We start from the raw sequence: 82,243 nt of genomic DNA, 5'->3' as shown, positions 1-82,243 counted from the left end.
GCTGTTACTCCATTTGTTGTCGCAGCTAAAACAGCACCTAACTTACTGCCGCCACCATTTATCTGATTAGTACCGATTGCTGTAGAAGCTGTATTTTTCAAAGTTACTGATATTGTTTCATTGGCATTCGCGCCAACCTGAAAAGATTTAGAACCATAAGAACCGTCTAGTAACTTTTGATTACCAAATGAAGTTGTTTCAGCAATGCGAGTTAATTCCGTTTGTAATGCACTTAATTCTTTTTGCATTGACGCGCGGTCATCTGAAGAATTTGAACCGTTAGCAGCCTGCAATGACAAGTCACGCATACGTTGTAAAATATTGGTTGACTCGCCCATTGCACCTTCAGCCGTTTGCGCAATCGAAATACCGTCGTTTGCATTACGCATCGCGACACCGATACCGTTAATTTGGCTGGTCATACGGTTTGAAATTTGTAAACCGGCCGCATCGTCTTTGGCACTATTAATGCGCAGCCCTGATGATAGGCGCTCCATTGACATAGAAAGTTTGCTGTTAGCGCCATTTAAACTATTTTGCGCTTTCATTGATGTGACGTTGGTATTAACTGAAATAGCCATATGTAAAATTCCTCTTCTTAGTTGAACGCCAAGACTCGGAGCTTGGCTAAACGGTTAATCATTAAACTGTTTAATGTGTGGTGAAACGTGTCTTTTTATAAGAGCGTTTATCAGAGCCTTTGTTATACAAACCAAAATAAGTGCTTAGAAAACCCCTTACAAAAGACCTTATAACGAACTAAATTTACAACTTGTTATATATAGTCAAACAAACTGGTCGAACTGACTTTACTGAACAAACTCGATGCAGCGTTGAGTGCGAGTTGCTGCTTTTCGAATTCGGTAATGGCCGAAGCCAAATCTAAATCTTCTAACTTTGATAATGCCGAGGTGTTAATCAACTTTTCATCAGTATGATTGTCGCTATACTGCTGCAGCACTTTTAGGCTGTTGCCGGTTAAGCTACGTTGCTGACTCATTTGATTGACGCCACTATCAATGTTATTCAAGAGCTGTGCCAACTCTGATCGTCCAGCAGGTGTTTGTGCATCGTTGCCGCTTTCAAATAATGCGATAGCCTTACTGAAAGTATTGAATATACTGACTTGTGCGACTTCGTTGATGGTGAAACTATCGCCAGCTTGGGGCTCGCCATCTAATTTAACGTCGATGCCATTAACGCTAACCGGCAGCGATGCATCAAAAGGCGCAACAGTTCTGACAAGGTTTGCCGTACTGTCACGCACCTCTAAATTCATCACGCCAGTACCGTCATCAACAAAATTAAAGCTATAGGTATCAGGTGTATAGGTTAATGGAACAGTGATTTTGGCGCTAGTTACGACAAAATCACCTTGTTGAGTTGACGAATAATTGACGCCATAATCGCCCATGGCATTGGGCGCGTTCATAAAGGCGGCATCGCCTGGAGTATTGGTATTAACTTGGACTCCTTGGGCAATATTACTTTTACGAATGCCGGCATCACCGCTGTAAACCACATCACCATTATTATCAAACGCAAATGGTGCGCTGTTGGTTTTATTGCCAGCAAAAATATAATTGCCTGATTCGTCTTTGGTGTTGGCAATGGACATTAATTGTTCAAGACTTTGACGCATGTCATCGGCAATCACTTGCCGCTCGGCGGAAGTCATGCTGCCGTTAATGCCGCGAAGCATTGACTCTTTCATGCTGCCAGCCAAGGTATCTGCTTGGCCTAACTGACTTTCGGCTTGTTGAATGTGACTAGTGGCGTAATCGATGTTTTTTACAAATTGGTCCACCAAAGCATTTTTTTGCTTTAAGTTATCAATACCAATAGCCGCAACTGGGTCATCACCTGCTGTATTGACTTTTTTGCCGCTAGAAATTTGCGCCATTATGGTGTTGGTGGCAGATTGCTTTTCTAATATGCTATTAGTGTTTTGCTGAAAAATCTGTCCGGTAGAAATTCTCATGATGTATCTCCTAGCGAACCGAGCTTAATAGAGTGTCGAAAATGGTTTGTGCAGTTGTCATTATTCTGGCGGAGGCTTGATAAGATTGTTGAAAGCGCAATAAGTTTGCTGCTTCTTCATCAAGGTTGACACCAGATTCACTTTGCACACGGTTACTGGCTTGTTGATATATTGCCGTTGCCGAGCCCACTCGCACTTCAGCAGACTTAGTTTGGCTACCAATATCCAATTTAGTATTTTCAAATACGCTGTTTAAGGTACCCGTGCCGTTATTCATCAATTTAGCATCAGACAATTTAGCCATTTCAACTGCATTACTGTTGTCGCCTTCAGCAAATGACAAATCAAACGTAAATGTATCGGTAACACCAGCAGTGGATTGATCGTCAATTTCGAAACTAAAACCAAAACCCGTATTAATTTGTGGTGGAGTAAATGCGGTTGGGCCACCAACGCTCGTGCCAGCGGCATTAAAAACTTCAAAAGTTTTTGTAGCGGTATTGGTATTAACTCGAACCGACAGTTCACTTCCTGTAACCGGGAAGTTAGCGTCGGCACGATTAATGGCATTCACTTTTACCGCTAACTCACCAGAGTTGGTTGTATTTGGCGTAATTTGAGGCCCAGCAGCAGCAATACCTTTGGGATCGGTCATCACCACTTTTAAGCCTGCAGCGGCACCAGCGGTTGGGCGGATTTCAAATTTATCACCATCCGCTACGGCACCACTGGCAATATTAATGCTAAAACCTGCACCACCGGTAAGTTGACTACCCGATACTGTTAATGTGGTTTGCTCTCCAGTTTTAGTATCTTTTAATTGGTAACCATCTGCGATGGTATAGCTCAACTCGTAGCTGCCACCTGATAATGCACCCACATCATCAATATTGACCGACATTGCTGCTGTACCAGTATTGGTAGAATTATTTGCTGCACGGCCTGAAGCCATTAATGGATCGTTAATATCACGAAAGATATCGCTACCGACGTTACCGTTTAAGTCAAAACCTTTGGATTGCATTTCGTTAAAGGTGTCTGCAATACCTAAGGCTAATTGGCCAAGCTCAGTGCTAGCCGGTAATAAAGTGTCATCTCTAAATGAAAATAATGCGCCAAGTTGACCGCCCAATTTAGACGGATCAATGTTAAGGGTTTTATCGCCAATAGAAGCATTAATGCGCGGTTCATTTGGATATGGATCGCCTGGGCTCATGCCAATTGACATCGACACTTCACCTGACACCAACATCACTGAACCGCCCAGCATAATTGATTTTGCGCCAGTATCTAATGGAATAACATTCACCTGAGCATACTGGCTGAGCTCTAAAATGAGTGCGTCTTGCTTGTCCAGCACTTGGCTGTCATCGCCTTGAGATTTCATCAATTCTAAATTGATGCTGCCTAATTCTTTGCTTATCTCATTTATACGAGTGGTAACGGATTCAATTTGGCTATTGGTTTGCTTTACCTGACCATCAAGTTGCGACTGCATTTGATTTAGACCAGCAGCTAACTGCTCTGCAGAGCTGAGACTACTGCCGCGAATACCTAAATCGGTCGGTAAATCGGCTACATTATTGATGCTAGCAAAAAAATTGTTCAAATTTTCTGGCATTATTTTGCCAATTTGAGAATAAATCTGGTCTAACTCACTCAACTTACTGTAAGAGGTTTCAGCCGCACTCATGCTGGTTTGACCTATGCGTAACTCACGCGCGGCAAATTCGTTATAAACACGCTTAACATCGGACACATAAGTGCCGGTGCCATAAAAATTATTGCCTAAGCGTTGTGATTCTAATGATGACTGAGTAGCAACTTGCCTGTTGTAACCAGCAGTATTTGCATTGGCAATGTTATTACTGGTGACACCTAATTGCGCTTGAGATGCTTGAACGCCTGTGCGAGCGATATTGAGTAAGTCAATCGACATTATTTAGTCTCCACAGGTAATACAGATTTAAGGCCTTCTTTTACCGACTTCATCACATTGATAACTTTATTGGCATATTGAGGGTCGGTAGCGTAGCCTGCTTTTTGCAGTGCTTTAATAAATTGAGTCGGCTCTGCGGCAACTTTACGCGCATCTTGATAACGATCACCTTGGCTAATAAACGACACAAAATCGTTAAAGCTCTGTTCAAGGTTGTCATACATTCTGAAATCCGCTTTTTGTTGCACCGCTATGCCCTTTTCAAATTCCAAAGTATTGACAGAGGTTTTGTCACCCTGCCAACGTTTATCAGCTTTGATATTAAATAAGTTATTACTCATAGTGCCGTCGTTACGACGTACCACTTTTTGGCCCCAACCGGTTTCGAGTGCTGATTGAGCGATTAATACTTCAGCTGAGGTACCCAAGGATTTAGCCGCTTTTTCAGCGTGGGGATACAACACCGAAATAAAATGTTCTGGACTGGTAAATTGACTTACCGCAATACCTTTGCTTTTTGCCATAGGGGTATCAACTGGCGGCAAACTTTTGCCCATTTGTAACGCTTGGCTGGTTAATTGCTCGCCGCGTAACACACTGTCTAATTGATCACCAGATAACACCCGAGAAAGCTTGGCAGACATAGGTTGCATAGACTGCGCATGATCAATAACTGAATGCGATGCCGCTATTTGATCTTTTGGTGCTATAGCATCTAAGGTGTCTTTATCTAACTCTGTTGCTGGCGCAACAAACATACTCGGGTTTACTTTGTAGTCGCTATTACCGCGTAATACTGATGCCGGAGTAATAGGGCTATTTTCTGGGTCTAATTGCTGTACCATCATTTCAGCCAGCCCTAGCATGCCTTTATTGGATAAATCGACAGACATTTGTTGATCACGCATTTGTTCAAAAAATGCTGTTGTTTCACTGTTCATTGGATTGTCTGACTTAAACGCGGCATTGGCATCTCGCATGCTTTTCATGAGCATTTGAATAAAGATCCCTTCAAATTGCTTAGCCGCTTCTTTAAGTGCCCCCTTCTCGTCTTTCTGGGCTTGGACACGAAGTGAATCTAGTCCTCCTAGATCCAGAAAGTTCGATGAAGCTGACAACTTTTCCATAGTCATTCCGACAATATTTAGATGATGATAAGTTCACCATGCAAAGCGCCTGCCATTTTTAACGCTTCGAGTATGGCAAGAACATCTGATGGTGCTGCGCCCACTAGATTCACGGCTCTGACAAGCTCATCAAGAGTGGTGCCTGGATTAAACATGAACATACGACGATCTTTTTCTGACACATCAATCGTACTGTTGGTGGTAACAACCGTATTACCACCCGCTAAGGGGTTGGGTTGTGATACTTGCGTAGCTTCGGCAATAGTCACGGTTAATCCACCGTGGGTCACAGCCGCAGGCAGTAACTTGACATTTTGACCAACCACAATGGTGCCAGTACGTGAGTTAACAATGACTTTGGCTGACTCTTCAGCCGGAATAACCTCAATGTTTTCTAATGTCGATAAAAACGATACCCGCTGTGATGCGTCGCGCGGTGCACTGACTTGAATAGAAGTCGCATCAATAGCTTTTGCCATGTCTGGGCCAAGTAAATCGTTAATCGCATCGGCAGTACGTTTGGCGGTAGAAAAATCTGAGCGACGTAAATTAAATGTCAGGTAATCACCACTAGCAAACGGACTGATCACACTGCGTTCAACAATGGCGCCACTTGGAATACGACCAACCGTTGGCGTATTTTGAATCACCATAGAGCCATCAAGCCCTTCGGCACTAAAGCCACTCACAATTAAGCTGCCCTGAGCAATGGCATACACATTGCCGTCAACCCCTTTTAAGAAAGTTTGTAATAAGGTGCCACCACGTAAACTTTTTGCCTCGCCTAAACTAGACACGGTAATGTCAAGATTTTGACCCGGCTTAATAAAGGCCGGCATTTCAGCGTGTACAGCAACAACGGCTACGTTCTTTGAATTTGGTCGAACTGATTCAGGTAAATTAATGCCAAAGTTTTTTAGCATGGTTCTAAATGTTTGTTCGGTATATCGGGTTTTCTCCCCGGTACCAGGCAAACCAACAACTAAGCCATAACCCACTAGTTGGTTACTTCGTACTCCCTGAATACTGGCGATATCTTTAATCCGCTCTGCATTTGCAGAAGCGCTGAGCATTAATATCGACGCTACAAGCGACACGATCAATTTAGTTTTCATGCATTACTCCTTAGAAAGGCCACCAGTCACTCATAAAGAATGAACTCAGCCAACCGACTTTTTGGGAGTCAGCAAACGTACCGGTACCGCTATACTGAAAACGAGCGTTAGCCACTCGTGTAGAATCAATTGTATTATCTGGGTTGATGTCTTCACTGCGGATCATGCCAGTGACGCGAATAAACTCATCACCGTTATTGATCGAAATCCATTTTTCACCACGGATAACTAAATTGCCGTTGCTAAGTACTTGAATGATGTTGGCTGAAATACTGCCATCTAAACTGTTTGATTGATCGGCATCTGATTCTCGCTTGGTATTCATGCTGTCGTTATAACCAAGATCGAGCGGGATACCACTTATAGACACATTTTTGCCACCAGCATAAATAGGCTCGACGGTTAAGTCAGTGCCTTTTTTGATTTGGTTATAGGCACTTTTTTTCGCTTGGGTTGATTCTTTTAAGGTCACAGTGATGATGTCACCGACCCGATGCGCACGAATATCGGAATACAAGCTTGATGCCTGGCTATCAAGATAAATAGATCCCGTTGGCACCACTTGCGTTGGTACAGTATCTGGGTATACCGGCGCATAAAATGGATCATCAGCAATCGGTTTCTTGGGCGTAGAACTGCACCCAGCCAATAACAATACTGACGCTAACGCAATGTATTTAATCATGTTAGCTCCTTAGAGATTCTGATTAATATAAGACAGCATCTGATCAACCGCCGAGATAACTTTGGAGTTCATCTCGTAAATACGTTGACCTTGAATAAGGTTAACCAATTCTTCTGTCACATTAACGTTAGAGGTTTCCAATGCGCCTTGGCGGATAGAACCTAAACCGTCTTGTGATGCAGTACCTTGAATAGGCGTGCCACTCGCACCTGTTTCGGTGTATAAGTTTTGCCCTAATGGATCTAAACCAGCAGGGTTAATAAAATCGGTCATGGTTAACTGGCCAATAATCTGACTGGCAGCTGTACCTGGGGTTTGCACTGACACTTCACCCGAGGCCGACACCGTAATACTGGTGGAGTTTTCTGGAATAGTGATAGGCGGTTGAACCACATAACCAGAACCTGGTGTGACGATTTGGCCGGTATCATCTAAGCTGAACTGGCCGTTACGAGTGTAGGCTGCTGTACCATCTGGCATTTGCACCTCAAAAAAGCCCGAACCTTCAATCATTAAATCTAATGAGTTATCTGTGGTCAGCATGTTGCCTTGGGTAAACATTTTTTGCGTGGCAACCACTTTAGTACCCGCACCAATGTTTAAACCATTAGGTAACTTGCTATTGTCTGAGCTAATGCCACCAGCTTGGTTAACCGTTTGATAAAGAAGGTCTTCAAATACTGCACGACTTTTCTTAAATCCCACGGTACTGGCGTTAGCCACGTTATTTGAAATAACCGCAATATTGGTTTGTTGGGCGTCGACACCGGTTTTACTTATCCATAACGCTGGATGCATAATAATTACTCCTAACTAATTCTCATCAAGGAAGTGGACGCTCGATCAATCTCTTCAGCGTTCTTCATCATTTTGACTTGCATTTCGTATTGACGTTGAATATCAATCATGGCGACCATTTCATGCACAGAATTAACATTACTGCCTTCGACCGCACCACTTTCAACTTGAACCCCTGGGTCGTTTGGCGCATTGCCACCGGCAATAAGACGAAATAAACCATCTTCACCGCGCATAAGGTTTTCGTTACCAGGATTAACTAACTTAATCCTTCCGACCTCTTCTATTACCTCTGCGGTTGCCCCTTGAGGGCGTACAGAAATAATACCGTTGGCCGAAATCTCTATTTTTTCAACTGGAATGGGTAACACAATGGGACCTGAAGCGCCCATAACGGGACGATCACGGCTATTTAATAACAAGCCGGTACTGTCAATTTTTAGACTACCAGCGCGGGTATATGCCTCGGAACCATCAGCCGCCTGCACAGCAAGCCAGCCATCTCCTTTAACCGCAATATCAAGATCGCGACCAGTAGTTTTAACGGGGCCGCTATTAAAGTTACTGCCTGGGCTTTCCATCATCGAAAATACCCGTGTAGGCAAACCTTCACCAAATGCCTGCATTGAACGGGCTTGGACCATGTCAGCTTTAAATCCATCAGTATTCGCGTTAGCAAGATTGTTCGCACTCACTGCTAGGGCATTCATCCCTTGCTTTGCGCCGCTCATGGCAATATAAAGAAATTTGTCCATTTTTTGCTCCGTCAAACTTTCTGCAAAAACACTATATACACAGAATAAGCAAGCATCATGCCAACGATTTTTAAGTGAGAGGATTGAGATGTAACTGTATGAATCAGTTAATCAATAAAATTAATGGGTAGCGCATGAGTGTCAAAAAAGCTTCTATCGACACGAGGGGTGTAATAACGGGGACAAGTAACGAGGTGGAAAAGGCAAGGTGTTGCCGTAAACGGCAACACCTATATAGCCTAAGGATCATTTAGCGGATCTGTAATATCGTTTGGTTCAAGGTATTGTTAACTTCAAGCGTACGTGAGTTAGCTTGGAAGTTACGCTGAGCTGAGATTAAATCGACCAGCTCAGTGGTTAAATCAACGTTTGACTGTTCAAGTGCAGAAGAGCGAATACTACCAAATGTACCACTATTTGCCTCACCAGCTAATGCCGCGCCGGAACCTAAACTGGCTTTCCAAGACGTATTACCCACCTGAGTAAGACCTTGCTCATTAGCAAAACGTACTAATGCCACCCGCGCTAACGGCACAGTTGAACCATTACTATAACTAGCGGTAATCAGACCGTCAGACCCAATACCAACATTGGTTAATCGCCCTACGGTAATACCATCTTGAGTCAATTCAGTGACTTCAAATGGAGAAGCATACTGAGTTGGATTATTAAATTTTATCGTAAGTGTTTGAGTGCCGTCGGCTCCAGGGCCCAAAGCACCTGCACCGCCAGAACCTAATGCTTCAGTGGTAATGTTAGCCGGATCACTGCCAGTATAAGCACCTACAGAGTTAAATTTAAGCACAGCTCCTGACCAGACGCCACCTAATCCATCGGGATTAGCAGCAGATGCTGTACCCGTCGCATCAGCAGTGCCATCACCATTGGTATCTGTTGAATAAGTACCAGCGCCAGCCGCAACATCAACGGGGTCGCCATCAACTGCATAAAAGGCAACCCAATTACTTTCACCTGTAAATGAACCATTGGTCGGTTTAATAAAATAAGTGGTCATAATGTGCGATTCACCTAATGAATCGTAAATCGTCACCGAGGTAGAATTATTAAACGTATCAGAATCAGCAGGATTAAAATTAGCTGGGTCTAATGCGGTTTCCCCCACATTAAGGTTCATTTGCAAACCAACATTTCCGGTTTGCACAGGGCTACCCGCAGTGTCTGGGATCTTAATCGGTTGAGTTGTGGTTAAACTCACAGAAGTCGAGTTACCATCTTCATCAACAGGGAAACCTTGTAAAAAGTTACCCGCTGAATCGACCATATAGTTGGCCGAGTCAACTTTAAATGCCCCTGCACGGGTATATGACTGATCTTGCGACCCTAACTCAGACGACGTAACAAAGAAACCACCGCCACTGATCGCCATATCCAGTGAATTACTGGTAAATTGCAAACTACCTTGATGAAATTGCTGTGCCACTTGAGTGGTGGTTGCTCCACCACCGACAGCAGTTTTACTGTTCGAAAAAATAGAATTTGCGTACACATCAGCAAACTCAGCTCGTGACTCTTTGAAACCAATAGTATTCACGTTAGCGATATTATTCGCGGTTGTATTTAAGTCTTTTTGCGCGGCAGCAATACCACTCAGTGCAATGTTAAATGACATAGTTCACCTCTCACAATTAATTCATTTATCAATAAAGCCAATAATTCAATACAGGCCTTACTATGTTTCAGATACTGCGAGTACGTCAGATAACTTAATTCCGCCTACTCCACGCAAATTCAAAATGGCCCCAGTCGCCGCTGTGCCCAATGACACACTTGTCACATGTGCATAAGTTGATACCGCTAAATCTTCTGCGGTGCCATCAACTTTACCGCTGGCCTTTATCGAGTAATTACCCGCTTTAACGGGTTGGCCATCCTTACCTAAGCCATCCCATGTCACATCAACATTGCCGCCTTTACTGCCATCAACATTAAAACTCTTGATCAGCTGCCCCGACTCATCTTCAATTTTCACCGTAATCGTTTCAATTGCAGATGGCGTACTGATCACGCCTTTAATCTCAGGGCTTTCAGTAGAAATTGCCCCGGTATCAGAAGGGATAAGCACTTTTCGACCCACTAAGCCTGATGCTTGTAACGCTTGGCTAGAACTCATTACCGTATTGAGGTTAAGGATCTCATCATTCAAATTTGAAATACCATCAACCGTCGAAAACGATGCCATTTGGGCAATCATTTGATCATTATCAACCGGTTTAAAAGGATCTTGCATAGACAACTGTTGACTGAGTAAAGCAAAAAAATCTTCTTGCTTTAACATCTGATCTTTTGATTCAGGGATCGCACTTTCTTCAGGTAATCGAATTCCGTCAAGGAAAGGGTTCCCAGTAGTAGTGCTGGTTGTATTTGTCTGTACAGAACTTTTCGTGGTAGCACTTGTATTTGATGTGCTACTGGATTGTTGCGGTAAAGACTGACTGTAAGAATTAACGAGGCTCATTGTTACCTCCTTGAATAATCATACTATTTACCCATCCTTAACGTCTGTTGCAACATAGACTTAGTTGCATCAGCCACCTGAACGTTCATTTGATAAGAGCGTGATGCAGAAATCATATCGGCCATTTCTTCCATCACATTGACATTCGGTTTATAAATAAAACCATCACCATCAGCCATTGGATGATCTGGCGAGTATTCTTTTATTAATGGTTTATCACTTTCAACAATGCCTTTGACGTTAACACCCGGCGAACTATTTTGCTGGCTATTAGCTTTAAGCATTTCAGCCTCAAAAATGGGATGACGTGCTCGATAAGTTTTATCAACACTGCTTGATACAGAATCCGCATTGGCAATATTACTGGCAGTGGTATTCAAACGCACTGACTGCGCAGACATACCAGATCCAGACACATTGAAAATATTAAATAAACTCATGATTAATCACCCCGCAAAGCTTTACGCATGCCATTAAACTTACCTTCAAGGAAGCCTAATGACATTTGATATTCGAGCGCATTTTGCATAAATGCTGATTGTTCTTTCTGCGTATCAACAGTATTACCGTCACCTGTATCGGCTTGATTTGGAACACGATATTGGACATGTTGTTGACTTAACGCTGTTAAATCGAAATGTTTTTCTGTGGTTTGACTCATGCTCAAACCCTTCTGATGTGAGCTTGCTGCTTGCATAGCAGAAGCAAAATTAACATCTCGAGCTTTATAATGAGGAGTATTGGCATTGGCGATGTTACTTGAAATCACTTCAGCTCTTTGAGCTCGTACGCCCAAAGAATATTGGTGAACACCTAATGCATTATCGAAATTAATCGCCATAAAATTGCCTCCATCAGCTAACTGATAGATATAAAGCAAAGGTTATGCCAACAATTTTTATAATGGGAGAATAAAATAAAAAAACTAACATGCCGACGAGCGTCGGCATGCGGTGAAACTAATTAACTGTTTTGGCTAGGTTTTTTTCTGGTAATAGATACCTGGATTACAGCGAACCATATTAAACTCTTCGGTTAACCCCGCAAGAGATTCTGACGCACCTAAGAATAAGATACCTTTAGGATTAAGTGCGGCAGCAAATTGCCGCAAAATGGTAGCCTTTGCCTCTGGCGCAAAATAAATCAATACATTACGGCAAAAAATGATATCGAACTTGCCTAATAAGCTATAACTTTCAAGTAGGTTGTGTGCTCTGAAGTTCACTAAACGTTTTACGTTATCTTTCACTTTCATATTGCCAGACGGTAAAGCATCAAAAAACTGACGTTTACGCTCTTCAGACAAACCACGAGCCAGAGCTAAACCATCATATTCAGCATTCTTACAACGCTCTAACATAGAAGGTGATAAATCTGTTGCCTGAATTGTCACGCCGCCAGGTAAAGCACCAGGTTTACGCTGTTGATATTCCAACACTGTCATAGCTAAAGAGTAAGGTTCTTGCCCAGATGAGCAAGCAGCAGACCATATTTTTAATGGTCGGCCCAACTTGCTGTATTCAGGCAATAAAGAATTACTCAGCAACTCAAATGGATAACGGTCTCGAAACCATAAGGTTTCGTTAGTAGTCATCGCATCTATCACTTCAGCGCGTAATTGACGCTCTATCGGTTTCATCGACTTTTTAACCACCTCAGATAGAGAAGGCAAATTATGCTTTCCCATCAGTGGCGCTAAGCGGCTACGAACTAAATACTGTTTGTTCTCACCTAACACAATACCGCTATGCTGCTCTAAAAACAGCCTAAATTGATTGTACTCTGCTTCAGCAAGTGATTTATCTGTCACATTATCTTCCTAATATGTTTGCCGATGAGCCGACCGAACGTTCAATATTATTCAATTCTAAACAATTATAAACTCAAATGTTTGTTAACCGCTGCGGCTAATTCATCGGGGTTAAACTTAGCAATAAAATCGTTAGCCCCAACTTTTTGTACCATCGCTTGGTTAAACACACCACTTAACGATGTGTGCAGTACGACTTTTATATTCTTTAACTTTGGATTATCACGAATTTCTGCTGTTAGAGTGTAGCCATCCATTTCAGGCATTTCAATATCAGAAATAATCAACGGAATTTCCACTGATACATCATCCATTTCTTTGGCAATATTTTTCAACATCTCTAACGCTTCTCTACCATCTTTGGCAGTATCGATTTGCAGATTTAAAGACTCTAACGAACGAATAATCTGTTTACGTGCCACTGCAGAATCATCAATAACCATAATATGATAATGCTGTTCTCTATCAATCGTTAAAGTTTCGTTGAGTTCTTGACTGATCGAAGTCTTAACCGGTGAAATTTCATCAAGAATTTTTTCAACATCCAAAATCTCAACCAACTCGCCTTCTATCTCTGTCACTGCGGTTAAATATGAAGAACGACCAGAACCTTGTGGAGGCGGCATAATTGCCTCCCAATTCATGTTGATAATACGTTCAACAGAACTCACTAAAAAGCCTTGAATGCTTCGGTTGTATTCGGAAATGATAATAAAGCAATTTTCAGTTGATGTCAGTGGACGACCACCCGTTGCAGCACTTAAATCGATAACAGAAATCGTTGCGCCACGAATATGAGCAACACCTTTAACATAACGATTTAATTTCGGTAAGGTTGTCAGTGGTGGGCATTGTAAAACCTCTTTCACTTTGAACACGTTAATCCCAAACCGTTGGCGGCCGTTAAGCCTAAATAATAGTAACTCGAGTCTGTTTTGCCCGACAAGCTGAGTACGTTTATTGACTGAATCTAAAATGCTCGACATAACACGACCTTGTAGTTAACTGTCACCCAAAAGGATAAAAATTGTTCATTAAAATTATAGTAAACCCAGGTTCAACACAATACGTTAGCTGATTACGTCTAGCTCATTTATCGCTAAAGACCTACCAACCTTGAGTGTAAACCATCAACAACCCAGCGAATACTTATCTATTCATTAAATTAAAAAAGTGGGCATACAACTTGCTTTAATTTGTATTAATTAACTCACACACTGTGAGCTGACACTTTTTTGACGGAGACATAATGAAATTATTATGTCATCGGTACATATTTTTTAGCTTATTGTGTATGCAGAGATAGCCCGCATATTTTCCGTTTTTAAAAGTATAGGTGTATTCTGGCAAAACAAGCTAGTATCTTCATTATGAAAGTATTTTTTTTATGTTTATTATGTTCAATAACATTTTTTTTGCCAGCATTTGCCAGCGAAGAGATAATAACACCCTCACTATCGACCATTTATGACTTAGCTAAAGAGACGATAGAAAAAAAAATCGAAGCAGACTCAAAAGCTAAGGTCGAAATCACCCCACAAAACCTTGAAGGTCGTGTCAATCCTCCGCGGTGCTATCCACCGATAACGGCTGAGCTTGCCAGTGAACGAGCGATTAGTCGCAATAATATGGTAAAACTGAGCTGTAATAGTCCAGACTATGACTACCCATGGCAGATGTATCTCTCAGTTCGAGTTGAAATTCAATACCCCGTTGTCGCGGCAAACCAGATACTGTCACCAGACCAAATTATTGACCAACAACATTTACACATTATGTATATTGATCAATATAGTCTAAAAGGCCAATTTTTTTCAGATATCAACTCATTAATTGGTTCAAGAGTAAAACGTCGGGTTGCGAAAGACTCACCAGTCTTAAGTAATAACCTGTGTTTTGTTTGCAAAGGAGACACGATTTCTATTTATGCTAAAACCGCTAATATTGAAATTAAAACCCTTGGTGAAGCTTTACGGGACGGTAATCTCAATGACGTTATCAGAGTAAAAAATAGTAATACGAGCAAACAATTTGATGCAGTTGTAATTGGCATTGGCGAAGTTGAAGTAAGAATGTAAAATAGAGTTAAAGTTTTTTCCTGGACTGCCGATAGCCTGTTTGGAAAACCTGATAATTACGCTGGAGCCTCCCATGGCAATTGACATTAAGCATAACACTGCTACTAATACACAACTGCGCACTGCACGTGAAACGCAGTCTAATACCAAATCTGATACTGCTGCTGTGGCGCAAAAAACAGCGACTCCAGTTAAAACTGATTCGGTTAGCATTACCTCTCAAGCTCAACAGCTTCAGGGCGCGCAAACTAAAATGGCATCATTGCCTGAAGTAGACCAAAAAAAGGTCGCTGAAATTAAACTCGCTATCTCTGAAGGACGATATAAAGTCGACCCAGAAAAACTTGCGGCTAATATTGCTAGTTTTGAAGCAGAGCTAGGCAGTCTATCATTTGACAAAGAGTAACCGTTAAACGTTACTCTTTAATTTGCTTTAACAACACTAGAATAATAGGTGCGCATTTGCATCATAGAGAAGTGTTAGTTAAAAAAACAAGAGTAACTTATGACACAAGTAAACGTACAATCCTCAGGACAATCCATCGATCCGCAAAACAAGCAATTACTCACAGAACTGCATACTTTGCTTGATACGCAAAATCAGACGTTAGTTCAACTAAAACAGCTGATTTCAGCAGAGAAAGCTGCGTTAGAAAAGCAAGACGCCGATCAATTATTGGCACTTTCCAAAGATAAAACCCAGTGTTTATTCAATATGAAAACCACTGACGAAAAACTGGCTAATCATCCACACCACACGCTGATCACTACAGATGTTGAACTGGCACAAAAAGTAGCTCAAGCAAAATCGATACTCGCTGAGTGCAAAGACATCAATAGCCAAAATGCCAGTTTAATTGAGCTCAATATCGCCAGCCTCAATAGATTCGCACAAGCATTACAAGCTAGCCGCAACGCTTCAAGCTTGACCTACAATGACAAAGGCAAAACGTCGACCATTTCAACGCTAGGGAATGACTTTTCAGCCTAGCGTTAAAATCTTGGTAGCAAGCCATACGAGCGATGACACGCGATAACAAACCAAGTGCCACCTTGAGCGCAGTGCTCGCTTGTTATCGTTTCTTCCTAGCAGGAGATTTATTGAGCGAGCATGGCCCCAAGTAAACTTTGTTGCGCAGGATGTTCACCTAACCAAATCTTAAGTAATGCCTGACGAAATGCTTCACCAGCAATATCCCCCTGAGCCTTGCCATTTTTAATGCTGCTGACGCCCTTGCCTTTTTGAGTCACAAAAGTGAATCGATCACCTTCAACAATCTCGTCAGCAAACAACTGGGTAAAATGTTCAATATCTTTGGCGATAGAATGAGTGTCTCCGTCGGTAGCAGCATCAAAACCGTCAGTAATTGCATCACGCATTTTATCTGAGGTAATCATTCCAGAGGTAATGGTTAACTGTATAACCGCAATCGGCTGCGCCAATACATCATCTAAGGTTTGCACTTTTGTCGGTAAATACAAACTGCCCACATATAAGTCAATAAAAAACTTGCTGCGCACTCCTGCGCCATTCAATATTAATGGTTGCTCAGCAACCGTCATTTGCTCAACCACATCAATATCGCCAATCACTTTAGCGTGCGCGAATGACGGCAGCATCAACACTAAACTCATACCCATTAAAGCTAATAACTTCATATAAACTCTCTAAAAAAACGCCACAAAAATAACCACAGAAAGAATAAAAAGTGGTTTTATGCCTGGCAATATATACCGCAACCAAATCACATACTAAAACTCAGCGATTAACCGTTAATAGCTTATTTGCCGAGTATTGCACTTCGAGGTTGCATTAGGGGTTAACCACGAACACCTAACTTAAATTGGCCATTCTGATTAAACATCAACGCTTGCTTGTGCTTAGGTGAAATTAAAATTGGACCATCATCGAAAAACAAGAAGCACTTCCAATTGCGCACAAAGACATCCCAACGCGTTTCAATGATTTGGTACTTTTCATAACAAAAATACACCACCACATCATCAGGCCATTGAATATGTGTACTAACAGCTTCAGGCATAGCGTTGTCCAGAGAGTCCCACGCCGATTGCCAATGTTCTGTTGCCGTCCATGCGTCTTGCTTTATTGGCCAATCGCCTTTCTCAAATAATTCCGCCCGACTGCTCTTATTGCTTATCCACTTATCCCACACTTCCATGGCACTTTTATCGGTCAGTGGTTTAATCAAAGCCTTATCATCATCTGATACAGGCAAATCTTTATGGTTAAAAATCCACTTACGCTTATAAAGATCAAACGGAATATATGAATGTGACAAACAACTGCTCCTAGCAATAAAAAATGAAGCACAATTATAGCGCTAAAGCCGATCAGACTGCGATAGTGATAAACACAAATGATGAGATGATTTGTTAAAAAGATTAATGCTGTAGTTAAAAATATTGATACGAGTAAATATCTTAATTCTGGTAAGGGACAATGAAATAAATCAGATGATGAGAAAAGACAGAGAATGAGCATAGGAGTAGTTTATATGGTCTCCCCACAGGTGAGTTTGGTTGACTTTAACCAAAGTTAACCAAAATTAACTAAATGTTATTTATCAACATCTTAAATCGATAATTACATTTTTGACATTAACCAAAATTACTGTAAATTAGTCAAAATAGATTCCAGAGGCGGCACATAGGCGGCACAACTTTTGAGGCTAAGTGATTATGGATAAAGAATTTACTTTCAATAAACGCTGTTTTGAACAGCTAAAAAGTGCCCCAAAACGCTATAGAATTGCCGATTTAGACCAAAGAGAGTCAGTAAAAGGCCTAATTTTAGAAGTTATGCCATCAGGCAAAAAGTATTTTCGCTTTAGACGCAAGCACTTAGGAAAAGACGTTGCCGTCACTATTGGCCTCTTCCCCAATTTGACCATTGAGCAGGCACGCAAGCAGGCTAAATTAATCGCGGTAGACATTTCCCAAGGTATTAACCCCAACGAATCTAAACGGCAAGCCAAAGAAGCAATAGCCCTTGAAGATGCCCTATCCATTTCAGTTCAACAATTATTTGACGCCTATGTTGCCGAGTTCAGCATTAAGATTAAGTCAGGTGAACGCCGTCAAAAATCATTGGATGATGTTCACTCTATTTGGAACAAACATATCAAACCGCGCATTGGTCATTTAAGAGTTGAAAGCATTTCTAAGACGGATGCTGACAATTTCATTAAACTGATTATCACTAAAAATTCAGCCGCGATTAGAAACAAGTGCCTGACCTTGCTCAAGTCGATGTTCAACGACCAGCCAGTTAATCCATTTGTGCATATCAAAAAACTAGCAGGCACAAAGCGAGAACGTATTTTAGCCGAGCATGAAGTTAAGCGACTGCTAGAAGCCTTAGAGTTAGAGCTACCTATTTACCGTGATGTGGTGATGATGCTGCTATTAACAGGCCAGCGAAAAAGCTGCGTGTTCAGTATGGAATGGCGCGAGATAGATCATCAGCGTGGTATCTGGCTTATCCCTACCAGCAAAATGAAAGTTAAAAAGCCCCATGCTGTACCACTCACTAAAGAAGCGATGGATATTCTTACCAGACGCAGCCAAGAAGCAGCTAAAGGTGAACGCTTTGTATTCCCGAGTGAGCGCAGTCAATCAGGCCATATTATCGAAAAGGCAGGTAAAGGCAGCTTCTGGCATCGCATTACAGAACGTGCAGAGCTTCGCGGTACTGAAAAAGGTGATAACGTTACCATTCACGATTTAAGGCGAACCATAGCAAGTTGGAGCGTCATGCGAGGTGGTAACATTCAAACAACGAGTAAACTATTAGGACATAGCGATATCAGCATTACAGCCAGCACTTATGCTCATTTAGATATTGAACATGTTAGGCAAGAGCTAGGTATCACTACTGCTCATTTACTGGGGACTTTTCAGCATGAATCGAAAGTGGATAGATTGGCTAAGGAAATAGAACAGCTCTCCACGGAGGAAAGAAGAGAGCTGCTAGATAGATTATATTGAATTAAAATTTTTTATAAAATGTTAATTTGCAGCATTAACATGTTGTTTAACAAGATGATGTTGGGAAAACGATCGCGAGATACTGTGCGAGAATAGTTGATAATGCTTGTTGTTTACCTTGAGGGGTTTTCGCCAACGCCTTAGTTTTTTCAATATAATCTTCAAGAAGTTGTTTACCTGTCAACTTAGCAGCTTTATCCATACAAAAATATATAGGCTCATCATTTTTTAGAACTAACCTGTTTACTGTTAAGTACCCAATAGAGAGAGCCTGATAAGCATGAAAAAATATAAAAATGCAAGCATCTTGATTAGATTGCTCTGGAAGTGAACATAATTTAATGAAACCTGCATGTGTAAGTGTTCCATCGGACAATTGCTCTCCTGGTTGCGGTGTGGCTGCACTGACAGAAGTGATGCAAAGCGTTACTGTTAATAGTATTGAAAGTACTATTGCACTTATTTTCATTTAAGTTACTCCTAGGTTTGTTTGCAATAACTTAAATGAAAAGGTGTATCCTTTTAGTGACTAACGTCTTGTTTTTTAATTTATTTTCGATATTTTGTTAATGACATTGCGTTTAGAGTTCACCAGTAATCAACTTCGAAACTACATCTAATTCCATTTAATATTCCTAATTAGTTTATTGCACGTAATTAAAACAATCCTGATATTTTTTAAAAGAAGCCATTGCATTAGCAATAATCAGCGGGTTCTGAGTCTGATGAGACCAAAAGTACCCTGCGACTCCGCTGAGTTGGTTAGAATTTTTAAGGACATTTTCCAACAGTATGACTGGGTAGCCCTGTTTCTTACGGCTGATGACATGTATGCCACCATGGATATAAGAACTGAGAGACCTGTATGAGTTTTCTTTGAATTCAAGTAGCGGTTGAAGTGCATTTTGTGGGGCTTTGCCTTCCATCGCTTTCATCATTTCACCAACCATAGGTATTGAATTAGCCGCTTGAGCAGACTCGTTTGTGAGCTCTGAAAGTAATTTATCCACCATAATGTCCGATGCAGCGAAAATGAGCCAATGCGCTCTGACTAAAGCCTCATATTGGAGCCTTAACAGACCTAATGCTGATGTAAAGGCATTAGCGTGCATTAGAATTTTAATACTCAAAGCATGCTCCATAACAACTGCGCAGAGAACACGAGCACCTTCAGTTCGTTTCGATTTTTGTGCTTCAGGATTTGCTAGCAGTCCATTAACAAAGTTTTCGAACTCAGCAGAACGAGAGAGAAGCTGATCCATGCTTAACCTAATTATTCATAAATGATTCGTTCAAGTTTACTAAATATTAATTACAGGAGCTACGAGTATTGTTAGGTGATAGCAATATGATAACCACATCTTTCAAAATTTATAGAAAGTAGATAGCTTAGTGAGATAAATAGAAAAGCTCTCGAAGTAAAAAAGAGAGCTATTTTAAACTATGATTTAATAGCAACAACTTTTTCAGTTTTAACTTCTTCAACTTTATGTGTATGAAGAATACCGTCATGTGAATGTTTTTCTTGATTTTCAGTATCAGTTTTTGCAATCCCATTATGGTAATGATAACCAGTACAAAGCCCTTTATCTATTGATGCTTGACTACAGTTGTGACCACCATTTTTATCTGTTCTACCACTATGTGCGAACGACGTGGGCACGGCCAATAAAAACAAAAGCGAAGCCAGAATTAATTTTTTCATATCTTCTCTACTTAAGGTAAACAGCTAGTACGAAATGTACTTAAAACAATACTTTAATAGCAAAAATATAAGATACTTAACAGTAGATAAATTGAATATCTATATGATCTAATGCACAAAACTATAAAAAATTCATATAGAAATAACAATCACAAGGCTTTAGAGATCAAATCCAACAAGGCAAAGAGAATAAATACTAAAAAGTTAACGCTTTATTTTTACAAGAGAGTGAAGTCAATCAGGCCATATTATCGAAAGGCTGGTAAAGGCAGCTTCTGGCATCGCATCACCGAACGCGCAGAGCTTCGTGGCACTGAAAAGGCCTACACTTTCAAAAAGAGAGTTGCCACTATTCACTATTTAAGGCGGACAATAGCCAGTTGGAACGTCATGGATGGTGGTAACATCAAGCACCAGTAAGATCCTAGGCATATTTAAACAAGCGTCAGCAACACCTATGCTCATTTAGATATTGAACATGTTAAGCAAGAGCTAGGGATCACCACAGCTCATTTACTCGGGACTTTTCAGCATGAATAGGAAGTGGATAGACTTGTAAAGGAGCTAGAACAGCTCTCTAAAAAAAAAGAGAGAGCTAACATCAAAGGCTGAGCTGGTCAAAACCATAAAGTAATAAAATAAAATCAACAACTTAAACTTAACGAAAAGTTAATATGTTATAAATCTATCCACTTAATATATCGGTATGAAGCCAGCATTCTTTTCAAACTGTACATTTACATACTGAATAGATTAAAGTTAAACAAGATGATAGCTGATTGGCATTTAATATTGGAAATTTCGTTTTTATCTAAGGAGCTTAGGCGTATTTGTGAGATACGAAGCGAAGCTGATGAGAAGTTAGGAGTAACAGCCAGTACAGCCCTAAGAACTCGGCTGTCGGATCTTTTTGCAGTAGATAGATATGATGAGTTGCCAATAGGTAACGCAAGGATTAGATTTATAGAACTCGCAGAATGCGTTATAATAGATATTAAAGATGGTTTAGTTATGCACCTTAGTTCAGGTCATGTTTCAACACCTAAAAATGTGGACGGAACAAATGATTGGACAAGGATAAATAGGTTGAAGTTAATTTTTATAGGTGTAAAAGATGATTCACTCTAATGATTTTTATCCAGATTGGGTTTCTCCACCAGGGGAAACGATAGTTGAATTATTAGATGAATGTGGGCTTTCGGCTGAAGAATTAGGGCGAAAGATAGGTTTATCTGTTCATAAATCGTATAAATTATTAGCCGGTGAATTAAAAATTGAGAATTCTTTGGCTTATCAACTAGAATCAACATTTAATGTTTCTTCTAGATTTTGGATTACTAGAGATGAGATTTATCAAGATTTCAAATCAAGAATAGAAGTTAAAGAGCGTGATTGGTTATCAGCTCTACCCATTGCAGACATGGTAAAATGGGGATGGATTCCAAAGCAAGCTAAGAATACAACTCGTATAAGTGCATGTTTAGATTTTTTCAATGTTAGATCTATCGATGAGTGGTATGAGAATTTTAATAATTCAACACAAGTATCATTCAGGACTTCATCAAAATTGAAAGCTGACCCGATAGCAGTTTATACATGGCTAAATCAAGCAAGAATATTATCTAATAATATTAGGTGTTACCAATGGGATAAAGATATGCTTATTGAGGCGATCCCGAGAATTAGGAAATTAACTTCTGTATCAGATCCAGAAATATTTATTCCTGAGCTGAAAAAAATATTTGCTGATACTGGTGTTAAATTTGTTATTGTAAAAACACCTTCTGGTTGTAGAGCTAGTGGAGCTACATGCTTTTTTAAGAAAGAAATACCAACAATAGTGATGAGCTTCAGATACAAAACAGATGACCATTTTTGGTTTACTTTGTTCCATGAAGTTGCCCATTTGATTCTTCACAGTAGTAATGAAATTTTCATTGAAGGCAATGATGTATCAGAAATTGATGATTTAAAAGAAAAAGAGGCAAATGAGTTTGCAGCAAAAATATTAGTTCCAGAAGAATATCAAAGTGAACTAAAGATGTTGTATAAAAATGACTGGAAGAAAATCGTAAGATTTTCTAAAAAAGTTGGAGTTTCTAAAGGTATAATTTTAGGTCAACTCCAACATATTGGAAATATTGATCATGCTTATCTTAATCGATTGAAAGTAAGATATACTTGGTCTGAACACTAATTACCCCCCAAAATAAATATATTTATTTGAAGATTTTTGCCAATTACATAATGCATCTTCTAATACCTGAGAAGCCAGAATTCCTATCGGAAGATTTTCTGCAAGAGTATTTAAGAGTAAGTTAAGTTTGAAGTTACTAACACCTGATGTTTTTACACCAAAGAATAAGAGATTCGCACCAAATTTAGGACCAGTAGCTCCAGTTAAGTAAAGCTCTTTGGGTTCAATATTTTGTAAATTAAATTTTTTCAACATGGTCAAATAATCAAACTTTGCAGTTCTTCCAAACGATTTAACGTGTTTCATTGACTGGTAAGATTTATCAAAAAATTCAAATTTATCTTTTGTGTTATTTAAAGTAATAATCTCTAGGAACTTTGTATCGTGGTCTCTACTTATACCGATCCAGTTGACGTAGCTTTCAATAACTTTATGTAATGGTCTCCTCGAGTTATATCTTAATGACTCGTACTTTCTGTGATTGCCAAATAATCTTTTTACATTGTCACTTTCCATTTCTTTGCTTGCATTTTCAAACCATTTTGAAAATCCTGTCAAATTCGATGATACCTTGTCCCAAGTCCATATAGTTTTACCAAGTCCACCATATATATCAGCACATAAATCCCATCCGTGCATATTATGTTTCCCGAAGTGAATGGATAAAAATATGAGCCAATATGCTTCATTTACATTATTATTCCTTATGTTTAGCCATGCTGATTTTAAAGGATCAAACATATCTGAATGAGGATTAGATCTAAGCACCGATATTTGTCTTTCCCCTATTTTTTCAATAAATTGAATTCGCCTAATGCTATCTACTATTTGTTTTGAAAGTGTAACATAGTGTGACTCATCTTTAAGGCCGACAAGCTTACCTTCTATTCTTTCGAATGCTACTAGAGCATCTAAAATAATGTCTATTTTCTCAAATTTCTTTTGCATACATTTACCCCATTTACTTAAAATCTCAATTTAAAATATTTTCCTTTCTCTTTTTTGTATAAGAATTTTATAGTTTTCATTTGATATTGAATTTTTCACTACAATAGCTTTTCTTAAGTCACTTTGATCCTTTGTCAAAATAAAAAACTGTAACAGCCTTAAAATATCTTTCCAGTAACTACTTATTTCTAACAAGTTTATATCAAATTCAACATTCTCTCTGATTTTTTTCTCACAATCAATTAGAATGTTTTTACTTGCAAAGAATTCACTACTTGGCATATTCTCCATAATACATTTTGTTGTCATGTATCCTTCCTCAACAAAGCGTTTCACATTATCAATATCTTTATTATAGACATGTAAACTAACTACATAATGATGATAACTGCCTAATTTACAGTTTACTTCTTTACTTATTAACTCCTGCATCATCGTGAATACAAAAATGTCATGCGGAAGTCCCACGTAAGCATCATTTGAACGCATCATAGTGAATAAATGAAGTTTATTCTCCCTGATAATAAACTGAAGGTTTAATGTACAAGGAATATCTTTGTAATCAATAGATAAGTCAGATGAATCAAATAACTGTATCACAGCTCTTCTTGTACCACTTTTTTCTTTAAGCTGTTCTATTATTTTCTGTATCTGATCATACTTTTGATGCATATTAAAAAAACGATTTCCATATCCACCATGTATTGAACCGTCTAACTCTGCATAGTCCTTATATTTTGGTATGTATGCTGAAATGTGATCACTATCATTTTTCCCTGATAAATACCAAAAAAGCTCTCCTAAGCAACTAAATATTAAGCCTCTTGATTCTGACCTACTAATTCTAGCAACCGGATTTTTCAATATCAGCTCGCATCCAAGTAACTCTATATTTTCTCCTTTCGTCGCTATATTTTCTTTTCCATTTTTTAACACATAACAATAAACATCATGCATTAAGTCATCTATTGTTTCAGCTTCAAATTTCAAAATTCCCTCTTTTTATAGTATCTATGGATCAGGGATAGATAGCTTATTAAATGTTACATAACTAATAAGCTCTGAAAAGTTGTAGTTATTGGTATATTTGTCTCTATCGAAAAGAACACGACAGCTTATTTATTAATTTACAACGACCCACACTGTATTTTATAAGTAAATAATATTTTTTCGTAATCCAAATGAACATTACAAAAGTGCTTCAAAACTAATATCTTTACTTTGAGGATACACATGCTTGTTCTTTTTGCGCTAAAACCTCAGAGCTATTATCTTGCATCGCTCTGATAATCATCAAGTTGCACTCTTTTTCTTTTAATTCTTGCTCGGACTTTTGCTTTGGTTCGCTGATATAGGCAACCATAGGTTTGTAAGTAAGTGATGCATTGCAGTACATATTAGATAAGCTTCGCCCTCTTTGATTCAGATTTTCCATGCTGGATAGCTGAGTACAAAGTTCGGTGAACATAGTCTTGGCTTGTTGGGTGCATTTGGATAATTGATTTGCTTGTTGTTCAAGGTCTGAACAGACACTATTGGGTTTTATCTTCCATAGCTGATGCTGAAATCTGATATTAGTATCGTTGTATACTAAGCTTTGCGAGGTAACCGTGGTGTTCATTGAGTCAACATACACTTCAGCAATAGTATTACTTACCGTGTGCAGGTAGGCTGCAAACAATTGTGAAAATGGATCCATGACTCTTCCTTAAGCATATGTTGAATACTCTATAACGTACTAACAATACTCCTTTTACTATCTTAGTTGAACATTTTTATTACGACCTCATTTAACTATTAATTTCGGATTACGTACACTTATTGACAGAACTCCAAGTTAGAGCGATTGGACTCAATTTTACCATTAGCCTGTGAATAGCTTAACGTCCACTCATGTACTCTAGTGACGATCTCAAAGCCTAAAGCCACAATGCCTTTTAACTGCACGATGAGTTCGTCACCATATCGATTAAGTTTATAGATACTAGATTCAACATTATCATGAACTGAATTACAGGATTGCTTAGGTAATACCTCGCTTCTATCAGAATCTATTCCCGCATTAATTTCCGCATTGGCATCTTGGAATTTTTCTGGATTTCCAGAAACTTCATTATTACTCAATCCCTCATGACACTTAGCATTTCCCGAACTCGGTATAGGCACGTCGATTGAACTCAACGCAGATTGAGCGACAGAACTCCTAGAGTCTTCATAGGCATTGCGGCAATTATCATCAGAAGTATGATTTAAAGGCTTTTGTTTTTTATGTTCGTACAGTGGTCTAATTAGCTGATCATCACGCTTACAAAAAACGCCCCCCATGAGTTCAGTATAACGACGCCAATCGGAGTCATCTGCCGCTTGCCTAATCTCTTCTACCCACTCTAGGCTTTCATCAGTTATTTTACTTAACCGTCTTAATTCACGCCAAGGTGTTACCCCTACTCCACCAATTTGCTGAAATTGACGAATACCCCAACATGAAGCCCAAACACGAATACGTATAGCTGCGGTTACTGATTCAGTTCCATAAAGGTCATATTCAATCCCTTCACCATCAATTCCTTTGGCTACATACTTAGCAATATATCCCGTTGCAGAACCTTTATTCGGATCGATATATTCAACCTTAAAACGGCGCTCTTTTGCGCCTTGTTCGTCACCATCTTCTTGCAGACAATATTCTTGGAATGTTTTCACTAACGCTTCCAGCTGCTCGGTCTGAACAAATAACAACAAATGCCAATGGGGTGTGCCGTCATGGTGTGGTTCTGCCACTCTAAAACCAAATGGAGTAATTTTGTCACGATTAAGTGATGCTCTAATTCTTTGGAATGTGCGGTTTAGATAATCTTGACCATCTAAAGGTGTTTCGCCGTGCCACTTAGGGTTTTCAACACCCGATTTGGCAAAGCAACGGTGATATTTAGACGGTGTTGTCATCGTCAAAAATACAGCTGAGTAGCCATGCTTTATGGCGTAATCTTCAAAACCACGAATGCGAACCATCAATTCAGCTTTACGGATTTTAGGATTAGACACATTAAGGTCTGATAATTCAGCAAGGCTTACACTGTAATCAAGCTCATTAGTGGCTAAGGTATTCTCAAGCTGTTCACGACTGCTGAGCCATTGGCTCTTAATGCTCTCAACGGTAATGTCACTGGCATAAATACTACGATGACGATTAATTTGGTTTAGGAGCCGCGAAATAGTTTCAACTTGCCTGTTATGGAGCCGTCTAAGTTTTGGCTTCCACCATAGCGGATCACAAGCACGCTTAATCACCCCAATGACTTTTGAATATTCTTCATCACTCAAACAGTCATTTTCGAGGTGATTTAAAATAGTATCCGTTAATGGGCGCGGCTTAATTTGATTGCAATTTATATAGCGCGAAATTGCAAAATAGGTATGTTTTAAACCATTAGAGTAATGCCTAATAACCATATTGGCGCATTGGCGAGCGTGGTGTTTAGACTTTTGCTTAAAATTGGGAGATTTAATATTAACGCTAGTCATTCGAATACTGCTGTGACCCAGTATTTTTGAAATAGCTTTCGTTGTTTGTAACAAATCTAAATTAGCTTCACTATGGTGTGAAAAGCGATCATAACGCTGCTTTAGTACAGTCTTATAGATTTGAGGAATGCCATGAAGTCTTTTAGCCACAAAGCGAGCATTATCCATTTCAACTCTAGTCATTAGATTGCCCTCCATGTTGCTTTAGCCATTCATGCCCACGTTGATTTAACGAGCAACATTGCCATCTTAAGCCTGCTATATAACAGGTACTTTCGCTTAAAAAGCCATTAGCCTTTAACTTAAGTAATGTTCGTTTTTGAAAATGACCTGTATATGAGTCATAACCGATCATCTTGCCTAGGTCGGGACATATCTCAATACAAACCTCGATGTGGTTATCTTGCGATAACCACTCAATGAATGTGACTTGTTCATTAGTAAAGGCGGCCATTACTTGCCTCCTTCACTATCTGAAGCCGTTACGTTATGTAACGGGTTCACTTGTATACTGTCAGAATTGTCATCACTGGACTCGTTAACGAGTACATGTTCCGTTAACGGGTACAGGCTCGATTCACAGGCTTCATGTTGCCATAACAGAATAATGTGCTTGTTAGGTTCACGAAGTTCTTTAAGCTCATTAACAGATCTTTTAAGAGTGCTATTTATATTTAATAACGAGCAAATAATCATTCCCGCTAAAAAGCTATACAGTGTGTTCATATACCCTCCCGTTAACGAAGTTTTCAACATCGCTTTGGCGGTACATCACACGACGACCAACTTTGATAAAATTTAGAGGATAGCGGCCTGTACAACGCCACACAGAAAGAGTGCCACTGGTGACACCCAAAAACTCAGCAACCTGAGCAGGGGTAAGTAATAGGTTATTCATGTTAACTCCTAATAATGTATATATTTCAGGAGTGAGAATAAAATGATTGGATTAGAGTGTATGTACAATCAAGCTGCTTAAAAATACATTAAGCTGCTTGACTGTATTTTCACACCTTTAGACTTTATGTTTTTTAAATCGCTCAGTTGATCTAAACCAATTAATCACAGTTCGATGTCCATTAACTACACTATTGAAAATGAAGTCATGTTTTTTGCCAATTTCTACAATTTGAGGGTAAAGCGCTTCAGCAGCTTTAGTGTAAGAGGTGTATTCGTTAGTAGATAGAAAAAGTGCGATAGCTTCCTTCGATGTTGCCAAAGAACCTTGCTGAGTTTTTTTTCCGCCTTTCTTACCAGCTAGTTTATTCTGCTCAAGAACAGCAATATTCTTGATAATCAGCTCTCTCATTAGTATGGCGTGTGATTGTTGATTGAGAATAAATGCTTTTATTAACATATCGGCAAAAATATCCGCTTGCTCATTTAGCCCACTCAATTGACAGACCAACATACCCTTAAACAATCTGAACAATTCATGCCTGTGTTCAGTTGAAGTTTTGCCTGTAAATCTAGCAATCAAAGTTTTAATTTGTGTTGTTACAAATGCTTCAGACTTAGGTGAACAAACTCTTAATGCTTCGCCGAACGATTGAGTTGCTTCTATCTCTTTAACTTTGCTCTTAAGTGGACTTTCGCTATCGATGATACTTATAAATAGTTTTATCGCCATACCCCAAGCTTGACAGCGAGACTCATGCAATTCATCAAATATTGATAATCCATGGGGAGTTTTGGCAAGTGCTTTGACTATAACTTCATCTGAATCCGTATCTGATATGACTGTATAGTAACTTTTTACACTGAGGACAAATCGAAAAATTTGCTCTACATAAATGTCTAGTTCTTTTGGCAAGTTGTCTTTATCGATATTTCCTATCAACGATTCGGGCATTAAATCGATAATGTTATCGATTAATGACTCTTTGTTAGCCAGTAAATTAATCTTTGAAACTTCCATTTAATGTTCACCGCATCATGCTATTTGACTTAAATGGAATTTAACGAAAAATAGGCTTTGAGTCCATGATTGGGTTCAAACTATCGAAAAGCGGAGTTTTGAAGAATGCTTAAAAAAAATTCCAAAAAAGGGGTTTTCAGAGGCGGCACATAGGCGGCACAACTTTTGGCGATTTTATTAAATGTTTGATTTTTAAGATAAAAAGATGTGTTATGGTCTCCCCACAGGGACTCGAACCCCGATCGGCCGCTTAGGAGGCGGCTGCTCTATCCTGTTGAGCTATAGAGAGACCCAGTGATTATACTGAGTTTATAATCGAATTAAACCTTTTAAATTTAATTGCTTAATTAACAACCAACTAGTTCTTAATCGCAATGTCATTCACTTGAATATTATAAGCACTGTCGATACCGTCAAAGATTGCCGTTGAACTGTCTTCGGTCACTTGTTCGATAACCACATTCGCCCGACTTTTAGTCGCGATAGCGCGCATAGAGTTGAATCTGTCGGGGATGTTTTTCTGTAGGACGATTTGGAACTTATCACCCATTTTAACTCCATTTTTACGGCCTAAATTGATGATAATGCGATCACCATCTCTTGCCACAATTTGGCCTAGTAATGGTCGGCAATTGAGTTGCTTATCTAACGACATAACGCTTTGTTGTAAAATATCACTGATCGCCTGGCCATAAGATGATCGCCAAAAGCGTTGATTCGCTGGTGACACTATTTCTTGTCGTTCAAATTCCCAAGGGGCTGATGTCGCAAATGATTCCGACCAGACAACTTCACCGCTAATGCCATGATAAAGAGTTAATTTAAGGATAAATTGCCTCAGTGGATCATCTTCTACAAAGCCCAAATAACTGCTTTGTACTGGTTCAGTTGAAATATCAATAATTTCGGGCTGCAGCAAATATTGGCTGTCGGTAAGTTCACCTAACCAACTGGGTATGCGGTTACCTCTAAAATTGACCAATTGATTGGTATTATCAATTTTCTCATCTGCATGTAGCCTGGCAAAACTGTATCGCGATTGCGCGTTAATCGCTTTGCCTAATTGTTCGGTAATGCGCTCTTCAAAGTGGGCTAATTGACCATAGCGTAATTGTTCGCGTTCTTGTAAATAAGCTTGAGGCAGCATAATCGCAGCTTTGAGTGATTGGCTTTTACATTGGGCATCGGACTCTTGTTCGCTAAGCTCAAGCTGTAAAATGACAGTAATAGTATGCTCGCTGATCATTTCACTCATTAATTCAACATTATTGGCCGAGCCCATACGCTGCATTTGAAAAGTATCTTGAGTAAGCCGTCCTTGATTAATTTGTTGTTCGCTAGAAAAGTTAACTCCCGCTTTTAAACTGGCATAATTTAATGCTTGGCTGATAGCGTCTTCGCGAGCTTTATCAATATCGCCATTAACAATTTTGGCTTTGCCAGTCACTTCAATTTGTTCAGCAAATGCAGACATTGTCACTAGCAAGCCACTTGCACATAATATGGCTATGACAGCAAGATGACTAAAGGGATTAGCTCGGTTAGTAGGGCTGTGTCGGATCAGCATACGATGTCCTAATGTCAAAAAAACGTCTATTTGGCCTAATAAAATGAATTAAGCTTACTCTATATTTTACAAAGCAAAAATTGTGCCTATAACCGCTTTAATAGTTTTTTTTAGATGTAGGGTAATTATAGTAAAGCTTCTAACGCATTTGCCGATATAAAGGAACGAATATTAAAGAGTAAAAAATTGACCTTAGTTACCGATAAATAAGGCGATAAAATGACTCATTTATACCAAGATTTGCGGCATTTTTGTAAGAGGAATTATTATGATTAATAGGCTTGTTGTCCCCACGGTCATACTGGCGTCATTGACGTTAGTTGCATGCACCCAAACGCCTAATGCTGCCAATAATCTTGCCTTTAGTAATAACGGTAAATTTGTCAAAGTGGTCGATGAAGATCAGGTTTATCAGCACAAGTTAGCTTATGATATACAAGCTGTTGGAATATCGCCTAAGGGCCAGGTCAATGTGTGGGCAGAAAAGTTAGTCAACGAATTAGTATTGCAAAATGATGCCCTTCGCCCTGATGAACCACTGCTCATTTCTACGCCGGTAATGGCCAGCAATTTAAATACATCCAATGAGTTAGGCCTTCAATTACAGCAAGGATTGCTTGCTGCATTCCATGCCCATGAGTTTAATTTGGTTGATTTAAACGTCGCAACTAATTTACGTGCAACAGAGCAAGGTGAATTTATGTTGAGCCGAAACTGGGAGCTGTTGCGTTCCGATTTACCGGTAGCGCACGTTTTGGTATCAACCATGACCTTAACACCTGAAGGAATCGTCTTTAACGGCCGAATAGTGAATGTGACCAATAATAGAGTGGTTTCGGCGGTGCAATCATTTGTGGCGGCGTCGAGCTTATCGGGTTATTTACAACCTTCTGAAATGATTGAATCGCGTAATGGTTTACTGTATCGCCACGAAAATATGGGCGACAGTCGTTATACTGTATTAGGAGATAAGCTATGAAGTCGTTAATGTTAATTGTGTTGGTACTGTTAACTGGCTGTGTAAGCAAGGATAAATATGTCCAGTGGGAAACCGAAGCTCCAGCCTCGTTCCCTACCCTAACCGCAATTGGCTATGCACCCTTAGCGACTCAGCCAAGCAAAGAACCATCGCATCGTATTTTAATGGCGATGCAAGCATCAAAAATTGCTGCATATCGCGAGTTAGCAGAGCAAGTGTATGGCCAAAAGATTACCGCAAACAGCGACGTGAGTGAGTGGTTATTAACTGACGACAACGTTAAGTCTAGCGTGAGTGGCATTATTCGCGGGGCTAAAGTGGTAAAAACCTACCCAGCCGGTGAGTTTTATGTCACTGAGTTAGCACTTGATTTTAAACAAGTATGGCAGTTATACGAGCAACAAAATCGCCCTAAGCGGGTAAAAGAAGTGACTTACTTCTAGGGCCGATTTACATTAGTAGTTAAGACGATTTTATTAGATAAATGCTCAGTTGCTAAATTAGCTTTTACAAGAAATGCCGCTGATATCAGCGGCATTTTTTATTGTATGGTTTACCACTAATCGTTAAAAGTTCAGTTTAAACACTAAACCGAATGCGGCTTGGTTTTCCATGTCTTCAGTGACATCGGGATAACTTAACTGCATTTCACCGCCAAAATAGTAACCAGCATAAGCATTAAGACTAACGTTAGTCGTTGCTTGCCAACCTGCGCGAGCAAAGCCTACCCATTCTTCAACTTCAATGGTTTTATCATCATCAGCAATTAAAAAACGCTCTGTTCGCATGGAGCTGCCCACGCCAAAATCCCAGTCACGATTATATTGATAACTTAACTCTAATCCTGCCGGGCCACTAAAACCAGCTTGGAACGGGTTAGCAAGTACCCACTTATCGCTTATCTGCCAACGTACGGCTAAATAAGGCAAAGTGCGCACTTCTGAAATATCATTTAAATATGCCACACCGAAACCAAGCATATTACCCGAATCAAAGCGGTACATCCCCGAGGCGACGACACCATAACTTTGTGCATTTGAAGATGATGCCGTATCAGCATAGGCATACTGTAATTTGGGTGCGATGAGAAACATCCAATGATTATCTAAGCGATACGATAGTGATAAACCAGCACTGTACTGATGGATGGTTGACCAAGGTTGAGTATTGCTGCGTAACAGGCTGTTTTGGTTAATATCCCAGTCATAATCGAGATTATCGTAGCCTAAGTTTGCCCCTATAGACCACTGACGATTAAGTGGCATGTTTGCCGAAAAACTGGTTTTCCATGCATCTCGTTGTAACTGATTAGGGTTAGCACTCTCTGCGCCTACATTAGCGGTGCCCGTTGATGTACGAGCAACAGTGAGTGAAAACGGTGAACGTTCTGGTGCCGCTAAAGCATGCTGACTTAACAGCAGACCCGATACGCACAATAATGACCGTACAGATAAATTCAGTGACTTACTCTGTGCCGGAGAAGAAATTACCTTAGTGTTGTAAAGCGTCATACTAATCTGCTTCCCTTCAAATAATGAAATAAACTGAATATTACTTTGGCTTAATTGCTCAAGTAATACTGCTATATGGCCAATTAAGTTCAACTTGAGGTTGAGTTTATTTTACGCCCACTTTATGTGCTCGTAAAAACATGTCGGCGGTATCTTGCAGGTATTGTTGTCTGGTGACGATTAAATCTTCTATTTCTAAGCCTAACTCTAGGCGTAATTTTAGCTCACCAAACAACATTAAACACAATCTAACCGCACTTTCATGAGGGTTTTCAAAAAAGTATTCGTTGTGTTCATTGACTTTTGTTAGGTAGTTTCGAACCAATCCCAGTACATGCTTAGGGCCTGCATTATAAAACAATCTAGACACTTCTGGGTGAGTATCGGCTTGAGCAACACAGGTTTTAAACACTGTCATGGCTTCTTTGCTAACAATCATTTCGCCAAACTGCTGTCCAAATAACAAAATAACCTGTTGTGGTTGACTGGCATCAATTAAGGCATCGTCGGTGAGTTGATGCACAACACATTTTGATTCAATCGCAGACACAAATAAATCGTCTTTAGAACCAAAATGGGAGTAAACAGTTTGTTTTGATACACCGGCATGCTTGGCCACTTCATCCATACTGGTATTAGGGAAACCATGATGACAAAAAAGATCAATCGCAGACTCGAGCACCTGAGCACGCTTTTGTTCACTGCGGCTGATGTGGTTCTGTCCGCTAGGATTAAGCGCTGTGTGTTGTTTTGTCATGTTGGTTCCATAAATTAGCTCATTAAGCAAATCAAGCCTCTGCATTGCTGATCAGCATTTAGCCTAATAGTAACCAAAAATAGACTGGACAGTCTAGTTTTATAAAATTAGACTATCGAGTCTAGTTAACATTAAAGTTACATTTTACGTTGTGCTGAAAACCTATGAGCTTATTGCCTTTCATGCCAACGGCGAAAAAAATCAACATTGACACTATTAATTGCTTTGCAAGGAATAAACTTATGAACGCGTCAAAGACATTCACTGCCATCATTCGATACTGGGCGCTAAGTTTAAGCTTAATCGTTTTAAGCGGTTGTGGCTCTGAGGTAAAAGAGCATTCGCATACAATTGACTATCAAGCGGTGTTATCGCAAAGCTTAGTGTTAAATGACCATTACCAGCATATGCAAACCTATACTGGGACGATTCGCTCAGCCAATACCACAGGTATTGGCTTTGAGCTTGCGGGTAAGCTCAACAATATCTCAGTCGACAGTGGCGATACTGTGACTAAAGGTCAAACATTAGCCCTACTTGATATCGAGTTATTAACAGCCGAACAACAGCAACTGCAAGCCAGTTTATTACAAACCCAAGCGGATATCGATTTAGCCAAAAGCACCTTAGTTCGCACTGAAAAACTAAAACAACAAAATTATGTGTCTGAACAGCAGCTTGATGAAACCCAGCAACAAGTCATTAGCTTACAAGCGAATCAAAAGCGCATAGAAGCCAGCTTAAGTGCCACCCATTTAAAAATTGAAAAATCGACATTGTTAGCCCCATTCAATGGCACTATCAGTCAGCGGTTTCATAATGTCGGCGAAGTGATTGCGCTAGGCAGTCCGGTTTTTACCTTAGTGGGTAACAGTGAGCCTTTAGCTTATATTGGGGTACCGATTGATATTGCACAGCAGTTAGCCGCCGAGCAGATGGTAGATGTCCGGGTAGGCAAACAAACCTTTACCGCTAAAATTGCCGGTATTAGTGCCGAGGTCAATACCATTAGTCGCACGGTGCAGTTGCGTATTCATTTGCCCGAATCAGCCAGAGTAATCAATGGCGAAATAGCTTATTTGGCTTATCAACAAGATGTGCCTGCATCTGGTTACTGGGTGCCGATGTCGGCATTAACCGATGGCGTACGCGGGTTATGGAACGTATTTGCCTTAGTTAAAGCTGAGCAAGGTTTTTATACCATTGAACGTCGCGATGTTGAAATTATCTATACCAATGAACAACAAGCCTATATTCAAGGCGCCATAAAACCAACCGATATCATTGTCTCTCAAGGCTTGCATAAGTTAGTGGTTAATCAAAAAGTCACCCTAGCTCAAGCTGAGAAAACGGGGGCATTATGATTAAAGCATTTTTAGAAAATGGCCGCCTAACCAGTTTATTTATTGCATTATTAATTGTTGCTGGCTTAGGAGCAATTTCAAGCTTACCGCGTACGGAAGACCCACATATTACGAATCGATTTTCATCGGTTATTACTCAATACCCTGGGGCATCAGCAGAACGCGTTGAAGCACTCGTGACCGAAGTACTCGAAAATCAACTTCGCCGTTTAGAGGAGTTGAAGCTAGTCCAGTCAACTTCTCGACCGGGTATTTCGGTGATCCAGTTAGAATTAAAAGATACCGTTACCGATACCGCTCCAGTATGGTCACGGGCACGAGATCTTATTGCCGACAGTAAATCACTGTTACCCGTTGCAGCACAAAACAGTGTATTAGATGATCAGCTAGGGTATGCCAATACCGCTATTTTAGGACTGGTTTGGGCCGATGACAGCCCGGTAAGAGTCGATATTCTTAATCGGTACGCCAAAGAATTACAAAGTCGCTTAAGATTACTCAGCGGCACTGACTTTGCAAAGTTGTATGGCGCACCTGAAGAAGAGATTTTAGTAGAATTAGATGGTAATAAAATCAGTCAACTGCATTTAACTCCCGCAGGTATCGCGGCAATTTTAAATAATGCCGACAGCAAAATTTCCGCCGGTGAAATTAATAACAACCAGTTTAGAGCCTTAGTTGAGGTTTCTGGTGAATTAGACTCACAAAACCGTATCCGCCAAGTGCCGTTAAAAGTAGACGATTACGGCCAAATTATTCGCTTAGGCGATGTGGCCAATATTAGCCGCCAAGCTAAAACGCCTGCATCGAGTATTGCTTTAATCGACAGTCAACAGGGCGTATTAGTCTCTGCTCGCATGCTCAATAATAACCGCGTCGATGTATGGCAACAGCACGTGAGTAACGCCATTGACGAGTTTTCAGTAAACTTGCCGGCCAATATTAAGGTGCAATGGTTATTTGACCAACAAAGCTATACCAGCGATCGCTTAGGCGACTTGGTGATTAATCTGCTGCAAGGGTTTGTGATTATTTTACTGGTATTAATGCTGACATTAGGCCTACGTAATGCAGTGATTGTAGCAATATCATTACCACTAACCGCACTGTTTACCCTCACCTGCATGAAATATACTGGACTACCGATCCACCAAATGTCGGTAACAGGATTAGTGGTTGCGTTGGGTATTATGGTTGATAACGCAATTGTGATTGTTGATGCCATTGCGCAACGCCGTCAGCAAGGTATGAGCAAACTTGAAGCGGTATCTAAAACTCTGCACCACTTATGGCTGCCACTGGCGGGTTCAACCATTACCACCATGTTAGCTTTTGCACCAATTGTGTTAATGCCAGGCGCTGCGGGTGAATTTGTTGGTGGTATCGCAATTTCGGTGATGTTCGCATTGCTGGGGTCATATATCATTTCGCATACCATTATCGCAGGCCTTGCTGGGCGCTTTAGCCGCAGTGAAAAACCAACGGCTTGGTATCAACAAGGTATGGCATTTCCCAAAATCAGCCAAGCATATACGGCCAGCCTTTACTTTGCGTTAACACGGCCAATACTGACGGCGATTGTTATCGGTATATTACCTATTGTCGGTTTTTTTGCCGCGGGCAAAATGACAGAACAATTTTTCCCTCCGTCTGACCGCGATATGTTCCAAATTGAAGTCTACTTAGCGCCGCATGTGAGTATTGAAAACACCCTAGAACAGGTAAAACTGATTGATAATAAACTGCAAAAAATTGAAGATATTGTGGCTGCGACTTGGGTTGTCGGCGGTAACACGCCCTCTTTCTATTACAATTTAACTCAACGGCAGCAAGGGGCAACTAACTATGCCCAAGCAATGATTAAAGTAACCGACTTTGCGGCGGCTAATCGATTGATTTTACAATTACAGAAAGAGTTTGATGTGGAGTTTCCACAAGCCCAAATCTTGGTTCGAAAACTGGAACAAGGCCCTCCTTTTAACGCTCCGGTAGAGTTGCGTATATACGGCCCCAATCTAGATACATTGAAAGCACTGGGTGAACAAGTGCGCGGGATTTTAATTGCAACACCCGATGTGATCCATACTCGCGCAACACTAAGTTCTGGCGCGCCAAAAGTGTGGTTACAAGTCAATGAAGATGCCAGCTTAATGAGCGGCCTGAGCCTTAGCGATATTGCCAATCAAATTCAAATGGCGACTACCGGTATAATTGGTGGCAGCATTTTAGAGCAAACAGAATCACTGCCCATTCGCGTTCGTTTAGGCGACAACAGTCGCGAACAAGCCACACGTTTAGCCGAGATAAATCTGGTATCGCCTTCGGGTTCAGGTATACCGCTAGCGGCATTATCTTATAACGAAATCAATGTGAGTCGTGGCGCAATCCCCCGCAGAAATGGCGAACGCGTCAATACTATCGAAGCTTATATCACCAGTGGAGTACTGCCTGCACAAGTATTAAACGAGGTTAAGGATACCATTGCTAATTTGTCTATTCCGGCGGGATATCATCTTGAAATTGGCGGCGAAAGTGCAAAACGTAATGAGGCTGTGGGTAATTTATTGTCAAATGTAGTGTTAGTTGTCACCTTATTACTAGCCACTGTAGTGCTGTCATTTAACTCCTTTAGATTAACGGCAATCATTTTACTGAGTGCATTTCAATCGGCGGGTTTAGGTTTATTATCCGTGTATGTATTTGGCTATCCGTTTGGGTTTACCGTTATTATCGGCTTATTGGGATTAATGGGCTTAGCCATTAATGCTGCGATTGTTATTTTGGCTGAGTTAGAAGATATACCCGAGGCGCGCCATGGTAATATTGAGTTAATCATCAGTACTGTGAGCAGTTGTGGTCGTCATATTGGCTCCACCACCATCACGACTATAGGCGGCTTTTTACCGCTAATTATTGCAGGTGGTGGCTTTTGGCCGCCATTTGCCATAGCCATTGCTGGCGGTACGCTTTTGGCGACTATGTTGTCACTGATTTGGGTGCCTGTAATGTATACCTTGTTAATGAAACCTAAGGTCAACCTTATCAAGAAGCCAATTTCGATTTAATGTTCAATACAAAATAAAGATTTGCCCTAAACTGGCAGTAAAAATCAGGTTTAGGGCAGTAAGCACAAAACTCAAACATAAATTAAACGGTTTTCTCTAACAAGAACCAATTGGTGTCGTCTTGGGGGAAATTAATGTCTCTGTGGTAAACAAAGCCATAATCAACCAAGGTTAAATCTGAATACTTGTCGAGCATTTCACCGGCCCAACATACTTTCTCGTCCAGCCTTATAAGTCACATGACTTCCCTAACCTGCACCGTGCAATTAGGTATAAATCGACAATTTGGTCAAATAAACAAGATAATAATTCAAGTCAACTTAATATATTATGGTTAGCTCTACCCTCTAAATACTTGCTGGTAGTGGCCTGAGCAAAAAGGCAGATGCTAATTTAGACATTGTTAACATAAGCGTTATTGATTAACCTAAAAAAACAGTCTAAATTTAAAATTCCTAGTCGTATTATGCGATAAATATGCCCATAGAACATGAATCTTCATTTGTTTCATACTTTTGGCTTCATACCAGACAATCTTTACATTTACGCGGTATATTAAATTGAGCGAACCATATCTATTTAGATTAATCATCACAATAATTATGAGAAAGAGCATATGAACTATAAAAACTGGCCTATTTCAAAACAAATAGGCTCTCTTGTCGTGTTGTCATCCGTTATTATTTTCACCGCTATGTCTTGTTTTTCATATCTAACCGCTTCCACTGTATTACACGATAAAGCGATCAAAGCTATACAATCACAAATGGACAGTAATACTCATTTACTTGAACTGGAATACGACAGTATGTTGTCTTCGGCGAAACGCAGCTCCGATATTCTTCGTACTTTATATCCAGGACAATTCTCGATAGAAAATAAATCCGTTGACGTGTTAGGCGTTAAGACTCCGGTTCTTTTACATGATAATGAACAAGTTAATAATGAAAATAATAATGTAGACCGCTTTTCGCAACTAACTGGCGGCGTAGCGACTATATTTGCTCGTGATAATGATGATTTTGTTCGAGTGTCAACATCACTGAAAAAAACGGATGGTAACCGTGCACTAGGGACTTATCTGGGGGTTAATCACCCAGGCTATAAGCAATTAATTAGTGGTCAAAAATACGAAGGCTATGCCAAGCTTTTTGGCACAGATTACATGACGATTTATAGCCCAGTAAAAGACAGCAGCGGCAAAGTTAATGCTATCCTTTTTATCGGTTATGACATTAGCCAATCAATTCTGCAAATCCAAAATGCACTTAAAACACTCACACTCGAAGAGTCAGGATCTTATGCCATTATCCGTAATTCTGATAAACAAGTTATTTCTCATCGCGATTTGAACACTGAAGCGCCCTTTACTGAATCATTGTTTAATGGTTTATCGCTTGAACAGGCACTCACAGATAATGGCAGCTGGGTTTACACATCATTATCTGGTGAAGAGATGTATGCTTATTCAATAAAAATTGCCGGTTGGAATTGGACCATGGTTGGCTATGTGCCGACCAAAGAATTAAATAATGAAAGTTTAGCTATGCTAAAAATTAACGTGATTTTAGCATTGATAGGCATAGTTCTGATTGCTGTTTTACTGTTTATGGTGATCAATCGTGCGATGAAGCCATTAAAGAATCTACAGCAACAAATCGCTAAATTAGGTCAGGGCGATCTTTCACAAACATTCATGCCGTGCTCTGAAAGCAGTGGTAATGAAGTTGACCACATCACCATCAGTGTGACGCAAATGGCTGCGAGTTTGGCGAGTTTAATTGAATCATTAAAACAGTCGGTTATTAGCTTAGAAAACCAAGCCAATCAAAGCCAACAAACATCAAAGTTAAATGGTCATGAAGCAAAAGCACTGTTAAACCAAACAGAGCAAATTGCGACGGCTATCGAAGAGATGTCTTCTTCGATTAAAGACGTCGCCCAAAATGCTAGTCAAGGAGCACAGCAAGCGCAGGAAATTGATAGTGCATCAGCTCAAGGGCATGCTCAGTTAAGCCAAGAGGTCACCGCGCTGCAATCTTTAAGTGAGCAACTCATCCAAAGTCAAAAAAATATTGAAAGTGTCAGCAGTGAGAGCCAAGCTATTAGTAAAGTAACTGAAGTGATTAATGGCATTGCAGAACAAACTAACTTGCTAGCATTAAACGCTGCTATTGAAGCTGCTAGAGCAGGAGAACAAGGTCGTGGTTTTGCCGTTGTGGCTGATGAGGTGCGCTCTCTTGCGCAAAGAACGCAGCGTTCAATTAGTGAGATTAGCTCGACGATAGCTAAATTACAGCATCAAGTAAAATTTACCGCGACACAAATGGTCGAGTGCCAGCAGTTAGGAGCATCTTCAGCTGAACAAGCTAATATCGTCAATCTCCAACTCAGTCAGATTAATCAGAGTATCGGTGAAATGGCAATATTCTCATCCAGTATAGCCAGTGCAACTAATCAACAAAGCACAGTTGCAGATGAGGTGTCTCATAGCTTGCATACTATAGCGACGTTGGCACAAAATAGTGATGAACGGGCAACAAAAGCGGTCAGTGATGCAGAACAATTAACCGCACTTGCTGTCAGCATCAAGCAACAGATTGGAGTATTTAAAGTCGTGTAGTTGACTGGAATTGATAACAGGGATCAGAGCTCAGCGATTGGGTTCTGATCCAATAAAATGCTCTTCAGGCCCATGATACCCGATTACCACGCGACTCAAATATCACTAATATTCAAGTAAAGCACAGCGCGATTTATCTCTTCTGCAAGTCTCAATTATCACTATATTGAAAGCATTATTACTGTGGTGTCATCCCACTGTTATGATTGTTTTCAGTTATCGTTTTCAGTTATCTTTCTCAGCCTTCTGCATCAATCCCCCTCATCGGCGTCCTACATCGATTGGGCTCTATCTTTATAGACATCAACATAACGTAAAGTGACTTTATATTTGCTCGTTAAGGTTGGCTATAGGCAGAATGAATAACCAAAATAAGTTGGTAACTGGCTTGATTATTCGACTACTATCAAGCCTGTTTAGAAGTGTGCTTTATTACCTACCAAACAAAAGCCAATAAAAAACCGCCTTGTTACCAAGACGGTTTTTCAATTACAGATGTCGCGATTAGTTGTCGCTGTTACGATCCATATTTTCAGTATTCTCAAGCCATAACGCATTGATAATACCGAATGAACACGCTAACAATACACCAAGAATCCAAGCAAAATACCACATAAATGTTGCTCCTTAATTTAATAAAGTGAGTTTTTATTGTTTTCAATAAACTCACGATTTAAGCGGCCAAACATCTTGTAATAAGTCCAAATGGTATAACTTAGGACAGTCGGTACGAAGATGATAGCGGCAACGGTCATTACTTTAAGTGACATTTGGCTAGCAGTAGCATCCCACATAGTTAAGCTCACATTAGGCTCTAATGATGAAGGCATAACAAATGGGAACATAGCAGCACCACACGTTAAAATCACCCCCGCAACAGCAAGCGAGCTGAAAAAGAATGCAAAACCACTACGATTCAAACGACTGGCTAATACCACTAGTACTGGCATTAACAAACCTAATACAGGAAATAGCATAGTCAAAGGATATTTATCGTAGTTTATCAACCAACCACCGGCTTCAACCGCTACCGTTTTAGTGGTTGGATTTGATGCTCCAGCGACGTCAAGAGCTGAAGTGATCACATAACCATCAATACCATTGACCAACCAAAAGCCTGCTGCACCAAACAGAACCACTAATAGACTGCCACAAATTTGTGATGTCTTAGCACTGCGCACACGAAGCTCGCCGTCCGTCTTCATTTGTAACCATGTAGACCCTTGCATTATCACCATAGTGACACTCACAAGACCGGCTAATAACCCAAACGGATTTAATAAACCGAATAGACCGCCATGGTAGGTAGCACGTAAATATTCATCAAAGTTAAACGGTACACCTTGGAGTAAGTTACCAAATGCAACACCAATGATTAATGGTGGTACGAAACAGCCGACAAATAATGCCTTGTCCCATGTTTTGCGCCATTTTGGATCTTCAATTTTAGAGCGGTAATCAAAGCCAACAGGACGCAAAAAGAGTGCGAACAACACCAGCATCATTGCCACATAAAAACCAGAAAACGCCACTGCGTAAACCATAGGCCAAGCTGCAAATAATGCACCACCAGCAGTGATTAACCAAACTTGGTTACCATCCCAGTGCGGAGCAATTGTGTTGATCATGATACGGCGATCGGTATCGTCTTTACCTATAATAGGTAACAATATCCCCACGCCCAGATCAAAGCCATCTGTCACGGTGAAACCAATCAATAATACACCGATTAACGCCCACCAAATAAATCTTAATACTTCGTAATCAAACATAATCAGGTCCTCAGATTAAGCATCTTGGGTTTCGAAATGGTAACGGCCAGTCTTTAAGCTACTAGGGCCAAGACGAGCAAACTTGAACATTAAGAAAGCCTCTATCACCAGTAAAATGGTATAGAACACCGTAATCGAAATAATACTAAACCAAAGATCCGCCGTGGTTAAACTAGACGCCGACATAAAGGTCGGAAGCACTTCAGAAATAGTCCAAGGTTGGCGACCAAACTCTGACACAAACCAACCGGCTTCAATGGCAATCCAAGGAAGTGGCAAGCTATAAAGTGCTGCACGCAGTACCCATTTCTTCTCAGCGATTTGATGACGAGTGCTTTGCCAGAAAGCGGCTGCAAACACAAACAACATAATCACCCCTGCTGCCACCATAATCCGGAAACTCCAGAACATAGGTGCGACAGTTGGAATAGAATCATAAGAGGCCGCTTTAATCTGCTCTTCGGTAGCATCAACCACTTTGTCGGTATAACGCTTAAGCAAGAAACCATAACCTAAATCGATTTTAGTCGCTTCAAATTGCTCTCTAACCTCTGCTGATTTATCACCAGCACGAAGTTTTTCAAGCAATGCGTAGGCAACCATACCGTTACGAATTCGTACTTCGTGATCTTTAATAAGATCCTTAATACCCGTCACTTCTTCGTCTAATGTTCGCGTTGCAATAATACCCATAGCATAAGGGATTTTAATCGCATAGTCGGTTTCCATGGTTTCTTGATTAGGAAAACCAACGACAGTAAAGGCTGCTGGAGCAGGCTCAGTGTGCCACTCAGCTTCAATAGCTGCTAACTTAACACGTTGAACTTCGCCGACTTTATAACCCGACTCATCGCCTAATACGATAACCGATAAAATCGCTGCCATACCAAAGCTTGCTGCAACAGCAAATGAGCGACGAGCAAACGGTAAGTCACGCCCTTTTAATATGTAGTATGAGCTAATAGCTAACACAAACATCGAACCAGCAACATAACCAGAGGCTACAGTATGAACAAACTTAACTTGCGCGACAGGGTTAAACACTACGGCGCCAAAATCAACCATCTCCATGCGCATGGTTTCATAGTTAAATACTGAACCTACTGGATTTTGCATCCAACCATTGGCAATCAAAATCCATAAGGCTGACATATTAGAGCCGATGGCAACAAGCCATGTGACCACTAAATGCTGACGTTTACTAAAACGATCCCAACCGAAAAAGAACATCCCGACTAACGTTGACTCGAGGAAGAAAGCCATTAAGCCTTCAATGGCCAGAGGCGCACCAAAAATGTCACCTACATAGTGAGAATAGTAGGACCAGTTAGTACCAAACTGGAATTCCATTGCTAAACCCGTAGAAACACCTAGAGCAAAGTTAATCCCAAACAACTTACCCCAAAATTTTGTCATGTCTTTATAGATTTGCTTATTTGTCATCACATACAGTGATTCCATAATCGCAAGGATGAAAGCTAAACCTAGGGTGAGTGGAACAAATAGAAAATGATACATGGCTGTCAACGCAAATTGAAAACGCGATAGCTCAACGACCTCTTCGATAATCATTGGCGGCTCCTTACTTCAGTACAACCAAATACTACACAGTAACACGGGGTTACTATAATGATGATGTTATACCTGAAAACGGTCATATTGAAGCAGTGGATAACTCACCAATGAGTAAAAATGATAAATTAATCTGTTTGCCTGTGTTTTCAAGTGCAATCTTAAACGCCTTGTATCTTACGGTATAAATACCTAGGAGATCATATTTTTTAGTCAAAAATGTGATAAACATTAGATTTTTCGAATGGATAATATTTTGATATAAAAAATCAGCCCTTTACAGTGAAAATCACTCTTAAATGCTCTCCAGTTGTTGTCAGATGGATCACAATTTATCAAAAAAATGGTCATATTTTCTGTAAAACTTTTTGAACATCTCTCGCATCCCCCTCTTGAGGTATTGACAAAAACAAGCCAATTGCTAGGAAGATAAATCGATTGAATATAGGTCGCCACAAAAAACCTAACTCATCGCTATTGTTAAAAGAAAGTATAAAAACCAACAACTCAATAATAATTAATAAATTATTTAAATAATGTTAATTTTAAATGAATTAAATTAAACAATCATAATCAATAACTTATAATTTAAATATAAGAAATATAAGAAAAACACGCCAACAACCCATTAGATTAACTAATGACAAGAATCATTTTTTCTCGTTTGAGCCAGCAATAAGGTAACTGTATAATTTCCACACAGTTAAGAAAACGAACAGTGGTTGCACGATGAGTCGTCGTCTTAATTCCAGTGACCTAACCTAAAGAGAAGTGCTATGACTCAATTATTCGAAAATATTGCCAACTTGTACAAACGCGTTTTTACTGAAATGTTTACTGCTAAAGAAGTGAAGTAAGATCGCTCACTTTTTTATCTATACCCTGTTTAGTAGATGTTTTTGTTAGCGCAGAAATCATATTAAGCGACAATCGTTATTATCTATATATAACGAAACTAAACCCCCATAGAGCTACTCTATGGGGGTTTTATTTATTCAACGACATCAAAGCCATTAGTTGATAAAACGAATTAACCAATAAAAAAGGCGACTCAAATGAGTCGCCTTTTTACTTTATCTAAACTAGATAGTTAATTTGAAATTAACCGATCTTGACTCGAGCATTACGGAACATGCGCATCCAAGGGCTATCTTCACCCCAGTTATCTGGATGCCATGAATTGGCAACGGTTCTGAATACACGCTCAGGATGCGGCATCATAATTGTCACTCGGCCATCCGTGGTACAAATACCGGTTAGACCATTCGCTGAACCATTAGGGTTCTCAGGGTACTGAGTCGCAATTTGACCATGGCCATCAACATAACGCAGTGCAATAGTGCCCGATGCTTCAGCATTAGCTAACGCTTGAGCATTAGCAAATTCAACTAAGCCTTCGCCATGAGATACTGCGATAGGCATACGAGAACCGACCATGCCTTCAAAAAATACCGATGGGTTTTGTTGCACTTCAACCAAACTGAATCGAGCTTCAAAACGCTCAGAGCGGTTACGCACAAAGCGCGGCCAATGCTCACTTCCTGGGATAATTTCTTTCAGGTTAGATAACATCTGACAACCATTACACACACCAAGGGCGATGCTTGAATCACGTTCGAAGAAACGACTAAACTCATCGCGAGCACGATCATTAAATAGAATCGACTTAGCCCAACCTTCACCAGCACCTAATACGTCACCATAAGAGAATCCGCCACAAGCCACTAGGCCTTGGAACTCTTCAAGGCTAATACGCCCAGATAAAATGTCCGACATGTGCACGTCGCGGCTTTCAAAACCGGCACGGTCAAAAGCAGCTGCCATCTCGACATGAGAGTTAACGCCCTGCTCACGTAAAATAGCCATTTTAGGTGCGGCACCTTTAAGAATATAAGGTGCGGCTACATCTTCACTTGGATTAAAGCCTAATTTTACCGTTAAACCAGGTGCATCAGCTTGTTGTTTAAGCTCATACTCTTCACGTGCACATTCTGGATTATCACGAAGTGCTTGCATGCGATAGGTGGTTTCTGACCACATAGTGCGCAGTGCAGTTCGGTTATCAGTAAATATCTCTCGCTGGCCATCGTTAATGCTAATCTTGTCAGCGGCTTGTAAACCACCAATGTGATGACAAGCTACGCCTTTAGCCGCAAATTGCGCGGCAATGGCTTTAGCATCAGCAACACCAACTTGAATGACAGCACCCAGTTCTTCATTAAATAAACGTTCTAAATCAGTACCATTCAAGCTGGCTAAATCAATAGTTAACCCAGTATTACCGGCAAAGGCCATTTCAACTAAAGTGGTAAATAAACCACCGTCGCTGCGGTCGTGATATGCCATAACCGCTTGCTCAGCGACTAATTGCTGCATGACTTCAAAGAAGCCCGCTAAGTTAGCGGTAACATCTAATGTCGGTGCAATATCACCTAGCTCACTGTAAACCTGCGCTAAACAAGAGCCCCCTAAACGATTTTGGCCATTGCTTAAGTCCAGCATTAATAATGTAGTGTCACCTTTATCACTGCGAAGTTGTGGCGTCACGGTTTTACGTATGTCTTGTACCACGCCAAAAGCGGTGATAACCAATGACATAGGCGATGTTACCGTTTTCTGTACACCACTATCTTCCCATGCGGTTTTCATCGACATAGAGTCTTTACCGACAGGGATAGTGATACCAAGTTCTGGACAAAGGTCTTCGCCAATGGCTTTAACAGCTTGGTATAAACCGGCATCTTCACCAGGGTGACCCGCCGGCGACATCCAGTTAGCCGAAAGCTTAATGCGCTTAAACGAGCCAATATCAGTACCAGCAATGTTCATGATCGATTCAGCAACCGCCATACGCGCAGAAGCATCAAAGTCGAGTAAAGCCAATGGCGTTCGTTCACCCATCGACATCGCTTCACCGCTGTAGCTATCATAACTTGATGCAGTGACTGCACAATCAGCAACCGGAACCTGCCATGGACCGACCATTTGGTCGCGGTTAACTAATCCCGTCACTGAACGGTCACCGATGGTGATTAGGAAAGTTTTATCGGCTACGGTTGGCAAAGTTAAAACGCGCTTAACCGCATCTTTTAATTCAATTTTAGATTGATCTAATGCCGGTGATACCGCTTTTACCGACACCACATCACGACTCATTTTAGGCGCTTTACCTAATAAAACTTCGAGCGGTAAATCAATCGGTTTGTTATTAAAGTGACTGTCGGCAAGCGTTAAATGCATCTCTGCAGTCGCTTCACCAACCACGGCAAATGGAGCGCGTTCACGGGCACAAATATCAGCAAACTGCTGTAAATTCTCTGGCGCAACCGATAGCACATAACGTTCTTGAGATTCATTACACCAAATTTCGAGCGGGCTCATGCCTGGCTCGTCAGAGGGAACATTACGTAAATTGAACACACCACCGCGATCAGCGTCATTCACTAACTCAGGGAATGCGTTAGATAGTCCGCCGGCACCCACATCGTGAATGAATTGAATAGGATTGGTGTCACCTAGCTGCCAGCAACGGTCAATCACTTCCTGACAGCGACGTTCCATTTCTGGATTTTCACGTTGTACAGAAGCAAAATCTAAATCTTCGCTAGACTGACCTGATGCCATAGAAGATGCAGCACCGCCGCCCAAACCTATGTTCATTGCAGGCCCACCAAGCACAATAAGTTTAGCGCCAACCGTGATTTCACCTTTTTGCACATGTTCTTCGCGAATATTGCCTAAACCACCGGCAATCATAATCGGCTTATGGTAACCACGGACTTCAACACCGTTATGACTAGACACTAATTGTTCATAAGTGCGGAAATATCCCGTAATCGCAGGACGACCAAATTCATTATTAAATGCAGCGCCACCAAGTGGGCCTTCAAGCATGATCTCAAGTGGAGTCACAATACGATCGGGTTTACCGTAATTCCCTTCCCATGGTTGCACAAATCCAGGAATTTTTAAGTTAGAAACCGTAAAACCAGATAAACCCGCTTTAGGCTTAGAACCTCGACCAGTAGCGCCTTCATCACGAATTTCACCACCAGAACCAGTAGCAGCACCAGGATAAGGACTAATTGCAGTAGGATGATTATGAGTTTCGACTTTCATTAAGATGTGCATTGGTTCTGTGTGATAATTATAAATACCATCAGGGTCTGGGAAAAAACGTCCCGCAACCGAACCTGTCATCACAGCGGCATTATCTTTATAAGCTGACAACACGTAATCAGGAGTGACTTCAAAAGTATTCTTAATCATTTTAAACAATGATTTTGGCTGCACTTCGCCATCGATTGTCCAATCTGCATTAAAAATTTTGTGACGACAATGCTCTGAGTTTGCTTGAGCAAACATCATTAATTCGATGTCGTTAGGATTACGCTTTAAACGAACAAAGTTTTCAATTAAATAGTCAATTTCATCATCAGCAAGAGCCAAACCTAACTTAACGTTAGCGACTTCTAAGGCACGACGACCTTCAGCAAGAATATTAACACTGCTAAATTTTGCCGGTTCTGTGCGGGCAAATAATACCTCAGCCGCTGCAAACTCAGGCAATATGATTTCGACCATACGGTCATGTAATAAACCTTGCAGTTGTTTTTGTTGTTCTGCGGTTAATTCTGAAGCTTCAACATAATAAGCCATACCACGCTCAAGGCGTTTTACTTTGCCCAAACCACAGTTGTGTGCGATGTCGGTTGCTTTAGAAGACCAAGGAGAAATGGTGCCAGGACGTGGAGTAACAAATAATAGAGTACCTTGTGGAGCATGCGACTCAATAGCGGGTCCATAGGTAAGAATAGTTTCTAACTGTAGACGCTCATTATCATCTAGTGACTCACTCAAATTAGCTAAATGAACATATTCAGCATAAATTTGAGATACTGGAAGTGCTGCATTTTCGCAAGCCTCCATGAGTTTTTGAACTCTAAATGCAGATAGTGCTGGGGCTCCGCGAATGATCTCAATCACGTCTATTCACCTTATAAATTATATTGGGTCAGAATTGGCGCTATTATAAGGAATTGCACAGTACAAATCACCTTTAAGCACCCGTAAAAACAGTGTTTCCTGATAGGGAAAATATCCACAATTGTGGTTATGCATATTTATGACACAGCGACTTTACTGTCGTTCAATAAACCGACGTTAAAAGCGGGTTATTTGTCCAACTATAGGCGTTTAGGAAAACTCCTGATAAAGTAACCAAAAACACCTAAACTCCCCTACATATTTAAAGGCTATTCAACCGGAATTATATTCGTTTCTCATGCATTACTCTGGTGACATTAACGAAACAACTTAAGATAACCAATTAATAAATATGATCAAAACCTTATTCATCATCTTACTTTGCGGGATGCTATCCGCCTGTCAACCTGTTGATATTCATGAGGTTGACATTGCTGCGCCTGCCCCAAAACGTACTGTACTCAAGGTTGGGACATTATATGGTCCACAGATTTATTTAAATTCAGATCAGGGTGAAAGCGGATTCGACTTTGAAATGGCCCAGCGCTTTGCCGATTATTTAGCCGTGCCGCTAGAGATGATCCCATACACGAATCGCAAACAATTATTTGCTGCATTAAAAGAAAACAAGATTGATATTATTGCTGCTGGCATCGCAAAAACCCCCAACCGCAGTCAACAATTTAAACTTGGACCGACCTTATATAAAGTTAATCAAGTATTGGTGTATCGAGAAGGTACTCCAGAACCCAAAGATATTGGCACTCTGTCGGGTGAAATTACCGTGATGGCGAACTCCTCTTCGGTCAATACCTTAACTAAGCTGCAAAAAGACTATCCTGAATTGATGTGGAACCAAGTTAATGACAAAGACAATGAAGAACTGTTTGCATTAATCGCCAACGGAGAATTGAACTACACCATTTCAGATTCGAATAGTTTATTGATCAACCAGCGTTTTTTACCTGAGTTACGCGCAGGAATGATTTTAGAAGAAAAAGTTGAAGTAGTGTGGCTGTTACCACCGAGAAATAGTGACCGCTTAATGAGCCAACTCCTGGCCTTTTGGCATCAAGAAAGACGTGCCGGCACCCTTGAACATTTAAACGAAAAATATTTTGGTCATGTGAAACGTTTTGACTATGTCGACACACGAGCCTTTATTCGTGCCATTGACAATATCCTCCCTGAATACCGTAGTTTTTTTGAGCAGTACTCAGGTGAGTTAGACTGGCGTAAATTAGCCGCTGCCAGTTATCAAGAGTCACATTGGAACCCAAGCGCACGCTCGCCAACTGGTGTCCGAGGTATGATGATGCTGACCCAACCGACCGCGGCTTATGTTGGTGTAGATGATCGCTTAGATGCAGAGCAAAGTATTCGCGGTGGTGCATTTTATTTAAAAGATATGATGGACAGATTGCCAGACAGAATTCCTGAAGCTCAACGGATTTGGTTCGCTCTGGCATCTTATAATATCGGTTTAGGTCATGTTGAAGATGCGCGACGGTTAACAGAGTCAATGGGAATGGATCCCAGTGCATGGCGTGACGTCAAAAAAGTATTACCTTTGCTGCAGCAAGCTAAATATTACAAGCAAACTCGCTATGGCTACGCTCGCGGAAGTGAAGCGGTGCATTATGTCGACAGTATTCGTCGTTACTACGACACCTTAGTTTGGATTGATAATCAAACCAAGAAAATTGATGTTATCCAAGATCAAGTTGAAGTGATTGCAGAAGAGGCGGCAGATAAAACCAAGGTATCAGCACAATAATTGTGCTATCGATGGGGTTATCGTCATCAAGCTGACCGACAATCGTCATCAATATAAGGTAGTATGGAACCGAATCTGTCGTTAGAAAGCCTACTGTAAAGTATGCTGTTTATCAGTAACCTCAATGAGGTTACCCAATATGAAAGGATCACGATATGAGAAGAAGAGCGATAAGCAATACCATGTCACGACGTCGTGTCATGCTTAAAGTACACAAAACCCGTATTCAAAATCGTCAACGTGCACATTTTTTGTTGGTACAAACCGAATCATAATCTCACGTTAACCACAGAAAAATATGCCACTCAATCAGTTGAGTTTCTCTCTAACTTTTTGAGTGCTTTTTTTTCTGCCCTACGCCGCTTAAAAAAAGCGCTTAATTGTGAAGCGCACTCTTCTGCTAACACACCTGATGTCACGTCAAGCTGATGATTAAAAACAGGGTGTTGCAGCAAATTGATCACACTACCCGCCGCGCCGGTTTTTAAATCATCGGCACCGTACACCACTCTAGCAATACGACTGTGGATCATGGCACCTGCACACATAGTGCAAGGCTCTAAAGTGACATACAAAGTTGTGTCGAGCATACGATAATTTTCTAATACCTTACCCGCTTGGCGAATACACTCCATTTCAGCATGAGCTGTAGGATCATGATTTAAAATACTTAAATTACAGCCACTGGCAATTAACACATCATCTTTTACCAACACGGCACCGACAGGCACCTCACCTTTTAATTCTGCTTGTTCAGCTAGTTGCATGGCTAACCGCATCCACTTTTCATCAATGGCTTGCTGAGTGTCATGCTCAATATCAGTGATGGAGTTGGTGTTGGCAGCAAGGTCTGCCTTTAAAATATTTGTCACTCTACTGCCCTAGGTCATTGTCATACAGGGTTATTATAACCTGAATTTTGCATAGCAAACGGTATCAAACACCGCTTTTTTTTACCCCGCTAGAAGGTATCTACTGCCATAAAGTGCTATCACTAAACTAGGATTAGGCAGTCGTTTTGATAACGCAGGAGCTGCTATAACTCGACCCCGCAATCTTGAGTATACAACACGGCTTAGCGTTGACTAAAGACTCGACGAGCAACTCCCCAGACGATAGCGGCAATGGTGCCAAACAGACCTAGGAACATGACCCAAGCTCCGAGACCAGCTTGTGGTGGCATCTCACCACTCATCGTTGAATTAAATGGCTCTAATACCATAGCGAGCGTGCCAACCACCACCAATACAGCGCAAGCCATAAAGTAAAAACGGCCATGATCTTTTTGTAAAGTCTTGCGGATAGCGAATGTTAAACAACTCAAATACAGTATTGCGAACAGTGCTATGTTAATTAACTCCCCTGTTGTCCATACATTAGGGTCGCTTGCTATATCAGAGGGCATTATTTATCGATTCCTGTTTGCTGTTGTGGGTGAATGATTGCATTAGCAGTATTAAACTTGCCTTCTGCCCAGCTATAAGCTGCAAAACAGGGGCTGAGTCCTTGAAGGTTGCAACTTGTGCCATGGTGCTTGAGCACTAATACTGCCGTACCGCCGAGTGCAACAACCGCACTGTCTTGGGCAAGAAACTGGAATTGTTTATAGCTCTTGTCATCATCCGAAACAAATGCATTAATATAATGTCCGCCTGTTCCACCGTCGAACAGCGTGGCAGAACTTGAGCAACTGAACGCGCGGGTGTCGATGATAGGATCACTGATACCGTCTTGATTGAAATCTGCGTAAAATTGAATGCCGCCATCCACAACCTCGAATATGCCGTTGTTTAATGCTGCACATTCCGATTTGGCAGCCTCAAGAAAGGCATCCAGAGTAGTTTGAAACCGCTTTGGGATCTCTTGTGCTGATGCCATTGCCGGGATCAGTATGGTTAAAGACACCAAAGTCGCTATTAATTTTTGTTTTATCATTGGTTGCATAAGTCTTAATTTTCCAATTCAGGCCATTGATGGTGACGTTAATTTAGCTAAGCGGGGTGAGATAACCCATCACCTAGACTTCGTTCGCAGTGAAGTGATAAATCAAAGCCGTATCCATTGATTGCCGCTTCAGTTTGAGGCTAAAAATAGCTCTATACCAGTGTCAATATTCAAAATAGCTCCCTTTGTTCAGGGGGTCAGCGCGGACCTGAGCAAACCTATGTTTCAAAGCATGACACGTCCCAAAGCGCTGCAAATCCTTGGCAATGTAACACGGGCTGAGTTCATGAGACAGGATTCTATACATAGATTAAATTATATATAGTTCATGTAGATACCATTAATTAAGCCTATCGTAATAAAACTTAATTATGTGCGAAAGGCTAACCGAAAAACCATTATGTTTGGCTGGAAGTCACTGATGGATGATTAGCAAGATGTTGGATATACCACATGAGCAGTAAGACACTGAAGATACCAAGGTAACGAAAAATCATTCCCAGAGTCATATTCTATTAAAGCAGCTTGGTGCGAATAAAAATGTTCAGGAAATAAAAAATAAAAAAGCCCATAAAAATATGGGCTTAAATATCACTTATTGCAAGTTAGTACTCGCTATTGTGTGAGATGACATTATTCCCACTCAATCGTTGCTGGCGGCTTACCTGATATATCGTACACCACTCGTGAAATACCATCGACTTCATTGATGATGCGGTTTGAAACGCGACCTAAGAAATCATATGGTAGATGTGCCCAATGCGCTGTCATAAAGTCGATAGTTTCTACCGCTCGTAGCGATACAACCCAATCATATTTACGGCCATCACCCATTACGCCTACCGAGCGAACGGGTAAGAATACGGTAAAGGCTTGGCTCACTTTATTATACAAATCAGCCTTGTGTAGCTCTTCAATAAAGATAGCGTCTGCACTGCGCAATAAATCACAATATTCTTTTTTCACTTCGCCAAGTACACGAACACCTAAACCTGGTCCTGGGAACGGATGACGATAAAGCATGTTGTAAGGTAGGCCTAATTCCAAACCAATCTTACGCACTTCATCTTTAAATAACTCACGCAGTGGCTCAACTAAACCCATCTTCATATCGGCAGGTAGCCCGCCAACATTGTGGTGCGACTTAATCACATGAGCTTTACCGGTTGCACTGCCCGCTGATTCAATCACATCAGGATAAATAGTACCTTGAGCTAGCCATTTAGCATTCGCGCATTTCTTTGATTCTTCATCAAAAATCTCAACAAACACCCGACCAATAATTTTACGCTTAGCTTCAGGTTCTGCTTCGCCAGCCATGGCATCTAAGAAACGGTTTTCAGCATCAACGTGAATAATATTGAGTCCGAAATGATCGCCAAACATTTCTAACACTTGGTCCGCTTCGTTTAAACGCAATAATCCGTTATCAACAAACACACACGTTAGCTTGTCACCAATCGCGCGGTGAAGCAGCATCGCCACCACTGATGAGTCAACACCACCTGATAAACCAAGAATAACTTCATCGTCACCGATTTGCTTTTTAAGGCGCTCAATCGCATCTTCAATAATTGATGATGGTTTCCAATTGGCTTTACAGGCACAAATTTCCAACGCGAAATGCTCTAGCATGCGCTGACCTTGACGAGTATGAGTCACTTCAGGGTGGAACTGAACACCGTAAAAACCTTTCTCTTCATTTGCCATCGCGGCAAACGGACACGTAGCTGTTTTAGCAACGGTCACAAAACCTTCAGGAATAGCGGAGACTTTATCACCATGGCTCATCCACACATCAAGCAGTGGTTTGCCTTCAGCACTGACAGCATCTTCAATACTTTTGAATAAGGCTGACGTGGTTTGCAATTCAATTTGAGCATAGCCAAATTCGCCTTCACCCACACCTTTAATGACTTTACCACCAAGTTGTTCAGACATGGTTTGCATGCCATAACAAATACCTAATACAGGTACTCCAGCAGTAAAGACATATTCTGGAGCTCGAGGAGAATTGTCTTCTGTAACACTTTCTGGGCCGCCGGCTAAAATAATACCATTTGGGGCAAACTCACGAATTTGCGCTTCGCTCACATCCCAGGCCCATAACTCACAATACACACCAATTTCACGGATACGACGCGCAATAAGCTGAGTGTACTGAGAACCAAAATCGAGGATTAGAATCTTATGATCGTGAATATTACTCATGGGTAACCTTTACATATTGATTAAGTGTAATACCCCGTATCACATCGATACGGGCAAATTAACGCTAATAACAGAAGGACGACAAATGTCGTCCTCACAGTAATTATGAACCAGAACGGTAGTTTGGTGCTTCTTTGGTAATGGTCACGTCATGAACATGAGACTCACCCATACCTGCTGAAGTCACTTTTACAAACTGTGCTTTTTCATTTAAATCTTTAATGGTGGCACAACCGGTTAAGCCCATGCATGAACGTAGGCCGCCCATGTGTTGATGAATAATTTCTTTCAACTTACCTTTGTAAGGCACACGACCTTCAATACCTTCAGGGACTAACTTGTCGGCAGCATTGTCGCTTTGGAAGTAACGATCAGATGAACCTTGAGTTTGGCCCATTGCGCCAAGTGAACCCATGCCACGGTATGATTTATATGCACGACCTTGATAAAGTTCAGTTTCACCTGGAGCCTCATCAGTACCAGCGAACATAGAACCGGCCATAATGCATGATGCACCCGCAGCGAGTGCTTTAGCTAAATCACCAGAGAAACGGATACCGCCATCAGCAATCACAGGAATGCCTAACGCAAGCACAGCTTCAGCTGCATCAGAAACTGCAGTAATCTGCGGAACGCCAACACCTGTCACAATACGAGTCGTACAAATTGAACCAGGGCCAATACCAACTTTAACGGCGTTAACACCAGCTTCTACTAACGCAAGTGCGCCTGAAGCGGTTGCGACGTTACCGCCAACAATTTGTAAATCTGGGTATTTAGCTCGAGTATCACGAATACGCTGTAATACGCCTTCAGAATGACCATGAGATGAATCAATCAATAATACGTCTACACCCGCTTTAACAAGGGCATCAACACGCTCTTCGTTACCAGGACCTGCACCAACCGCAGCACCAACACGTAAACGACCTAATTCGTCTTTACATGCATTTGGCTTGCGCTCAGCTTTTTCGAAATCTTTAACAGTGATTAAGCCTTTAAGTTTGAAGTTACCGTCAACCACTAAGACTTTTTCAATACGATGAGAATGCATTAATTTTTGCACTTCATCGAGCTTGGTGCCTTCAGCCACTGTGACCAAACGATCTTTTGGGGTCATCATGTCAGCAACGGTTTTGCTCCAGTCGGTCACGAAACGTACATCACGGCCAGTAATAATACCCACCAGCTCGTGCGCATCATTAACGACGGGATAACCGGCAAAACCATTACGTTCTGTTAATAAGCGTAAATCGGTTAAGGTGGTTGCTGGCGTTACAGTGACGGGATCTTGAACAATACCGGCTTCATAACTTTTAACTCTTCGGACTTCTTCGGCTTGCTGCTCAATACTCATATTTTTATGAATAAAACCTAAACCACCTTCTTGCGCCATCGCGATAGCAAGGCGAGATTCAGTCACAGTGTCCATAGCAGCAGACACAAGTGGAATATTTAATTCGATTTTATTGGTTAAACGAGTTTTAAGAACCGCGGTATTAGGGAGTACAGTCGAGTGGGCAGGAACTAACAATACATCGTCAAAAGTTAGTGCATCTTTCAGTAAACGTAGCATGGCAACATCTCCCTAGTTGAGTAGGATTTGGGTGAAATATTGCGGCGAGATTATACCTTGCATATTGCAGTTGGTAAATGGAAAATAGATTTTTATTAACGTTAGAATGAGAATATTCATGAGTGCCACAAAAAACAATGTTTATAGTGTTTCGCAATTAAATAGCGAAGTGCGGCATATTCTTGAAGGTCAAATAGGTAAAATTTGGCTAAATGGCGAAATATCAAACTTTTCATCGCCAAGTTCAGGGCATTGGTATCTGACTTTAAAAGACGCTCATTCACAAGTTCGCTGTGCGATGTTTAAGGGCCGTAATCAATCGGTGCGCTTTAAACCCGTCAATGGTCAACAAGTCTTAGTTAAAGGTGCCATTAGTGTCTATGAGCCTCGTGGTGACTATCAATTACTGCTGGAGTCTATGCTCCCGGCGGGTGATGGATTACTGGCGCAAGAATTTGAAGCGTTAAAGCTTAAACTGGCTGCTGAAGGTTTGTTTGCACTAGAAACCAAACGCCCTATTCCAAATAACATTCAACGTATTGGGGTTATCACCTCGGCAACAGGCGCGGCACTGCGAGATATCTTGCATGTGTTAGCACGTCGAGATCCCTCTATTGAAGTGGTTATATACCCAACTCAAGTTCAAGGTGCAACGGCCAGCCACTTAATCTGCCAAGCAATTGTCACTGCCAATCAACGCATGGAAGTTGATGTGCTGTTGCTTACCCGTGGTGGCGGATCATTGGAAGATTTATGGTGTTTTAACAGCGAACATTTAGCCCATGCTATTTATAACAGTGCCTTACCCATTATTAGTGCCGTCGGCCACGAGATTGATACCACTATTAGCGATTATGTTGCCGATGTGCGTGCACCAACCCCATCAGCTGGTGCCGAGTTATTATCAAAAGACAAAGGTAATAAAACTGAAAAATTAGCCCTGCTGTTATCACGCTTGCAACAGGGTATGAAACATTATCAATTACAGCAGTATGGTCGATTAACTCAGTTATCTCATCAACTACAACGTCATGAGCCACAACGTAAACTGCAACAATTTGAGCAGCGTTTTGATGAAATGCAAATGCGCCTAGAAAATGCCTTACAGCATAAATTCAGCCGCTTAACATTGCGCCATCAGCAATTGCATAATCGCTTACAACAACGTTCACCTATTAATACCCTAACCTTAGAAAAACAGCGGCTTGGATATTTAATTGAACGTTTTAATGACGCCAGCAAAGACTGCTTTAAACAAGCTGAATTACGGCTTACACAAGCAGCACATAAACTTGATACCGTCAGCCCACTGGCAACACTGAGCCGGGGTTATTCAATCACAAGTACCAATGATCATGTCGTTGAAAATGCCAATCAGTTAAGCAATGGTGATGTGATTCATACTCGGTTAAAGCAAGGAAGTGTCACCTCAACCGTGACAGATATCTCTACCAAATAAACAATATGATCTCGTTGAAAAAATGGTGCGCAAGGACATAGCGTGAAACAGATAGATTATCGGCAATACAAGGATGATGAGTTACTCGATGTTGAGCGCAACATTAATAAACAAGCTTTTCCTGAACGATATAAGCAATTATGCGACGAAATATCTCGACGTAAAAAACTTGGCTGTTTTAATCTTAAGCCTCAATTAAAAGAAAATGAGTTCGACCGAGATTACTGTCGAAGAAGTGAAATTATTTTTGAATTTTCCACAATACCGCGGATATGTTGACTGAACCCGTAGCGCATCACATATAAAAATGCCATCTTACGATGGCATTTGTTAACGCTTACTAACGGGTTTACTTACCGATTGGCGTTAATACAATTTCTACACGACGATTTTGCGAACGACCTTGCTCGGTAGAGTTGCTCGCAATTGGGCTTGACTCACCCATACCAGTAGAAGACACACGTGAACCACTGACTTTTTGGCTAGTGATATATTGTGCAACTTCACTCGCTCGTACTTGTGACAAACGTAAGTTATAAGAATCTGAACCTGAACTGTCGGTATAACCAATTACATTCAAGCGAGTATCATCATATTCTTTGGCCACTAATACAACGCTGTTTAATACTGATTTAGCGCGTGCACTTAATACAGTTTGATCAACCGCAAAGGTCACTTCATTAGGCATGTTTAGTACAATGTTGTCACCGTTGCGAGTTACACTCACACCAGTTGATTTTAGCTGTTTACGTAATTCAGCTTCTTGCACATCCATGTAATAACCAATACCACCACCAACAGCAGCGCCAGATGCAGCACCAATTAAAGCACCTTTACCGCGATCACTTTTGCTTGATGAAAGTACACCAATAGCAGCACCAGACAGAGCGCCAATCATAGCGCCATTAGTCGCTTTCGTGTTTTCTGATTCACCGGTATAAGGATTAGGTAATTGGCAACCTGACAACAAGAGCGCCGAACCAATTAATGAACTGCATAATAATGATGTATTTAATTTTACTAACATACTCACTCCTAACGACTTATCCATCATGGATAAGTGAAACTGACACAATAAAAACTAATTAAAATCAAAAAGGTTAAGTATAACTTAGAAAAGCTTAAGGCTTTCGTTATATTTTATTAATAAAACGTCTACGCAAACCTATCACTCCGGCAAGCAACGCAATGCTTAACCAAGATAAGGTCCCGCCAGAATGTTCCGTTTCGATATAGACCTCATCAACATAAACCGCATCTCGATCACTACTTTCAAGCGGCAGAGCATACAGTGCATTAGATTGATCACTACTAATCGTTGCGACAGGATCGGCATACCCCAACTCATATAAATCGATCAACACATCATAATGATCGGTTTGATAGCCATTAGCCAATGTCGTCAGCACTTCATAGTCATCATGGCTAGAGTCTGCATGTAAGGTGAAAACATCGGTTGAGTAGTAATGAATCCAGGGACCACCATCTTGACTCAAATAGAGTTCTGCAAACACATCGGCCTGAATATCGCCCGCACTGCTATTTATATCTGCATCAAAAGTCACGCTAAAGGTTTGATAAAAACCGTCGTAATCGTAATCTTCCAGTAAATATGAATTCGCACCGTAGAAGGAGAAATCGTAGTAAACCACCTGATTCTGCTGCGCTAATACTCGTTTTTGCTGGTTTTCAGCTGTGGCAGCAGATTTTTTATTTTTAGCCAGTACCTGTTCGCGAGTCATTTTTACCTTGATGTTGCCATCAAGGTTTTGCAACTTAGCTTGTTCATGTAACACCATCATCCTAGCTTGCTTATCGGCATCAGACTCTGGGGTTTTAAGGTTAATGCCCCTTGCTTGGCTGTAAGTTCCTAGGCCTTGTTCAGCTATCCGCTCGGCGCCTTGTGCTACAGGCGAGCTCAACCAAAGCGCACTGGCAACACATAAGCCTAAGCCCCATTTTATTTGGGTATTCATTACCGATATCTGGGCTATGTTAGTTTTATTATGCTTCATGTTCATTCCTCGCTGTCTTGATATTGAGGCCATTAAAACCTAATGGAAATGAACATAAGCTGAACATAGGCTAATCATAACAACCAAAACAATCATCTATTTATGCGTGACTAGCAAGAAACTTCAAGGTGTCTGTAAATGATTCAGCTAATGTTCATCTGTCAGAACGTATACTGCGATGACAAATCAGCTATTTGTGCCTATGGCTATTTTATCGATTAGGTTAAGTAGATGTTTCTATATAGAAAGGGATCTTTTACACTGGCAATACTGAGGTTATTAGGGATCACAATATGCAGCGTATGCTCAACATAAATGCCATCATGTTAGGCCTAATATTAACGATACTGTCACTCACGTCGGTACCGTCTTATGCGGCATGGTATTCATCGCCCCATGCTAGCCACTCTCCCGGCCCTAATAATAATCGCCAAAACAATAATCAGAACAGTAACCTCGTCGTGGCAAGTGCTCAACATGCGGTACAAATAGCGCAAAGTCGTTATTCTGGCAAAGTGTTAAAAGTACAATCGGCTAACGTTAATGGACATACTGGGTATCGGATTAAACTACTCACCAATGATGGGGTTATTTTCTATGTATTAGTCGATGCCACCAATGGCGCAGTGACAAGGAACTAACCCATGAGATTATTATTAGTCGAAGACGATTTAGCCTTGCAACAGAACATCAAACAACACCTTATCGAAGCGCAATATACTGTTGATGTAGCTAATGATGGCGAAGAAGGCTTATTTCAAGCTCAAGAATATCAATACGATGTCGCCATTATCGACGTCGGTTTACCAAAACTCGATGGCTTGTCATTAATCACCCAATTACGCGAGCAAGACATTAGCTACCCGATAATCATTTTAACCGCTCGAGACAGTTGGCAAGATAAAGTAGTTGGATTAGATGCCGGTGCCGATGATTATTTAAGTAAGCCATTTCAGCTCGAAGAACTGGTTGCTCGCATTAATGCGTTAATTCGCCGTTCGGCAGGTAAAGCAAGCCCTATTATCCAAAATGGTCCCTTTAGTATCAATACTCGCAGTTTAGAAATTAAACAGGGCGAGCAAATCATTAACCTCAGTGGTTCTGAATACAAACTGTTTGAATACCTAATGTTACATCCAGGTTCAGTGCATTCAAAAAGCCGTTTAATTGAACATATTTATGATCAAGATTTTGATTTAGACTCGAATGTGATTGAGGTTTTCATTCGCCGTTTACGTAAAAAACTCGACCCTGACAATCAGTACCAATTAATTGAAACGCTCCGCGGTCAGGGATATCGTCTGCGCCAATTAGACCCAAATGCATAATCTACTCAACTCGCTTAAAATTCGCATTGTTGTCAGCGCCTTATTGTTAATATTGGTGTTGCTGCCGATTATTGGCATGACAGTAAACAATGCCTTTGAGACCCAGGTGAATGTCGCCGCCAAAAATCAATTAAAAGCTTATATTTACTCGGTCTTGGCCATGGCCGAAGTGGAAAATAACCAATTACAAATGCCATCACATTTACTTGAAAACCAATTTAATGTCATTGGATCAGGTCTTTATGCGTTAATCACCACCAAAGACAATCAGCTATTGTGGACCTCAAATTCATTTTTGGGCCTAAACACGCCAATTAATCTGCCTAAACCAGCAACGGGCAGAAGCACCTTCGACTCGATCATGATTAATGATAAACCTCAGTTGATATATAGCTTTAGCGTGAGTTTTGCCACCAGCGAACAGCCTTTTACCATGACGCTACACATTATAAAAAATAAACAGGAATACCTTCAACAAATCCAAAAATTCTCTAATACCTTATGGACTTGGTTACTGATCTTAACGGCCCTATTGTTGATAGTACAATTAAGCTGGTTATTATGGACTCTAAAACCCTTGGGGAAATTTAGCCAAGAACTGAGTGCAGTAGAGCAAGGGACATCGATGCAGCTAAGCACCCACTACCCTGTTGAGCTGCAAAAAGTCGCTAAGCAATTAAACACCTTATTGCAAACCGAACAAAATCAGCGTAAACGCTATCGTAATGCCCTGGCCGATTTAGCCCACAGTTTAAAAACCCCTTTGGCGGTAATGCAAACCCAAGCTAACTTAAGCGAGGCCTCGCTCGAGCAAATTAACCGCATAAATCAAATTATTGCCTATCAGCTTAGGCGCGCACAAAGTGCTGCGGGTAGCGCGTGGCATTTGGGGATCAGTGTTGACAGTATAAGCGTGAGATTAGTTAGAACCTTAACTAAGATATACCAACAGCAACAACTCAGCATTGATTACCAAGGCGATCACAATGCACGTTTCAAAGGTGATGAAGCCGATTTAACAGAAATGCTCGGCAATGTGTTAGACAATGCCTGTAAAGCCGCAAATGCCCAAGTAAAACTAACGGTTAAGCAAGGGCCTAATAGCCTTCTGATTAGTGTGGAAGACGACGGTGCAGGAGTACCTGAAGACAAGCAGCAGCAAATTTTCGAACGAGGCATACGCGCTGATACATACGATCAAGGTCATGGTATTGGCTTAGCGATTGTGCGCGACCTGGTCGATAGTTATCACGGTAAGCTTACCGTAAGTCAATCGACCTCATTGGGCGGCGCCAAATTTGAATTTGAATTTACGCATTAGTGTCTAATAATCTGATGAATAGATAACTCATTTCTAGCTAAACCTGACTATATAGTTTAACTCTCTCGGTTAGCCTTCAGCTTATGTTCATCTTCGGCTCGTTATGATTGGCTTAACAGTCATAAATGACACTGGAGATAACATGAAAAAAGCCATTCACGCACCCGCTCAGGCGCTACTTGCCTTAGCTCTGGTTTGTATGCCATTAACAAGTGTGCAAGCGGCGCAGCCAACTAATAACCTCACTTACACAGCTGCAGATGATGCGGTCAGTGATGCTGAGTTGGCACAAATGCTTGCGCCTATTGCGCTATATCCAGACAGCTTATTAACTCACATCCTCATTGCGTCAACATATCCATTAGAAATTGTTCAAGCTAAGCGTTGGTTATCAAACCAAGGCGATCGTGATACGAAGCAAATCATGATAGAGGTCGAGTCACAAGACTGGGATCCAAGCGTCAAAGCCCTAGTGGCATTTCCCAATGTACTGCAACGCTTAAATGATGACTTAGCCTGGACACAAAGCGTAGGAGATGCCTTTTTACAAGACGAAGGCCGCATGCTAGATACCATTCAGTCGCTGAGACAACAAGCCGATAAGGCCAATAACTTAGCCGACCTTGAGCAAGTCAAAGTGTCGCGGGTTGAGCGTCGGATCATTATTGAGTCGGTTCGCCCTGAAATTGTCTATGTACCTTATTACGACAGTCGCATTGTTTATGGTGATTGGCGCTGGAACCGTTACCCGCCCGTTTACTGGAGTGCACCAGCTTATGTGCACTACCGCCCTAACCACAGCGCTATTTACTGGGACACCGGCGTACACATCAGTTTTAACTTCTTTTTTAGTGGTTTTCATTGGCATGACCGCCGCGTAATCGCCGTACCTGTACATCAAAACTACCGTTACTACACACCACGGAAAATAAGTTACAGCCATGGTGCACAACATTGGCAACATAAGCCTAAACATCGCAAAGGTGTGGCGTACCACAGCCAAGTGATCAGCAAACGTTATAATGGCCATTATGAAAAACGTAACCAGCAAGTAAGTTATTCACGCGAACCTAAGCGCCAGCTAGCCAATGAGCCACGCCATTACTCAACCAAGGTGAACGATCAACATAATCAAGTCAATTACGCTAAGCAGGACAAGCATAGTGACAAATCAGCGCTTAAAAGTGTCAATCGCAATGATGCTGTTGAACACAGAAGTACCCAACTAAAGCGCGAATTAAGTCAGCAGCGTCAACCAGTTGCACAGGTAAAATCGTTTGATCGTAAAGGCGAACCAATGAAGTCAAGCTACAGTCGTCAGCGCGATGTGGCCCAAACTGGGCCTAAATATGAGGCAAAACCGGTCGCAAATATGACAAGCAAACCGCGCACTCAAGAATTACAACAAGCTCAGCGTAATACTCGAGTTGAAAAAGTGCGTGAGCCGCAGGTTAACACTATGCGCAATCAACAACAGCAAGTGAAACAAATACGCACAAACGAACCAAAGAGACAGCAAGTGCGCGATACATCCCGCTCCACATCTCAGCAAGTTTCACGATCGGTTAATCAGCAACGTGATAATTCATCACATCGCACAAGCCAATCAAGGGATATAAAGCCATCAAGAGAAAGAGAGTAAACACTTAATCGATTGCGAAAAAAACAACATGAGCAAAGTGTGTTTGCCATGTTGTTTTTTTAAACTAACGTCATCAAAATTAACGATATTGAACTAAACTCGTGGCAATACGATACACACATCAAGCCCATGAGGATCGACTTGATTAAAGATCAACTCCCCATGATGTAAGCTGATAATGTGCTGGCAAATAGACAAACCTAGACCCGCTCCTTGAGAAGCATTTTCATCAACACGATAAAATCGATTTTTGGCTAAGGCTATCTCCTTAGCAGACATCCCACGACCTTGATCAAGCACACAAATCATTGTGTACTCATCATCCTGAGAAGCCTTAATGGTAATTAATGATTCCGCAGGACTGTATTTGCAGGCATTTTCAATAATATTTTTCAGGACTAACTCAAGGTAAAACGCATCGGCGTTAATGGTCATGTCCGCAGGAATATCAATATGCCATTCATAATCAGCAATCACGTGTAATAACTGATTTATCACGTTATCAATGATGTCTTGTAGCTTACAATCTGTTTGATTTAACGCTTCAATCGCATCAACCCGCGACAACAGTAACAACTGCTCTACCATATGATTAATACGGTTTACGCCCTCACCTATGGCTTCTATATAGGCCAAGGTCGCAAGTTGAACATCAGGGGCTTGGCTGGACAATACATCACTTAAGCCGTCGCTATGTAACTTAATAATCGCTAACGGTGTTTTCAGCTCGTGTGCAGCGTCTGCGCTAAAACGACGCTCACGGATCATCGTCTCGCTAATACGCTGCAAATAACTGTTAAGTGCTTTTTGTGTCGACGCTAACTCTGTTGGTAACGTGAAATTGATTGGGGTTAGGTCTTGGGCAGGACGATTGTCTAAATGACGTTCTAATAATTTTACCGGTTTAAATAGGTAGTAAGTTAACGCCAACATAAAAAACATCATGATCGGCGTAATGATCAATGGCGATCGCCAAGTATTACTGATGATTAATGATACTAACTCCTGTCTGACATCATCACGCTGTGCGGTAACTATCCATACCTGCTGCGGCAATGAAAAAAAACTGTATACGTGCCATAAATCATTACCGATACGACGAGTATCATAACCTTGAGTAAAGTTAGTTAATAGTTGATCGCCAGAACTGTCAGAGTAAGCCAGTAACTGCCCGGTGCTAGACAGTAATTGAAATGACAACTTATGCTCATAAGATAAGGTGATAGGGTTAGCTTGTTCGGCAAATGTGTCGACTTTCGAATCATCAACATGGAACAGGATAGGCTTGAGAACAAGCTGAGCTAATTGCGCTTGCGTTAGATGATCAACATAAAACTTTTCTAGCATTTTCGAAGTTTGGATCATCTGTGCATCAAATAACTCTTCAACTTCATGCGTCGCATCACGGGTGCTCAAGATGCTCGAAAACGTCACGGTGAGGACAATCCCCACCAGCATGAGCAAACTTAATAATAATCGTAATGAAAACATAATGTCCTATGGTATTGAATAGCATCATCGCGCGATTTAGGTGTTACGCTGTTTACTGACCACTTGTCACGAAAAAGATTATACCGTTTCCGTTAAAATGTAGCCTATACCACGTACAGTTTTAATTAATTCGGTGGCAGTTTTTTTGCGTAGGTGATGAATATGCACCTCGATCGAATTACTGCCGACTTCATCCCAACCATAAGTTAATTGTTCAAGTTGATTACGGGTTAATACCCGTCCAGCAGATTGAGCAAACTCGAGCAATAATTGATACTCGCGCCGAGAGAGTGACACTAACACGCCGCGAAAATGTACTTCACAGCGGGCAAAATCAATATTAAGCGCGCCATAACTAAATTGATTATTGTCTAGACCATGCTGACGTCGAATAATAGCGCGTAATCTTGCAATAAGCTCTCTGACATCAAAAGGTTTACTTAAATAATCGTCTGCGCCAATATCTAAACACATCAAACGTGTATCAAAATCAGTATTTGCAGTGAGTACAATAATCGGTAACGAGATACCGTTACGACGCCACAGTTTTAGTAAGTCAGCGCCATTGCCATCAGGCAACCCCAAATCGAGAATAATCGCGCTAAAATCTTCATTATTCAGAGCTACCTCCGCCTGCTTATAGGACGGCAGATGATCAACCTGGATACCTTCTTTGGCCAAACTCAGCATCACGCCTTGGGCGAGTAGTTTATTGTCTTCAACCAGTAACACGCGCATGATGACTTATCCCCTAAATACCTTAAAATCGACACCTTGCTGCTGTAAAAACGCTTCAGCATCTGGCCCTTTTAACATCGACATCGTGGCTAACATTCCCGCCATAACACAATTTGGCGCGAGTACAGTAACCGATAATGGCGCCTGTTCTATCGGATAACCATTTTGAGGATTAATAATATGCCCATAACGCTTACCGTTCACTTCTATATAACGTCGAGTATTGCCGCTGGTCGCGAGAGCACCCTGACGGATAGTTAATAGTGCTGCAGCGTTATCAAGCTTCTGCGGGTTTTCAATCCCCACCTGCCAGCCATCCGCTTTGGAGACCGGACAAGCAATATCACCACCAAAATTAACTAATACCGACGTATCAGGCCAACGTTGAGCCAATATATTTGCGGTGCGATCAACGGCATATTCTTTACCTATACCGCCAAAATCGACACTCATTTCAGCCGGCATATGAACGCTAGTGTTAGTCAATGCAATACGTTCAAAGCCAACTTGATCTAAGGCTTTATCAATCTCAGTTTGTAGCGGTACACAATGGCTGCCATCAAAACGCCATAGGGCCATTAATGGGCAAGCGCTGATATCAAATGCTGTCTCGCTTAATTGAAAACATTGTTTAGCAAAGGTAAATAAATGAAGGGTTTCGGCATCAATAACTGTTGTGTCACCGTGGGCATGATTTAACTGCCACACCACATTACCTTCAATAAAACGACTAAACTTATTTTCTATACGCTTAGCTTCATCATAAGCAATATTGAGCATTTGCCGAGCTACATGTTCGTCATTCACCGCCATTAACAATTCGCATGGGCTTGCCATAGCGTTAAATGAACCTAAAAAGCCCCAAGGACGAGTCTGTAAGCTCATCGCCTCTGGGGCTTTTAACACTGTAGTTAGCCGTTTATGCACGTAAAGTGACTCGTTTTATGGATATAACATCCATCTTAAAACGAATAACTCACTTGAGCTACAATTGCCTTCACTGCTGGGAATAAATCATAGTTCTGTAACTGCCCCGGTAATTGCGTACCATTATTTTCAGGATTTTGCTGATAATACTCAATACGATAACTTAACTCATGTCCACCGGATAAACGCTGACCAAATTTAAGCCCAATGGTATATGCCGTCATATCACCAATACGATAATCTGCGCTGGCATACTCAGGTATGGCATCGCCACTCATTAAGAATGGTCGATAAAACTCAGCAGCCTGCTGTTGGTAATAACGTAAATGTAATTGTCCGTAGATGCTTGGGCTAAAGTAATAGCGATAATGGGTTTCTAACGTATGTGATTGAATATCCCAATCGTCAGTACTGTAACGATATGAAAAATCGACTACACCAGAATCTAAAGCACCTTTGGTAAGTAAAAACACACTGTGTTTCAAGCGTGAATCAGGACGATTTTCATAACGGTAAGCTTGTGTTTGACCATTAGCATCAACTTCACTAAGAATTTTATACGGGTCAGTCATGTAACCAGACACACTGGATAAACCATAGTTAGCCTGCATTAACCAATTACGATTAATAATCTGAGTGACACCGAACATAATATCGCTCGTTTGCTTAGTATCATCACCCGCTAAACGAGTTTGATCAAATGCGGCTTGATAATCGGCATCACTGGCATAATTACCCCGAAACACCATTTGTGACATGGCTACTGGGCGACCGCCAACAGGATCAACCACATCATTACTGAACGCGCCAGACAACGACACCGTCGTGTTGTTTTTATTGAAGCTGCGCTCAAGGCCCGCATTAATCCCCATAGAGAGGTAATCGAACTCTTTAGAGCCGTACACACCGACATTACCCGTCCAATCTTGGTTAAGCACTTCTTGCCAATTAGCGCTTAGCTGTACCCGGGTATCGTGAAAGGTATCGTCAAGCGGCGTTTCACCTGAGCCAACGGTATATTGGCCGTCGCCTGAAGGACGAGTAAAGGTTTGGCTTTCGTCTTGGGCAACCGCACCAGAAGCCGATGCGCCTGTTAAGCTGTCGACTACAATTTTCATGTCTAGGAGTGAAGTTTCGCCAAAGGCTTTTTGCACATTACCAATGGCTTCTGCAGCTTGCACGCGGTCTTGCTCACCATAATACATAATGGCAGCATCGACTTTCCAATCATCATTTGCAGGAGTAGCTTCTGCAGCACTCACCTGTTGATTCAGTAGACTGCAGCTCGCTAACGCCAATGCACTGGCAATATTTTGCTTAGATGTTAGTTGCATCCACAACCTCCACCCGCTAATGAACGCCCACCGCTGGTGCCTTCTTTACTGAAATAAATATGGTCATCTAAGGCAAGATCGAGTTTTTCGCTGTTTAAGGCCATGTCAGCTCTGGCTAATTGATCTTTTTCCCAAGGTTGTACACCTAGGCTTGAACATCCAGCCAAACTACTGACAATGGCTAACGCCACTGCCGCCTTGGCTAAGGGTTGATAAAACGCTTTCGTCATGAGTTTACTCCTGTAACAACATTTGGATTTCTTGCTCGTAGGCGGGGGTATTTTCGGTAAAAAATCCCATGTGAGTTTGTACCAGTTCACCTTTACGGTTAAACATAAAACTACTTGGCATTCCTTGTAACTCAAAGGCTCGAGCAATATCGCCCTCAGGGTCAAAGCGAAGATTAAATTTTCCCGGTAGCTTACTCAGAAACTCATGCGCTAATGCTGTGTCAACATCAAGGTTAATCGCTACAACCTCGAGACCTTGCTGTTGATATTTAGCTTGCATGGCATTCATCCAAGGGAATGATTTGCGGCATGGGCCACACCATGAAGCCCAAAAGTCGACATAAACGACCTTACCGGCAAATTGTTGCAAACTGACAGACTGCCCTTGCAGATCCATCACTTTATTATCTAATGACGGAGCAGCATAAGCAGTAACACTGACTCCAAGGCTTAACGCCAAACTTAACGCGGCAATGTTAAACTTACTTAAGCGTGAAAATAACTTTTTTGACATCATATTTTTGCCTACTGACTGAATATAGGACAAAGTAAGTTACCAAGCTTAAGGTTTACTTAAGTAAACAGATCGAACAATTTAAAAAACTGGCCAAGGCAAATGCTGCCTCGACCACACAATGGTTAAGGTTAACCACCAATCATCTTCGACACTAAACCTTTCTCATGACCCGATTCAGCCACTAAAATACCCGCTAAATGTAAACTGATAAAAGGAATGAAATACCAAAGTGCCAGTACATGTATTGTTTCAGCCTGTCCTTCTATTGATTCTGGGCCAAATTTAAGCAACAAACCGGTTATAACTGACAAGGCGACACCCGCATAAAATAGCCAATAGACCCACGCTTGAAACTTTTGTTTAGTGGTTGCTTGGCGCGAAAAAGGTGATGTGTAATGCAGACCAAATTTAGCCATATAAATAAAACGCGCTAACACAAATACACTGACCGCATAGCCGAAATAAATATGCCACTGAAACATAACACCACGAATACTTCTTGCAATGCTCACCGCTTGCTTATCAGTAATGATGACGTCAATTTTGGCTAAACCTTGATGAATAATCGCGGCCATATGGTTTTTCTCCATCCAGCCAAGTCGCAATAAAACTGTTAATAGCATGACCATCATAGTCAACGCGAGCCCCCAGTGAATGAGACGATGAAGCAGTGGGAAATTAGTCTGTGTTTGCATATAAACCTCGATAGGATTGCGATAATGCGGCTATTATTACGCCGAAATCTTAACAATTACTTATGAATAACAATAATCGAAAAATATTCTAAAACATGACATTATGACAGCATAAAACATTGAAAGAGGTCACACGTGACAACTATTTTGATTAAATATCGCCAAATAGTGTTATTTCTAGCCGGTCTAGGGACTTCATTAGGTGGACTGTATACTTTGTTTCCCCAATGGGCGCTGGAAAACCTAAACCAGCTGCCCTTCTTTGCCAGTGATACAATTTTCATTCAGCATTGGGGTTTTATGGTATTGATGGTGGGATGCAGTTTTTTTATTGCAATGTTTCGCTCAGATTGGGTCAAACCAGTATTTTGGATTGCGCTAATTGAAAAGCTGTTTTTTATTAGCTTAGTATTGAGCAATGCCAATCAACCTTTTGTCGATGGATTTTGGTCATCAATGGTAATGGACATGATTATATGTACCTACATCGCCGCTTACTTATGGTGGTGTCGAACCGCCAGTGAGTTAACATCTTAAGATAGGCAAACTCAATTTAATCGAGCCTATCTGCCGCTGCCGCGACATCGCATTTTTTACAAATAAGGATCATGCCTAATTGTTGTTGTCGACCTTCTACCGTCGTCACCCAGGGGCGAACAGTCCAAGGTGGATTATGGCGTACATGTTGAAAATGGCCACAGCCTAATTCTGCCACCCAATGCTGTTCTTCATCCAGATGATAACCGATAATTTTTTGCTGCATCCTCATTCACCCAATCTTAATAGCAATGCCAATAGCACGGTTAACACCGACAAAAAAGCCTGAACAAGTCAGGCTTTTTAAGCGATAAATAACTTAAGTCAATACGAGGTTACTTAGTACGATCGCGAATATGGCTCATTGCACGCTTACGACGACGCTCTTGACCCACAGTTAACTTTTCAGTTCTACCTTCAAACGGGTTAGCACCTTCGTGGAAACGTAACTGAATTGGCGTACCAACTACTTTCAATGAACGACGGAAGTAGTTCATCATATAGCGCTTATACGAATCAGGTAACTTCTTAACTTGGTTACCATGAATAACCACGATTGGTGGGTTATAACCGCCAGCGTGAGCATATTTCAGTTTCACACGACGACCATTAACCAATGGTGGTTGGTGATCATCTTGCGACATCTGCATAACGCGAGTCAGCATTGAAGTACTCACACGACGTGTAGCACTGTCGTAGGCTTCTTCAATTGACTCATACAAATGGCCAACGCCAGTGCCATGTAATGCAGAGATAAAGTGAATACGGGCGAAATCGATAAAGCCTAAACGGCGATCAAGTTCGCTTTTAACACGGTCTTTGACTTTTTGATCAATACCGTCCCACTTGTTTATCGCAATAACCAATGCACGACCAGCGTTTAAGGTAAAACCTAATAAACCAAGATCTTGCTCTGCTATACCTTCGCGCGCATCGATAACCAATAATACTACGTTAGCATCTTCAACTGCTTTTAAGGTTTTAATCACCGAGAATTTCTCGATAACTTCATTCACTTTACTGCGACGACGAACACCAGCAGTATCAATTAATACGTACTCTCTACCTTCACGTGACATTGGAATATAAATACTGTCACGAGTAGTACCGGGTTCGTCATAAACCACCACACGTTCTTCGCCGAGGATACGGTTAATCAGTGTTGATTTACCCACGTTAGGCTTACCAATAATGGCGAGCTTAATCGGTAAGTTTTGCAGGCGTTCTTGTTCTGCTTCAGCTTCTTCTTCAGTATATTCACGTTCAACTTGCTCGCCTTCTTCGTCGAGTTCGCGAACGATACCCATAGCTTCAGCATAAGGCGTTAGTGCGTAATCAATCATGTTGGTCACACCACGGCCTTGCGCGGCAGCCATTTGGTATACTTCACCTAGACCTAAAGACCAAAACTCACCACAAGCTGAATCGGCATCAATACCGTCGACTTTGTTAGCAACCACAAAAGTGACTTTATCACGGCTACGTAAATGCTGAGCAATCGCTAAATCGGCAGCTGTCATACCCGCACGAGCGTCAGTCATAAATAATACGACATCCGCTTCTTCAATCGCGGCCAATGACTGTTCAGCCATTTTAGTTTCGATCCCTTCTTCGCTGCCATCAATACCGCCAGTATCAACAACGATAAACTCGTAGCCAGCTAAAAATGCGCGGCCGTATTTACGGTCACGTGTTAAACCTGGGAAATCAGCGACTAACGCATCACGAGTACGAGTAAGACGGTTAAATAATGTCGATTTGCCGACATTCGGTCGCCCTACAAGGGCCACTACAGGGATCATGATTTTGCCTCTAAAAAACTTTTCAATAAAAAGCCCCCGGAACGCTTCCAGGGGCTCTAGTAAGGATATTATACCTTAATTAACGCAAAAATAATGCTACGACTTATTCCGCATCAGTTTTGGTATCTTCCTCAGCATTCATTTGCTCTTGCTTGTTCAAGGAAACAATAGCAACTTTACCACTTCGGCCTTGAACATAAATGTTGTCACCCACCACTAAAGGTTGGGCATATAATCCATCACTATCAACTTCAATGCGGCCAACAATGTCACCGCTATTACGGTCAATAAAGTGCAAGTAACCTTCAAAGTCACCGACAACAATGTAATTGTCTATCACGGCTGGAGCGGTTAATTCACGGTTTTTAAGAACCGAATTACTCCATAATTCAAGACCATTGCGACGATCAACCGAATAAATACGGCTATGATCATCAACTAAGTACAGGCCAATACCTGCAGCAGCTAAATCATTAAAGCTTGAATATTTACGTGACCAAACAATCCGTCCGCTGCGAAGCTCCATAGACACGAGATTACCGTTGTAACTCGCAACATAAATATTTTCGCCCAAAATTAATGGCGTCATATCAATATCTGCCATCCGGGTAAACTCATTGGAACCGGTTGGGGTAAATACCGCTTGTTCCCATGCTTGTTGGCCATTACTTTTGACCACAACAGCGACTTTGCCATCTGCTGTGCCTAAAAAGAAACCGCCCGCTTCATAAGCGGCTGAACCTGTACCTCGTAAGGTAAGGTTTGGCAGCTGCATTTCATAGGTCCATAACTTTTCACCGTTATCGATATTAAATGCTTCAAATGCACCTTTACTGGTATTTACTGCAACAACATCTTCTGCCACTGTCGGTGCCGATAATAACTCACCATTAGCTTGAGCAGACCACACTACGTCACCCGTAGCCTCATCTAGCGCAACTAATAAGCCAGTTTCACCACCAACAAAGACTTTGTTACGTGCCGCAGTAACGCCGGCAGCTAAACGAATTCCTTTGGTTTTAATTTCAAGCTTATCTTCAAAGACATCATTAAAGTCTTGTTTCCATAGCTCCTTGCCGCTGGTTTCATCAAACGCAACCACAACACCGCTGCGATCGGCGACAAATAATTTGCCATAACGAACCGCTGGACGAAGTTGCGAGTAATAATCACCTACGCCATCGCCAACACTGGTATCCCAAGTCACTTCAGGAAATACAGTTGCTTGTATATCAACTAATTCACTCACAGGCTCTTCTTCAACATCACTTGAAGAACAAGCAGACATAAGAGCAACACTTAACCCGACGGCAAGTAGATTTTTACACCAAGACTTCATTGGCTAAATTCCTTATGCCTTATTTAGATTGTCTAACTTCATGGTTAGCGCAGGACTGGCTATCGCACCACCATTATCCACGGCTGCTTGATAAGCTAATTTGGCTTTATCCAAATCACCTTGACGCACTAAAAAGTCGCCTTTTAATTCTTCACGTTGCGAAGCAAATGCTTTATCAGTCACTTGTTCTAGTGTGGCTAATGCCATACCAAGATTATTTTGCTCAGCTTGAATACGCGCTAGACGTATCATGGCCACCATGCCTAAACCTGAACCAGGCTCTGCGGCAATTACTTTGGTAAATGAGGCTTCAGCTTTTGCTAAATCACCCGCTTCAACCGCTGATTTAGCGACCATCAACTCGAGTAATGCCTGATAACCTTGCTGATCATGTTCTGATGTAAAGCTTTCTGCCTGAACCAATAACGCTGCAGGGTTAGCTGACTGTGTCACGATAGACTGAAACGATTCGGAAGCTTTTTCGGCTGCCGTCACTTTCATATCAGAATAAGTATTCCAACCATATAGACCACCAAGGCCTACCACGGCACCCACGACAATCGAGGTACCATAATCTTTCCAGAACTGCTTGATAGCATCTACTTGTTGTTCTTCTGTGCTATAAATTTCCACTTGCACTTCCCCTTTGAAATCAATTCTTAAATCAGTTCTGCAATTTTAGTTACGAGTTCACTACGCGTAACCAATTGTTGTTCGTCTTTTGTTCTTAACGGCTTGATAGCCACTTGATTATTCGCGACTTCATTTTCGCCAATGATCAACGCAAATTGAGCACCGCTTTTATCGGCACGCTTCATTTGCTTTTTAAAGTTACCACCACCGCAATGACTCATGACTTTAAGCGTTGGTAACTGTTGACGCAACTCTTGAGCCACTTTAATGGCTTCAACCACACAATTATCACCCATAGCAGTAACATAGATGTCTACTTCAGGGGCAATATCACTGGTTAACTCAAGCGTTTCAAGTAATAGTACAATGCGCTCAAGGCCCATTGCAAAACCAACGGCTGGAGTATCTTTCCCCCCCAGTTGACCGACTAAACCATCATAGCGACCACCCGCCAACACTGTACCTTGAGAGCCCAAACTGGTGGTAACCCATTCGAATACGGTGCGGTTATAATAATCTAAACCACGTACTAAACGTGGATTGATGGTGTATTGGATGCCAACAGCGTCTAAGAGTTCACATAAAGTTGAAAAATGTGTCTTAGTTTCTTCACCCAAGTAATCCATTAATGCTGGTGCGTCAGCTAAAATAGCCTGCACTTGCTGATCTTTAGTGTCCAGTACACGCAATGGATTTGAATACATCCGACGTTTACTATCTTCATCGAGAATGTCTTTATGCTGCTCTAAAAAAGCAATCAACGCATCTCGATAGGCCGCACGTTCAGCGGGATCGCCTAAGGTGTTTAGCTCAAGTGCAACGTGCTCTTTAATCCCTAGCAAGTCCCATAAACGGGCTGATAACATCAATACTTCAGCATCAATATCGGCGCTACCAATGCCATACACTTCAACACCGAACTGGTGGAACTGACGATAACGACCTTTTTGCGGACGCTCATGACGGAACATAGGTCCCATATACCATAAACGTTGTTCTTGGTTGTAAAGCAGACCATGTTCGTTACCCGCACGAACAGTTGAAGCGGTACCTTCAGGACGTAAGGTTAAGCTGTCACTATTACGATCTTCAAAGGTATACATTTCTTTTTCAACAATATCGGTCACTTCACCAATAGAGCGTTTGAAAAGGTCGGTACTTTCTACGATAGGAGTGCGAATTTCGCTATAACCGAATGCACTAACAGATGAACGCAATACTGCTTCGAGTTTTTGCCATATAGGACTTTGGGTAGGCAGAATATCATTCATTCCGCGAATAGCTTGGATTTGCTTTGCCACTGTTAACTTGTCCACTTATTGAATTAGCTTGCGCTAATAAAATGTAAATACACCCTCTGCATCGGCAACTTTAGGTTGTCATGCACAGGATTAAGATTATTCGGTTTTATCGGTTATCGCGATACGGTTGGCCATCATGCTTGCTTTTGCACGGATCTTAGCTTCTAAACCATCGACGATATTGTTATTATCAAAGCGTTCTTTTTGACGCACTCCGCCATCATAATAACCGCTTTTAGCATGGCCACCCGTTAAGCCAATATCAGACACTAATGCCTCGCCTGGACCATTAACGACACAACCTATAATGGACACATCCATTGCGGTGGTAATGTCTTCAAGACGACGTTCAAGTTCATTAACTGTGCTAATCACATCAAATTCTTGGCGCGAACAAGAGGGACAAGCAATAAAATTAATTCCACGGCTACGAATGCGCAAAGACTTTAAAATATCAAAGCCCACTTTGATTTCTTCAACGGGATCGGCTGCTAAGGAAATACGTAAAGTATCACCAATACCCTCAGCTAATAACATGCCTAAACCCACAGCTGATTTAACAGAACCAGAGCGCATGCCACCGGCTTCGGTGATCCCAAGATGTAAAGGTTGACGTATTTGTTTAGCGAGTAAACGATAAGATGCGACAGCAAGAAATACATCTGAGGCTTTTACACTGACTTTAAATTGATCAAAGTTCAAACGGTCCAAAATATCCACATGACGCATTGCCGATTCAAACAGGGCTTCTGGTGTTGGCTCACGGTACTTGTCCATTAGATCTTTTTCAAGCGAACCACCATTCACACCAATGCGGATTGGAATATTTTTATCGCGTGCACATTCAACAACGCTGCGAATACGCTCTTCATTACCAATATTACCAGGATTTATACGCAGGCAATCTGCACCGTATTCAGCCACTTTAAGTGCAATACGATAATCAAAATGAATGTCGGCAATCAAAGGCACATTCACTGACTGTTTAATGATTTTAAACGCTTCAGCTGCATCCATCGTTGGCACAGAAACACGCACTAAATCAGCACCCACCTTTTCCAACGCACGAATTTGTGCAACTGTGGCTTCAACATCATTAGTATTGGTATTGGTCATCGACTGGACAGCAATCGGTGCACCATCGCCAATAGGCACATTGCCCACATATATACGTGTCGATGGTCTGCGAATAATTGGGGATTCGTTATACATGTAAATGTACTCTACTGCAGTTGCTAAAGCATTATGACGCTTTAGGCAGGGTTAATCTTGCTACTCGACCATTGGCAAATTCAGCTAAACTGATTTTATTGCCATCGAGGCTGATACTGGCGACTTGAGGTGCACCTAGGATCACTTTAAACGGTTTTGTACCTTGAACTTCAATTCGCTGAGCTGAATTTTTCACGCCATCAACCATGACTTTACCTGTGGCATCAGTCACATTAACCCAACAATCACCTGAAAGTTCAATGGTTAATACACTTGCACCACTCACTAAACTTGAGCTTGTTGATGCTGCTTGTGCATTATCACTTTCAACACTACTAGGTGAAGTACTGGCTGCATCTTGCGCCGTTTGAATAAGCTTATCTTCAGCATCTATTGCAGCTTGGCTAGGAGCCTCTGCCGCACTCGCACTGGCTTCGTTACTTAGCTCATTACCACTAGACTGTTCAGTTTCGCTTCTAATGAATTGTTGCGGTTGGGCCATGTTACTTCCAGCAGCAATTTCTTCAACGGTTGGTTGAGATAAATCAACACTGGTTATTAACGATGACTTTTGAACCCACCACAATACTAACATGGCGATCAATACGGCAATGATAAGGTAAGTCACAAAATTTAGACGGCTATTACGAGCTTGATGCGTCGTCTTACGTGAAAAACTTTGCATTTCAGGGGCAACAATTTCAGGTAATTGCTGGCTTAAACATAGCTGAATTTTGTTCATATCAGCACTTACTGCACGAGCATAATTTTTAATATAGCCGCGCACATAAGTGGTAGAGGCAATATTATCAAAGATGTCATTTTCAAGATCATTAATGATCTTGGGGCGTAAATGCAGTTGAGTTGCGACGGTCTCAATTGAGATCCCTTTTGCTTCGCGGGCCGCTTTTAAAATGGCCCCAGCAGTAACAACATTTGTTAACAATGACGCGTTCTCTTCGTCTTGTTCTACTTGTTCGAATTCTTTAGTCATTAATTCAAGTTAGCTCTATAATTTTTGGCTTGTGGAGATGCAGGAAACTTCGCAATTAATAAAATGCCAAATCGTTTTACGGCCTCTACATCGTTCGCCGCCCGCTCAATCTTGATCCCTAAGGCTAAACTTTCTGCTGATTCACTAGCAACTCGATGGTATCTTGCGAGTTGTTCGCGCGCATCGCCGTAGTCAGCATCTTCCATGGCTAACTCGGTTAATTCTAATAATGTGACTTTACGTCTTGGATCATACTTTAACGCCATATTAAAATACTGTCGCGCTTTTTCTTTATTACCGGCTTTGCGACTGCATACACCTAAGTTTTCATAACTTGATGCGGTACGGGTATATTGAGGTGTCTCTATGGCTGCAAGAAACATTTTCTCAGACTCGGCAAACTTATTTTGTTGGCACAAAAACACCCCAAAATTGTTACGCGCATCACCCGTCACATCACTCAAACTAATCGCTTTTTTGTATGACTCTTCCGTTCGCTCAATATCGCCAACGGTTTGATAATAATAAGCCATTGCCATATGAACTTCACTGATGTTCGGCGCATATTCAACAGCTTTATTTAAATTATACTTTGCTTGCTCGCTATTACCACGCTGTAGATAAGTCAGTCCTAGTTGCATACGTTCTCTAGCAGCTCCCTGCTTATCAAACTGACGTTCAGCTACAGGGGTATCAGTACCACTGTAAGTACGCTCAGTAACACAAGCAGTGGCAGACAAAGCCACTAAAGTCATTAAACAAACCTTTTGCATTCCATGCTTCATTTATAAGCCTATTATCTATGCAAACAACGAGTTATTCCATTGTGACTGAAATCTGACTCTGTTGCATTTGTTTTTTTGCTAAACGCTTTGTTCTATCACGAATATCACCGGCTAATTGACCACAAGCAGCATCAATATCGTCACCACGCGTTTTACGCACAATCACGGTTAGACCATGTTCCATTAACACTTTAGAAAAACGGTCAATGCGTGAGTTCGATGAACGGCCATACGGAGAACCAGGATACGGGTTAAACGGAATTAAGTTAATCTTACATGGCGTATCTTTCATTAAGATAGCGAGTTCATGTGCTTGATCTGTGCTGTCATTTATATGATCAAGCATTACATACTCAACCGTGACACGGCCACGATTTGCATTAGACTTTTCTAAATAGCGACGAATACCCGCTAAAAACTCTTGCAATGGGTATTTTTTATTCACCGGAACGAGCACATCACGTAACTTATCGTTAGGCGCATGGATACTGACGGCTAATGCCACATCGATGACATCACCTAATTTATCAAGTGCAGGTACCACACCCGAGGTTGATAATGTCACTCGACGCTTAGATAAACTAAAGCCAAAATCATCTAACATAATGTCCATAGCAGGGATAACGTTAGCAAGGTTAAGCAAAGGCTCGCCCATCCCCATCATCACTACGTTTGAAATTGGTCGATCGCCAGTGTCTTTATGGAAACCTAAAAATTGCGACACCCGCCAAACTTGACCGATGATTTCAGCGACCGTTAAATTACGGTTAAAACCTTGCTGACCAGTAGAGCAAAAAGTACATTCTAAAGCGCAACCTACTTGTGATGATACACACAAGGTCGCTCGGTCTTCTTCTGGAATATAGACGGTTTCGACTTCTTGGCCCTGACCAACATTAATAGCAAATTTAATGGTCCCATCAGCAGACTTTTGGAAATTAGAAATCTCAGGTGCGACAATTTCGCATCGCGCTGCTAATTTACCACGCAATACTTTATTTATATTGTTCATTTCTTCGAAGTCAGTAACGCCAAAGTGATAAATCCACTTCATTAACTGATCGGCACGAAACGGTTTTTCACCCATCTCGCTGAACAATGCTCGCAGTCCTTTACGATCAAGATCTAATAAATTGATTTTCTTTTCACTCATCTGCCTAACCTCAAACACCAAAACCTTTAACAGGGCGGCAAATTATACAGATGCTGGCCAAGATTAGCTAGTAATCAAATAGCCTTGTTATCGCATCAAAAATCAAACATTCACCTGGTTTGACGCCCAACATGAGTAAAATAATGTTAGAATCGATTTCCAATTAAAGAGGGAAATTATGAAGCAACGCTACACATTAACTTTAGCCCACATTAATGATACCCACTCTAACTTTGAACCCAGCCCCGTTCAGTTTAGCCTCGAGAATCAACAAAAAACATATACCCTCGAAGCACGTTCTGGCGGATACGCACGTTTAGGTTATCAAATTGAACACGCCAGGCAACAAGCAGCAATCAAACAGTCGCCTTTTATTTTTTTGCATGGTGGTGATAGTTTTCAAGGGACATTATATTTTAGAGAGTTTAAAGGTGCAGCCAACGCGCATTTACTAAACTTACTCAAACCTGATGCTATGGTAATAGGTAATCACGAAGTCGATGCAGGCAATAGCCCAGTTCAAGCTTTTCTAAACCGTATCGATTTTCCGGTACTTGCTGGCAATATGGACCTCAGCCAAGAAGACCGACATAAATCGGGCCGACTTTATGGCCATCCAATGCTGTACGATTTTGATGACTCAACTGAAACAGCCAAAGTATTAATTAAGCCATTTCATGACACTAAGTTAGCCATTATTGGTATTACATTAGATCAAATGCGCTTAATTGCACGGCCCGATCCTGACACCCACTTTGCCAACGCCATCGACACGACTTTGCGGACAATACAACGCTTACACCAGCAGGGTATCTATCACATCATAGTATTGAGCCATTTAGGCTTAGATCAAGATCGAGAACTTGCCGCAAAAGTTGATGGGATCAGCTTAATTGTTGGCGGTCATTCTCATACACTGCAAGGTCAACTGAGTGATATTGGTTGGAGTAATATTCCTTATGCAGAAACGATTAATTCAACGCCTATTTTACATGCAGGTAAATATGCAGAAACAATTGGCTTGGCTGAAATATGTTTTGATCAACATGGCAAAATAGTTGAATTACAGGGCAATAACTATTTTATGGTCGATGAAAACATCACAGTAACCACCAAAGACGGTCATGCCACAGACAGTAATACTGCCGCAACCTTAGTCAAACAACTTTTTGCTCATCCGAGTATTAAAGACGCACAACATGATGAACATATTCACTCAGTAATCCATACTCAATACAGACCATCATTAGATGCGATAGAAAATCAAATCCTTGGCCATATTCCTCGCGATTTTGTCCATACTCGCTTACCAAGTAAACACTTACCTCATGGCAGTGAAATCGCCCCCTGGGTCAGTCGAAGCATGTATAAAGCGGCTAAAAATATTGAACCAACAATAGATTTTGCCTTGCACAATGCTGGTGGGGTAAGACAGTCACTGAACAAAGGCCAATTATCTTTAGCCGATGTTGTGGGGCGCATTTTGCCCTTTGAACTCCCTCTTACCTTATATAAAATTCAAGGTAAATACGTTATCGAAGCATTAGAGTCCGCGATAAACTCCGCGACCAATAACGGCATAATGGGTACAGGCGCAGGCAGTTTCCCCTACCCTTATGGCTTGCGCTACTTTTATGACGGTAAGCAAGCTAAAGGCTTAAGGATAACTCAGATTGATATCTACAAAGACGATCAATGGCAAACACTAGAACCTAATAAGCTGTATTTGGGAGTATCAAGTTCTTATACTGCTGCAGGTAAAGAAGGATACGAGGCATTATTACATGCTCATTGGCAGCAACCCATTAGTAATCAAACACTACCTGAAGCTTTTATCGATTTTGTAAGCCAGCATGGACACCTTATTACTGGGCAACTATTTGCTAATGTTCACTACATTAGCCATCACGATTAAATCAACTAGTGATAATACCTAGCCACTGGCACACTCAAACGCTGCCAGCGGCTTTTACGACTTTGTCAGCCGGTATCGACAACTTAAGAGTGGGCAACTATTTGCT

At 41.2% G+C, this 82,243-nt stretch carries 76 protein-coding genes, 1 tRNA gene and 1 pseudogene; 20 read left to right on the top strand and 58 right to left on the bottom strand.

The window, feature by feature from the left end; translation table 11 throughout:
* The 14 genes and pseudogenes from H5123_RS20645 to H5123_RS11060 all read right to left on the bottom strand — a co-directional run.
* Positions 1-581: pseudogene (locus H5123_RS20645) on the bottom strand (flagellin); the annotation flags it as partial.
* Positions 582-775: 194 nt separating this feature from the next.
* Entirely contained in the window at positions 776-1,981 is a 1,206-nt protein-coding gene (gene flgL, locus H5123_RS11120; protein ID WP_182698006.1) for a flagellar hook-associated protein FlgL, read from the bottom strand.
* A 10-nt stretch (positions 1,982-1,991) separates the two neighbouring features.
* Positions 1,992-3,920, bottom strand: coding sequence for a flagellar hook-associated protein FlgK (flgK, locus tag H5123_RS11115; protein ID WP_182698005.1), 1,929 nt, complete (start codon positions 3,918-3,920; stop codon positions 1,992-1,994).
* Positions 3,920-5,047: a flagellar assembly peptidoglycan hydrolase FlgJ gene (flgJ, locus tag H5123_RS11110; RefSeq protein ID WP_182698004.1), complete on the bottom strand. Its 1,128-nt coding sequence runs from the start codon at positions 5,045-5,047 to the stop codon at positions 3,920-3,922. The genes flgK and flgJ overlap by 1 nt, the downstream gene beginning before the upstream one ends.
* 17 nt (positions 5,048-5,064) lie before the next feature.
* The gene (locus tag H5123_RS11105; RefSeq protein ID WP_124016913.1) at positions 5,065-6,162 is read right to left on the bottom strand and encodes a flagellar basal body P-ring protein FlgI; all 1,098 of its coding nucleotides are present in this window, start codon (positions 6,160-6,162) and stop codon (positions 5,065-5,067) included.
* A gap of 10 nt (positions 6,163-6,172) precedes the next feature.
* Positions 6,173-6,847 carry a flagellar basal body L-ring protein FlgH gene (flgH, locus tag H5123_RS11100; RefSeq protein WP_182698003.1) on the bottom strand — a complete coding sequence of 225 codons (675 nt, stop codon included), beginning with the start codon at positions 6,845-6,847 and terminating at the stop codon, positions 6,173-6,175.
* Between the two features lie 9 nt (positions 6,848-6,856).
* Positions 6,857-7,645 (bottom strand): flagellar basal-body rod protein FlgG, encoded by a 789-nt coding sequence (gene flgG, locus H5123_RS11095; protein ID WP_124016911.1) that lies wholly within the window; start codon positions 7,643-7,645, stop codon positions 6,857-6,859.
* Positions 7,646-7,656: 11 nt separating this feature from the next.
* Positions 7,657-8,400, bottom strand: a complete 744-nt coding sequence (flgF, locus tag H5123_RS11090; protein WP_182698002.1) for a flagellar basal-body rod protein FlgF — start codon at positions 8,398-8,400, stop codon at positions 7,657-7,659.
* A gap of 250 nt (positions 8,401-8,650) precedes the next feature.
* Positions 8,651-10,030, bottom strand: a complete 1,380-nt coding sequence (gene flgE / locus H5123_RS11085; RefSeq protein ID WP_182698001.1) for a flagellar hook protein FlgE — start codon at positions 10,028-10,030, stop codon at positions 8,651-8,653.
* Positions 10,031-10,090: 60 nt separating this feature from the next.
* On the bottom strand, positions 10,091-10,876 hold the full coding sequence (flgD, locus tag H5123_RS11080) for a flagellar hook assembly protein FlgD (RefSeq protein ID WP_182698000.1): 786 nt from the start codon (positions 10,874-10,876) through the stop codon (positions 10,091-10,093).
* Positions 10,877-10,899: 23 nt separating this feature from the next.
* The gene (gene flgC, locus H5123_RS11075) at positions 10,900-11,316 is read right to left on the bottom strand and encodes a flagellar basal body rod protein FlgC (protein ID WP_124016907.1); all 417 of its coding nucleotides are present in this window, start codon (positions 11,314-11,316) and stop codon (positions 10,900-10,902) included.
* A 2-nt stretch (positions 11,317-11,318) separates the two neighbouring features.
* Positions 11,319-11,717 (bottom strand): flagellar basal body rod protein FlgB, encoded by a 399-nt coding sequence (gene flgB / locus H5123_RS11070; protein WP_124016906.1) that lies wholly within the window; start codon positions 11,715-11,717, stop codon positions 11,319-11,321.
* 135 nt (positions 11,718-11,852) lie between these two features.
* Positions 11,853-12,686 carry a protein-glutamate O-methyltransferase CheR gene (locus tag H5123_RS11065; protein ID WP_124016905.1) on the bottom strand — a complete coding sequence of 278 codons (834 nt, stop codon included), beginning with the start codon at positions 12,684-12,686 and terminating at the stop codon, positions 11,853-11,855.
* Positions 12,687-12,751: 65 nt separating this feature from the next.
* Positions 12,752-13,672, bottom strand: coding sequence for a chemotaxis protein CheV (locus tag H5123_RS11060; RefSeq protein WP_124016904.1), 921 nt, complete (start codon positions 13,670-13,672; stop codon positions 12,752-12,754).
* Between the two features lie 384 nt (positions 13,673-14,056).
* Here H5123_RS11060 and flgA point away from each other — a divergent pair, with 384 nt between their 5' ends.
* The 3 genes from flgA to H5123_RS11045 all read left to right on the top strand — a co-directional run bounded on the left by flgA (position 14,057) and on the right by H5123_RS11045 (position 15,755).
* On the top strand, positions 14,057-14,764 hold the full coding sequence (gene flgA, locus H5123_RS11055) for a flagellar basal body P-ring formation chaperone FlgA (RefSeq protein WP_182697999.1): 708 nt from the start codon (positions 14,057-14,059) through the stop codon (positions 14,762-14,764).
* Between the two features lie 73 nt (positions 14,765-14,837).
* Positions 14,838-15,170, top strand: coding sequence for a flagellar biosynthesis anti-sigma factor FlgM (gene flgM / locus H5123_RS11050; protein ID WP_182697998.1), 333 nt, complete (start codon positions 14,838-14,840; stop codon positions 15,168-15,170).
* A 99-nt stretch (positions 15,171-15,269) separates the two neighbouring features.
* Positions 15,270-15,755, top strand: a complete 486-nt coding sequence (locus H5123_RS11045; protein ID WP_182697997.1) for a flagella synthesis protein FlgN — start codon at positions 15,270-15,272, stop codon at positions 15,753-15,755.
* Between the two features lie 107 nt (positions 15,756-15,862).
* Here H5123_RS11045 and H5123_RS11040 read toward each other — a convergent pair whose 3' ends face one another.
* Both H5123_RS11040 and H5123_RS11035 read right to left on the bottom strand, forming a co-directional pair.
* Positions 15,863-16,423: a chalcone isomerase family protein gene (locus H5123_RS11040; RefSeq protein ID WP_182697996.1), complete on the bottom strand. Its 561-nt coding sequence runs from the start codon at positions 16,421-16,423 to the stop codon at positions 15,863-15,865.
* 161 nt (positions 16,424-16,584) lie between these two features.
* On the bottom strand, positions 16,585-17,064 hold the full coding sequence (locus tag H5123_RS11035; RefSeq protein ID WP_182697995.1) for a DUF2947 domain-containing protein: 480 nt from the start codon (positions 17,062-17,064) through the stop codon (positions 16,585-16,587).
* Between the two features lie 400 nt (positions 17,065-17,464).
* Here H5123_RS11035 and H5123_RS11030 point away from each other — a divergent pair, with 400 nt between their 5' ends.
* Positions 17,465-18,772 (top strand): site-specific integrase, encoded by a 1,308-nt coding sequence (locus H5123_RS11030; protein WP_182697994.1) that lies wholly within the window; start codon positions 17,465-17,467, stop codon positions 18,770-18,772.
* A gap of 46 nt (positions 18,773-18,818) precedes the next feature.
* On the opposite strand, the gene H5123_RS11025 is transcribed toward H5123_RS11030, so the two are convergent.
* The 3 genes from H5123_RS11025 to H5123_RS11015 all read right to left on the bottom strand — a co-directional run bounded on the left by H5123_RS11025 (position 18,819) and on the right by H5123_RS11015 (position 20,477).
* Positions 18,819-19,241 (bottom strand): hypothetical protein, encoded by a 423-nt coding sequence (locus H5123_RS11025; protein WP_182697993.1) that lies wholly within the window; start codon positions 19,239-19,241, stop codon positions 18,819-18,821.
* Between the two features lie 175 nt (positions 19,242-19,416).
* Entirely contained in the window at positions 19,417-20,034 is a 618-nt protein-coding gene (locus H5123_RS11020; protein ID WP_182697992.1) for a DUF6988 family protein, read from the bottom strand.
* A gap of 179 nt (positions 20,035-20,213) precedes the next feature.
* Entirely contained in the window at positions 20,214-20,477 is a 264-nt protein-coding gene (locus H5123_RS11015; protein WP_182697991.1) for a YHYH domain-containing protein, read from the bottom strand.
* A 768-nt stretch (positions 20,478-21,245) separates the two neighbouring features.
* Here H5123_RS11015 and H5123_RS11010 point away from each other — a divergent pair.
* Together H5123_RS11010 and H5123_RS11005 are read left to right on the top strand one after the other, a co-directional pair.
* Positions 21,246-21,605, top strand: coding sequence for a hypothetical protein (locus H5123_RS11010; protein WP_182697990.1), 360 nt, complete (start codon positions 21,246-21,248; stop codon positions 21,603-21,605).
* Positions 21,592-22,674: an ImmA/IrrE family metallo-endopeptidase gene (locus H5123_RS11005; RefSeq protein WP_182697989.1), complete on the top strand. Its 1,083-nt coding sequence runs from the start codon at positions 21,592-21,594 to the stop codon at positions 22,672-22,674. Before H5123_RS11010 ends, H5123_RS11005 begins: the two co-directional genes overlap by 14 nt.
* Here H5123_RS11005 and H5123_RS11000 read toward each other — a convergent pair whose 3' ends face one another.
* The 10 genes from H5123_RS11000 to H5123_RS10955 all read right to left on the bottom strand — a co-directional run bounded on the left by H5123_RS11000 (position 22,675) and on the right by H5123_RS10955 (position 30,632).
* Positions 22,675-23,622, bottom strand: coding sequence for a hypothetical protein (locus H5123_RS11000; RefSeq protein ID WP_182697988.1), 948 nt, complete (start codon positions 23,620-23,622; stop codon positions 22,675-22,677).
* 30 nt (positions 23,623-23,652) lie between these two features.
* Positions 23,653-24,612, bottom strand: a complete 960-nt coding sequence (locus H5123_RS10995) for a thymidylate synthase (protein WP_220487609.1) — start codon at positions 24,610-24,612, stop codon at positions 23,653-23,655.
* 226 nt (positions 24,613-24,838) lie between these two features.
* On the bottom strand, positions 24,839-25,321 hold the full coding sequence (locus H5123_RS10990) for a hypothetical protein (RefSeq protein ID WP_182697987.1): 483 nt from the start codon (positions 25,319-25,321) through the stop codon (positions 24,839-24,841).
* A 119-nt stretch (positions 25,322-25,440) separates the two neighbouring features.
* On the bottom strand, positions 25,441-27,330 hold the full coding sequence (locus tag H5123_RS10985) for a replication endonuclease (protein WP_182697986.1): 1,890 nt from the start codon (positions 27,328-27,330) through the stop codon (positions 25,441-25,443).
* Complete coding sequence (locus tag H5123_RS10980; RefSeq protein WP_182697985.1) at positions 27,323-27,601, bottom strand: hypothetical protein; 279 nt, start codon at positions 27,599-27,601, stop codon at positions 27,323-27,325. Before H5123_RS10980 ends, H5123_RS10985 begins: the two co-directional genes overlap by 8 nt.
* Entirely contained in the window at positions 27,601-27,873 is a 273-nt protein-coding gene (locus tag H5123_RS10975) for a hypothetical protein (protein WP_182697984.1), read from the bottom strand. Before H5123_RS10975 ends, H5123_RS10980 begins: the two co-directional genes overlap by 1 nt.
* Positions 27,857-28,045 carry a helix-turn-helix domain-containing protein gene (locus H5123_RS10970; RefSeq protein WP_182697983.1) on the bottom strand — a complete coding sequence of 63 codons (189 nt, stop codon included), beginning with the start codon at positions 28,043-28,045 and terminating at the stop codon, positions 27,857-27,859. Before H5123_RS10970 ends, H5123_RS10975 begins: the two co-directional genes overlap by 17 nt.
* Positions 28,046-28,162: 117 nt before the next feature.
* Positions 28,163-29,065, bottom strand: a complete 903-nt coding sequence (locus H5123_RS10965; protein WP_182697982.1) for a hypothetical protein — start codon at positions 29,063-29,065, stop codon at positions 28,163-28,165.
* Positions 29,066-29,278: 213 nt separating this feature from the next.
* Positions 29,279-29,354, bottom strand: a tRNA-Arg gene (locus H5123_RS10960).
* Between the two features lie 69 nt (positions 29,355-29,423).
* Positions 29,424-30,632 carry a flagellar assembly protein FlgT gene (locus tag H5123_RS10955; protein ID WP_235781922.1) on the bottom strand — a complete coding sequence of 403 codons (1,209 nt, stop codon included), beginning with the start codon at positions 30,630-30,632 and terminating at the stop codon, positions 29,424-29,426.
* Between the two features lie 268 nt (positions 30,633-30,900).
* On the opposite strand from H5123_RS10955, the gene H5123_RS10950 reads away from it, so the two are divergent.
* The gene (locus tag H5123_RS10950) at positions 30,901-31,611 is read left to right on the top strand and encodes a FlgO family outer membrane protein (protein ID WP_182697981.1); all 711 of its coding nucleotides are present in this window, start codon (positions 30,901-30,903) and stop codon (positions 31,609-31,611) included.
* The gene (locus tag H5123_RS10945; protein ID WP_182697980.1) at positions 31,608-32,054 is read left to right on the top strand and encodes an LPP20 family lipoprotein; all 447 of its coding nucleotides are present in this window, start codon (positions 31,608-31,610) and stop codon (positions 32,052-32,054) included. Before H5123_RS10950 ends, H5123_RS10945 begins: the two co-directional genes overlap by 4 nt.
* Before the next feature lie 123 nt (positions 32,055-32,177).
* Here H5123_RS10945 and H5123_RS10940 read toward each other — a convergent pair whose 3' ends face one another.
* Together H5123_RS10940 and H5123_RS10935 are read right to left on the bottom strand one after the other, a co-directional pair.
* Positions 32,178-33,122 (bottom strand): DUF6268 family outer membrane beta-barrel protein, encoded by a 945-nt coding sequence (locus H5123_RS10940; RefSeq protein ID WP_182697979.1) that lies wholly within the window; start codon positions 33,120-33,122, stop codon positions 32,178-32,180.
* A gap of 106 nt (positions 33,123-33,228) precedes the next feature.
* The gene (locus H5123_RS10935) at positions 33,229-33,879 is read right to left on the bottom strand and encodes a TetR/AcrR family transcriptional regulator (RefSeq protein WP_182697978.1); all 651 of its coding nucleotides are present in this window, start codon (positions 33,877-33,879) and stop codon (positions 33,229-33,231) included.
* Between the two features lie 242 nt (positions 33,880-34,121).
* Between H5123_RS10935 and H5123_RS10930 the strand changes: the two genes are divergently transcribed.
* From H5123_RS10930 to H5123_RS10915, 3 genes are all read left to right on the top strand, one after another.
* Entirely contained in the window at positions 34,122-35,243 is a 1,122-nt protein-coding gene (locus H5123_RS10930) for an efflux RND transporter periplasmic adaptor subunit (RefSeq protein ID WP_182697977.1), read from the top strand.
* Positions 35,240-38,308 (top strand): efflux RND transporter permease subunit, encoded by a 3,069-nt coding sequence (locus H5123_RS10925; protein WP_182697976.1) that lies wholly within the window; start codon positions 35,240-35,242, stop codon positions 38,306-38,308. Before H5123_RS10930 ends, H5123_RS10925 begins: the two co-directional genes overlap by 4 nt.
* A 616-nt stretch (positions 38,309-38,924) precedes the next feature.
* Positions 38,925-40,931, top strand: a complete 2,007-nt coding sequence (locus tag H5123_RS10915; RefSeq protein ID WP_182697975.1) for a methyl-accepting chemotaxis protein — start codon at positions 38,925-38,927, stop codon at positions 40,929-40,931.
* A 504-nt stretch (positions 40,932-41,435) separates the two neighbouring features.
* Here the strand turns inward: H5123_RS10915 and cydX are convergent.
* From cydX to purL, 4 genes are all read right to left on the bottom strand, one after another.
* Entirely contained in the window at positions 41,436-41,546 is a 111-nt protein-coding gene (gene cydX / locus H5123_RS10910; RefSeq protein ID WP_124016873.1) for a cytochrome bd-I oxidase subunit CydX, read from the bottom strand.
* A 17-nt stretch (positions 41,547-41,563) separates the two neighbouring features.
* The gene (gene cydB / locus H5123_RS10905) at positions 41,564-42,703 is read right to left on the bottom strand and encodes a cytochrome d ubiquinol oxidase subunit II (protein ID WP_182697974.1); all 1,140 of its coding nucleotides are present in this window, start codon (positions 42,701-42,703) and stop codon (positions 41,564-41,566) included.
* A 15-nt stretch (positions 42,704-42,718) separates the two neighbouring features.
* Positions 42,719-44,275, bottom strand: coding sequence for a cytochrome ubiquinol oxidase subunit I (locus H5123_RS10900; protein WP_182697973.1), 1,557 nt, complete (start codon positions 44,273-44,275; stop codon positions 42,719-42,721).
* 1,101 nt (positions 44,276-45,376) lie between these two features.
* Positions 45,377-49,258, bottom strand: coding sequence for a phosphoribosylformylglycinamidine synthase (purL, locus tag H5123_RS10895; RefSeq protein WP_182698059.1), 3,882 nt, complete (start codon positions 49,256-49,258; stop codon positions 45,377-45,379).
* Positions 49,259-49,613: 355 nt separating this feature from the next.
* Between purL and mltF the strand changes: the two genes are divergently transcribed.
* On the top strand, positions 49,614-51,038 hold the full coding sequence (gene mltF, locus H5123_RS10890) for a membrane-bound lytic murein transglycosylase MltF (RefSeq protein WP_124016870.1): 1,425 nt from the start codon (positions 49,614-49,616) through the stop codon (positions 51,036-51,038).
* Between the two features lie 305 nt (positions 51,039-51,343).
* On the opposite strand, the gene tadA is transcribed toward mltF, so the two are convergent.
* The 5 genes from tadA to guaB all read right to left on the bottom strand — a co-directional run bounded on the left by tadA (position 51,344) and on the right by guaB (position 56,769).
* Positions 51,344-51,901 carry a tRNA adenosine(34) deaminase TadA gene (tadA, locus tag H5123_RS10885; RefSeq protein WP_182698058.1) on the bottom strand — a complete coding sequence of 186 codons (558 nt, stop codon included), beginning with the start codon at positions 51,899-51,901 and terminating at the stop codon, positions 51,344-51,346.
* Between the two features lie 212 nt (positions 51,902-52,113).
* Positions 52,114-52,443 carry a hypothetical protein gene (locus tag H5123_RS10880; protein WP_124016869.1) on the bottom strand — a complete coding sequence of 110 codons (330 nt, stop codon included), beginning with the start codon at positions 52,441-52,443 and terminating at the stop codon, positions 52,114-52,116.
* Positions 52,443-52,982, bottom strand: coding sequence for a hypothetical protein (locus tag H5123_RS10875; RefSeq protein ID WP_182697972.1), 540 nt, complete (start codon positions 52,980-52,982; stop codon positions 52,443-52,445). Before H5123_RS10875 ends, H5123_RS10880 begins: the two co-directional genes overlap by 1 nt.
* 633 nt (positions 52,983-53,615) lie before the next feature.
* A complete protein-coding gene (gene guaA, locus H5123_RS10870) occupies positions 53,616-55,193 on the bottom strand; it encodes a glutamine-hydrolyzing GMP synthase (RefSeq protein ID WP_124016867.1) in 1,578 nt (525 codons plus the stop codon).
* Positions 55,194-55,296: 103 nt separating this feature from the next.
* Positions 55,297-56,769: an IMP dehydrogenase gene (gene guaB / locus H5123_RS10865; protein ID WP_124016866.1), complete on the bottom strand. Its 1,473-nt coding sequence runs from the start codon at positions 56,767-56,769 to the stop codon at positions 55,297-55,299.
* Positions 56,770-56,887: 118 nt separating this feature from the next.
* Between guaB and xseA the strand changes: the two genes are divergently transcribed.
* Complete coding sequence (xseA, locus tag H5123_RS10860; RefSeq protein ID WP_182697971.1) at positions 56,888-58,228, top strand: exodeoxyribonuclease VII large subunit; 1,341 nt, start codon at positions 56,888-56,890, stop codon at positions 58,226-58,228.
* A gap of 42 nt (positions 58,229-58,270) precedes the next feature.
* The gene (locus H5123_RS10855) at positions 58,271-58,507 is read left to right on the top strand and encodes a hypothetical protein (RefSeq protein WP_182698070.1); all 237 of its coding nucleotides are present in this window, start codon (positions 58,271-58,273) and stop codon (positions 58,505-58,507) included.
* Positions 58,508-58,577: 70 nt separating this feature from the next.
* Here the strand turns inward: H5123_RS10855 and H5123_RS10850 are convergent, their stop codons facing one another.
* Together H5123_RS10850 and H5123_RS10845 are read right to left on the bottom strand one after the other, a co-directional pair.
* On the bottom strand, positions 58,578-59,255 hold the full coding sequence (locus H5123_RS10850) for an OmpA family protein (protein ID WP_124016863.1): 678 nt from the start codon (positions 59,253-59,255) through the stop codon (positions 58,578-58,580).
* 106 nt (positions 59,256-59,361) lie between these two features.
* Entirely contained in the window at positions 59,362-60,243 is an 882-nt protein-coding gene (locus H5123_RS10845; protein WP_259395641.1) for a choice-of-anchor H family protein, read from the bottom strand.
* Positions 60,244-60,536: 293 nt separating this feature from the next.
* On the opposite strand from H5123_RS10845, the gene H5123_RS10840 reads away from it, so the two are divergent.
* From H5123_RS10840 to H5123_RS10825, 4 genes are all read left to right on the top strand, one after another.
* On the top strand, positions 60,537-60,884 hold the full coding sequence (locus tag H5123_RS10840) for a PepSY domain-containing protein (RefSeq protein WP_235781925.1): 348 nt from the start codon (positions 60,537-60,539) through the stop codon (positions 60,882-60,884).
* Between the two features lie 3 nt (positions 60,885-60,887).
* Positions 60,888-61,571, top strand: a complete 684-nt coding sequence (locus H5123_RS10835) for a response regulator transcription factor (RefSeq protein ID WP_182697969.1) — start codon at positions 60,888-60,890, stop codon at positions 61,569-61,571.
* Complete coding sequence (locus H5123_RS10830) at positions 61,564-62,892, top strand: ATP-binding protein (RefSeq protein WP_182697968.1); 1,329 nt, start codon at positions 61,564-61,566, stop codon at positions 62,890-62,892. Before H5123_RS10835 ends, H5123_RS10830 begins: the two co-directional genes overlap by 8 nt.
* A gap of 142 nt (positions 62,893-63,034) precedes the next feature.
* On the top strand, positions 63,035-64,534 hold the full coding sequence (locus tag H5123_RS10825) for a DUF3300 domain-containing protein (protein WP_259395639.1): 1,500 nt from the start codon (positions 63,035-63,037) through the stop codon (positions 64,532-64,534).
* A gap of 93 nt (positions 64,535-64,627) precedes the next feature.
* Here H5123_RS10825 and H5123_RS10820 read toward each other — a convergent pair whose 3' ends face one another.
* The 7 genes from H5123_RS10820 to H5123_RS10790 all read right to left on the bottom strand — a co-directional run bounded on the left by H5123_RS10820 (position 64,628) and on the right by H5123_RS10790 (position 70,466).
* A complete protein-coding gene (locus tag H5123_RS10820; protein ID WP_124016859.1) occupies positions 64,628-66,025 on the bottom strand; it encodes an ATP-binding protein in 1,398 nt (465 codons plus the stop codon).
* 78 nt (positions 66,026-66,103) lie between these two features.
* The gene (locus H5123_RS10815) at positions 66,104-66,763 is read right to left on the bottom strand and encodes a response regulator transcription factor (RefSeq protein ID WP_124016858.1); all 660 of its coding nucleotides are present in this window, start codon (positions 66,761-66,763) and stop codon (positions 66,104-66,106) included.
* Between the two features lie 6 nt (positions 66,764-66,769).
* The gene (locus tag H5123_RS10810) at positions 66,770-67,648 is read right to left on the bottom strand and encodes an FAD:protein FMN transferase (RefSeq protein ID WP_182698056.1); all 879 of its coding nucleotides are present in this window, start codon (positions 67,646-67,648) and stop codon (positions 66,770-66,772) included.
* A 77-nt stretch (positions 67,649-67,725) separates the two neighbouring features.
* A complete protein-coding gene (locus tag H5123_RS10805; RefSeq protein ID WP_182697967.1) occupies positions 67,726-69,024 on the bottom strand; it encodes a DUF3570 domain-containing protein in 1,299 nt (432 codons plus the stop codon).
* Positions 69,015-69,254 (bottom strand): DUF4266 domain-containing protein, encoded by a 240-nt coding sequence (locus H5123_RS10800; RefSeq protein ID WP_124016856.1) that lies wholly within the window; start codon positions 69,252-69,254, stop codon positions 69,015-69,017. The genes H5123_RS10805 and H5123_RS10800 overlap by 10 nt, the downstream gene beginning before the upstream one ends.
* 4 nt (positions 69,255-69,258) lie before the next feature.
* On the bottom strand, positions 69,259-69,768 hold the full coding sequence (locus H5123_RS10795) for a TlpA disulfide reductase family protein (protein ID WP_124017011.1): 510 nt from the start codon (positions 69,766-69,768) through the stop codon (positions 69,259-69,261).
* A gap of 131 nt (positions 69,769-69,899) precedes the next feature.
* Complete coding sequence (locus H5123_RS10790) at positions 69,900-70,466, bottom strand: cytochrome b/b6 domain-containing protein (protein ID WP_182697966.1); 567 nt, start codon at positions 70,464-70,466, stop codon at positions 69,900-69,902.
* 135 nt (positions 70,467-70,601) lie between these two features.
* Between H5123_RS10790 and H5123_RS10785 the strand changes: the two genes are divergently transcribed.
* On the top strand, positions 70,602-71,003 hold the full coding sequence (locus H5123_RS10785; RefSeq protein ID WP_182697965.1) for a hypothetical protein: 402 nt from the start codon (positions 70,602-70,604) through the stop codon (positions 71,001-71,003).
* 16 nt (positions 71,004-71,019) lie between these two features.
* Here H5123_RS10785 and H5123_RS10780 read toward each other — a convergent pair whose 3' ends face one another.
* The 9 genes from H5123_RS10780 to H5123_RS10740 form a co-directional block, all read right to left on the bottom strand.
* Positions 71,020-71,229, bottom strand: coding sequence for a DUF3565 domain-containing protein (locus H5123_RS10780; protein WP_182697964.1), 210 nt, complete (start codon positions 71,227-71,229; stop codon positions 71,020-71,022).
* Between the two features lie 109 nt (positions 71,230-71,338).
* Entirely contained in the window at positions 71,339-72,805 is a 1,467-nt protein-coding gene (gene der / locus H5123_RS10775) for a ribosome biogenesis GTPase Der (RefSeq protein ID WP_011636594.1), read from the bottom strand.
* Positions 72,806-72,908: 103 nt separating this feature from the next.
* On the bottom strand, positions 72,909-74,144 hold the full coding sequence (bamB, locus tag H5123_RS10770; protein WP_124016852.1) for an outer membrane protein assembly factor BamB: 1,236 nt from the start codon (positions 74,142-74,144) through the stop codon (positions 72,909-72,911).
* A gap of 12 nt (positions 74,145-74,156) precedes the next feature.
* Positions 74,157-74,777 (bottom strand): tetratricopeptide repeat protein, encoded by a 621-nt coding sequence (locus tag H5123_RS10765; RefSeq protein WP_124016851.1) that lies wholly within the window; start codon positions 74,775-74,777, stop codon positions 74,157-74,159.
* A gap of 26 nt (positions 74,778-74,803) precedes the next feature.
* A complete protein-coding gene (hisS, locus tag H5123_RS10760) occupies positions 74,804-76,078 on the bottom strand; it encodes a histidine--tRNA ligase (protein ID WP_124016850.1) in 1,275 nt (424 codons plus the stop codon).
* A gap of 96 nt (positions 76,079-76,174) precedes the next feature.
* Positions 76,175-77,290 (bottom strand): flavodoxin-dependent (E)-4-hydroxy-3-methylbut-2-enyl-diphosphate synthase, encoded by a 1,116-nt coding sequence (gene ispG, locus H5123_RS10755; RefSeq protein ID WP_182697963.1) that lies wholly within the window; start codon positions 77,288-77,290, stop codon positions 76,175-76,177.
* 31 nt (positions 77,291-77,321) lie between these two features.
* Entirely contained in the window at positions 77,322-78,284 is a 963-nt protein-coding gene (locus H5123_RS10750) for a RodZ domain-containing protein (protein WP_182697962.1), read from the bottom strand.
* On the bottom strand, positions 78,284-79,069 hold the full coding sequence (gene pilW / locus H5123_RS10745; RefSeq protein WP_182697961.1) for a type IV pilus biogenesis/stability protein PilW: 786 nt from the start codon (positions 79,067-79,069) through the stop codon (positions 78,284-78,286). Before pilW ends, H5123_RS10750 begins: the two co-directional genes overlap by 1 nt.
* Before the next feature lie 31 nt (positions 79,070-79,100).
* Complete coding sequence (locus tag H5123_RS10740; RefSeq protein WP_124016846.1) at positions 79,101-80,222, bottom strand: bifunctional tRNA (adenosine(37)-C2)-methyltransferase TrmG/ribosomal RNA large subunit methyltransferase RlmN; 1,122 nt, start codon at positions 80,220-80,222, stop codon at positions 79,101-79,103.
* Between the two features lie 178 nt (positions 80,223-80,400).
* Here H5123_RS10740 and H5123_RS10735 point away from each other — a divergent pair, with 178 nt between their 5' ends.
* Positions 80,401-82,137 carry a bifunctional UDP-sugar hydrolase/5'-nucleotidase gene (locus tag H5123_RS10735; protein ID WP_182697960.1) on the top strand — a complete coding sequence of 579 codons (1,737 nt, stop codon included), beginning with the start codon at positions 80,401-80,403 and terminating at the stop codon, positions 82,135-82,137.
* The last annotated feature ends 106 nt before the right edge of the window (positions 82,138-82,243 follow it).

Origin of the sequence: Shewanella sp. SR43-4 (genome assembly GCF_014163845.1) — a bacterium.
Lineage (GTDB): Bacteria > Pseudomonadota > Gammaproteobacteria > Enterobacterales > Shewanellaceae > Shewanella > Shewanella vesiculosa.
The sequence above is the reverse complement of the archived record's forward strand: the minus strand, read 5'-3'. Positions and strand labels throughout refer to the sequence as shown.

What these genes read in the sequence shown, in the direction of transcription:
- flgL (WP_182698006.1), bottom strand. Translation starts at nt 1,981, where the DNA reads ATGAGAATTTCTACCGGACAGATTTTTCAGCAAAACACTAATAGCATA.
- flgK (WP_182698005.1), bottom strand. Translation starts at nt 3,920, where the DNA reads ATGTCGATTGACTTACTCAATATCGCTCGCACAGGCGTTCAAGCATCT.
- flgJ (WP_182698004.1), bottom strand. Translation starts at nt 5,047, where the DNA reads ATGGAAAAGTTGTCAGCTTCATCGAACTTTCTGGATCTAGGAGGACTA.
- H5123_RS11105 (WP_124016913.1), bottom strand. Translation starts at nt 6,162, where the DNA reads ATGAAAACTAAATTGATCGTGTCGCTTGTAGCGTCGATATTAATGCTC.
- flgH (WP_182698003.1), bottom strand. Translation starts at nt 6,847, where the DNA reads ATGATTAAATACATTGCGTTAGCGTCAGTATTGTTATTGGCTGGGTGC.
- flgG (WP_124016911.1), bottom strand. Translation starts at nt 7,645, where the DNA reads ATGCATCCAGCGTTATGGATAAGTAAAACCGGTGTCGACGCCCAACAA.
- flgF (WP_182698002.1), bottom strand. Translation starts at nt 8,400, where the DNA reads ATGGACAAATTTCTTTATATTGCCATGAGCGGCGCAAAGCAAGGGATG.
- flgE (WP_182698001.1), bottom strand. Translation starts at nt 10,030, where the DNA reads ATGTCATTTAACATTGCACTGAGTGGTATTGCTGCCGCGCAAAAAGAC.
- flgD (WP_182698000.1), bottom strand. Translation starts at nt 10,876, where the DNA reads ATGAGCCTCGTTAATTCTTACAGTCAGTCTTTACCGCAACAATCCAGT.
- flgC (WP_124016907.1), bottom strand. Translation starts at nt 11,316, where the DNA reads ATGAGTTTATTTAATATTTTCAATGTGTCTGGATCTGGTATGTCTGCG.
- flgB (WP_124016906.1), bottom strand. Translation starts at nt 11,717, where the DNA reads ATGGCGATTAATTTCGATAATGCATTAGGTGTTCACCAATATTCTTTG.
- H5123_RS11060 (WP_124016904.1), bottom strand. Translation starts at nt 13,672, where the DNA reads ATGTCGAGCATTTTAGATTCAGTCAATAAACGTACTCAGCTTGTCGGG.
- flgA (WP_182697999.1), top strand. Translation starts at nt 14,057, where the DNA reads ATGAAAGTATTTTTTTTATGTTTATTATGTTCAATAACATTTTTTTTG.
- flgM (WP_182697998.1), top strand. Translation starts at nt 14,838, where the DNA reads ATGGCAATTGACATTAAGCATAACACTGCTACTAATACACAACTGCGC.
- H5123_RS11045 (WP_182697997.1), top strand. Translation starts at nt 15,270, where the DNA reads ATGACACAAGTAAACGTACAATCCTCAGGACAATCCATCGATCCGCAA.
- H5123_RS11040 (WP_182697996.1), bottom strand. Translation starts at nt 16,423, where the DNA reads ATGAAGTTATTAGCTTTAATGGGTATGAGTTTAGTGTTGATGCTGCCG.
- H5123_RS11030 (WP_182697994.1), top strand. Translation starts at nt 17,465, where the DNA reads ATGGATAAAGAATTTACTTTCAATAAACGCTGTTTTGAACAGCTAAAA.
- H5123_RS11025 (WP_182697993.1), bottom strand. Translation starts at nt 19,241, where the DNA reads ATGAAAATAAGTGCAATAGTACTTTCAATACTATTAACAGTAACGCTT.
- H5123_RS11020 (WP_182697992.1), bottom strand. Translation starts at nt 20,034, where the DNA reads ATGGATCAGCTTCTCTCTCGTTCTGCTGAGTTCGAAAACTTTGTTAAT.
- H5123_RS11015 (WP_182697991.1), bottom strand. Translation starts at nt 20,477, where the DNA reads ATGAAAAAATTAATTCTGGCTTCGCTTTTGTTTTTATTGGCCGTGCCC.
- H5123_RS11010 (WP_182697990.1), top strand. Translation starts at nt 21,246, where the DNA reads ATGATAGCTGATTGGCATTTAATATTGGAAATTTCGTTTTTATCTAAG.
- H5123_RS11005 (WP_182697989.1), top strand. Translation starts at nt 21,592, where the DNA reads ATGATTCACTCTAATGATTTTTATCCAGATTGGGTTTCTCCACCAGGG.
- H5123_RS11000 (WP_182697988.1), bottom strand. Translation starts at nt 23,622, where the DNA reads ATGCAAAAGAAATTTGAGAAAATAGACATTATTTTAGATGCTCTAGTA.
- H5123_RS10990 (WP_182697987.1), bottom strand. Translation starts at nt 25,321, where the DNA reads ATGGATCCATTTTCACAATTGTTTGCAGCCTACCTGCACACGGTAAGT.
- H5123_RS10985 (WP_182697986.1), bottom strand. Translation starts at nt 27,330, where the DNA reads ATGACTAGAGTTGAAATGGATAATGCTCGCTTTGTGGCTAAAAGACTT.
- H5123_RS10980 (WP_182697985.1), bottom strand. Translation starts at nt 27,601, where the DNA reads ATGGCCGCCTTTACTAATGAACAAGTCACATTCATTGAGTGGTTATCG.
- H5123_RS10975 (WP_182697984.1), bottom strand. Translation starts at nt 27,873, where the DNA reads ATGAACACACTGTATAGCTTTTTAGCGGGAATGATTATTTGCTCGTTA.
- H5123_RS10970 (WP_182697983.1), bottom strand. Translation starts at nt 28,045, where the DNA reads ATGAATAACCTATTACTTACCCCTGCTCAGGTTGCTGAGTTTTTGGGT.
- H5123_RS10965 (WP_182697982.1), bottom strand. Translation starts at nt 29,065, where the DNA reads ATGGAAGTTTCAAAGATTAATTTACTGGCTAACAAAGAGTCATTAATC.
- H5123_RS10955 (WP_235781922.1), bottom strand. Translation starts at nt 30,632, where the DNA reads ATGCTGATCCGACACAGCCCTACTAACCGAGCTAATCCCTTTAGTCAT.
- H5123_RS10950 (WP_182697981.1), top strand. Translation starts at nt 30,901, where the DNA reads ATGATTAATAGGCTTGTTGTCCCCACGGTCATACTGGCGTCATTGACG.
- H5123_RS10945 (WP_182697980.1), top strand. Translation starts at nt 31,608, where the DNA reads ATGAAGTCGTTAATGTTAATTGTGTTGGTACTGTTAACTGGCTGTGTA.
- H5123_RS10940 (WP_182697979.1), bottom strand. Translation starts at nt 33,122, where the DNA reads ATGACGCTTTACAACACTAAGGTAATTTCTTCTCCGGCACAGAGTAAG.
- H5123_RS10935 (WP_182697978.1), bottom strand. Translation starts at nt 33,879, where the DNA reads ATGACAAAACAACACACAGCGCTTAATCCTAGCGGACAGAACCACATC.
- H5123_RS10930 (WP_182697977.1), top strand. Translation starts at nt 34,122, where the DNA reads ATGAACGCGTCAAAGACATTCACTGCCATCATTCGATACTGGGCGCTA.
- H5123_RS10925 (WP_182697976.1), top strand. Translation starts at nt 35,240, where the DNA reads ATGATTAAAGCATTTTTAGAAAATGGCCGCCTAACCAGTTTATTTATT.
- H5123_RS10915 (WP_182697975.1), top strand. Translation starts at nt 38,925, where the DNA reads ATGAACTATAAAAACTGGCCTATTTCAAAACAAATAGGCTCTCTTGTC.
- cydX (WP_124016873.1), bottom strand. Translation starts at nt 41,546, where the DNA reads ATGTGGTATTTTGCTTGGATTCTTGGTGTATTGTTAGCGTGTTCATTC.
- cydB (WP_182697974.1), bottom strand. Translation starts at nt 42,703, where the DNA reads ATGTTTGATTACGAAGTATTAAGATTTATTTGGTGGGCGTTAATCGGT.
- H5123_RS10900 (WP_182697973.1), bottom strand. Translation starts at nt 44,275, where the DNA reads ATGATTATCGAAGAGGTCGTTGAGCTATCGCGTTTTCAATTTGCGTTG.
- mltF (WP_124016870.1), top strand. Translation starts at nt 49,614, where the DNA reads ATGATCAAAACCTTATTCATCATCTTACTTTGCGGGATGCTATCCGCC.
- H5123_RS10880 (WP_124016869.1), bottom strand. Translation starts at nt 52,443, where the DNA reads ATGCCCTCTGATATAGCAAGCGACCCTAATGTATGGACAACAGGGGAG.
- H5123_RS10875 (WP_182697972.1), bottom strand. Translation starts at nt 52,982, where the DNA reads ATGCAACCAATGATAAAACAAAAATTAATAGCGACTTTGGTGTCTTTA.
- guaA (WP_124016867.1), bottom strand. Translation starts at nt 55,193, where the DNA reads ATGAGTAATATTCACGATCATAAGATTCTAATCCTCGATTTTGGTTCT.
- guaB (WP_124016866.1), bottom strand. Translation starts at nt 56,769, where the DNA reads ATGCTACGTTTACTGAAAGATGCACTAACTTTTGACGATGTATTGTTA.
- xseA (WP_182697971.1), top strand. Translation starts at nt 56,888, where the DNA reads ATGAGTGCCACAAAAAACAATGTTTATAGTGTTTCGCAATTAAATAGC.
- H5123_RS10850 (WP_124016863.1), bottom strand. Translation starts at nt 59,255, where the DNA reads ATGTTAGTAAAATTAAATACATCATTATTATGCAGTTCATTAATTGGT.
- H5123_RS10845 (WP_259395641.1), bottom strand. Translation starts at nt 60,243, where the DNA reads ATGAAGCATAATAAAACTAACATAGCCCAGATATCGGTAATGAATACC.
- H5123_RS10840 (WP_235781925.1), top strand. Translation starts at nt 60,537, where the DNA reads ATGCAGCGTATGCTCAACATAAATGCCATCATGTTAGGCCTAATATTA.
- H5123_RS10835 (WP_182697969.1), top strand. Translation starts at nt 60,888, where the DNA reads ATGAGATTATTATTAGTCGAAGACGATTTAGCCTTGCAACAGAACATC.
- H5123_RS10830 (WP_182697968.1), top strand. Translation starts at nt 61,564, where the DNA reads ATGCATAATCTACTCAACTCGCTTAAAATTCGCATTGTTGTCAGCGCC.
- H5123_RS10825 (WP_259395639.1), top strand. Translation starts at nt 63,035, where the DNA reads ATGAAAAAAGCCATTCACGCACCCGCTCAGGCGCTACTTGCCTTAGCT.
- H5123_RS10820 (WP_124016859.1), bottom strand. Translation starts at nt 66,025, where the DNA reads ATGTTTTCATTACGATTATTATTAAGTTTGCTCATGCTGGTGGGGATT.
- H5123_RS10815 (WP_124016858.1), bottom strand. Translation starts at nt 66,763, where the DNA reads ATGCGCGTGTTACTGGTTGAAGACAATAAACTACTCGCCCAAGGCGTG.
- H5123_RS10810 (WP_182698056.1), bottom strand. Translation starts at nt 67,648, where the DNA reads ATGAGCTTACAGACTCGTCCTTGGGGCTTTTTAGGTTCATTTAACGCT.
- H5123_RS10805 (WP_182697967.1), bottom strand. Translation starts at nt 69,024, where the DNA reads ATGCAACTAACATCTAAGCAAAATATTGCCAGTGCATTGGCGTTAGCG.
- H5123_RS10800 (WP_124016856.1), bottom strand. Translation starts at nt 69,254, where the DNA reads ATGACGAAAGCGTTTTATCAACCCTTAGCCAAGGCGGCAGTGGCGTTA.
- H5123_RS10795 (WP_124017011.1), bottom strand. Translation starts at nt 69,768, where the DNA reads ATGTCAAAAAAGTTATTTTCACGCTTAAGTAAGTTTAACATTGCCGCG.
- H5123_RS10790 (WP_182697966.1), bottom strand. Translation starts at nt 70,466, where the DNA reads ATGCAAACACAGACTAATTTCCCACTGCTTCATCGTCTCATTCACTGG.
- H5123_RS10780 (WP_182697964.1), bottom strand. Translation starts at nt 71,229, where the DNA reads ATGCAGCAAAAAATTATCGGTTATCATCTGGATGAAGAACAGCATTGG.
- der (WP_011636594.1), bottom strand. Translation starts at nt 72,805, where the DNA reads ATGATCCCTGTAGTGGCCCTTGTAGGGCGACCGAATGTCGGCAAATCG.
- bamB (WP_124016852.1), bottom strand. Translation starts at nt 74,144, where the DNA reads ATGAAGTCTTGGTGTAAAAATCTACTTGCCGTCGGGTTAAGTGTTGCT.
- ispG (WP_182697963.1), bottom strand. Translation starts at nt 77,290, where the DNA reads ATGTATAACGAATCCCCAATTATTCGCAGACCATCGACACGTATATAT.
- H5123_RS10750 (WP_182697962.1), bottom strand. Translation starts at nt 78,284, where the DNA reads ATGACTAAAGAATTCGAACAAGTAGAACAAGACGAAGAGAACGCGTCA.
- pilW (WP_182697961.1), bottom strand. Translation starts at nt 79,069, where the DNA reads ATGAAGCATGGAATGCAAAAGGTTTGTTTAATGACTTTAGTGGCTTTG.
- H5123_RS10740 (WP_124016846.1), bottom strand. Translation starts at nt 80,222, where the DNA reads ATGAGTGAAAAGAAAATCAATTTATTAGATCTTGATCGTAAAGGACTG.
- H5123_RS10735 (WP_182697960.1), top strand. Translation starts at nt 80,401, where the DNA reads ATGAAGCAACGCTACACATTAACTTTAGCCCACATTAATGATACCCAC.